At 61.8% G+C, this 115,343-nt stretch carries 97 protein-coding genes and 4 pseudogenes; 50 read left to right on the top strand and 51 right to left on the bottom strand.

Annotation, left to right across the window (positions count from 1 at the left end):
* The first annotated feature begins 31 nt into the window (after positions 1 to 31).
* Both FY112_RS17990 and FY112_RS17985 read left to right on the top strand, forming a co-directional pair.
* Positions 32 to 700 (top strand): DUF1345 domain-containing protein, encoded by a 669-nt coding sequence (locus tag FY112_RS17990; protein WP_026158893.1) that lies wholly within the window; start codon positions 32 to 34, stop codon positions 698 to 700.
* 49 nt (positions 701 to 749) lie between these two features.
* Positions 750 to 1,196, top strand: coding sequence for a DoxX family protein (locus tag FY112_RS17985; protein ID WP_017962181.1), 447 nt, complete (start codon positions 750 to 752; stop codon positions 1,194 to 1,196).
* A gap of 303 nt (positions 1,197 to 1,499) precedes the next feature.
* Here FY112_RS17985 and FY112_RS17980 read toward each other — a convergent pair whose 3' ends face one another.
* The 7 genes from FY112_RS17980 to FY112_RS17950 form a co-directional block, all read right to left on the bottom strand.
* Positions 1,500 to 1,673: a DUF1328 domain-containing protein gene (locus FY112_RS17980; RefSeq protein ID WP_003552965.1), complete on the bottom strand. Its 174-nt coding sequence runs from the start codon at positions 1,671 to 1,673 to the stop codon at positions 1,500 to 1,502.
* A 150-nt stretch (positions 1,674 to 1,823) separates the two neighbouring features.
* Positions 1,824 to 3,251 (bottom strand): gamma-aminobutyraldehyde dehydrogenase, encoded by a 1,428-nt coding sequence (locus FY112_RS17975; RefSeq protein ID WP_131718800.1) that lies wholly within the window; start codon positions 3,249 to 3,251, stop codon positions 1,824 to 1,826.
* A gap of 12 nt (positions 3,252 to 3,263) precedes the next feature.
* The gene (locus FY112_RS17970; RefSeq protein WP_131710254.1) at positions 3,264 to 4,076 is read right to left on the bottom strand and encodes an ABC transporter permease; all 813 of its coding nucleotides are present in this window, start codon (positions 4,074 to 4,076) and stop codon (positions 3,264 to 3,266) included.
* Positions 4,066 to 5,028: an ABC transporter permease gene (locus FY112_RS17965; RefSeq protein WP_131629338.1), complete on the bottom strand. Its 963-nt coding sequence runs from the start codon at positions 5,026 to 5,028 to the stop codon at positions 4,066 to 4,068. The genes FY112_RS17970 and FY112_RS17965 overlap by 11 nt, the downstream gene beginning before the upstream one ends.
* Positions 5,025 to 6,011, bottom strand: coding sequence for an ABC transporter ATP-binding protein (locus FY112_RS17960; protein WP_017962177.1), 987 nt, complete (start codon positions 6,009 to 6,011; stop codon positions 5,025 to 5,027). The genes FY112_RS17965 and FY112_RS17960 overlap by 4 nt, the downstream gene beginning before the upstream one ends.
* A gap of 200 nt (positions 6,012 to 6,211) precedes the next feature.
* Positions 6,212 to 7,372, bottom strand: a complete 1,161-nt coding sequence (locus tag FY112_RS17955) for an ABC transporter substrate-binding protein (RefSeq protein WP_131718801.1) — start codon at positions 7,370 to 7,372, stop codon at positions 6,212 to 6,214.
* 116 nt (positions 7,373 to 7,488) lie between these two features.
* Complete coding sequence (locus FY112_RS17950; RefSeq protein WP_017962175.1) at positions 7,489 to 8,397, bottom strand: LysR family transcriptional regulator; 909 nt, start codon at positions 8,395 to 8,397, stop codon at positions 7,489 to 7,491.
* 178 nt (positions 8,398 to 8,575) lie between these two features.
* On the opposite strand from FY112_RS17950, the gene FY112_RS17945 reads away from it, so the two are divergent.
* Positions 8,576 to 9,304: a hypothetical protein gene (locus tag FY112_RS17945; protein WP_151518996.1), complete on the top strand. Its 729-nt coding sequence runs from the start codon at positions 8,576 to 8,578 to the stop codon at positions 9,302 to 9,304.
* Positions 9,305 to 9,370: 66 nt separating this feature from the next.
* Here the strand turns inward: FY112_RS17945 and lysS are convergent, their stop codons facing one another.
* The 5 genes from lysS to FY112_RS17920 all read right to left on the bottom strand — a co-directional run bounded on the left by lysS (position 9,371) and on the right by FY112_RS17920 (position 15,186).
* Entirely contained in the window at positions 9,371 to 10,867 is a 1,497-nt protein-coding gene (gene lysS / locus FY112_RS17940; RefSeq protein ID WP_151518995.1) for a lysine--tRNA ligase, read from the bottom strand.
* A gap of 22 nt (positions 10,868 to 10,889) precedes the next feature.
* Complete coding sequence (gltX, locus tag FY112_RS17935; protein WP_017962172.1) at positions 10,890 to 12,356, bottom strand: glutamate--tRNA ligase; 1,467 nt, start codon at positions 12,354 to 12,356, stop codon at positions 10,890 to 10,892.
* Positions 12,357 to 12,601: 245 nt separating this feature from the next.
* A complete protein-coding gene (locus FY112_RS17930) occupies positions 12,602 to 13,351 on the bottom strand; it encodes a TerC family protein (RefSeq protein ID WP_026158892.1) in 750 nt (249 codons plus the stop codon).
* 218 nt (positions 13,352 to 13,569) lie between these two features.
* The gene (locus FY112_RS17925; RefSeq protein WP_017962169.1) at positions 13,570 to 14,409 is read right to left on the bottom strand and encodes an AraC family transcriptional regulator; all 840 of its coding nucleotides are present in this window, start codon (positions 14,407 to 14,409) and stop codon (positions 13,570 to 13,572) included.
* A 93-nt stretch (positions 14,410 to 14,502) separates the two neighbouring features.
* On the bottom strand, positions 14,503 to 15,186 hold the full coding sequence (locus tag FY112_RS17920) for a TetR/AcrR family transcriptional regulator (protein WP_151518994.1): 684 nt from the start codon (positions 15,184 to 15,186) through the stop codon (positions 14,503 to 14,505).
* 150 nt (positions 15,187 to 15,336) lie between these two features.
* Here FY112_RS17920 and FY112_RS17915 point away from each other — a divergent pair, with 150 nt between their 5' ends.
* The 5 genes from FY112_RS17915 to xylA all read left to right on the top strand — a co-directional run bounded on the left by FY112_RS17915 (position 15,337) and on the right by xylA (position 22,357).
* A complete protein-coding gene (locus FY112_RS17915) occupies positions 15,337 to 16,548 on the top strand; it encodes an HlyD family secretion protein (RefSeq protein ID WP_151518993.1) in 1,212 nt (403 codons plus the stop codon).
* 27 nt (positions 16,549 to 16,575) lie between these two features.
* Positions 16,576 to 18,174: a DHA2 family efflux MFS transporter permease subunit gene (locus tag FY112_RS17910; protein ID WP_151518992.1), complete on the top strand. Its 1,599-nt coding sequence runs from the start codon at positions 16,576 to 16,578 to the stop codon at positions 18,172 to 18,174.
* A gap of 182 nt (positions 18,175 to 18,356) precedes the next feature.
* Entirely contained in the window at positions 18,357 to 19,382 is a 1,026-nt protein-coding gene (locus tag FY112_RS17905; RefSeq protein ID WP_151519009.1) for a LacI family DNA-binding transcriptional regulator, read from the top strand.
* A gap of 21 nt (positions 19,383 to 19,403) precedes the next feature.
* Positions 19,404 to 20,858, top strand: coding sequence for a xylulokinase (gene xylB / locus FY112_RS17900; protein ID WP_151518991.1), 1,455 nt, complete (start codon positions 19,404 to 19,406; stop codon positions 20,856 to 20,858).
* Between the two features lie 188 nt (positions 20,859 to 21,046).
* Positions 21,047 to 22,357 (top strand): xylose isomerase, encoded by a 1,311-nt coding sequence (gene xylA, locus FY112_RS17895; RefSeq protein WP_077979444.1) that lies wholly within the window; start codon positions 21,047 to 21,049, stop codon positions 22,355 to 22,357.
* A gap of 77 nt (positions 22,358 to 22,434) precedes the next feature.
* On the opposite strand, the gene FY112_RS17890 is transcribed toward xylA, so the two are convergent.
* Positions 22,435 to 23,466 (bottom strand): LacI family DNA-binding transcriptional regulator, encoded by a 1,032-nt coding sequence (locus FY112_RS17890; protein ID WP_151518990.1) that lies wholly within the window; start codon positions 23,464 to 23,466, stop codon positions 22,435 to 22,437.
* A gap of 169 nt (positions 23,467 to 23,635) precedes the next feature.
* Here FY112_RS17890 and FY112_RS17885 point away from each other — a divergent pair, with 169 nt between their 5' ends.
* From FY112_RS17885 to FY112_RS17865, 5 genes are all read left to right on the top strand, one after another.
* On the top strand, positions 23,636 to 25,162 hold the full coding sequence (locus FY112_RS17885) for a sugar ABC transporter ATP-binding protein (protein ID WP_027667826.1): 1,527 nt from the start codon (positions 23,636 to 23,638) through the stop codon (positions 25,160 to 25,162).
* A 79-nt stretch (positions 25,163 to 25,241) separates the two neighbouring features.
* Positions 25,242 to 26,246 (top strand): ABC transporter permease, encoded by a 1,005-nt coding sequence (locus FY112_RS17880; RefSeq protein WP_151518989.1) that lies wholly within the window; start codon positions 25,242 to 25,244, stop codon positions 26,244 to 26,246.
* Between the two features lie 83 nt (positions 26,247 to 26,329).
* The gene (locus FY112_RS17875) at positions 26,330 to 27,277 is read left to right on the top strand and encodes a substrate-binding domain-containing protein (protein WP_065281309.1); all 948 of its coding nucleotides are present in this window, start codon (positions 26,330 to 26,332) and stop codon (positions 27,275 to 27,277) included.
* 251 nt (positions 27,278 to 27,528) lie between these two features.
* Positions 27,529 to 28,581 (top strand): sugar phosphate isomerase/epimerase, encoded by a 1,053-nt coding sequence (locus FY112_RS17870; RefSeq protein WP_020051689.1) that lies wholly within the window; start codon positions 27,529 to 27,531, stop codon positions 28,579 to 28,581.
* 224 nt (positions 28,582 to 28,805) lie between these two features.
* A complete protein-coding gene (locus FY112_RS17865) occupies positions 28,806 to 29,993 on the top strand; it encodes a Gfo/Idh/MocA family oxidoreductase (protein ID WP_151518988.1) in 1,188 nt (395 codons plus the stop codon).
* A gap of 90 nt (positions 29,994 to 30,083) precedes the next feature.
* Here FY112_RS17865 and FY112_RS17860 read toward each other — a convergent pair whose 3' ends face one another.
* Positions 30,084 to 30,488 (bottom strand): DoxX family protein, encoded by a 405-nt coding sequence (locus FY112_RS17860; protein ID WP_017962155.1) that lies wholly within the window; start codon positions 30,486 to 30,488, stop codon positions 30,084 to 30,086.
* 237 nt (positions 30,489 to 30,725) lie between these two features.
* Between FY112_RS17860 and FY112_RS17855 the strand changes: the two genes are divergently transcribed.
* Positions 30,726 to 32,099, top strand: a complete 1,374-nt coding sequence (locus FY112_RS17855) for a GH1 family beta-glucosidase (protein ID WP_017962154.1) — start codon at positions 30,726 to 30,728, stop codon at positions 32,097 to 32,099.
* 201 nt (positions 32,100 to 32,300) lie between these two features.
* Positions 32,301 to 34,514, top strand: coding sequence for an EAL domain-containing protein (locus tag FY112_RS17850; protein ID WP_151518987.1), 2,214 nt, complete (start codon positions 32,301 to 32,303; stop codon positions 34,512 to 34,514).
* Between the two features lie 18 nt (positions 34,515 to 34,532).
* Here the strand turns inward: FY112_RS17850 and FY112_RS17845 are convergent, their stop codons facing one another.
* From FY112_RS17845 to FY112_RS17835, 3 genes are all read right to left on the bottom strand, one after another.
* Positions 34,533 to 35,462: a rhodanese-related sulfurtransferase gene (locus tag FY112_RS17845; RefSeq protein WP_151518986.1), complete on the bottom strand. Its 930-nt coding sequence runs from the start codon at positions 35,460 to 35,462 to the stop codon at positions 34,533 to 34,535.
* Between the two features lie 61 nt (positions 35,463 to 35,523).
* Complete coding sequence (locus tag FY112_RS17840) at positions 35,524 to 36,432, bottom strand: CHAD domain-containing protein (RefSeq protein ID WP_151518985.1); 909 nt, start codon at positions 36,430 to 36,432, stop codon at positions 35,524 to 35,526.
* Complete coding sequence (locus FY112_RS17835; protein ID WP_017962151.1) at positions 36,410 to 36,898, bottom strand: CYTH domain-containing protein; 489 nt, start codon at positions 36,896 to 36,898, stop codon at positions 36,410 to 36,412. Before FY112_RS17835 ends, FY112_RS17840 begins: the two co-directional genes overlap by 23 nt.
* 154 nt (positions 36,899 to 37,052) lie before the next feature.
* Between FY112_RS17835 and FY112_RS17830 the strand changes: the two genes are divergently transcribed.
* The 4 genes from FY112_RS17830 to FY112_RS17815 all read left to right on the top strand — a co-directional run bounded on the left by FY112_RS17830 (position 37,053) and on the right by FY112_RS17815 (position 39,484).
* Complete coding sequence (locus tag FY112_RS17830; protein WP_151518984.1) at positions 37,053 to 37,691, top strand: 2-dehydro-3-deoxy-phosphogluconate aldolase; 639 nt, start codon at positions 37,053 to 37,055, stop codon at positions 37,689 to 37,691.
* A gap of 110 nt (positions 37,692 to 37,801) precedes the next feature.
* Complete coding sequence (locus FY112_RS17825; RefSeq protein WP_020051681.1) at positions 37,802 to 38,521, top strand: tellurite resistance TerB family protein; 720 nt, start codon at positions 37,802 to 37,804, stop codon at positions 38,519 to 38,521.
* Positions 38,522 to 38,585: 64 nt separating this feature from the next.
* Positions 38,586 to 39,281 (top strand): GNAT family protein, encoded by a 696-nt coding sequence (locus tag FY112_RS17820; RefSeq protein WP_151518983.1) that lies wholly within the window; start codon positions 38,586 to 38,588, stop codon positions 39,279 to 39,281.
* A complete protein-coding gene (locus FY112_RS17815) occupies positions 39,278 to 39,484 on the top strand; it encodes a hypothetical protein (RefSeq protein ID WP_017962148.1) in 207 nt (68 codons plus the stop codon). Before FY112_RS17820 ends, FY112_RS17815 begins: the two co-directional genes overlap by 4 nt.
* Before the next feature lie 2 nt (positions 39,485 to 39,486).
* Here the strand turns inward: FY112_RS17815 and FY112_RS17810 are convergent, their stop codons facing one another.
* The 3 genes from FY112_RS17810 to FY112_RS17800 all read right to left on the bottom strand — a co-directional run bounded on the left by FY112_RS17810 (position 39,487) and on the right by FY112_RS17800 (position 42,232).
* Positions 39,487 to 40,563 (bottom strand): nickel/cobalt transporter, encoded by a 1,077-nt coding sequence (locus FY112_RS17810; protein WP_151518982.1) that lies wholly within the window; start codon positions 40,561 to 40,563, stop codon positions 39,487 to 39,489.
* On the bottom strand, positions 40,557 to 41,198 hold the full coding sequence (locus FY112_RS17805) for a DUF1007 family protein (protein WP_065281302.1): 642 nt from the start codon (positions 41,196 to 41,198) through the stop codon (positions 40,557 to 40,559). The genes FY112_RS17810 and FY112_RS17805 overlap by 7 nt, the downstream gene beginning before the upstream one ends.
* Positions 41,199 to 41,338: 140 nt before the next feature.
* Positions 41,339 to 42,232, bottom strand: a complete 894-nt coding sequence (locus FY112_RS17800; RefSeq protein WP_020051677.1) for a LysR family transcriptional regulator — start codon at positions 42,230 to 42,232, stop codon at positions 41,339 to 41,341.
* A 528-nt stretch (positions 42,233 to 42,760) separates the two neighbouring features.
* On the opposite strand from FY112_RS17800, the gene odc2 reads away from it, so the two are divergent.
* From odc2 to FY112_RS17780, 4 genes are all read left to right on the top strand, one after another.
* Entirely contained in the window at positions 42,761 to 43,894 is a 1,134-nt protein-coding gene (gene odc2, locus FY112_RS17795; protein ID WP_025396064.1) for an ornithine/lysine decarboxylase, read from the top strand.
* 94 nt (positions 43,895 to 43,988) lie between these two features.
* Positions 43,989 to 44,579, top strand: a complete 591-nt coding sequence (locus tag FY112_RS17790; protein ID WP_151518981.1) for an N-acetyltransferase — start codon at positions 43,989 to 43,991, stop codon at positions 44,577 to 44,579.
* Positions 44,580 to 44,844: 265 nt separating this feature from the next.
* Positions 44,845 to 45,873, top strand: coding sequence for a serine hydrolase (locus FY112_RS17785; RefSeq protein ID WP_025396063.1), 1,029 nt, complete (start codon positions 44,845 to 44,847; stop codon positions 45,871 to 45,873).
* Positions 45,874 to 46,019: 146 nt separating this feature from the next.
* The gene (locus FY112_RS17780) at positions 46,020 to 47,177 is read left to right on the top strand and encodes a GGDEF domain-containing protein (RefSeq protein WP_151518980.1); all 1,158 of its coding nucleotides are present in this window, start codon (positions 46,020 to 46,022) and stop codon (positions 47,175 to 47,177) included.
* A gap of 96 nt (positions 47,178 to 47,273) precedes the next feature.
* Here the strand turns inward: FY112_RS17780 and cysE are convergent, their stop codons facing one another.
* From cysE to FY112_RS17755, 5 genes are all read right to left on the bottom strand, one after another.
* Entirely contained in the window at positions 47,274 to 48,092 is an 819-nt protein-coding gene (gene cysE, locus FY112_RS17775; RefSeq protein ID WP_131641706.1) for a serine O-acetyltransferase, read from the bottom strand.
* Positions 48,093 to 48,212: 120 nt separating this feature from the next.
* Positions 48,213 to 48,707, bottom strand: coding sequence for a GNAT family N-acetyltransferase (locus FY112_RS17770; RefSeq protein ID WP_131641726.1), 495 nt, complete (start codon positions 48,705 to 48,707; stop codon positions 48,213 to 48,215).
* A 13-nt stretch (positions 48,708 to 48,720) separates the two neighbouring features.
* Positions 48,721 to 49,710, bottom strand: coding sequence for a WD40 repeat domain-containing protein (locus tag FY112_RS17765; RefSeq protein ID WP_151518979.1), 990 nt, complete (start codon positions 49,708 to 49,710; stop codon positions 48,721 to 48,723).
* On the bottom strand, positions 49,710 to 50,807 hold the full coding sequence (locus tag FY112_RS17760; protein ID WP_094087405.1) for a GTP-binding protein: 1,098 nt from the start codon (positions 50,805 to 50,807) through the stop codon (positions 49,710 to 49,712). Before FY112_RS17760 ends, FY112_RS17765 begins: the two co-directional genes overlap by 1 nt.
* A gap of 148 nt (positions 50,808 to 50,955) precedes the next feature.
* Complete coding sequence (locus FY112_RS17755) at positions 50,956 to 51,744, bottom strand: creatininase family protein (RefSeq protein ID WP_151518978.1); 789 nt, start codon at positions 51,742 to 51,744, stop codon at positions 50,956 to 50,958.
* Positions 51,745 to 51,829: 85 nt separating this feature from the next.
* Here FY112_RS17755 and FY112_RS17750 point away from each other — a divergent pair, with 85 nt between their 5' ends.
* The 3 genes from FY112_RS17750 (at position 51,830) to FY112_RS17740 (ending at position 54,468) form a co-directional block, all read left to right on the top strand.
* Positions 51,830 to 52,342, top strand: coding sequence for a MarR family transcriptional regulator (locus FY112_RS17750; protein WP_025396056.1), 513 nt, complete (start codon positions 51,830 to 51,832; stop codon positions 52,340 to 52,342).
* Between the two features lie 117 nt (positions 52,343 to 52,459).
* Positions 52,460 to 53,482: a LacI family DNA-binding transcriptional regulator gene (locus FY112_RS17745; protein ID WP_003542973.1), complete on the top strand. Its 1,023-nt coding sequence runs from the start codon at positions 52,460 to 52,462 to the stop codon at positions 53,480 to 53,482.
* A gap of 29 nt (positions 53,483 to 53,511) precedes the next feature.
* Positions 53,512 to 54,468, top strand: a complete 957-nt coding sequence (locus FY112_RS17740) for a 2-hydroxyacid dehydrogenase (protein WP_151518977.1) — start codon at positions 53,512 to 53,514, stop codon at positions 54,466 to 54,468.
* 66 nt (positions 54,469 to 54,534) lie between these two features.
* Here FY112_RS17740 and FY112_RS17735 read toward each other — a convergent pair whose 3' ends face one another.
* Entirely contained in the window at positions 54,535 to 55,314 is a 780-nt protein-coding gene (locus tag FY112_RS17735) for a gamma-glutamyl-gamma-aminobutyrate hydrolase family protein (RefSeq protein ID WP_151518976.1), read from the bottom strand.
* 291 nt (positions 55,315 to 55,605) lie between these two features.
* On the opposite strand from FY112_RS17735, the gene FY112_RS17730 reads away from it, so the two are divergent.
* Entirely contained in the window at positions 55,606 to 56,712 is a 1,107-nt protein-coding gene (locus tag FY112_RS17730; RefSeq protein WP_151518975.1) for a TRAP transporter substrate-binding protein, read from the top strand.
* 85 nt (positions 56,713 to 56,797) lie between these two features.
* Here the strand turns inward: FY112_RS17730 and FY112_RS17725 are convergent, their stop codons facing one another.
* A complete protein-coding gene (locus FY112_RS17725) occupies positions 56,798 to 58,291 on the bottom strand; it encodes a TRAP transporter large permease subunit (protein WP_151518974.1) in 1,494 nt (497 codons plus the stop codon).
* Between the two features lie 21 nt (positions 58,292 to 58,312).
* The gene (locus FY112_RS17720) at positions 58,313 to 58,852 is read right to left on the bottom strand and encodes a TRAP transporter small permease subunit (protein WP_026158887.1); all 540 of its coding nucleotides are present in this window, start codon (positions 58,850 to 58,852) and stop codon (positions 58,313 to 58,315) included.
* Between the two features lie 329 nt (positions 58,853 to 59,181).
* On the opposite strand from FY112_RS17720, the gene FY112_RS17715 reads away from it, so the two are divergent.
* From FY112_RS17715 to FY112_RS17690, 6 genes and pseudogenes are all read left to right on the top strand, one after another.
* The gene (locus tag FY112_RS17715) at positions 59,182 to 61,485 is read left to right on the top strand and encodes an EAL domain-containing protein (protein WP_017962131.1); all 2,304 of its coding nucleotides are present in this window, start codon (positions 59,182 to 59,184) and stop codon (positions 61,483 to 61,485) included.
* 146 nt (positions 61,486 to 61,631) lie between these two features.
* Positions 61,632 to 62,384: a hypothetical protein gene (locus FY112_RS17710; RefSeq protein WP_017962130.1), complete on the top strand. Its 753-nt coding sequence runs from the start codon at positions 61,632 to 61,634 to the stop codon at positions 62,382 to 62,384.
* A gap of 265 nt (positions 62,385 to 62,649) precedes the next feature.
* Positions 62,650 to 62,874, top strand: a complete 225-nt coding sequence (locus FY112_RS17705) for an aa3-type cytochrome c oxidase subunit IV (RefSeq protein ID WP_017962129.1) — start codon at positions 62,650 to 62,652, stop codon at positions 62,872 to 62,874.
* Between the two features lie 156 nt (positions 62,875 to 63,030).
* A pseudogene (locus FY112_RS17700) lies at positions 63,031 to 64,144 on the top strand (NAD(P) transhydrogenase subunit alpha).
* A complete protein-coding gene (locus FY112_RS17695; protein ID WP_003542949.1) occupies positions 64,144 to 64,542 on the top strand; it encodes a proton-translocating transhydrogenase family protein in 399 nt (132 codons plus the stop codon). The pseudogene FY112_RS17700 and the gene FY112_RS17695 overlap by 1 nt, the downstream one beginning before the upstream one ends.
* A gap of 7 nt (positions 64,543 to 64,549) precedes the next feature.
* A complete protein-coding gene (locus FY112_RS17690; RefSeq protein WP_017962127.1) occupies positions 64,550 to 65,944 on the top strand; it encodes an NAD(P)(+) transhydrogenase (Re/Si-specific) subunit beta in 1,395 nt (464 codons plus the stop codon).
* An 81-nt stretch (positions 65,945 to 66,025) separates the two neighbouring features.
* Here the strand turns inward: FY112_RS17690 and FY112_RS17685 are convergent, their stop codons facing one another.
* The 5 genes from FY112_RS17685 to FY112_RS17665 all read right to left on the bottom strand — a co-directional run bounded on the left by FY112_RS17685 (position 66,026) and on the right by FY112_RS17665 (position 71,461).
* Positions 66,026 to 66,508 carry a DUF992 domain-containing protein gene (locus FY112_RS17685; RefSeq protein ID WP_151518973.1) on the bottom strand — a complete coding sequence of 161 codons (483 nt, stop codon included), beginning with the start codon at positions 66,506 to 66,508 and terminating at the stop codon, positions 66,026 to 66,028.
* Between the two features lie 62 nt (positions 66,509 to 66,570).
* Positions 66,571 to 68,223 carry a sensor histidine kinase gene (locus FY112_RS17680; RefSeq protein WP_151518972.1) on the bottom strand — a complete coding sequence of 551 codons (1,653 nt, stop codon included), beginning with the start codon at positions 68,221 to 68,223 and terminating at the stop codon, positions 66,571 to 66,573.
* A gap of 311 nt (positions 68,224 to 68,534) precedes the next feature.
* Positions 68,535 to 69,404: a tetratricopeptide repeat protein gene (locus FY112_RS17675; protein WP_003542941.1), complete on the bottom strand. Its 870-nt coding sequence runs from the start codon at positions 69,402 to 69,404 to the stop codon at positions 68,535 to 68,537.
* 135 nt (positions 69,405 to 69,539) lie between these two features.
* Positions 69,540 to 69,755 carry a 30S ribosomal protein S21 gene (gene rpsU, locus FY112_RS17670; RefSeq protein WP_003542939.1) on the bottom strand — a complete coding sequence of 72 codons (216 nt, stop codon included), beginning with the start codon at positions 69,753 to 69,755 and terminating at the stop codon, positions 69,540 to 69,542.
* 176 nt (positions 69,756 to 69,931) lie between these two features.
* Entirely contained in the window at positions 69,932 to 71,461 is a 1,530-nt protein-coding gene (locus FY112_RS17665) for an adenylate/guanylate cyclase domain-containing protein (protein WP_246700708.1), read from the bottom strand.
* Positions 71,462 to 71,608: 147 nt separating this feature from the next.
* Here FY112_RS17665 and FY112_RS36810 point away from each other — a divergent pair, with 147 nt between their 5' ends.
* The gene (locus tag FY112_RS36810; RefSeq protein ID WP_165504146.1) at positions 71,609 to 71,758 is read left to right on the top strand and encodes a hypothetical protein; all 150 of its coding nucleotides are present in this window, start codon (positions 71,609 to 71,611) and stop codon (positions 71,756 to 71,758) included.
* 60 nt (positions 71,759 to 71,818) lie between these two features.
* The gene (locus FY112_RS17660) at positions 71,819 to 73,990 is read left to right on the top strand and encodes an adenylate/guanylate cyclase domain-containing protein (protein ID WP_151518970.1); all 2,172 of its coding nucleotides are present in this window, start codon (positions 71,819 to 71,821) and stop codon (positions 73,988 to 73,990) included.
* A gap of 6 nt (positions 73,991 to 73,996) precedes the next feature.
* Here FY112_RS17660 and FY112_RS17655 read toward each other — a convergent pair whose 3' ends face one another.
* Positions 73,997 to 75,004 carry a FecR domain-containing protein gene (locus FY112_RS17655; protein ID WP_151518969.1) on the bottom strand — a complete coding sequence of 336 codons (1,008 nt, stop codon included), beginning with the start codon at positions 75,002 to 75,004 and terminating at the stop codon, positions 73,997 to 73,999.
* A 253-nt stretch (positions 75,005 to 75,257) separates the two neighbouring features.
* On the opposite strand from FY112_RS17655, the gene FY112_RS17650 reads away from it, so the two are divergent.
* From FY112_RS17650 to FY112_RS17625, 6 genes and pseudogenes are all read left to right on the top strand, one after another.
* A complete protein-coding gene (locus FY112_RS17650; RefSeq protein ID WP_017962119.1) occupies positions 75,258 to 76,511 on the top strand; it encodes a sarcosine oxidase subunit beta family protein in 1,254 nt (417 codons plus the stop codon).
* Positions 76,511 to 76,912, top strand: coding sequence for a hypothetical protein (locus FY112_RS17645; RefSeq protein ID WP_017962118.1), 402 nt, complete (start codon positions 76,511 to 76,513; stop codon positions 76,910 to 76,912). The genes FY112_RS17650 and FY112_RS17645 overlap by 1 nt, the downstream gene beginning before the upstream one ends.
* Before the next feature lie 12 nt (positions 76,913 to 76,924).
* Entirely contained in the window at positions 76,925 to 77,266 is a 342-nt protein-coding gene (locus tag FY112_RS17640) for a sarcosine oxidase subunit delta (RefSeq protein WP_017962117.1), read from the top strand.
* Positions 77,263 to 80,256: a sarcosine oxidase subunit alpha gene (locus FY112_RS17635; protein ID WP_131641695.1), complete on the top strand. Its 2,994-nt coding sequence runs from the start codon at positions 77,263 to 77,265 to the stop codon at positions 80,254 to 80,256. The genes FY112_RS17640 and FY112_RS17635 overlap by 4 nt, the downstream gene beginning before the upstream one ends.
* Positions 80,249 to 80,797 (top strand): sarcosine oxidase subunit gamma, encoded by a 549-nt coding sequence (locus FY112_RS17630; protein ID WP_151518968.1) that lies wholly within the window; start codon positions 80,249 to 80,251, stop codon positions 80,795 to 80,797. The genes FY112_RS17635 and FY112_RS17630 overlap by 8 nt, the downstream gene beginning before the upstream one ends.
* 43 nt (positions 80,798 to 80,840) lie before the next feature.
* Positions 80,841 to 81,240, top strand: a pseudogene (locus FY112_RS17625) (VOC family protein).
* Positions 81,241 to 81,255: 15 nt separating this feature from the next.
* On the opposite strand, the gene FY112_RS17620 reads toward FY112_RS17625, so the two are convergent.
* From FY112_RS17620 to FY112_RS17555, 14 genes are all read right to left on the bottom strand, one after another.
* Positions 81,256 to 81,744, bottom strand: a complete 489-nt coding sequence (locus tag FY112_RS17620; RefSeq protein ID WP_027667785.1) for a MaoC family dehydratase — start codon at positions 81,742 to 81,744, stop codon at positions 81,256 to 81,258.
* Positions 81,745 to 81,834: 90 nt separating this feature from the next.
* A complete protein-coding gene (gene glgX, locus FY112_RS17615) occupies positions 81,835 to 83,811 on the bottom strand; it encodes a glycogen debranching protein GlgX (protein ID WP_151518967.1) in 1,977 nt (658 codons plus the stop codon).
* A 13-nt stretch (positions 83,812 to 83,824) separates the two neighbouring features.
* Positions 83,825 to 85,456: an alpha-D-glucose phosphate-specific phosphoglucomutase gene (locus tag FY112_RS17610; protein ID WP_072640559.1), complete on the bottom strand. Its 1,632-nt coding sequence runs from the start codon at positions 85,454 to 85,456 to the stop codon at positions 83,825 to 83,827.
* A 6-nt stretch (positions 85,457 to 85,462) separates the two neighbouring features.
* Positions 85,463 to 86,905 carry a glycogen synthase GlgA gene (gene glgA / locus FY112_RS17605; RefSeq protein ID WP_151518966.1) on the bottom strand — a complete coding sequence of 481 codons (1,443 nt, stop codon included), beginning with the start codon at positions 86,903 to 86,905 and terminating at the stop codon, positions 85,463 to 85,465.
* A gap of 3 nt (positions 86,906 to 86,908) precedes the next feature.
* Positions 86,909 to 88,171: a glucose-1-phosphate adenylyltransferase gene (glgC, locus tag FY112_RS17600; RefSeq protein WP_027667781.1), complete on the bottom strand. Its 1,263-nt coding sequence runs from the start codon at positions 88,169 to 88,171 to the stop codon at positions 86,909 to 86,911.
* A gap of 19 nt (positions 88,172 to 88,190) precedes the next feature.
* Positions 88,191 to 90,398: a 1,4-alpha-glucan branching protein GlgB gene (gene glgB / locus FY112_RS17595; RefSeq protein ID WP_151518965.1), complete on the bottom strand. Its 2,208-nt coding sequence runs from the start codon at positions 90,396 to 90,398 to the stop codon at positions 88,191 to 88,193.
* A complete protein-coding gene (locus FY112_RS17590; protein ID WP_072640561.1) occupies positions 90,395 to 92,857 on the bottom strand; it encodes a glycogen/starch/alpha-glucan phosphorylase in 2,463 nt (820 codons plus the stop codon). The genes glgB and FY112_RS17590 overlap by 4 nt, the downstream gene beginning before the upstream one ends.
* 276 nt (positions 92,858 to 93,133) lie before the next feature.
* The gene (locus FY112_RS17585) at positions 93,134 to 94,354 is read right to left on the bottom strand and encodes a TadE/TadG family type IV pilus assembly protein (protein WP_151519008.1); all 1,221 of its coding nucleotides are present in this window, start codon (positions 94,352 to 94,354) and stop codon (positions 93,134 to 93,136) included.
* Positions 94,355 to 94,468: 114 nt separating this feature from the next.
* The gene (locus FY112_RS17580; RefSeq protein ID WP_077979655.1) at positions 94,469 to 95,347 is read right to left on the bottom strand and encodes a transglutaminase family protein; all 879 of its coding nucleotides are present in this window, start codon (positions 95,345 to 95,347) and stop codon (positions 94,469 to 94,471) included.
* 5 nt (positions 95,348 to 95,352) lie between these two features.
* Positions 95,353 to 97,770, bottom strand: a complete 2,418-nt coding sequence (locus tag FY112_RS17575; RefSeq protein WP_017962104.1) for a circularly permuted type 2 ATP-grasp protein — start codon at positions 97,768 to 97,770, stop codon at positions 95,353 to 95,355.
* A gap of 27 nt (positions 97,771 to 97,797) precedes the next feature.
* The gene (locus FY112_RS17570; protein ID WP_151518964.1) at positions 97,798 to 101,121 is read right to left on the bottom strand and encodes a transglutaminase family protein; all 3,324 of its coding nucleotides are present in this window, start codon (positions 101,119 to 101,121) and stop codon (positions 97,798 to 97,800) included.
* A 102-nt stretch (positions 101,122 to 101,223) separates the two neighbouring features.
* Entirely contained in the window at positions 101,224 to 102,606 is a 1,383-nt protein-coding gene (locus FY112_RS17565; RefSeq protein WP_151518963.1) for a sensor histidine kinase, read from the bottom strand.
* Positions 102,603 to 103,280 carry a response regulator transcription factor gene (locus tag FY112_RS17560; RefSeq protein WP_027667773.1) on the bottom strand — a complete coding sequence of 226 codons (678 nt, stop codon included), beginning with the start codon at positions 103,278 to 103,280 and terminating at the stop codon, positions 102,603 to 102,605. Before FY112_RS17560 ends, FY112_RS17565 begins: the two co-directional genes overlap by 4 nt.
* A 198-nt stretch (positions 103,281 to 103,478) precedes the next feature.
* Entirely contained in the window at positions 103,479 to 105,347 is a 1,869-nt protein-coding gene (locus FY112_RS17555; protein ID WP_017962101.1) for an adenylate/guanylate cyclase domain-containing protein, read from the bottom strand.
* A 435-nt stretch (positions 105,348 to 105,782) separates the two neighbouring features.
* Here FY112_RS17555 and FY112_RS37890 point away from each other — a divergent pair.
* From FY112_RS37890 to FY112_RS36805, 6 genes and pseudogenes are all read left to right on the top strand, one after another.
* Positions 105,783 to 106,649 (top strand): annotated as a pseudogene (locus FY112_RS37890) (ornithine carbamoyltransferase); the annotation flags it as partial.
* 66 nt (positions 106,650 to 106,715) lie between these two features.
* Positions 106,716 to 107,762: an ABC transporter substrate-binding protein gene (locus FY112_RS37885; protein WP_131629300.1), complete on the top strand. Its 1,047-nt coding sequence runs from the start codon at positions 106,716 to 106,718 to the stop codon at positions 107,760 to 107,762.
* Positions 107,763 to 108,141: 379 nt separating this feature from the next.
* Positions 108,142 to 109,086, top strand: coding sequence for a tripartite tricarboxylate transporter substrate binding protein (locus FY112_RS17545; protein ID WP_026158883.1), 945 nt, complete (start codon positions 108,142 to 108,144; stop codon positions 109,084 to 109,086).
* The gene (locus tag FY112_RS17540) at positions 109,083 to 109,574 is read left to right on the top strand and encodes a tripartite tricarboxylate transporter TctB family protein (protein WP_151518961.1); all 492 of its coding nucleotides are present in this window, start codon (positions 109,083 to 109,085) and stop codon (positions 109,572 to 109,574) included. Before FY112_RS17545 ends, FY112_RS17540 begins: the two co-directional genes overlap by 4 nt.
* An 88-nt stretch (positions 109,575 to 109,662) precedes the next feature.
* Complete coding sequence (locus FY112_RS17535) at positions 109,663 to 111,180, top strand: tripartite tricarboxylate transporter permease (RefSeq protein ID WP_151518960.1); 1,518 nt, start codon at positions 109,663 to 109,665, stop codon at positions 111,178 to 111,180.
* A gap of 156 nt (positions 111,181 to 111,336) precedes the next feature.
* The gene (locus FY112_RS36805) at positions 111,337 to 111,507 is read left to right on the top strand and encodes a hypothetical protein (protein ID WP_003542890.1); all 171 of its coding nucleotides are present in this window, start codon (positions 111,337 to 111,339) and stop codon (positions 111,505 to 111,507) included.
* Positions 111,508 to 111,606: 99 nt separating this feature from the next.
* Here the strand turns inward: FY112_RS36805 and FY112_RS17530 are convergent, their stop codons facing one another.
* Positions 111,607 to 112,698, bottom strand: a complete 1,092-nt coding sequence (locus FY112_RS17530; protein WP_151518959.1) for a DUF475 domain-containing protein — start codon at positions 112,696 to 112,698, stop codon at positions 111,607 to 111,609.
* Positions 112,699 to 113,051: 353 nt separating this feature from the next.
* Here FY112_RS17530 and FY112_RS17525 point away from each other — a divergent pair, with 353 nt between their 5' ends.
* The gene (locus tag FY112_RS17525; protein ID WP_151518958.1) at positions 113,052 to 113,282 is read left to right on the top strand and encodes a hypothetical protein; all 231 of its coding nucleotides are present in this window, start codon (positions 113,052 to 113,054) and stop codon (positions 113,280 to 113,282) included.
* A gap of 57 nt (positions 113,283 to 113,339) precedes the next feature.
* Complete coding sequence (locus tag FY112_RS17520) at positions 113,340 to 113,528, top strand: hypothetical protein (protein ID WP_027667764.1); 189 nt, start codon at positions 113,340 to 113,342, stop codon at positions 113,526 to 113,528.
* 56 nt (positions 113,529 to 113,584) lie between these two features.
* Here the strand turns inward: FY112_RS17520 and FY112_RS17515 are convergent, their stop codons facing one another.
* Positions 113,585 to 114,097, bottom strand: a complete 513-nt coding sequence (locus FY112_RS17515) for an MgtC/SapB family protein (RefSeq protein ID WP_017962091.1) — start codon at positions 114,095 to 114,097, stop codon at positions 113,585 to 113,587.
* 220 nt (positions 114,098 to 114,317) lie between these two features.
* On the opposite strand from FY112_RS17515, the gene FY112_RS17510 reads away from it, so the two are divergent.
* Positions 114,318 to 115,055, top strand: a complete 738-nt coding sequence (locus FY112_RS17510; RefSeq protein WP_026158881.1) for a hypothetical protein — start codon at positions 114,318 to 114,320, stop codon at positions 115,053 to 115,055.
* A gap of 6 nt (positions 115,056 to 115,061) precedes the next feature.
* Here FY112_RS17510 and FY112_RS37880 read toward each other — a convergent pair.
* Positions 115,062 to 115,343 (bottom strand): annotated as a pseudogene (locus FY112_RS37880) (hypothetical protein); the annotation flags it as partial.

Genomic DNA, 115,343 nt, shown 5'->3' with positions numbered 1-115,343 from the left:
TTATCAAGGGCATATGTTGCCGGGGACCGATATGGCCGATGAGGAACGGGCAAATTCGCTTGCGGCATTTGCCTACAAGCATGCGAGCTTCATCATCGCCGTTGTTGCCGGACTGGTGGTCTTCCTGGCGCTCACCTCTCGCGAAGTCAGCGCCGGCAATATCCTGTTCGGCTGGAATGTCAGCGCCGGCGTTTTTGTTACGCTCAGTTGGCGCAAGATGCTGCGGGCGACGGTTGAAAGCATCCGGAAACGCTCGGCGGATCTCGATTTCTCCGACACCGTGCTGCTGGCTCTTTCGATCGGTGCCGCACTTGCCAGCATTGCCGGGATCGGCCTCGAGCTTCATTCGATCAAGGAGGCGGCACCAGACGTCGCGCTGGCGCGGGCGGGTGTTGCGGTTCTGACGATCCTGATCTCCTGGATCTTCCTGCATACGCTCTTCACGATCCACTATGCCCATTATTTCTACGGCGGGGCGGACGAGGAGGGCGGTCTCAAGTTTCCCGACGGGATCGAAGAGCCCGGCTACTGGGATTTCCTCTATTTCTCCTTCACCATCGGCGTTGCTGCCCAGACGGCGGATGTCGCGGTCAGTTCGACCAGCATGCGCAAGCTGACGCTGCTGCACGCCGTGCTGTCGTTCCTGTTCAACACGACAATCCTGGCGCTTGCGATCAATGTCGGGGCGAGCCTGTTATAATGCGCCTTGCCATGAGCGGGCTAACCACCTGCTCTTCAAACCGGAGGATATGATGGAAAGCGCCTCAAGCCGGCCCCGACTGGCCGATCTCATTCTTCTCCTCGGCAGGCTTCTGCTGTCGCTGATCTTCCTGCACGAAGGTTGGTCGCTCGCGGCAGATATCACGGCGACCATCGACATTTTCGCAAAACTGGGGTTATCGGCGCCGGTCGCGCTTGCCACCATTGCCCTTCAGATCGGCGCCGGCCTTTCTATCGCGACAGGCTTCTTCTGCCGACTTGGCGCACTGGCACTGGCACTCTTCTGCCTGGCGACCGCCTTGCTCTTCCACACGAATTTTGCGAGCCAGAACGAGTTGCTGCATTTCGAGAAGGACCTGGCGATTGCCGGCGGCATGTTCGTGCTCTCGGCTTCGGGTGCGGGATCGATATCGATCGACAAGCTGCTGAGAACGCGGGCCGGGATGCATCCCTGGCTCAGGGCGGTGTTGTCTTGAAGATGCACCGAGGTCAGGTTTAACTTGGCAAGAGAACGAATGACGATGGCATAGGGAATATGCGGCGGGATCCAAGGGATCGCCGCCCGTTACCGGAACGCCGAGCAGAGGGGCGAGAGGCCGCGCCGCCCCTCCATGTCAACCTCTCTTCCGAATCGTGTGTCGGAAAGAATGTAAAACGCGTCGCGATCATTCAGATCGCTTGCGACGTTCAGGTCTTCACTTTCCACATGTCGTGTTCGCAAAACCGCTCCACAGTTTTGCGCGACACGCTTCAGGCTGCGCGCCGCGGTTCGCGACGGCTCACAAAATCGCTTGGCCGGCCATCAGCGCAAGCACAAGGAAGATCAGGAAGATTACCAGCGCGATGCCGAAGAGAACGCGTGCGATCGTCGCAGTCGCTGCGGAGACGCCTGAGAAACCGAAGAACCCGGCGATGATTGAAATCACGAAAAATATCAGAGCCCATTTCAGCATGACATCATCCTTTGCGTTTGCTTGGGAAAGACGCGGCAACCGGGAAAATGTTCCAGATCGCTTGAATGGAATGGCGATCTCTAGGGAGCACCCTCCCGGTGCTACCGATGGGCATTGCGTCGAAGTTCGTACCCTTGCCTTTCCCGCCGGTCAGCCGTGATTGATCATCACGTGGCGGACGGCGGTATAATCCTCCAGCGCGTAGACAGACATGTCCTTGCCGTAGCCCGACTGTTTGAGGCCGCCATGCGGCATCTCGTTGGTGAGCATGAAATGCGTGTTGATCCAGGTGCAGCCATATTGCAGGCGGGCGGCGGTCTTCATGCCGCGGCCGATATCCTTGGTCCAGACGGAGGAGGCCAGGCCGTAATCGCTGTCGTTTGCCCAGGCGACGGCATCGTCGGCATCGGAAAATCGAGTGACTGATACAACCGGGCCGAAAACCTCGCGGCGGACGATCTCGTCGTCCTGGAGGGCGCCCGCAATGACAGTTGGCGTGAAGAAGAAGCCCTTGTCGCCGGAAACCTTGCCGCCGGCGGTGATCTCCATGTGTTTGTGTTCGGAAGCGCGGGTGACGAAGCTTTCGACGCGGTCGCGCTGGCGCTTGGAGATCAGCGGGCCGATCTCGTTTTCGGTGTCGTCGGCCTGGTTGAAGCGAATGCTCGAGACGGCCGAGGAGAGATCGGCGACGAAATTGTCGTAGACCCTGGCATCGGCATAGATGCGGCAGGCAGCGGTGCAGTCCTGGCCGGCATTGTAATAGCCGAAGGTGCGGATGCCTGCGACGACCGCATCAATATCGGCATCATCGAAGACAATGACCGGCGCCTTGCCGCCGAGTTCCAGGTGGGTGCGCTTGACCGTCTTGGCCGCGGCCTGCAGCACCTTCTTACCGGTCGCAACATCGCCGGTGATCGAGACCATACCGATCTTGGCGTGATTGATCAGGGCGTTACCGACACTTTCACCGCGGCCGAGGATGACGTTGACGACGCCTTCGGGAAGAAGTTCAGAGAGCAGCTTCGCCATCTTCAACGCGGTCAGCGGCGTCTGCTCCGAAGGCTTGAAGACGACGGTATTGCCGCCGGCAATGGCCGGCGCCAGCTTCCAGGCCATCATCATCAGCGGATAGTTCCACGGCGCGATCGAGCCGACGATGCCGATCGGATCGCGGCGGATCATCGAGGTGTGGCCGGGCAGATATTCGCCGGCCGCCGGTGCGTGCAGGTTGCGCACGGCGCCGGCAAAGAAGCGGTAACAATCGACGATCGCCGGGATTTCGTCGTTCAGCACCGCATTGATCGGCTTGCCGCAGTTCAGCGCCTCCAGTGTGGCGAAGCCGACGGCATCCTTCTCGATCGCGTCGGCGATCTTCAATAGGTAGCCGGAGCGCTCGCCCGGCGTCGTCTGCGACCAGCTTGTGAAGGCTTTTTCGGCGGCATCGACGGCGGCGTCGATCTGGGAGAGCGAGGCTTCCGCAAGGTCGATCACCGTCTCGCCCGTCTTCGGGTTCAGAATGTGCTCTTCCGTCTCGGTGCCTTTTTCGAAGCGGGAACCGATCAGCATTTGGATGTCCATGATGTTCTCCCTTTATTTGCCGGCGCCGGCGATCTGGTCGCCATCGCGGGTGAGGTAATAGGCTGCCAGGATCGGCAGGAACGTAACGAGCACCACGACCATGGCGACCACATTGGTGATAGGGCGCTGGCGCGGGCGGATGAGTTCTTCGAGCATCCAGATCGGCAAGGTCGATTGCTGGCCGCCGGTGAAGGTGGTGACGATGACCTCGTCGAAGGACAGGGCGAAGGCAAGCATGCCGCCGGCCAGAAGGGCGGTGCCGATATTCGGCAGGATGACATGACGGAAGGTCTGGAAGCCGTCAGCGCCGAGATCCATCGAGGCCTCGATCAGCGAGCCGGAGGTGCGGCGGAAGCGGGCAACCGCATTGTTGTAGACGACGACCACGCAGAAAGTGGCGTGGCCGAGCACGATGGTCCAGACCGAAAACGGGATGTCGAACAGGCTGAAGGCGGAGCGCAGCGCAATGCCGGTGATGATGCCGGGAAGGGCGATCGGCAGGATGACCAGCAGCGAGATCGCCTCGCGGCCGAAGAATTTCGTCTGGCTGACGGCCGCCGCACAGAGCGTGCCGAGGACCAGCGCGATCGCCGTGGCGATGACGGCGACCTGCACGGAAAGGCTGAGCGCCGACCAGACGTCCGGCCGGTTCCAGGCAACAGTGAACCACTGCAGGGTCAGCCCGGGCGGCGGCCATTGATAGCTCTTTTCCTCCGTCGTAAAGGCGTAGACGAAGATCAGCAGGATCGGCAGGTGCAGGAAGAGCAGCCCGGCGGCAGCGGCGATCTTCAGGGGCAGTGGCGATCTCTTGAGGTCAGAGCGCATCGAAAGCCCCCAATTTTCTGGCGAGCGACAGATAAAGCGCCATGATGACGATCGGCACGACGGAGAAGGCGGCGGCGAGCGGCACATTGCCGGCCGTTCCCTGCTGGGCATAGACGGCCTGGCCGATGAAGAGCCTGGACGAGCCGATGATCTGCGGGATGATGTAATCACCCAATGTCAGCGAGAAGGTGAAGATCGAACCAGCGACGATGCCGGGGAGCGCTAAGGGCAGGAGCACGGTGCGGAAGGTCTGGCGCGGCGTGGCACCGAGGTCCGCCGAGGCCTCGATCAGGTTGCCGGGCACACGCTCGAGGGCCGCCTGCGTCGGCAGGATCATGTAGGGAAGCCAGATATAGACGAAGACGATGAAGGTGCCGAGGTAGCTCACCGAAAGCGAATTGCCGCCGATGACGGGCAGGTTCAGGGTCGCGTCAAGCAGCCAGGAGAGATGGAGCTTCTCGAAGATCCAGGTGAGGATACCTTCCTTGGCGAGGATCAGCTTCCAGGCGTAGATCTTGACGAGATAGCTCGACCAGAGCGGCAGCATGACGCCGAGATAGAAGAGCGCCTTCCATTTGCCTTGCGCATAGCGCGCCGCATAGTAGGCGATCGGGAAGCCGATCAGGGCGGCAGCGAGGGTGACCAGCGCCGACATCACCAGGGTACGGATGATGATATCGAAATTCGCAGGATTCAGCAGCTGGGCATAGGTCGAGAGGGTGAATTCGGTATTCACCAGCCCGGAGAAATCGTCGATCGAGAAGAAGCTCTGCAGAAGCAGGGCGATCAATGAGCCGATATAGATGATGCCGAGCCAGAGCAGCGGCGGCGTCAGCATCAGGAAGAGCAGCAGCTTCGGGTGCCGCCAGAAGGCATCCGACAGCTGGCCGAAGAACCCGCCTCGGCCGGCAAGGATCGACGTCTTGTCGCTTGTGATGGTGAGCGCCGTCATGCCGCATCATCCATGTAGTGGATATCGGCCGGCTGCCAGGCGAGGCGGATACCGGCGCCGAGATCCGGCACCGGCGCGCCGGCCGGCAGCATGACATGCAGCCGGCTGCCCTTGAGATCGACGCTGAGGCGGGTGGCCGCGCCGAGGAAACTTGCATTTTCGACTTTCGCCTCGACGCCGTCGCTTGCCAGTCGGATCGCCTCGGGGCGGAGGCTCGCCCAGCGTTTCTCGCCGCCGAGCAAGGCCATCAGCTCTGGCGCGATGACGTTCGACGAGCCGACGAAATCGGCGACGAAGCGGGTCTTCGGGCAGCGGTAGATGTCCTGCGGCGTGCCTTGCTGGACGATATTGCCATCGTTGAAGACGGCGACGCGGTCGGCCATGGACAGCGCCTCGCCCTGATCGTGGGTAACGAAGACGAAGGTGATGCCGAGCGCGCGCTGCAGGCTCTTCAATTCTTCCTGCATCTGCTCGCGCAGCTTCAGGTCGAGCGCGCCGAGCGGCTCGTCGAGCAGCAGCACCTTCGGCTTGTTGACCAGTGCGCGGGCGAGCGCCACACGCTGGCGCTGGCCACCGGACAGCTGGCCGGGGCGGCGGGCGCCGTAGCCCGGCAGCTTGACGAGCTCGAGGGCATCGCCTGCCGCTTTCATCCGCTCCGCCTTGCCGACGCCCTTGACCATCAGCCCATAGGCAACATTGTCGAGGATATTGAGATGCGGAAAGAGCGCGTAGTCCTGGAACACGGTGTTGACGTTGCGGCGATAGGGCGGAACGCCGTCAGCCGTCTCGCCGAAGATCTGGATATGGCCCGCGGTCGGCTGTTCGAAGCCGGCGATCAATCGCAGGCACGTCGTCTTGCCGGAGCCGGATGGCCCGAGCATGGCAAAGAATTCGCCGGGCGCGATCTCGAGATCGACGCCGTCGACGGCGCGAACCTGGCCGAAATGGCGCGATACCTGCTGGAAACGGACGGCTGACGTCATTGGGGGCTCCGGGTCGTGTGTGTTCAGAGAGGCTCGGTCTTGGCCAACAAAAGACCCCGCCCCAATCCCCTCCCCACAAGGGGGAGGGGCTTAACCTGCCGTACCCCTTCGCAAATACCTTGGTGTTTCAGCAGGATTCGGCGGTGCCACTCAGCGCCCCCTTGTGGGGAGGGGACTTTACCCCAGCGGACCGGCCAGTTTCATCGCCCGCCGATCACGCCGATATAATCCGATACCCAGCGATGATAGGGCACGCATTCGCTCTGCGTCGTGCATTTGGCGACCGGGGTCTTCCAGAACTTGATCTTGTCGAAGTGATCGAAGCCGTTGGTGGCGCAGCCGCTATCGCCCATCAGTTCGTTGCCCTTGCAGGCGGCGGGAACCGAGGGCACGGCGCCGAACCAGGCGGCGGCGTCGCCCTGGACCTTCGCCTTCAGCGAATGCTCCATCCACATATAGGCGCAGTTCGGATGTTCGCTGTCGGCGTGCAGCATGGTGGTGTCGGCCCAGCCGGTGACGCCTTCCTCCGGGAAAGTGGAGGCGATCTTCTGCTTGTCGGCCTGCAGCAAATTCACCTGGAAAGGCCAGGAGCCGGAGGCGACGACGCCTTCGTTCTTGAAGTCGTCGATCTGGATCATCGCATCGTGCCAGTAGCGGGAGACGAGCTTGCGCTGGCCGCGCAACAGGTCGAGGGCAGCCTTGTATTGGTCCTCGGTCAGTTCGTAGGGATCCTTGATGCCGAGATCCGGCTTGTGGGCCATCAGATACATGGCGGCATCGGCGATGTAGATCGCGCCGTCATAGGCCTGGACGCGGCCCTTGTTCGACTTGCCGTCGGGCAGCGTCTGCTCCTCGAAGACGACGTTCCAGCTGGTCGGCGCCTTGTCCTTGAAGGCATCGGTATTGTACATCAGCACGTTCGGCCCCCAGAGATAGGGCACGCCGTAATGCACGTCGCCGACCGTATACCACGGGCCGTTCTGCAGGCGCTCGTCGACGGTCTTGAAGCTCGGGATCAGATCGGTGTTGATCGGCTGGACACGCTTGCCGGCGATGAGACGGAGCGAGGCGTCGCCCGATGCCGTGACAAGATCGAAGCCGCCTTCGTTCATCAGCGACACCATTTCATCCGAGGTGGCGGCGGTCTTGACGGAAACCTTGCAGCCGGTCTCCTTTTCGAAGTCGGTGACCCAATCGTAGTTCTTGTCGGTTTCGCCGCGTTCGATATAGCCGGCCCAGGCGACAATGCTGACCGCACCTTCGCCCTTGCCGAGCGCCTTCAGCGGTTCGGCGGCGATCACCTGCGTCGCGAAGCTCAGGCAGGCGAGCGCTGCCGTGCTGGTTTTCAACAGATTCGTCATCATCCGTCTCCCGGTTTGCCACTTCTGTGGCGGTTTGTTCCCGGATGAAAAGGTGACGCGAAAAAGCCGCTTTCGCAAATTCATTTATCAGAAAGACGGTATCGGAAATTCCGATATCAGCGGATGCGACCGGAGCGCAGGCTTTCGGCAATGCCGACAAAATCGCGCGCCGCCTGCGGCAGGCTGGAGCCCTTGCGCCAGACCATGCCGACCTGGACGACCGGCAGCGAACCGGAGACGTCGCGGCTCTCGATGCGGTCGCCTTCCAACGACCATGGGCGGTAGACAAGATCGGGAAGCAGGGCCACGCCGGCGCCTGTTGCAACCAGGCTGCGCACCGCCTCTACCGAACGGGTGCGGAAGGCGACATGCGGGCGGGCGCCGAGTGCCGAGAGCAGCTTGCCGGTATTCTCCTCGATTTCGTCGACCGTCAGCATGATCAGCGGTTCGCGGGCGATGTCGGCGATCGAGATGATGTCGGCCGACACCAGCGGATGGCCCATCGGCAGCCATAGTCGATAGGGCGAGGTTTCCAAGATCTCCGCCTGCAGCGCCATGCGGTCGCGCAGGTTGGATATCACCATGACGGCGACATCCAATTCGCCGCCGACCAGGAGATGTTCGAGGTAACCACCATTGTCCTCGATGGCGCTGACCTCGATACCCGGACAGGCGCGCCGGTATCGCGCCAGCAGGTCGGAGAGGACGTAGCCGGCGACAAGCGAGGTGACGCCGATGTTCAGCGTGCCGGAGAGGGCGCTTTGCTGGCCGGAGAAACTGGTCCGTGCGTCGGAGACGGAGGCCAGGATCTTCGTCGCGTGACGCAGGAACTGGTGGCCATTATGAGTGATCGTCAGGCCGCGCGGATGGCGCTCGAAGAGCTCGACTCCGAGGTCGGTTTCGAGCTCCTTCAGTGCTTCCGTCACCGAGGATTGCGAGATCGAAAGGTTCTGCGCGGCTCGCGTCACCGAACCCTGTTCGGCGACGGCGACAAAATATTGAACCTGGCGAAGCGTGAAGGCCATGGGCGTTTAGAGCATGGCGGAACAGGCCGTGGCAAGCGGTCGGGAATGCGGACCTTTTTTGGTGTTTTCTCAAAATGGCGCAGGCTTCACACGCCCACTTAAACTTTCGGAAACGTCATTTCTTTAGCATTCTCAGCACTTGTCCTGCGTTGGAGTTTCAGATGGCGGAGCAGTTGGCGTGAAGGCCTTACTGCGCATATTCCGGCCTTCCCGGAAATTGGCAATCATCATTGGCGGAGTCGCTCTTCTCGTGGGCGTTTCTGGCGGTGCGGCGGTCTATGTCGGCAAGGACAGGCTGATCGATGCAACTAGTGGCGGCTACGGGCTCGAATGCAGCGACGTCAACCTGGTGACGATCAGGAAGCAGGATCACGTCTGGGTGCGCAAATACATCAAGACCGAACCGACTGACGGGATGACGCGGGTCAAGACCGCGCTTCGTGTTGCCCAGGCCGTTTATGCCGCGCAGAAGCCGGATCTGGTCCAGGTGGTGGTGCTCGACGAAAACGGCCCGACGTTACGCGCCGACATTCGCGGCCGGGCGATCGGCGCCGACGTCGTCTATATCCCGCATCCCGACAAGACCGTTCCCGGTCTTGATGACAAGCCCTATACAGCGCGCTACTACGACGGAAAGGCCAGCGAAAACGGGCTGTTCTTCGGCGAGCGGATTGAGATGCCGTCCGACGAAATCGCCATGATCAGCGACGCTTTCAAGGACCCCGAGGATTGCGTCGACCCGGTCGCCGTTGCCTCGACCAAAAGCGAGGAAAAGGGCAAGAGGGCCGCAGGCGGCGGGCATGGCGCAGCGACGGCAGCCGAAAGCGAAGCCGCGCCGGCTGCAGGCGGCCACGGCGCAGATGCGCCGGCCGAAGAGCCGCCGGCTGAAGCCGCCAAAACCCACTGAACAGCGGGCATGAAAAAAGCGGAGTGCCCGCCGGCCCCCCGCTTTGTTTTTGTGCGCTTCTTTCTGTCAGTCGGCTTTGCTGCGGCGGGCCGGGAAGAGGATGACGTCGCGGATCGACGGCGCATTGGTCAGAAGCATGATGAGACGGTCGACGCCGATGCCGAGGCCACCTGCCGGCGGCATGCCCTGGTCGATGGCGTCGAGGAATTCCTCGTCCAGCTGCTTTTCCTTTTCGCCGCGGGCATGCGCCTGTTCGAGCTGCTCGACCATGCGGCGGCGCTGCTCCTCGGGATCGTTGAGTTCCGAGAAGGCATTGCCGAGCTCCCAGGCATTGCAATAGGTCTCGAACCGCTCGACGAGGCGCGGCTCGCCCGGCACCTCCTTGGCGAAGGGCGAGATATCCTTCGGAAAATGCGTGACATGGGCAGGCTGGATCAGCGTGGATTCAACCTTCTCCTCGAAGATGAAGGCGAGACATTCGCCCCAGGTCCAATCCTTCTCGACCGCGAAACCGGCAGCCTTGGCGGCGGCGCGCGCTTCTTCATCTGTCTTGATCGCCAGGAAATCGATGCCGGTCGCTTCCTTGACGGCGTCGGGCATCGGCACGCGCCTGAACGGTCCTTTGAAGGAGATGCGCTTGTCGACGAAGTCGAATTCCGTCGTGCCGTGAATGGAAAGCGCCAAGCCCTCGAACAGCCGCTCGACGAGATCCATCATGTCCTCGTAGTCGGCATAGGCCCAGTAGCACTCCATCATGGTGAATTCGGGATTGTGCCGGGTGGAAACGCCTTCGTTGCGGAAGTTGCGGTTGATTTCGAAGACCTTGTCCGTCAGCCCCGAGACCAGCGTGCGCTTGAGGAACAATTCCGGCGCGATGCGCAGGTACATGTCGAGCTTCAGCGTGTTGTGATGCGTCTTGAACGGCTCGGCGGTGGCGCCGCCATAGACCGAATGCAGCATCGGCGTCTCGACTTCCATGAAGCCGTCATCTTCCATGAAACGGCGGATGCCGGAGACGATCTTCGAGCGCTGCTGGAAGCGCAGCTTCGAATCCTCGTTGGTCATGATGTCGAGGTGACGCTTGCGGTAGCGCAGCTCGATGTCGGAGAGACCGTGCCATTTCTCCGGCATCGGCAGCAGCGACTTCGTCAGCACGGTGATCGTCTGCGCGTTGACCGTCAGCTCGCCGCGCTTGGTGCGGCGCACGATGCCGGTGACACCGATGATATCGCCGATGTCGATCATCGGCAGAAGCGCGCGGGCTTCTTCCGGGGTCGTGTCCTTGTGACTGAAAATCTGGATCTTGCAGCCGGCATCGTGGATGTCCATGAACATGCCGGAGTTGCGCGACGAGTAGACGCGGCCGGCGACGGTGACGACATCCTGCGTCTCGACGTCAGGTTCCAGGTTCTCATATTTCGCGATGAGGTCGGCATTGGTCATCGTGCGGTGGAAATGCGCCGGATAGACCTCGCCGATCTGCTCGCGCAGCAGCTTCAGCTTCTGGGCGCGCACTTCCGTCGCGTCGGAGGAAAGGGTGTTTTCGGTCTTGTTGTCAGCCACTGTCGAAATCCTCTGACTGTTCTTACTTCGAGCCGACGAGGGCGGCGACCGCCTGCGAGGCGAGCTTCAGGCGCTGACGCACAACGGACCGGCCGAGGATCGCCATGGAATCGAAGAGCGGCAGCGAGCGCGACGAGCCGGACACGGCGACGAAGAGCGGCGAGACCACGACCTTCAGCTTCTTGCCCATGCGATCGGCGATCGCGCGCAGCTCCGCCTCGATCGTCTCGACATTCCATTCCAGGATCTTTTCGAGATCCGGCTGAACGGTGTTGAGGATCTCCAGGATCTCTTCCGGCGGCGACTTGATCTTGGCGAAGTCGGAAGGCTGCAGGCCGAGATCGGATTTCAGCAGGAAGCCCGCAAGGTCGGGCAGTTCGCCGAGCTTGGAAATGCGTGTCTGCGACAGGCGCAGGCCTTCCTTCAAGCGGTCGTTTTCCATCGCCCAGGTCAGCACGCGCGCCTGGAATTCCTCTTGCGACAGTTTCTCGCGAATCCAGCGGCCGTTCAGCCAGTCGAGCTTCTGAATGTCGAAGATCGCGCCGGCCTTGGAGAGGTTCTCCGGATCGAACTTCTCGGAGAGAGCGTCCATATCAAGCAGCTCTTCGCCTTCGGCGATCTGCATGAAGAACAGGCCGAGGAAGTTCATCAGTGCTTCCGGGATATAGCCGAGCGCGGAGTAATAGGAGATCGAGGTCGGGTTCTTGCGCTTCGACAGCTTCGACTTGTCGGCATTGCGCATCAGCGACAGATGCATGAAGACCGGCTGCTCCCAGCCGAAATAGCGATAGAGCAGGATGTGCTTCGGCACCGAAGCCAACCATTCCTCGCCGCGCGCCACATGAGTGATCTTCATCAGATGGTCGTCGATGACGTTAGCCATATGATAGGTCGGCATGCCGTCGGCCTTGACGAGGACCTGCATGTCGACGGAATCCCACGGGATGGAAACATCGCCATAGACGCCGTCGGTGAAGTCGCAGGAGCCTTCGGCCGGGATCTTCATGCGGATGACGGTGGTCTCGCCGGCGGCCATGCGCGAGGTGACTTCCTCGGCCGCAAGATTCAGGCAGAGGCCGTCATATTTCGGTGGCTTGCCGGCGGCACGCTGGGTTTCGCGCATTTGTTCGAGGCGCGCGGGCGTGCAGAAACAGCGGAAGGCATGGCCCTTGTCCAGCAGCTCCTGTGCATAGGGCTGGTACATCGGCTTGCGATCGGACTGGCGATAGGGGCCGTAGGGGCCGCCGATATCAGGGCCTTCCTTCCATTCCAGCCCGCACCATTTTAGTGCGTCCAACACCTTCGTTTCGAATTCAGGAGTCGAGCGCGTCGCATCGGTATCCTCGATGCGCAGAATGAACTCGCCGCCGTGCTTCTTGGCGAAAAGGTAGTTGAAGAGAGCGATGTAAGCGGTGCCGACATGCGGCTCGCCGGTCGGCGAGGGAGCGATGCGGACGCGGACGCCGGTGGCTGTCCCGGAAACTGTCATTGTGTGTGCCCGTCAATGAATGCCGGACGGCTTTCATAGGAAAGCGACGTTCGGCCGGAAGGATGCAGATAGCTTCATCGGCAAACCGGCCGGAAAAGAGCATGCGCCCGCACTATCCGCCGATCGTCCGTTCGGCTGGCCTTAGGCCATATTCAACCGGGCGCGTCAAGAAAAACCACGCCCGCAAAGGCCTGATAGCGGTGCTTGAGGGCGCGCCGGTTCCGCCGCGCCCTCCTGTCCAAGCCTCAATGCGCGGCGTCGCGTTTGCGTTTGCGGGCGTTGCGCGCGAACATGTTCAGCACCTCGACCAGCGCCGAGAAGGCCATGGCGGCGTAGACGTAGCCCTTCGGCACGTGGAAGCCCATGCCATCGGCGATCAGTGTCGTACCGATCATCAGCAGGAAGGCGAGCGCCAGCATGACGATCGTCGGATTCCGCTCGATGAAGTTGGCAAGCGGCGTCGCGGCGACCAGCATGACGGTGACGGCAGCGACGACGGCGACTACCATGATCGGCAGATGCGGCGTCATGCCGACGGCGGTGATGATGCTGTCGACGGAGAAGACGAGATCGAGCAGCAGGATCTGGCCGATGGCCGATGCAAAGCCTGTCGTGGCCGAACTTGCGATGAAGTCCTCGCCGTGATCTTCCGGATCGACGCTGTGGTGGATTTCTTTGGTGGCCTTCCAGACGAGGAACAGACCGCCGGCAATCAGGATCAGATCCTTCCAGGAGAAGCCGTGGCCGAAGGCTTCAAACAGCGGTTCGGTCAGTTGCACGATCCAGGCGATGGTGCCGAGCAGGACGAGACGCATGACGAGCGCAAGACCGATACCGATCTTGCGGGCCTTCTCGCGGTGCTCGGGCGGCAGTTTGTTGGTGAGAATGGAAATGAAGATCAGGTTGTCGATCCCGAGAACGATTTCCATCACCACCAGCGTGATGAGCGCCACCCAGGCGGCCGGATCCTGAATGAGCGTCATGATTTCCTGCATCAGCATATATCCCTTTTGCGTCAGGTGAGTATTGACGCTCGCAATGTAATGTTGCCGGCCTCTCAGGCAAGCGCCGCAAGGGGGTATACGAAACCGATGTGACTTTTATTCCCTAGATAAGGATGATTTAAGGTCGGGTCGGCCTTAAATTTGAATCCTGTTCTAAATTAAAGAGTTAGAGCATGATGTCGTCCGAAAACCGTTGACGCTTTCCGGCATCATGCTCTGACCGGCAACCAGATTTCGGTGATGCCCATGCCGGTATAGGGGTCGAAGCGCTCGTCGTAGCGTTCGAACATGTCGGGTGTCTCGCCGTGCTCCAGGCCTGAGGTTGGCCACCATGCGCCAAATATCCGGTTCATGGTTGCTGGAATGCCGGAGACATGGCCGCGATGGGCAAAGACGACGTAACGCTGGCCCGGAAGCTTGAGCGTTGCAAAATCCGCCGGCAGATCGCCGGCATCGGAAATTTCGACCGCGGCCATATAGCGGAATTTCTCCGCTTCACCGTCGATATGCGTACAGATGCCGTAGGCGACATTGCCTTTCTGGCCGGAGATATGACCGAAATGGGCGTTGAATTTCTGCCAGAGAGAGGGAATGGCGGCATTGCCGCCATAGGGGTAGGTCTCCTGCAAGCCGGCAAACAGCATCGGTTGCAGGGTTTCGAAGCGGGGCGGTTCAAGGTCGTTGAGGTGGGCGGGGTCCATTCTGATCGGCTCCAGCAAGACAAGGTTACGGGCGTGCCCCTGTCTGCGCACCGCATCCGGCGTCATGCCGAACTGGTCGCGGAAGGCACGGGTGAAAGCCTCGTGCGAGCCGTAGCCCGCGCAAAGCGCAACCTCGAGAATGGTGGATGAACCGCCGACCAGTGCCGGCACGGCGCGGCTGAGGCGGCGCCCTCTTATATAGCAGCTGATCGAGTGACCGGTGACGAGTCCGAAGACGCGCGACAGATGGTAGCGCGACAATCCGGCTGCTTCCGATATCTCTTCCAGCGATATATCGCTTTCGAAATGGCTCTCAATGAACCAGATCGCCCGTCCGACGGCGCTCATCCTCATTCTCCTGGTTGCAGCTTCTTCCTTAGAGGAAGGCCGGCAGCCGGATTTGATCGCTATTGCGGGATTTTGGCCGATGGAGCGCGGAGGTCAAGGGTGTGTCTCGTGCCGGCGCGCGCCGTAGGCGGCCATGAAGACCCGGATCGCGCCGCGGATGACGCGCTCGATTTCGTCACGCGACGGCGGCTCTTCCATGCTTCCGAACAGGCGCAGCTTGAAGAAACTGCCACTGGCGAGATCGAGGAACTGGCCGGCGGCGAGATCGATGTCGTCGATCTCAAACCTGCCTTCGGCGATGTGGCGTTCCAGGAAGTCGCGCATGATGGTGCGCAGATTGACCGGCCCCTTGAAGAAGCGTTGACAGAGCACCGGCATGCGGTCTCGAACGCCGAGAACAGTGCGCATCGCGCTGATGACCTTTTCATCGGTCATATGGGTAACGAAGCTTATCCCGAATTCGTACAGGCCGGCTTCGGGATTGTCATGCTCGGCAAGCGCCGTGCGCACGGCCGCCACGAAGGCGGCGCGCTCGGTCTCGATCATCGCCGAAAACAGCTCTTCCTTGTTGGTGAAATAGACGTAGAGCGTTCCCTTGGAGACCCCGGCCTCGCGGGTCACGTCATTCATGCTGGCGGCGTCGAACCCCATCTTCATGAAGACGCGCTTGGCGCCCGCGAGGATCTGCTGGCGCTTGGCCGGATCTTCGCCTGCGGCAAATCGGCCTCCGGCAGCGGGAGGACTGAATACGGCGGCGTGGTCGGGTGTCAGCGTCATGTCCTCTTAACTGTGTTGACGGTTTCGGATGTTCTTTAAAAGAAATCGAACCGATTGGTTCTACGCTCTTGATATGACGATAAAACAGGTTTAAGTCAACTGAACCGAACCGTTCAGTTCGATTATTTACTCCAGATCGGTAAAGTGGCCATGTCGAGCAACCAGAAGAGCAACGTCGCGCGTATCGTCAGCGAAAACGCCGGAACCGAAGAGGTAAAGGCCGAGGTCGCGGCCGTAGAAGCTCCGACGGCGGAAGCCCGCGAAGTTCCCTCTGCTCCCGCGCAGTCGGCGCCGGCTTCGGTCGCCGCACCCGCGGCTGCGAAGAAGCGCCGCAGCCTGGTGCTGCCGATCGTCGTACTCGCCCTTCTCGCGGGTGGTGGCTGGTATGGTTACGAATGGTGGACGAACGGCCGCTTCATGGTGTCGACCGACGACGCCTATATCGAGGGCGATATCGCAACGATTTCGCCGAAGGTCACGGGCTACGTCGCGAAGGTGAACGTTGTCGCCAACCAGGAAGTCAAAGCGGGCGACGTGCTTGCCACGCTTGATAACGGCGACTATCAGAACGCCCTCGACTTGGCCCAGGCCCAGATCGTCACCGAACAGCTTTCGCTGCAGCGTATCGACGCGCAGATCGAAGGCGCGAATGCGAGCCTCGTGCAGGCGCAGGCGCAGAAGGTGTCACTCGAAGCGGCCGTTCGCGGTGCCGAGATCACCCAGAAGCGCCAGAGCGACCTTCAGGCGAAATCGGTCGGCACCGCCGCCGATCTCGACAACGCCAATATCGCCCTCGACCAGGCCAAGGCCAATCTTGCCGGCGGCGACGCCAACATCACCGCCGCACAGGCCAACATCACCATCCTACAGGCCCAGCGCAAGGAAGCCGAAGGCTCGGTCCGTGCGCTTGAGATCTCACGCGACAAGGCCGTCCGTGACCTTTCCTTCACCGTGCTCAAGGCGCCTTACGACGGCATTGTCGGCAACCGCTCCGTCCAGGAAGGCGACCTCGTCTCTCCCGGCCAGCGCCTGATGGCGCTCGTTCCGGTGCGACAACTCTATATCGACGCCAATTTCAAGGAAACGCAGATCCAGCATTTGGTCCCAGGCTCGAAGGTCAACGTCCATGTCGATGCCTATGACGACCATCCGATCGTCGGCACCGTCGAATCGATCTCGCCGGCTTCCGGCTCGGTCTTTTCGCTGCTGCCGCCGGAAAACGCCACCGGCAACTTCACCAAGGTGATCCAGCGCGTGCCGGTGCGCATCGCGCTGCCGCAGGATGCGCTCGACAGCGGCCGTCTGCGCGCGGGCCTGAGCGTCGTCGTCGATGTCGACACCCGTACGGCGCCGAGCAACTAAGCCTTCAGGAAAGGCAGAGGTGATCTGATGGCCGGCAGCGCGACAGCAACGGCGGGAACGATGCCGGCGGCATCCGCCCATGCCGACGAGCGCATGGATCCGAAGAAGCTCATCGCCTTCTTCGCGATGGTGCTCGGCATGTTCATGTCGATCCTCGACATCCAGATCGTCTCGGCCTCGCTTGCGGAGATCCAGGCCGGCCTTTCGGCCGGCAGCGACGAGATCGGCTGGGTGCAGACGTCCTATTTGATCGCCGAAGTGATCATGATCCCGCTTTCGGGCACGCTGGCGCGCATCATCTCGACGCGTTATCTTTTCGCGATCTCGGCTGTCGGCTTCACCATGGCGAGCGCGCTTGCCGCGACCGCGACGAATATCGACCAGATGATCGTCTACCGGGTTATCCAGGGCTTCATCGGCGGCGGTATGATCCCGTCGGTCTTCGCGGCCGCCTTCACCATCTTCCCGCCGTCGAAGCGCAGCATCGTGTCGCCGATCATCGGCTTGATCGCCACGCTGGCGCCGACCATCGGCCCGACCGTCGGCGGTTATCTCAGCCATGCCTTTTCCTGGCACTGGCTGTTCCTCGTCAATATCGTGCCCGGCATCATCGTCACGATCGTCACCTGGAACTTCATCGATTTCGACAAGCCGGAACTGTCGCTCTTCAAGAAGTTCGATTGGTGGGGGCTGATCTCGATGGGCGTCTTCCTCGGCGGGCTGGAATATGTGCTCGAAGAGGGCAATTCCAACGACTGGTTCAACGACAGCTACATCACCATCGCGGCCGTCGCTTCCGGCGCTGCAGCCATCGTCTTCTTCTATCGCGCCTTCACGGTGGATTTCCCCGTCGTCGACCTCAAGGCCTTTGCGAACCGGAATTTCTCCTTCGGCTCGGTGTTTTCCTTCGTCATGGGCATCGGCCTCTATGGCCTCACCTATATCTACCCGGTCTATCTCGGGCGCATCCGTGGCTATGACTCATTGATGATCGGCGAGACGATGTTCGTCTCCGGGCTTGCGATGTTCCTCACCGCGCCGATCGCCGGACAGTTGTCGACCAAGATGGACCTGCGCCTGATGATGGTGATCGGCTTCGTCAGCTTCGCCGCCGGCACCTTCATCATGATGCATCTGACGGCGGATTGGGATTTCTACGAACTCTTCATCCCGCAGATCCTGCGCGGCTTCGGGCTGATGATGTGCATGGTGCCGATCAACAACATCGCGCTCGGCACGATGCCGCCCTCGCGCATCCGCGGCGCGTCCGGCCTGTTCAACCTGACCAGAAACCTCGGCGGCGCCGTCGGCCTTGCCGTCATCAATACCGTGCTCACCAACCGGCAGGACGTGCACTACGAGCGGCTGCGGGAGAATATGGACTGGGGCAATCCGGCGGCGATCGACCAGATGAACAACATGGCCGCCAACTTCAACACCTATGGCATGGACGGCGCCTCGGTCGCGATCAAGCAGATGGTCGGCCTTGCCACCAAACAGGCGATCATTCTCTCCTTCAGCGACGTGTTCCTGATCCTGACCGCACTCTTCCTTGCCATGATCCTCGGTGTCGCCATGATCAAGAAACCCGCGCCGCAAGGCGGGGGAGGCGGTGGCGGCCACTGACCTCCGGCCTGCCGCCCCTTGAAAAGGCCCTCTTCGGAGGGCCTTTTTTGTTTGCTGTTTTCGCGCCGTGCCGTCCGCCCGATGATACCCACCAGTCCCAAAAAACGACGTGGAACCGGTCTGTTCGATTTTTTGATTTACGTACATCAAAATTGGCGCTAATGGTCTCGTCAGGAGGAATGATGAGGCCAACCGTTCACGATATCGCCGCCGCCGCCGGTGTCAGTCTGGCGACTGTCGACCGGGTTCTCAACCAGCGCCCCGGTGTGCGCCACGTCACGCGGGAAAAGGTCGAGACCGCGATCCGCGATCTCGGTTATGTCAGAGACGTCGCCGCCGCCAATCTTGCCAAGGGGCGCACCTATCCGCTGGTCTTCATCCTCCCGGCCAGCGACAATTCCTTCATGCACGGGCTGAATGCCGAGATCCGCCAGGCAGTCCTCCGATCGTCGGCCGAGCGCACCGATATCCGCACCATCGAGGTGCCGGCCTTCGATCCGGCCGCCCTCGTCTCCGTGCTCGAAGGGCTTTCCCGCGACAAGCCCCGCGGCATCGCACTGGTTGCGACCGATGCGCCTGACGTGCGCGCCGCCGTCGACAGGCTGGTGCGCGAGCGCTTTCCCATCGTCACCCTGGTTTCCGATCTCACGGGGTCGCTGCGCCATCACTATGCCGGCGTCGACAATATCGCCGCCGGCCGCACAGCCGCGCGTCTGCTCGGACGATTCCTCGGGCCGCGAAAGGGTGAAATCGCCGTGCTCGCCGGCTCCATGCTGGTGCGCGACCATCGCGAGCGGCTGGAGGGCTTCACCGCTGTCATGGCCGAGGAATTTCCCGATCTTGCGATCCTGCCGGTTCTCGAAGGCCGCGACGACCCGGAGGTCGCCCACAGGCTCGTTGCCGACGCGCTTTCGAGGAATGCCGGGATCATCGGCGTCTACAGCCTCGGCGCCGGCAACCGCGGCCTGATCCGGGCGTTGAAGGAGAAGGCCGTCGACCGCGTGCTGACCGTGATCGCCCACGAACTGACCGCTCATACGCGCGCAGCACTGATCGACAACACGATCGATGCGATCCTCAATCAGGATGCCGGCCATGAGGTGCGCAGCGCGATCCGCGTGCTGAAAGCCAAGGCGGACGGGCTTGCCGTCATCGAAGCGCAGGAGCGCATCCGCCTCGACATATTCCTGAAAGACAATCTGCCGTAACGGCAAAGGGAGAAATACCACATGTATCTGGGTCTCGATCTCGGAACCTCCGGCGTCAAGGCGATGCTGATCGACGGTGATCAGAAGATCGTCGGCTCGGCCAACGGTTCGCTCGACGTCTCGCGTCCGCATTCCGGCTGGTCGGAGCAGGAGCCGGCCCACTGGGTGCGCGCCACGGAGGAGGCTGTCGCCGGCCTCAAGGCAAAACATCTGAAGGAGTTGGCGGCGGTCAAGGGCATCGGCCTTTCCGGGCAGATGCATGGCGCAACGCTCATCGATGCCACCGACAAGGTCCTGCGCCCCTGCATCCTCTGGAACGATACGCGCAGCTACGTCGAGGCCGCGGCACTTGATGCCGATCCGCGCTTTCGCGCGCTCACCGGCAACATCGTCTTCCCCGGCTTTACGGCGCCGAAGCTCGCCTGGATCGAAAAGCATGAGCCCGATGTCTTCGCCAAGATCGCCAAGGTGCTCTTGCCGAAGGACTATCTGCGTCTCTGGCTGACCGGCGACTATATCTCGGAAATGTCGGATTCGGCCGGCACCTCCTGGCTCGACACCGGCAAGCGCGCCTGGTCGTCTGAACTGCTGGCCGCCACCAACCTTTCCGAGGCGCAGATGCCGACGCTCGTCGAAGGCACCGAGCAGGCCGGCAAGCTGCGGTCCGAACTGGCGGGGCAATGGGGTATATCAGGGGATGTCGTCGTTGCCGGCGGTGCCGGCGACAATGCGGCCTCGGCCTGCGGCATGGGTACGGTCAGAGATGGCGCCGCCTTCGTCTCGCTCGGCACATCAGGCGTGCTTTTTGCCGCCAACGGTTCCTATTTGCCGAAGCCGGAAAGCGCCGTGCATGCCTTTTGCCACGCGCTGCCGAACACCTGGCACCAGATGGGCGTCATCCTGTCGGCCACCGATGCGCTCAACTGGCATTCCGGAGTGACCGGCAAGTCGGCCGCCGATCTCACCGGCGAACTCGGCGAGACGCTGAAGGCGCCCACCGGCGTCACCTTCCTGCCCTATCTCTCCGGCGAGCGCACGCCGCACAATGATGCCGTCATCCGCGGCGCCTTCATCGGCCTTGAACATGAAAGCAGCCGTGTCGTTCTGACCCAGGCGGTGCTCGAAGGCGTCGCCTTCGCCATCCGCGACAATCTCGAAGCGCTGCGTTCGGCCGGCACCGGCATATCCCGCGTCACGGCAATCGGTGGCGGTTCGCGCTCGCGTTACTGGCTGGCGTCGATCGCGACCGCGCTTGGCGTTCCGGTCGATCTGCCGGCCGACGGCGATTTCGGCGCGGCCTTCGGCGCTGCCCGCCTCGGCCTGATCGCGGCAACGGGCGCAGATCCGATCACGGTCTGCACGCCGCCGGTGACGGCGGGCACGATCGAGCCGGTGGCGTCGCTGAGCGGCGCGTATGAGGATGCTTACAAGCGCTATCGTGCGCTGTACCCGGCGATCAAGTCGCTGGCGCACTGAGAACTGAGACGGCGGCCCCCTCATCCGACCCTTCGGGCCACCTTCTCCCCCAGGGGAGAAGGGAAAAGAAGCGCCGCAGCGAGTCTCTTCTCCCCATCGGGGAGAAGGTGCCGGCAGGCGGATGAGGGGGCCCTGGCGTAGACAAGAATTCGGAACTGCCAACAGATACGAACCCAAGGAGAACCAAAATGAGCACCGGATTTTTCGGCGATATTCAGAAAGTAAAATACGAAGGCCCGGACAGCACCAATCCGCTGGCCTTCCGCTATTACCAGCCGGACGAGATCGTCATGGGCAAGCGCATGGAAGACCATCTGCGCTTTGCGGTGGCCTACTGGCACACCTTCACCTGGCCGGGCGGCGATCCCTTCGGCGGGCAGACCTTCCTGCGTCCCTGGTTCGAGGACACGATGAAGGCCGCCAAGCTCAAGGCCGACGTCGCCTTCGAATTTTTCTCGCTGCTCGGCTCGCCCTATTACTGCTTCCATGACGCCGACGTGCGCCCGGAAGGCAAGACTTTTGCCGAGAACACTAAAAACCTCAACGAGATCGTCGATTATTTCGCCGAGAAGCAGGCCGCAACCGGCACCAAGCTGCTCTGGGGCACGGCGAACCTCTTCTCCCACCGCCGCTATATGTCGGGCGCTGCGACCAATCCGGATCCTGACGTCTTCGCTTTCGCAGCCGCGACGGTAAAGACCTGCATCGACGCCACGCAGAAGCTCGGCGGCGAAAACTACGTGCTCTGGGGCGGCCGTGAAGGCTACGAGACGCTGCTCAACACCGATATCGGCCGCGAGCTCGATCAGCTCGGCCGCTTCCTCAACCTTGTCGTCGAATACAAGCACAAGATCGGCTACAAGGGCACGATCCTGATCGAGCCGAAGCCGCAGGAGCCGACCAAGCACCAGTATGACTACGACGTCGCGACTGTCTACGGCTTCCTCAAGAAGCACGGCCTTGAAAATGAGGTGAAGCTCAATATCGAGCAGGGCCACGCGATCCTTGCCGGCCACTCCTTCGAGCACGAGCTGGCGCTTGCCAATGCTCTCGGCATCTTCGGCTCGATCGACATGAACCGCAATGACTACCAGTCCGGCTGGGATACCGACCAGTTCCCGAACAATGTTCCCGAAATGGCACTCGCCTATTACCATGTTCTGGCTGGCGGCGGCTTCAAGACCGGCGGCACCAACTTCGACTCGAAACTTCGCCGCCAGTCTCTCGACCCGGCGGATCTGCTGATCGGCCATATCGGCGGCATGGATTGCTGCGCCCGCGGCCTGAAGGCCGCCGCCAAGATGATCGAGGACAAGGCTCTGTCGCAGCCGCTCGCCGATCGTTATGCCGGCTGGGAATCTGCCGAGGCGCAGAAGCTCTTCCGCGGCGAGTATTCGCTGGATGAGATCACCCACTATGTCGAGAGCCACGACGTCAACCCGCAGCCAAGGTCGGGCAAGCAGGAATTGCTTGAGAACATCGTCAACCGTTACGTTTGACAAAGTGCGTCGGCGGCCATTGGTCGCCGGCGCAATTTTGCCGGCTAAATGCGCCTTAAGCGCTCAGCGATATGGGTTCAACGCTTCGACAAGTTGCGCGACGGCGCCGAGACTGAGTTCCGAACCACCAGATCCGGCCTCAGCAGGATTTCCGTTTCGGCCGGCCGGCCATCGGACAGAAGTTCCAGCAGCAGCGCCATTGCCTGCTTGCCGATTGCCGTTCTCGGCTGGCGGACCGTGGTCAGCGGTGGGGATATGAAGACGGCCTGCGGCACGTCGTCGAAACCGGTCACCGAGAAATCCCGCGGAATGTCGTAGCCTCGCGCGCCGAGACCAATCATGACGCCGATCGCCGTCTGGTCGTTCACGCACATGAAGGCGGTTGGAAGCGTGTCGCGCATGAAAAGCTGTTCGACCGCATGCCGCCCGCTTTCGATCGTGCCGTCGCCTTCGAGCACGATCCTGGTGTCGGGCGGGATGCCTGCTGCGTCGAGACCGGCATCGTAACCCATGCGGCGTCTGGTATAGGCAAGCCGGGTGCGCGAATCGCCGATGAAGGCGATCTTGCGATGCCCTTCGGCCAGCAGCAGATCCACCGCTTTGCGAGCGCCCTCGGTGTCGTCGACGCCGACATAGGGAATGCCGCCGTTGAAGACGGGCTCGAAAACGCCGACGCTCGGCGGCAGCCGCGCGGTCATGGTCTGATGCCCGAAGGGCAGGATGCCGGTGAACAGGATCAATCCGGCCGCCTGGTTGGAATTGAAGAATTTCAGATATTCCAGACCGCGCTGCGCATCGTTCTGCGTGTGGCCGATCAGGATGCCGTAGCCGTGAGCTCGCGCTTCGTTTTCCAGCCCGACGAGAATGTTGGAGAAATTGGGATCGCCGATATCGGGCGCCACGACGAGGATCATGTTGGAGCGGCCAAGCCTCAGGCTGCGCGCCATGGCGTTGGTCGTATAGCCGGTGATGGCGATCGCCTGGTTGACCTTGAGGCGGGTGGAGTTGGCGACCTTCTCCGGCATGTGGATTGCCCGGGAAACCGTCGCGATGGAGACCTCGGCGATCCGGGCGACGTCTTCGATGGTTGCGGGCGTGGAATTCGACACTTGGCTCTGCCTTGGGGCTGTCTTCGCCGCGACACTACACAGACTTGTCGAGAGGTCAAAGGCATGCTTCAACTGATCTGTGTAAATCAACGATGTAAACCTTTACATGACGTATGTAAAGGTTTACATAAGCCCCAGAGCGGGTGGGATGCCGCTTTAGGAGGACCGGATGACTGTGGAAGCTGCCGACACCGCACCCGTGGTGCTGTCCGCCAGGCGCATATGCAAATCCTTCAGTGGAGTGCAGGTTCTCTTCAGCGTGAACTTCGATCTCCGCGCCGGCGAAATCCATGCGCTCATGGGTGAAAATGGCGCCGGCAAATCCACGCTTGTCAAAGTTTTGTCCGGGTTCGAACAGCCGAGCTCCGGCGAGATCCTGCTCGACGGCAAGCCGGTCGTGCTGCCGCCCAATGGCGCCGCCGAGGCGCTCGGCATCGTCATCATTCACCAGGAATTCAACCTCGCCGAACATTTGACCGTGACGGAGAGCCTCTTTCTTGGGCGCGAAGTCACGCGTTTCGGCGTGCTCGACCGCAAATATATGCGGTCGGAGACACGCAAGGTTCTCGATGTGCTCGGTTCGCATGTCGATGAGAATGCGCTGATCAGCACGCTTTCCATCGCCGACAAGCAGATGGTCGAAATCGCCAAGGCAATCAGCCGCGATGCGCGAGTGGTGTTCATGGACGAACCGACCGCAGTGCTGTCGAGTGAAGAGACCAACATGCTGTTCAAGCAGGTCCGCAAGCTCCGCGACCAGGGTACCAGCTTCGTCTTCGTGTCCCACAAGCTCGACGAAGTGATGGAGTTGACCGACCGGGTCACCGTCCTTCGCGATGGCCAATGGATCAAGACTTCGCCGACATCCGTTCTGGACGGGGAATCGATCGCGCAGCTGATGGTCGGCCGCGAACTCTCCAGCCTCTATCCCGCCAAGGTCGAGCCTGATGTCGACGAGGAGATTGTCCTCAGGGTCGCATCGTTGTCCACGGGCTATGTGAAGGATGCAAGCTTTGAGGTGCGCAAGGGCGAGATCATCGGTTTTTCAGGCATGATCGGCTCCGGCCGCACCGAGCTGATGGAAGCGATCGCCGGGTTGCGGACCCGTCTCGAGGGCGAGGTGGTCATCAAGGGTGAAACGGTTCCCTCCGGCGATGTCCATGCCGCCAACCGCTGCGGGCTCGCCTATATGACCAAGGACCGCAAGTCGAAAGGCCTCTTGCTGCGCTCCGGCATGGTGACTAATCTGACACTGCAATCGCTCGGAAGGCACGCTCGCCACGGTTATCTCAGCCCGGGCAGCGAGGCGGCCGCGATGGCAAAGGCCAAACGCCGCTTCGATATCAGGGTTCGCGACAGCAATATCGTCGCCGGCCGGATGTCGGGGGGGAACCAGCAGAAGCTGCTGCTCGCCAAGGTCATGGAGACCGAACCTCAGATCATCATCATCGACGAGCCGACGCGCGGCATCGACGTGGGCACCAAGCAGCAGATCTATCATTTCATCTCGGCACTCGCCCGGGACGGCCGGTCGATCATCGTCGTGTCGTCGGAGATGCCGGAGGTCATCGGCCTCTGCACGAGAGTGGCGGTGATGCGCGAAGGGCGTATCGTCGGCGTGCTCGAGGGCGAGGAGATTTCCGAGCAGGAGATCATGCGTTACGCCGCCGGGCTCAAGAAGAAGGCGGCTGCCTGAAGGCTGAAGCAGGGCTTTGCCGATCAGGACGACACATTAAGATTCCCAGAAAATATGGGACGGGAGGTTGGTTTTGGAAATGAGTGTCAACGAGGAGACCAGGGAAATCCGGCGCCGGTCCTGGCGGGATGTCGACCTGCGTGCGGTCGCGCCCTTCGTCGCCCTGGCGCTGCTGCTGATCGTCGGAGCCCTGGTCAACCCTAATTTCATTGGCATCACCAACCTTGCCAATGTCGCGACGCGCAGCGCATTCATCGCCATCATCGCGGTCGGTGCGACCTTCGTGATATCGGCGGGAGATCTCGACCTATCGGTGGGCTCGATGGTGGCCTTCGTCGCCAGCCTGATGATCCTGCTGATGAATTCGGGCACCATCGAAAATCCGGCGTTGATGCTGGTTGTCGCGGTCGTCTTCACCATGGTCGCCGGCGCACTCTGCGGCCTGGCGAACGGCCTGATCACGACGGTGGGCAGGATCGAGCCGTTCATCGCGACGCTCGGCACGATGGGCATCTATCGCGGCCTGACGACATGGCTGTCGCAGGGTGGCGCGATCACGCTTCGCTCCGCCGATATCCAGACGCTCTATCGCCCTGCTTATTTCGGCAATATCGCCGGCATACCGGTGCCGATCGTGGTGATCCTGGCGGTGACTGCGGTTGCGGCCTTCATCCTCTATCGCACCCGCTACGGGCGCCACGTCGTCGCTGTGGGATCAAACAGCGATGTCGCCCGCTATTCGGGTATCGCGGTCAACCGTGTGCGGACGATCGCTTTCGTCATCCAGGGACTGTGCGTCGCCATTGCCGTGCTGCTCTACGTTCCCCGTCTCGGCTCGACGTCGGCGACGACCGGTATCCTGTGGGAACTGCAGGCGATCACGGCCGTCGTCGTAGGCGGCACGGCGCTGAAGGGTGGCGCGGGCAGGGTCTGGGGCACGATCTGCGGCGCCTTCATTCTCGAATTGGTCGGCAACATCATGCTGCTTTCGAATTTCATCAGCGAGTATCTGATCGGCGCCATCCAGGGTGCAATCATCATCATCGCCATGTTCGTCCAGCGCTCGCTGGTGCGCAAAGCTTGAATTGCCAAATCATGAATTGACCGGACTTACAGGGCGTCCGGTCCCGTATGGAAAAGTCCCTGACCTTATTGGGAGGAAATAGCATGCGTAAATTGATGTTGGGCCTGGCGGTTGCGGCGGTGACGTTCGCCGGCGCCGCTCACGCCCAGGACAAGAAATTCACGATCGGCGTGTCCATTCCGGCCGCCGACCACGGTTGGACGTCCGGCGTCGTGTTCCATGCCGAACGAGTCGCCAAGCTGCTGATGGCCGAACATCCCGGTCTCAACGTCATCGTCAAGACCTCGCCGGACGCCGCCAGCCAGGCCAACGCCGTGCAGGATCTCGATACGCAAGGCATCGACGCCCTCGTCATCCTGCCATCGGACCCGGATCCGCTCGTCAACGCCATCAAGGAAGTCAAGGCTAAGGGCAAGTTCGTCGCCCTCGTCGACCGCGCGCCGAGCAACAACGACAATTCCGTGCGCGACCTCTATGTCGCCGGCAACAACCCGGCTCTCGGCGAAGTCGCCGGCAAGTACATCAAGGACACGACGCCGGACGCCGAAGTCGTCATCATCCGCGGTCTGCCGATCCCGATCGATCAGCAGCGCCAGGATGGCTTCGACAAGGGCATTGCCGGCTCGAACGTCAAGGTTCTCGACCGCCAGTACGGCAACTGGAACCGCGACGATGCCTTCAAGGTCATGCAGGACTACCTGACCAAATACCAGAAGATCGATGTCGTATGGTGCCAGGACGACGACATGGCCGTCGGCGTTCTGCAGGCGATCGAGCAGGCCAAGCGCACCGACATCAAGTATGTCGTCGCCGGCGCCGGCTCCAAGGACATGGTCAAGAAGGTCATGGACGGCGACAAGCTGATCCCGGTCGACGTTCTCTATCCGCCGGCAATGGTCGGCACGGCAATGGAGCTGACGGCGGCGGCACTCTACGATCAGGTTCCGGTTCATGGCAGCTACATTCTCGATGCGACGCTCATCACCAAGGAGAATGCCAAGGACTTCTACTTCCCGGATTCTCCGTTCTGATCCATCGATCGGAGACATGCGCCCATTCGAAAGGATGGGCGCATTTTTTATGCTTCTTATACAGGGGCTGACCGAAAATGCTGCACGTACCTCTTGCCCGCTAAAGCCCATCATGATTAGCTCTCAGCGATATCGCATCTGGCCTTGCGCCAAATCACGAGCCAAGGGCGAGGAGGCGCCTTGCTCCCGCCAAATAGCGTGCTACAACACTTCAGAAACGTTTACGGTCGATATTCAGGGAGGAATCTGACATGAAGACGATCAAGGGCCCCGGCCTTTTCCTTGGCCAGTTCGCGGGCGATACTGCTCCTTTCAATTCGTGGGACGCCATCACCAAATGGGCGGCCGACATTGGTTACAAGGGCGTCCAGGTACCGACCTGGGCCAGCCAGCTGATTGATCTCAAAAAGGCTGCCACATCCAAGGCCTATTGCGACGAATTCGCCGGCAAGGCGCGCGAAAACGGCATCGAGATCACCGAACTCTCCACTCACCTGCAGGGCCAGCTCGTCGCCGTTCATCCGGCCTATGACGAAGCCTTCGACGGGTTCGCGGCACCGGAGGTACGCGGTAATCCGAAGGCGCGTCAGGAGTGGGCGGTCGAGCAGGTCAAGATGGCGCTGACGGCATCCAAAAACCTCGGGCTTACGGCGCATGCGACCTTCTCCGGCGCGCTTGCCTGGCCCTTCATCTATCCCTGGCCGCAGCGTCCTGCCGGTCTGGTCGAGACTGCCTTTGACGAGCTCGCCCGTCGCTGGACGCCGATCCTCAACCACGCGGACGAGAACGGCATCGACGTCTGCTACGAAATCCATCCGGGTGAGGATCTGCATGACGGCATCACCTTCGAGATGTTCCTCGAGCGCGTGAAGAACCATCCGCGCGCCAACATGCTCTACGATCCCTCGCACTATGTACTGCAGTGCCTCGATTATCTCGACAACATCGACATCTACAAGGACCGCATCAAGATGTTCCACGTCAAGGATGCGGAGTTCAATCCGACCGGGCGCCAGGGCGTCTACGGCGGCTATCAGGGCTGGGTCGAACGCGCCGGCCGGTTCCGTTCTCTCGGCGACGGCCAGGTCGATTTCGGTGCGGTGTTTTCGAAGATGACGGCGAATAATTTCGACGGCTGGGCCGTGGTCGAATGGGAATGCGCGCTGAAGCATCCGGAAGACGGCGCCCGCGAAGGCGCCGAATTCGTCGCCGCGCATATCATCCGCGTTACCGAGAAAGCCTTCGACGATTTCGCCGGCAGCGGTACGGACCAGGCGGCGAACCGGCGGATGCTGGGGCTTTAGGCTTTCATTTCCCTTCTCCCCAGCGGGGAGAAGATGCCCGTCAGGGCAGATGAGGGGGATGAGGAGCGATAGCGACGAATGCCTTGAGCGACAAGCGAAAGGCAATATCTGTCGCGAGGCCCCCTCATCCGGCCCTCCGGGCCACCGACCAGGGTCGAGCCACAGGTCTCGACCCGTCCTTCGAACCCCCGAGGGGAGAAGGGAAGAAAAATCAGGAGGACAGAATGGCAATCGAAGCATCAACCGAACAGACACGCGAGCCGCGCATCCGGCTCGGCATGGTGGGCGGCGGCGCGGGCGCGTTTATCGGCGCGGTGCACCGTATCGCGGCACGCATCGACGATCAGTACGATCTCATCGCCGGCGCGCTGTCGGCTTCGCCCGAAAAGGCGATCGCATCCGGCCGCGACCTCGGCCTCGATCCGTCGCGGACCTATTCCAGCTATCGCGAGATGGCAATCCGCGAGGCGAAGCTGAAAAACGGCATCGAGGCGGTGGCGATCGTCACGCCGAACCATGTGCATTACGATGCGGCCAAAGAATTCCTCAAGCGCGGCATCCACGTCATCTGCGACAAGCCGCTGACGTCCAACCTTGCCGATGCGAAGAAGCTGAAGAAGATCGCCGACGAGAGCGGCGCGCTGTTCGTGCTGACGCATAATTACACCGGCTATCCGATGGTCCGCCAGGCGCGCGAGATGATCGCGAACGGCGAACTCGGCGACATCCGCGTCGTCCAGGCCGAATATCCGCAGGACTGGCTCACGGAAGCGGTCGAGCAAACCGGCCAGAAGCAGGCCGCCTGGCGCACCGATCCGGCGCAGTCCGGCGTCGGCGGCTCGACCGGCGATATCGGCACGCATGCCTATAATCTCGCCGCCTTCATCACCGGTCTCGAGCTTGACAGCCTCGCCGCCGATCTCGACAGTTTCGTTCCGGGCCGCCGGCTGGACGACAACGCCCATGTCATGCTGCGCTTCAAGGCGAAGGGCTCGGAGAAGCCGGCCAAGGGCCTGCTCTGGTGCAGCCAGGTGGCGCCGGGCCACGAGAACGGCCTGATGGTCCGCGTCTACGGCACCAAGGGCGGGCTCGAATGGACCCAGAAAGACCCGAACTACTTGTGGTATACGCCTTTCGGCGAGCCGAAGCGGCTGATCACCCGGGGCGGCGCCGGTTCAGGCGCGGCTGCCGGCCGTGTCACGCGCGTGCCATCCGGGCATCCGGAAGGTTATCTTGAGGCCTTTGCGACGATCTATACGGAAGCCGCGCATGCGATCAACGCCCGCAAGAAGGGCAAGGCCGCCGACAAGGCGGTGGTCTACCCCACCGTCGATGACGGCGTGAAGGGTGTGGCTTTCGTCGAAGCCTGCGTCGCGTCTTCGAAGAAGAATGGCGCCTGGGTCAAGCTCTGAATCTAATGATCCGCGTCATTGGCGTCGCCCAATGAAAAACGCCGAGGTGGTCTCGCCTGAAGTCGCCTCGGCTTTTTGTTTTATTTCTGATCAAGCCGCAGCAGTGCGGCCGCGCTTCAGAAGGTTATCGACGCTCAACGGTCCGGCACCTGCCGCCACCAGATAAAGAAACACGAAGCAGAACAGGATCGCCGCGACGCCGCCGTTCTGGGCGGGATAGATGCCCTTCGACGCATGGCCGATGAAATAGGCGAAGGCCATCAGGCCCGAGAGCACGAAGGCTGCGATACGGGTCTGGAATCCCACCAGGACCAGGAAGCCGAAGGTGAGTTCGAGCAGCCCGGCAATCCAGGAGAGCGAGCCCGCGGGCGGCACGCTTGCCGCGGCCGGAAAATGCAGGATCTTCTGTGTTCCGTAGCTGAAAAGTACGAGTGACGAGACGATGCGCAACAAGCTCAGCAGATGAGGCTGCAGCGAATGGACCGAAGAGAGCATAGGATTCCTTTCACATTTGTGATTGCATTTCCCGTGTAAGGATCTCCGTCTCAACGGCCAAGTCACGACTGCTGACAATGCCGTTATGAGGGTGGTTGCCGGATAGAGAGCGGCGTTGCAGCTGCTCTGTTTTTCCTACTGCAACGTTGCAGTTTTTCTCGCCGCCAGCCTGTACTTTGCCCGCAGGCTTGGCTAAATCCGGCGCAAACGGCTGAACCTGAGAGATAGGATTTACAGATGATCGATCCGAAGAAACTCGCAGAGCGCTTTCCCGGCGACTTCACCTTCGGCGTTGCCACCGCCGCCTTCCAGATCGAAGGCGCCAGCAAGGCCGATGGCCGCAAGCCATCCATCTGGGATGCTTTCTGCAATATGCCCGGCCGCGTCCATAATCGCGATAACGGCGACGTTGCCTGCGACCACTACAATCGCCTGGAGCAGGACCTCGATCTCATCAAGAAGATGGGTGTCGAAGCCTACCGGTTCTCGATCGCCTGGCCGCGCATTATCCCCGACGGTACGGGTCCGGTGAACGAGGCCGGCCTCGATTTCTACGACCGGCTGGTCGACGGCTGCAAGGCGCGGGGCATCAAGACCTTCGCGACGCTCTACCATTGGGATCTGCCTCTGTTGCTCGCCGGCGAGGGCGGCTGGACTGCGCGCTCGACCGCCTACGCCTATCAGCGCTACGCCAAGACGGTGATGAACCGCCTGGGGGATCGCCTTGACAGTGTCGCCACCTTCAACGAGCCCTGGTGCATCGTCTGGCTCAGCCACCTCTACGGCATTCATGCTCCTGGCGAGCGCAACATGCAGGCCGCCCTTCACGCCATGCATTACATGAACTTGGCACACGGCCTCGGCGTCGAGGCGATCCGCTCGGAAGCCCCCAATGTGCCGGTCGGCCTCGTGCTCAATGCCGCCTCGATCATTCCCGGCTCCGACAGCCCGGCCGATCGCGCCGCCGCCGAGCGTGCACATCAGTTCCACAACGGCGCCTTCTTCGACCCCGTCTTCAAGGGCGAGTATCCCAAGGAATTCGTCGAAGCGCTCGGCGATCGCATGCCCGTCATCGGGGATGGCGACATGAAGCTCATCAGCCAGAAACTCGACTGGTGGGGTCTGAACTACTACAAGCCCGAGCGCGTCACCGACGATGCCGAACGCAAGGGCGATTTCCCCTGGACGGTGGAAGCGCCGCCGGCAAGCGACGTCAAGACCGATATCGGCTGGGAAATCTATGCGCCGGGCCTGAAGCTCTCGGTCGAGGACCTTTACCGCCGCTATGACCTGCCGGAATGCTACATCACCGAGAACGGCGCCTGCGACAATACCGATGTCGTCGACCGCGAGGTCGACGATGTGATGCGTCTCGACTATCTCGGCGATCACCTCGACGTCGTTGCCGGCCTCATAAAGGACGGCTATCCCCTGCGCGGCTATTTCGCCTGGAGCCTGATGGACAATTTCGAATGGGCGGAAGGCTACCGCATGCGCTTCGGCCTCGTGCATGTCGATTATCAGACCCAGTTGCGCACGATAAAGATGAGCGGCAAATGGTATCGCCAACTTGCGGCTCAATTCCCGAAGGGCAATTACAAAGCGAGTTAGCGCGATTACTCCGGCGGGCACCTGATCCAGGGGGCCTTTGAACTTGACCTTGCGGCGGCACGGCAAGCTGACGCTGCTTGCCGTCAATTTTGCGACAGCCGTCGGCACGGACAAAAATCGATCGTCAGACACGTGCGGCAGGCGGTTGTTTAAACGTTTTTGAACTCTTGGCTGGCAAAGTCCACCGGTCAGGGAGCCGTTATGCAGGCAGTCGGGAAGTCGCAGAGCAAGGGATTGGGAATAGGCCGTCACATTACCGTCACCGGCGTACTTTTCTCCTTCGCGATCATCGTCGCCGTCGTCACCATCATGGTGCTGACGGCACTCGAACGCGTGACCGAAAATGCTAATCTCCTCGATGACGAGCGCTCGCGCGAAACAACGATCGGCGCGGTGAAGACTTTCGAGGATCAGCTCGGCGCGACGCTCGACGATTATGCCGCCTGGGACGATGCCGCCGCCAACGTCTACGCGCCGGACGGTATGGCCTGGACGGTGAGCAATTACGGCGAGATGTCGGTCAACAGCTCGCTGTTCGACATGGCGATCGTCATCGATGACGAGAAGAAGGCGATCATGGCTTATCGCGACGGCAAACCGATGGAGGAGTCGCTCGCGGATTTCTTTGCGCCGTCGCTCTGGATCCTGCTCGACAGGGTGAAGGCGGGCGCCCCGGCCGATCGTCCTCAGGCGGTCGGTTTCGTCACCACCAAGCGCGGCATTGCCGCTGTCGGCGTGGCATTGGTGCGGGAAAAGTCCGGTGCGCTGGATGCGCCCGCCGGCCAGCGCCGCTATCTTGTTTTCGCCCGCCATCTCGATGACGACAGGGTGACCGCGCTCGGCGAGACCTATGTCATCGGCGGGCTGAGGCTGGCGCCGCCGAGTTTTGCTGCCGACTATCGCGTACCCATCGTCGATCCGACGGGGGCAACGCTCGGCAAGCTCGTCTGGACCTCGCGTTCACCGGGCGATATCGCCTATGCGCAGGTGCGGCCGATGGTCATCCAGGCGCTCGGCCTCGTCGGATTGTTCTTCGTGGTGCTGCTGGTCATCGGCTGGCTTGCCGGCCGCCGCCTGAGGGCAGAGGAGGGCAGCGCCCGCGAGGAGGCGTTGCGCGACAGGCTGAGCGGCCTTTCCAATCGCGACGGTCTCGGGCTCGCCGTCGATCGTTTTGTCGTCGAGGCATGCCAGGCCAAGCGCAACGTGCTGCTCCTCTATCTCGATCTTGATGGCTTCAAGGAAGTCAATGACAGCTATGGCCACGGCACCGGCGACCAGTTGATCCGTGCGGTCGCGGCCGGGCTCGATGTGCTCATTCCGCAGGGTGCGGTTCTCGCCCGTATCGGCGGCGATGAATTTGCGATCGCCTTTCTCTCCGACAGCGAGAATGCCGCCGCCCTGCAGCTGGCCGAGCAGATCCTCGATTTTCTGGTCGAGCCGCTGGAGATCGGCCGCCGCGTGGTCGTCGTCGGAGCCAGTATCGGCATCGCCATGTCGCCTTTGGGTGCGGTTGGGCGTGAAGAGCTGGTGCGCCGCTCCGACCTTGCCATGTACAAGGCGAAGGAGGCCGGACGCGCGCGGATGATGCTCTATGATCCGTCGATGGATGCGGATCGGGAGCAGCGTAATGCGTTGGAGCTCGATCTTCGGATGGCGATCGAAAGCGGCGACCTGACGCTCGCCTACCAGCCGCTGATTGATGCGGCGACGCATGCGATGACCGGCGTCGAGGCACTGGTGCGCTGGAACCGCCCGGGCCATGGCCCTGTTTCGCCCGAGCTGTTCATCCCGATCGCCGAGACCAGCGGCCTCATCGAATCGCTCGGCCTGTTCGTGCTGCGCAAGGCCTGTGAGACGGCGAAGCAATGGCCGGAACTCAACGTTTCGGTCAACGTCTCGCCCGGCCAGTTCCGCAATCCCGCCTTCACTGACTATGTGCGCTACGTGCTGAAGCAGACGGAGATCGAGGCCGGCCGGATAACGCTGGAGATCACCGAAGGTTACATGATCCAGAATCCGCAGCGCACCCGCCAGTCGATCGAACGGCTGAAGGGGCTGGGGGTCAAGGTGGCACTCGATGACTTCGGCTCCGGCTTCTCCTCGATCGGCTATCTCAGGCAGTTCGGCTTCGACCGCATCAAGATCGACCGCTCGCTGGTCATGGGTGTCAACGACAAACGCCAGCGCGAGATGCTGCAGGCGACGGTGGCGCTCGCCCGCTCGCTCGACATTCCGGTGACGGCCGAAGGCATCGAGACCGAGGAGCAGGCGATCGCCATGCGCCTTTTCGGCTGCGACTGCCTGCAGGGCTATTTGTTCGGAAAGCCTGTGACATCAGACCTTATCACCGAGATGCTGAACGAGCGACGTGAAGCGGAGCCGGAAGCTCGGCGCCGCATCCAGGCGGCAGGCTGATCCAATCAGAATCCTGGCTCAGCTGCCGATATGTCGCTGGCCGCGCTTCTTCGCCAGGGCGATCTGGTGCTGACGCTGACGGTAACGCAGCCGGTCTTCCTCCGTGCGCGTGTGGTAGCAATGGCTGCAGGAAACGCCTTCCTCGTAAAGCGGCGAGGTGATCTCCTCGGCGGTGATCGGGTTGCGGCAGGCGTGGCAGAGCCGGTGTTCGCCTTCCTTCAAACCGTGCTCGACGGACACGCGCTCGTCGAAGACGAAGCAGGCGCCATCCCAGAGGCTTTCCTCCTGCGGCACTTCCTCCAGATATTTCAGGATGCCGCCCTTCAGATGATAGACCTCGTCGAAGCCCTCAGCCTTCATGAAGGCGGTGGCCTTCTCGCAGCGTATGCCGCCGGTGCAGTACATGGCGACCTTCTGTTTGTTGTGCAGACCGGGATTCTGGCGCACCCATTCCGGAAACTCACGGAAGCTCTTGGTCTTCGGGTCGAGCGCGCCGCGGAAGGTTCCGATCGCTGTCTCGTAGTCGTTGCGGGTGTCGATGACGATGGTGTCGGGATCGGAAATCAGCGTGTTCCAGTCCTTGGCAGCCACATAGGTGCCGACCACCTTGTTGGGGTCGATATCTTCGAAACCCATGGTGACGATTTCCTTCTTCAGCTTCACCTTCATGCGCAGGAAGGGCATTTTCGAGGCGCGGCTTTCCTTGTGCTCCAGGCCCGAAAATTCCGGCTGGGCGCGCAGGAAAGCGAGCACGGCGTGAATGCCGGCATCCGGGCCAGCGATCGTGCCGTTGATGCCTTCATGCGCCAGAAGCAGCGTTCCCTTGACGCCCTTCTGCTCGCAAAGCGTCTGCAGCGGTGCCTGCAGGCCGGCAAAGCGCGGCACGGAAACGAAATGGTAGAGTGCGGCCACGAGGAACGGGCTGGTGTGTGTCAGGCTGTCGGTCATAGGCCGGAAATACAGAAAATCAGCGGGCCGCGCAATTGCCTTTGCCAGCGGCGACCTTCTCTCAGTTTCCAGCCATCAACCAGAGAAGCTCGATGCGCTCCGCTTCCTCGTCGGCATCATCGGCGAAGACGGCTTCGGCCTTGACCAGCGCTTGCCGCCGGTCTTCCTGCTGGCGGAAGATCATGATGTCGAGCAGATGCGCAAGATCGTCATTGCGGGTGAAGAGCTGCGGTTCGGCCTCGACCAGTTCGGAGAGCACGGTGAGATCGTGGATGTGGCCGAGATCCTCGACAAGTTCCTTGGCGGCATCGCGCTTGACCTTCATCGCGCCCGGCCAGACGTCACGCAAAAGGGCATGGTAGAGCCGATAGTCATAGGTGCGTTTGCGCAGATCGTGGAAATCGTCGGCCGATGCCTCGCCATGGCAAGCCGCAAGCGCGGTCTTGGCCTTCCGCGCCGTGCGGCGCCAGCTCTTTGCCAGCATGCGGGCATTCTTGCGGTGGCCGCCATCAAAGGAGATGGCATCCAGGGCGGAGATCGCTTCCTTCAGAACGTCGGAGGTTTCCGCGAGCCGCTGTTCCAGGCCGCTTTCGGCCTGCGCCATCCAGTCACGGCGCCCTTCAAGAATGGTGACGATGCGGCCGAGCGCCTCGCTCTCCTCGTTCCCGCGGGCTGCGTGCTGCAGATATTTCGCGGTGCCGATGAGGGCGGCAGCGTCGCGGATCGCCGAAAGCGAGCGTGCGGTATCGCGCAGCCTCGCATTTTCCTGGGCCTGAAAATCCGGCACCTCGCGGGCCACGAGGCGGTAGAGTGAGCGCAACCGCTTCAGGTTCTTGCGGAAAGAATGGATCGCCTCATGCGCGCCGTCCGGGCGTTCCTCAAGGAAAGTGACGGCGCGTTCCAGCTGCTCTGTCGCGACGCTGCGGAACGCCTTGGTGAAATCGGCGTCAGGCCGAATGCGATAGGCCATGCCTGTCGTGCCCGTATTCTGTGGCAAGGGCCTGATTGGAATAGCGGAAATCGCCGGTCACTTCGCGGCCGAGCCAGGTGGGCAGGGGCGGATCATCGGTCTCCGCCGTCATTTCCACCTCGGCGATCACCAGTCCGCGGTGCTCGCCGGTGAAGACGTCGACTTCCCAGACGAAATCCTCATGCGGAACGCGATGGCGCGTCTTCTCGATGACGACGCCGATCGCGTTCTGCAACAGCTCTTCGGCATCGGCGATGGGGATGTCATATTCGAATTCGTCACGAGTGATGGCGCTGCGGCCGATCTTGATCGTCAGTTTCGCCTTCCTGCCGTCGAGGATGCGCACCCGGACGGAGCGGTCGTCCATCGAGGCAATATAACCCTGCCTGAGGACAGACTTCGTCTCGACGGCGGAACGCCATCCATCGCTGCGCACAAGAAACTTCCGCTCGATCTCTTTCGCCATACTGGTGAACCTTTTGTGACGATTGCGGCACGGTAGCCCAATTTCCACGCATTTCATACCCTTCTCGGCATGCGGCCCGGTTTTAGCTCGACAAGGTTCCGCGGGGGCGTTATTCGGGGTCCGAATTCAATCGTTTCAAGGAGGTCGCGCGACCATGGGCGAGAAAACAGAGAAGCTCCTTTCCATCCTGAAACTCCAGCCTGTCGTTCCGGTCTTGATCGTCGACGATGCGAAGACGGCGGTGCCGCTGGCCCGTGCGCTCGTCGCGGGCGGCCTGAAGGCGATCGAGATCACCATGCGCACGCCGGCGGCGCTCGAGGCCGTGCGCGCTGTCGCCGCAGAGGTCGAGGGGGCCGAAGTCGGCGCCGGCACGATCCTCAATGTCGCCCATTGGGAAGCCGCCGTCGAGGCCGGTTCGAAGTTCATCGTCAGCCCGGGCACGACGCAGGAACTGCTCGATGCCGCCGCCGATTCCGACGTGCCGCTGCTTCCGGGCGCTGCGACCGCCAGCGAAGTCATGGCGCTGCGCGAAGAAGGTTACCAGGTGCTGAAATTCTTCCCGGCCGAGCAGGCTGGCGGCGCCGCCTATCTCAAGGCGCTGTCCTCGCCGCTTGCCGGCACGCTGTTTTGCCCGACCGGCGGTATTTCGCTGAAGAATGCCAATGATTATCTCTCGCTGCCGAACGTCATTTGCGTCGGCGGCTCGTGGGTGGCGCCAAAGGAACTGGTCGCGGCCGGCGCCTGGGCCGGCATTACCAAGCTCGCGGCAGAGGCGGCGGCGCTGAAGGCCTGAGTTTCGGCAAGGGCGGGCGAGCCTCATGGCTCAATCCCGCTCCCCAAGTTTGTATTTCAGCCGTCGCAAACCTATGTACTCCTCCAGTTTCAACAGGGAGATGACGAGGAATGTTCGACGCAAAAAAGCTTCTCGACCAGTTCTTGGGTTCGCAGGTGCCGGGTCTCGGCGGCTCGGTCCGCGACAGGGCGGGTGATGCCGTTCAGACGGCCAGGAACAATCCGATGAAGACCGGTGCCATTGCTGCCGCGCTCCTCGGCACCAAGACCGGCCGCAGTATTGCCGGCAATGCACTGGCGATCGGCGGTCTTGCCGCGATTGCCGGCCTCGGTTACCAAGCCTACAAGAATTACCAGGCCGGGCAGGCCCCCGCTGCCCCTTCCGATGCACCGTCGGCCAATAATCCGGTGCTTCTGCCGCCGCCTGCCGAATCCGGTTTCGGGCCGACGTCGCCTGCCGGCAGCAATGAATTCGCCCTGGTGCTGATCCGCGCGATGATTGCCGCCGCCAAGGCCGACGGCCATATCGACGATGCCGAACGCGCCCTCATCATGGAGAAGGTCAAGGCCGCCGATGTCAGCGGCGAGGCTGCGGCCTTCATCGAGCATGAACTCGCCTCGCCGACGGATATTGATGCGCTCGTGGCCGCCGCGGTGACGGAAGAACAGCGCGTCGAGCTCTACACCGCCTCGCGGCTCACCATCGAGCCGGATTCACGCGCCGAGCGCGGTTATCTCGATCTGCTTGCCGGCCGCCTCGGCCTTGCCGACCAACTGGTCGACCATATCGAGGCGACGGTATCCTCCGCCAAGGTGACCTTGTCACAGTGACATCTAGGCCGGTTGCCTTTGTCGGGCGGCTGGCCTATCCACTCTTCCGAAAAGGGGAGTGAACATGCGCGATCTTGCAAATTTCAAGGGCTGCCCGGCGCCGAAGCCGGTGACGCTGAAGGGCCGTTTCGTCACGGTTGAACCCTATCGGCGCGCGGAACATCTCGAGGCGCTGTGGGACGGGCTCGGCGGCATGGGCATCAACCCGCTGCTTCTCTATTTCGCGCAGGACGATTTCTCCGGTATCGACGATTTCGCCAGCTGGCTGGAAACCGTCAATACCAAGTCCGGCTGGCTCACCCATATCTTCCGCGACAACGCCACCGGCAAGATTGTCGGCATGGCGAACTACATGCGCGCCGACCCGGCAAACGGCGTCGTCGAGATCGGCGGAGTGGCGCACGGGGCCGAGATGAAGCGGTCGCCGCTTTCGACCGAGGCGCATTACCTGATGGCCAAGCACGTCTTCGAGGATCTCGGCTACCGCCGCTACGAATGGAAATGCGACAATAAGAACGAGGCGAGCAAGACGACGGCCGCGCGTTACGGCTTCAGCTTCGAAGGGGTCTTCCGCCAGCACATGATCTCCAAGCATCGCAACCGCGACACCGCCTGGTTCTCGATGATCGATGCCGAATGGCCGGTGATCAACGATGCCTTCGAAGCATGGCTTTCCCCCGCGAATTTCGACGCCCAGGGCAATCAGATCCGCCGCCTGCAGGATATCCGCGCCGATCTCGAAAAGGAAAGGCTCGTATGAGCCCGGAAAGCCGCTCGCAGGCGACCGCCGCCGGCATCATCCTGCTTAGCGCTGCGCTGGTCATCTATTTTCTGCCGACCATCGTTCTGTGGATCGGCAACTTCTCGCCGACGTTGGCGATCGTCGTCGGCGTCTGCCTGATCATGGCGTTTTTCGCTGTCTTCTGGTTGCGGGCGCGTTACCAGCGCAGCCGGGGGAAATAGGTTTAACCCTGCAGCGAGGCCCCAAGCAGCAGGGCGCCCATCAGCATGACGAGCACGGCGCCGAGGATTTCGATGGCATTGCCGACCCAGATCGAGGCGGTCGAGCCGCGTCCGGAGAGGCGGACGGCCGCGCTCTTGGCAGTGACGGCAAGTGTGGCAAGTAGGGAAACGGTAATCGCCGTGCCGAGCGACATGGCGACGATCGACAGCACGCCGCCGAGATAGAGCCCGTTCAGCAGTGAGAAGGTCATGACCAGCAAGGCGCCGGAACAGGGGCGCAGACCGACGGCAACGATTGCCGACCAGGCCTCGCGGACGCTGAACTTATCGCCGCCGAGCAGGGCCGGGTCGGGCACGTGGGCATTGCCGCAGGTCTCGCAGACCATGCCGGGAACAAAGGTGTGGCCGGCTTCGACAGCCTGCGCCTTGCCGTTGAAGGCATAGGCCTGGCGTTCGGCTGCATTATCCTTCCAGTCGAGCATCATGCTGACCGGGCCGGCAGGCGTCGCCATCAGCCGGCGCCGTGGCATATTGCCGGCTATCGAGCGCAGTTTGCGAAACAGCAGCCAGCCGCCGAACAGGATGACCATGATGAAGCTGGCGATCTCCATCGCGTGGGTCGCTGCCGTCAGCGTGATGCCGGTGCCGCGCAACACCAACCAGGCGCCGCCGACCAGCGCTACCGCCACCACGCCCTGGATGAAGGCCGAAATGAAGGAAATCATCACGCCGCGCTTCAGCTCGATCTCGTTGGCAATCATATAGGAGGAGATGACCGCCTTGCCGTGGCCCGGGCCGGCTGCATGGAAGACGCCGTAGGCGAAGGACAGGCCGATCAGCGATGCCAGTTGCCATGGGTCTTGACGCATCGCCTTTAAGGCGCCGGTCAGCGCCCGGTAGAAGGCCTGCTGTTCATAATTCACATAGAGCAAAAGCGGTGCGAGCGGACCGCCGGTCGGCTGGAAGCTCGGCTCCGCCGTGCCGATGCCAAGCGGAGATTGCGCATGGGCGAGACTTGCCGCCGCTAGGAGCGCGAGGACGACTGCAGAAAAAATGAGGGGCAGGCGTTTTGTCAGCATGTGACCTCCAGCCGGGTGGCGAAGAGTTTGGACATGTTGGTGCCGGTGGGATCGTTGAAGAAAGCGTCCGTCAGCGACTGTTTGTTTTCCGATATCACCTGGTCGGCATCGGGCCGCACTACCTGATGTTTGCAGGCCTTGAAGCCGTCTCCGACGATCGCGAGCTCACCGTCCGTGGGAAAGTCGATCGAGGTATAGAGCGTCGGGTCATAGACGCCGAAGCTGAGCCTGCCCTTGAGTGGCATCTTCTCCACCGGCTTCACCGCAAAGAACATCAGCAGTTGACCTTCCTTGTAGTCGACATGGATGATGTCAGGCTTCTGGACGGTGATGTTCTTCCCGTTGATCGTCAGGTTCATGTAGTAATCGTAGTCGGCAAGCGACTGCTTCACCGTCTTTCCGACCTCCGCGAGCTCGTTCGGCTCCAGCTTCAGGTCGGTGTTCTTGTCGAAATCCATGACGACGGAGGACGAAAAGACCTCGTCGAAGCGCCAGACATTGCGCAGCTCCTCGACACTGCCGTCCTTGCCGGCCACGACTTCGAGGCGCGCTTCCACGAAGATGTGCGGATGGGCAAAGGCGGCGGCCGGCGCCAGCGAAAGAAGCGCCGCCATCAGTATCGTTGAATGTTTCATCTATTCCGCTGCTCTGTTCGGTGACCCTGACTTCTTGCCAGAAATTGGGACGGAATTGGGACGGGCTTCACTGGCGGTTCCCCGATCGTCGCCGTCCGATCGTCTCAGCCATGTGGATCAACATGGAACCTGTTGTCGCATCATGGGTGCTTCTTGAACCAGTTGTGCAGGTAATCGACGAAAATCCTCACCTTGGCCGGCAGGTAGCGCCGGTGTGGGTAAACGGCATAGATGCCGCGGTCGGTGGGGATGTAATCGTTGAACAGGGTCACCAGTTCGCCGCTCTCGATTGGCTTGCGGGCGATGAAATCCGGGATGAAGGCTACGCCGATGCCGGCCAGTGCTGCGCGTAATGTCGCATGCGGGCTGTTCACCTCTATCGGTCCGGAAACGGCAACTGCGAACGAGGTGTTGTCGGGATTGTGGAAGCGGATGCTCGCCTGGGTGCGCGCATTGGTATCGACGATGAAGGGGACGCTGGAAAGGGCCGTCGGGTGATCGAGATCGGGATAGCGCTCGAGAAATTCAGGGGTGGCGCAGATATGGATGCGGAAATCCGAGATCTTGCGGGCGATCATGCCGGAATCTTCGAGCTTGGTGATGCGGATCGCCACGTCGAAACCTTCCTCGATCAGATCGACGAACCGGTCGTCGGCGGCGATCTCCAGCGAAAGGTCCGGGTTCTCCTTGGCGAAGTCGATCAGCGACTGGCCGACATCGGCATCGACGAAGGTGCGCGGCACCGAGATGCGCAGCCGTCCCTTGAGCTGCGCATTGTTTTCACGCACGAGATCGGCGAGGTTGTCGATCTCCTTCAGGATATCGGAGGCGGTGCGGTAATAGGTATGGCCGGCCTCGGTCATCGAGAACTGACGGGTGGTGCGGTTGAGCAGCAGCGCACCGAGCTCGTCCTCCAACTCGCGCACATATTTGGAGAGCAGCGCCTTGGAGCGACCGGTGCGCCGTGCCGCGGCGGAGAAGCCTTCGGCCTCGACGACATCGATGAAGGCGCGTATGCGGGTCAAGGTATCCATGGCACCCCTCAGGCTGTTTCGGAATGTTGAACAAATTGGCTCGTCTTGTTCAATAATTTTTTTAGCCCCAAGATCAAAAAATCGCTTGATTATGAAGGCGAATATTCCTATTTCCCACTCAGCCCAAAGTCGCACGTGCCCATGGGTGTCCGCCGAACCCTCGAATTGGTGAGGAAATCGGTAAGGTACCTGGAATTAACCCCTCCAGTCGCTATTCCGGCCAACCGGAAAATGCGAGGACGCCTGAAGCAACGACGGTGCGGGCCTTTTTGTTCTCTCCCTGCTTTCCATCAGCGGGGGTTACTGAAGAGGCACACCATCATTGCCGGAAGTGCGGTTGGGATTCTCCCTCCAATCCATGGCAGACAAAGCCGAACTTACACCGCATCGCGGCGTTGGTTCACTATCTGCGCATCGAGCGCTTGCTATGGTTCCGGGGTCTCCACCGGCTGGTTCCAATGCGAGCTATCGTATGCCCTTTGTCCTCCGGTTCATGCCGGAGCTCTGGAATTGGAAGAGGGAATCGATATGACCACTCAGCGCATCCGCGACTTTCTCGCAACCCGACGTCCCGATGGTCCCTGCCTCGTGGTTGACCTCGACGTCGTTCGCGACAATTTCCACGCCTTCCGTCACGCCATGCCGGACAGCGCCATCTATTATGCCGTCAAGGCCAACCCGGCTCCCGAAGTGCTGAAGCTGCTTGCAGGCCTCGGCTCCAATTTCGATTGTGCATCCGTTGCCGAAATCGAAATGGCGCTCGAAGCCGGTGCGACCGCCGCCCGCATCTCCTATGGCAACACGATCAAGAAGGAACGTGACGTTGCCCGCGCGCATGCGCTCGGCGTCAGCCTCTTTGCCGTCGACAGCCACGAGGAAGTCGAGAAGATTTCGCGCGCCGCTCCCGGCGCCCGTGTCTTCTGCCGCGTGCTCACGGATGGCGAAGGCGCCGAATGGCCGCTGTCGCGCAAGTTCGGCTGCGTTCCGCAGATGGCTGTCGACGTTCTCGTCTACGCCCATCAGCTTGGCCTGCAGTCCTATGGCGTCTCGTTCCATGTCGGTTCGCAGATGACCAAGGTCGATGCCTGGGATTCGGCGCTCGCCGATGCCAAGCGCGTCTTCGTATCGCTTGCCAAGCAGGGCATCCACCTGCAGATGGTCAACATGGGCGGCGGCTTCCCGACCAAGTACCTGCGTGACGTCCCGTCCGCAGAAGCTTACGGCAAGTCGATCTACCAGGCGCTGCGCACGCATTTCGGCAACCAGATCCCGCAGACGATCATCGAGCCGGGCCGCGGCATGGTCGGCAATGCCGGTGTCATCAAGGCGGAAGTCGTTCTGATTTCGAAGAAGTCGGACAATGACGATGCCCGCTGGGTCTTCCTCGACATCGGCAAGTTCGGCGGTCTCGCCGAGACGATGGACGAAGCCATCCGCTATCCGATCCGCACGGAACACGACGGCGACGAGATGGAGCCCTGCGTCATTGCCGGTCCGACCTGCGATTCGGCCGACGTGCTCTACGAGAAGAACCTCTATCCGCTGCCGATCTCCCTTTCGATCGGCGACGAGGTCCTGATCGAAGGCACCGGCGCCTATACGACGACCTATTCGGCGGTCGCTTTCAACGGTTTCGACCCATTGAAGTCCTACGTCATCTAAGGTCGTTTCCGCCGGCCCCGTAACCAGCCGGGGCGGCAATTTCACAATTTTCCTTCATCGCCGCTGATAACGGTATTGGGTACGGGAGGCCAAGATGGCCGCTGTTCTTGATTCTGTCCGCGCATTCTTTGCGCCTACCACTTTCGCCATCGACGCCGAAAATCCCTCGGATGTCGTTGCGCGTGAAAACCTGCTCGACCGCGTCATGGGCCCGGATCGCCGCAAGAAATCGTCGGAGAAGATCCGCCGCAACCGCGTCCCGGCCGAGGGCCTTGCGCTCGTCGCGCGCGATCGCGACGGCCATGTCATCGGCTCGGTGCGGCTCTGGAACATCGAGGCCGGTGTCAATGACGAAGGCACGCCGATCAATGCGCTGCTGCTTGGACCGCTCGCCGTTGCGCCGCATCAGGGCGGCAAGGGCATCGGCTCGGCGCTGATGCGCGCGGCGATTCTCGAAGCGAAGAAGCGCGGGCACGGCGCCGTCCTGCTCGTCGGCGATGCTGCCTATTACGAGCGCTTCGGCTTCTTTGCCGAAAAGGCTCGCCATCTCGTCATGCCGGGTCCGTTCGAACGCTCGCGCTTTCTGGCGCTCGAGCTCACGGAAGGCTGGCTTGACGGCGCGGCCGGCATGATCGTCCCCTCGGGACGCATGCTGACCGGTGCCCCGGCTCGCCGCGCAGCCTAGAACGGGATTGGGCCGGATCGGCCTGAAACGTCACGCGGAGCCGTAAGGCTGCGCCGACCGGCCGGCCAGGTTGGGAATTTTTCCCCCGGCTGGTAATATCCGCGCCGTTTGACCACGCAGGCAGGCGGGCCTGGTGTGGTTGCGGCGCGGATTGTCTTTCTGGCATCAAGTTTCGAAAAGGCGCCGGCAGCACGCGGAAACACAATCGCGTGAAAAAGGGCGCCGGCAGGCGAACATATCGCGGCGATATCCTATCTTGCGTCGCATGATCCGCCTTCTTTCCCTTCTGCTTTTCTTCTGCCTGCCACTTGCTGCAACGGGGCCGGCGGCTGCCCAGAGCACGGCTTCCGGCGTCGGCGGGCTTGGCCCGCGTCTCGATCGCGCGGCGAGCGACCCCGCGATGAGGCCTCTCAAGACGGTGATTGTCGCTCGCGACGGACGCGTGCTCAGCGAACGTGGGTTCCACGGTCATTCGCCCTCGGAATCGACCAATATCAAATCCGCTTCGAAGTCGATCATTTCGGCGCTGGTCGGTATCGCCATCGACAAAGGCCTGTTGACGGGGCCGGACCAGAAGATCGCGCCGATCCTGAAGGCCGATCTTCCGGCAGCACCAGACCCGCGCATCAACGACATCACCATCGGCAATCTTCTCTCCATGCAGGCGGGGCTCGATCGCATGTCGGGGGCGAACTACGGCCGCTGGGTCTCCTCGCGCAACTGGGTGCGCTTTGCGCTGTCGCAGCCTTTCGTCGATCAGCCCGGTGGCGAGATGCTCTATTCCACCGCATCCACGCATCTGCTTTCGGCCATTCTCACCAAGGTCGGCCGGCGGCCGACGCTGGTGTTGGCGCGCGAATGGCTGGGTCCCGTCGAAGGTTTCCGCATTGGCGCATGGGAGCGCGATCCGCAGGGCATCTATCTGGGCGGCAATCAGATGGCGATGAGCGCCCGGTCCCTGCTTGCCTTCGGTGAACTCTACCGCAACGGCGGCAAGACCGCCAACGGCCGCCAGATCGTCCCTGCCGACTGGATTGCCCAGTCGTGGCAGCAGCGCACCAACTCGCGCTTCTCGGGCGACGAATATGGCTATGGCTGGTTCACGCGGCAGATCGGCGGCGAGCAGGTGCATTTCGCCTGGGGATATGGCGGGCAGATGCTCTACATCGTGCCGTCGCTCGATCTCACCGTCGTCATGACCTCGGAAGAGAGCGGTCCGTCTGCCCGAAGCGGCTACAGGGATTTGCTGCACGGTCTGTTGGCGGACATCATCGGCTCGGTGCGTGCCGCCTGACGACAGGGCCGCGCGTCTTTCAGACGCGCTGTAGGACTTTGAATTATGCAGCGGCGAAAAACCCCGATCGTTAAATTTTTAGCGAAGGCTCCAATCAAACCGCAAAACGCTTCCTGTAAGTTCCGCGAGAATTTCGGGAAAGCGCCATGCTACTGGATCTCAGGACAATCTATTTCATTGTTGCCGTGAGCTGTTTCGTGCTGGGCGTTCTCCAGCTTGCAGCCTATGCGACGGGTCGCTTCGAGAGGTGGCCGCTCTGGTGGGGCTTGAGCAACCTTCTTGTCGGTGTCGGCTCGTTTCTCGTCGCGCTGCGCAATCTCGTTCCCACCTCCGTCTCGATCGACGGCGGCAATATCGTCACCATCGCCGGCTATATGCTGATGTTCTTTGCCGTGCGCGTCTTTTCGGGACGAGCGCTCGACCAGCGCACTTTCTGGCTTGCGATCATGCTCGTCAGCGTTCCTGTCGTCCTCATCGTCAGCGATCCATCGGCAGTCTCGGCGAGGCTCCTCTACGTCTCCGTCATCTGCTGCCTCTGCGATCTTGCCGTTGCAAGGGAGGCGATCGGCATTGTCCGGCGCGAGAGGCTTTATTCGGCAGCCTTGCTTGTCGGCCTCTACACCTGCACTGCCGCGATCTTTGCGGTTCGCAGCATTCTCGCGGCGACCGGTGAGATCGGCGGGCCGGATCCCTTCGGCGGCAGTGCAATTCACAGCTGGATGGCGGTATCGGCGGTCGCCTTCATCATGCTGCGCAGCATGGCCATGGTGCTGATGGCCGCCGAGCGCAGCCGAAATCAGCTGACGGAACTCGCTCACCACGATCCGCTGACCAGCGCGCTCAATCGCGGCGGCCTTGCCCAGCATCTGCCGGCTCTCGGTTCCCAGCCGGTATCGCTGCTGATCATCGATATCGACCATTTCAAGCAACTGAACGACAGGCATGGCCATGCTGCCGGTGACGACATCCTGCGGCTTTTCGCCAGTGTTTCGAGAGGCATCATGCGCTCCGGCGACCTGCTCGCCCGTCAAGGCGGGGATGAATTCCTGGCGGTGCTGAAAAACGTTTCCCTGGAGGAGGCGATGGCGATTGCCGAGCGCATCCGTCTCGCTTTCGCCGCTGCCGTCATGCAGCGGCCGGATCTGGCCGTCTTTCCGACGCTGAGCATCGGCGTTGCCGCGCGTGCGGAAAGCGGTGGAGATTTTGAGCGGTTGACGCAGAAGGCGGACGAGGCGCTCTACCGTTCCAAGCGCGAAGGCCGCAACCGGGTCGAAGCCTTCGGGGAGAATCAGCAGGCCGCGTAGGAACGGGGCGAATGTTCCTATGTCGAAGCGGCTCTATCTTTTTGCCTTTGCGCAATTCCGAACGCAAAACCGCTACGCACTTTTGCTGGAATTGCTCTAGATATTCTGGTCCATCGTCTCGGCCGGGATTTCGTCGGCGCGGTGGATGCGCACGACCGTTGCCGGCACGCCGGCAACCGTGCAATGCGTGGGAACCGGTTTGAGCACGACGCTGCCGGCGGCGACCTTGCTGAAGGCGCCGATTTCGATATTGCCGAGGATCTTGGCGCCCGCGCCGATCATCACGCCGTGGCGGATCTTCGGGTGGCGGTCGCCGGTCTCCTTGCCGGTGCCGCCGAGCGTGACGTTCTGCAGGATAGACACTTCATCCTCGATGACAGCCGTTTCGCCGATGACGATGCCCGAACCGTGGTCGAGCATGATGGATGCGCCGATCCGTGCCGCCGGATGGATATCCGGGCCGAAGACCAGCGAAACGAGATTGGCGAGCCAACTGGCGATCTCCGGACGGCCGGCGATCCAGAGCGCATGGGCGATGCGATGCGTCTCAAGCGCATGAAAGCCCTTCAGGTTGAGAAGCGCGTGCAGAAATGTCGTGCAGGCCGGATCGCGCTCGCGCACGGCGATGAGATCGGCCTCGACCTTCCGCATGATATCGTCATCAAGTGTGGACAGGATGAGATCGAACAAATCACCCGTTTCCACCTGCGCTACGGAGAGCCGCGCGGCCAGCACGCGGGCGATGATCTCATCGTTGTTGGCAGTGTCCGTTACCTGAGCGGCAAGCAGCTGCCGCAATATCGGCTCGCGCGCGGCGAACTCGGCCGCCTCGGCGCGGATCACGGTCCAGACGGATGCGTCGGCCAAAGGCTGCGGCTGTTGCCCGGCTAAACCGAGGCGGGTGGATTTCGACATTTCCGTTTCCTCTGTCAGTCACGGCAGCGGAAAGCGCTTCCTGCTCGTGGTTCATGTTTCGCCCGGGCACGGCGTTTGGCAAGCCCCGATATCCTACGGCCTTGAGTCCGATAGCGTATTCTAACCGGATGGCTGCGGGCGAGGAGTCAGCTCCGGAAGCCGGCGCCAATGATAGAGCACATCAGGCTCCCGCTCTTCGTTGTCGGCGCCATCGGTCTCCTTTTCAGCGGTAAAACCATGCCGTTCGTAGAAAGCACGAGCGCCTGCATTACGCTTAAACGTCCAGAGCCTGATCTCGTTCATCTCCTCCTTGGCGCGGCCGAGGAGTGAAGAGCCGATGCCCATGCCCTGGAAACCGGGGAGAACGTAAAGCTGCTCTATCCAGTTGTCGCCATAGGCGATGACACCGACGAGCCGGTTGCCCATGGCAGCGCCGAGGATGGAGCAATTCAGCAGCAGATGCATGCGCCAATACTGCTCTTCCTCCTCGGGCGTATGCACATCCGGCAGCCAGGGCAGCCGCTGCCACAGGGAAGCACGTCTGATTGCGGCCGCGGCTTGCATGTGATCGGCGGTGAGCGCCATGATTTCGGGTTCCATCAGGGCGTCGTCCATGCCGGCAACGGCCTCAAGCCGAAATATCGATGACACCACAATCGCCGGCTTCCGAGCCGAAGGCGAGCAACTTGCCGTTTTTGCTCCAGCTCATCGCTGTGATCGCACCCTTGCCGGGCCGGCGCAGCAGCGCTTCCTTGCTGTCGGCGATGCGCACGGCCAGAATCATGCCGTCGATGAAGCCGATGGCGAGGATGTCCTCGAGCGGATGGAATTTCACCGCGGTCGCCATGATATTGGCGCGGGTGCCGAGCTCCAGCGGCGCCTTGCCCATCGGCCCGTCCTTGCCCTGGAAGGGCCAGACGATTGCCGCGGGCGCGCCTGAAGACGCGAGCCACTTGCCCTTGACCGACCAGGAGAGCGATTTCACCTTGGAGGGATAGCCGGTCATGCGCATGTGGCGGGCTTCGGTGCCGTGCTTGATGTCGAGCTTCCAGCCGTGCAATGCGTTTTCCTGCATCGAGGTGACGAGGAAATTACCATCAGGCGAGAAGGTGACGCCGGTATGCGCACCCTTCCATTCCAGATCGATCGGCTTGGCATTCATGCCGATCCAGTGCAACGACACACCGTTGTAGCGCGCGGCCGCGATGCGCAGGCCCTTCGGCGCAAAGGCAAGACCTTCGACGGTGCGCTCTTCGGGGAATTCCTTGGTCGTGCCATCGGCAAGACGCACGAGCGAACTCTTGCCGTAGGAATAGGCAACGGCGCCCTGCGGGCCGGCTGCCACCTGCGAAATCCACTTGCGCGGCGCGGTCGCGATTTCGCTGACGCTGCCGTCGGCGGCAATGCGCAGCACCTTGCCGTCCTCGCCGCCCGAGATCAGGCTCTCGTTGTAGGGATCACGAATGGCGGTGAGCATGCCCTGATGGGCTTCAGAAACCCTGTCGCCGCCGTCCAGCCGGTGGAATGTACCGTTTGCGCTTGCGAAGAAGGGAACATCACCTAAAAATTCGACGGCCAGAACGTGGCCGTCGAGATCAAGCGGTGCAACTGTCGGCATCAGGCGGCTGCCTCGCAGGCCTTGAAGGAGGCTTCGAGCTTCTCGCGGTCGAGTTCGCGGCCGATGAAGACGAGACGGCTCTCGTGCTTTTCGCCTTCCTTCCACGGCCGCTGGTGATCACCCTCGATGATCATGTGCACACCCTGAACGACGTAACGCTCGGGATCGTCCTTGAAGGCGATGATGCCCTTGAGACGCAGAATATTCGGCCCCTGCGTCTGGGTGATCTTCTGGATCCAGGGGAAGAAGCGCTCCGGGTTCATCTCGCCGCCGCGCAGCGACACCGACTGCACCGTCACATCGTGGATCGCCGACATCGCGCCATGGTTATGGGCGCCATGGTGATGATGGTCGTGGCCGTGATGATCGTGATCATGGTTATGATGGTGATGGTCGTGATCGCAATCCGGGCCGCAGACATGGTCGTCATGGCCCTGCTCCAGGAAATGCGGATCGTTCTCAAGCGCGCGTTCCAGGTTGAAGGCGCCCTGATCGAGCACGCGGGCGAGGTCGACGCCGGAGCGGCTGGTCTTGTAAACACGGGCAGCCGGGTTGATGGCGCGGACGATATCTTCGATCACATCAAGTTCTTCCGGGGTCACCAGGTCGCTCTTGTTGATGATGACGACGTCGGCGAAGGCGATCTGGTCTTCTGCCTCGCGGCTGTCTTTCAGGCGCAGCGGCAGGTGCTTGGCATCGACGAGGGCGACGACGGCGTCGAGCTCAGTCTTGGCGCGCACATCGTCATCCATGAAGAAGGTCTGGGCCACCGGCACCGGATCGGCAAGGCCGGTCGTTTCGACGATGATGCCGTCGAAGCGGCCGGGGCGGCGCATCAGGCCTTCGACGACGCGGATCAGGTCGCCGCGCACCGTGCAGCAGACGCAGCCATTGTTCATCTCGTAGATTTCCTCGTCCGACTCGACGATCAGGTCGTTGTCGATGCCGATTTCGCCGAATTCATTGACGATGACCGCATATTTCTTGCCGTGATTTTCGGAGAGGATGCGGTTGAGCAGCGTCGTCTTGCCGGCACCGAGATAACCGGTGAGCACGGTAACGGGAATAGGCTTCTGGGTGGAGATCGCGTCGGTCATGAGAACCTCTAGGATTAGGCGTGCGGCCGAGCGGCTTGGGATCGGCTGCTTGAACGGTTGGTCTCATATAATGGCTTGAGCGTGGCAGTTCAAAGGGTTTTATAATGTTATAAGATCACATCGTCTGGCCGGTCCAGATGGCCCATATTCACCTGAGTTGCGCGACATCGAATGCATCGACATCACCAAGCAATTCGACCAGTCCTTTTACCGCATGGGCAATCAGCGCCTCGCCTTTCTCTGCCGTCGCAGCTGCGGCATTGCCCGCCACGCCTTCGACATTGAGGTCCGACATCTTCCAGCCGAAGGCGTGCGGCCCGTAGGCGCGCAGATGTTTGAAGCGCTCGGCGAATTCCGTCTGTCGCGAGGGGAAGTCCGCCGCCTTCGCCATATCAACCTTGTCGGGATGAAGGGCCAGCATCACCGAGGTCTCGATATCGCCGCCATGGATACCGATCGCCTTTTCCTCCGGCGTGACCAGGCCATCCGGCACGCCGAAACGGGTCCAGCTCGTTGCCGCCGCCAGCATGGCAAAGCGGACCCGCGCCTCGGTGGCGACGATTGATATGACGGGCGAATTGCCGCCATGGGCGTTCAGCATCACGAATTTGCGGATGCCCTGCTTTGCCAGGCCTTCGGCGATGCCGAGCCAGCGGTATACCGCTTCGTCGAAGGCAAGCGTCTTCGTTCCTTCAACATCCATATGCTCTATGGAATAGCCGATGGATTCGGCGGGCAGGAAGGTGACCGGCAGGCCAGCGGGCAGGGCCATCTTCAATCGCCCGGCGATGCCTTCGGCAACCAGTGTGTCGGTTTCGAAGGGCAGGTGAGGGCCGTGCTGTTCATGGGCGCCGAGCGGCAACACGGCAATCAGACGGCGCCCGTCAGGTGCAAAGGCCGGGTTGCTGTCCTCGAAGCGCGGCGAAGGTGTCATCATCCGGTCGTTGCCTCTTGTTTATGACGAGATCCTGAGCAATGTCATATCGCAGCGGCGTCGGGGCTTAAAGATCAAAGGGATGGCTATGGGAAAGAAGCACAAGGACGGCAAAAAGAACAAGTCTAAGAAGAAGGACCAGACCGAGTATACGCTCGTCGATCTCTCCCCGGCCCTGACCCAGGCAGCGCGTTCCATGCGGACGGTGCTTTCGCGCAACCTGCTTGAAAGCGGGCTCTATGCCGGCCAGGACGGCGTCATTCTCTCGCTTGCCGAGAGCGACGGCATGACGGCAGGCGGTCTTGCCCAGAAGCTCGGGGTCAAGGCGCCGACGATGACGCGCACGATCGGCCGCATGGAGGCGCAGGGATTTCTCGAGCGCAAGCCCGATGCGGAAGATGCGCGCCTGACCAAAGTCTATCTCACCGAACTCGGCCGCGGCAGCGTTCAGGGGATCGAGATGGCGGCCTCGGCCTGCGACAGGCTGGCGACGCAGGAGTTCTCCGAGAAGGAAATTCGCAATCTCGTCCGACTGCTGAAGGCGATCGATGCCAATCTGCAGGCCGAAGCCATTCATATCGAAGAACCGGACGAAGACTGAAATTTCCCCGAAAGACGAATTGCTTCCATCGATTAAATCTTTTAATTAAACATTTTAAGGGCCGCGCCGGTTTGACGGCGGGGTCTTGCTGCTTGCGTGCTGCCTGGAGGAGGACACGTGGTCCAGAAGATCAAGCTTTCGACAATCGCCGAAACGCTCGGCATTTCAACGGCGACCGTATCGCTTGCCTTACGCGACAGTCCGCTCGTCGCCGGCAATACGCGGGAGAAGATCAAGGAACAGGCGCGCGCGCTCGGCTATATCTACAACCGCCGTGCCGCCAGCCTTCGGACCTCCCGCTCCGGCATCATCGGCGTCGTCGTGCACGACATCATGAACCCGTTCTATGGCGAGATCCTCAAGGCGATCGAAAGCGAGCTCGATCGTAGCCGCCACACCTTCATCCTTTCCAATCATTACGACAATGTCGAAAAGCAGCGCACCTTCATCGAGACGCTGCTGCAGCTCGGCGGCGACGGCGTCATCATGTCGCCGGCGATCGGTACGCCGCCGGAGGACGTGCAACTGGCGGAAGACAACGGCATGCCGGCGATCCTGGTCGCCCGCTCGATGGAAGGGCAGGACCTACCGACCTATCGCGGCGACGACAGCTACGGTATCTCGCTTGCCACCAACCACCTGATCGGCCTCGGTCATCGGTCGATTGCCATGATCGGCGGCACTGACCAGACATCCACCGGCCGCGACCGCTACCAGGGCTATGTCAATTCGCTCCGCAAGGCCGGCATCGAGGTCGATCCGAACCTGCGCATTCCCGGTCCACGCTCGAAACAGGGCGGTTTCGAGGCTGCAGTGCATTTCCTGTCGCTGCCGCAGAAGCCGACCGCAGCCGTCTGCTGGAACGATCTCGTGGCGATCGGCCTGATGAACGGCATTGCGCGCGCCGGCCTGGTGCCGGGACGCGATATTTCCGTCACCGGCTACGACGATCTCGAGGAGGCCTCGATCGCTACGCCTGCGCTAACGACCGTCTGGAACGGTCAGGCCGAGGTCGGGCGCCTGGCCGCCCGGGCGCTGCTCGATCGCCTTGCCGGCAGCCATGAGCCTGACGGCATGCATCTGATCAAGCCGGAAATGCGCATTCGCCAGTCCACCAGTCCCCATCGGCCGCGCGCCTGAACCAAGACCACCATCCAAGAGGAAAAGCCATGTCCCGCATCGCCATTCTCGTTCCTGGGAAGATACACGAGCGTGTTCTCGGCAGGTTGAAGGATCGTTTTGAGATTATCGCCGTCCCGCGCGAGGAGACGCTTGCGCTTGACGGCGAGATTGCCGGCCGCATCCGCGGCGTCGCCGTATCCGGTTCCTTCCCGGGCGCCTGGATGGACCAGCTGCCGCACGCCGAAGTGATCGCCAATTTCGGTGTCGGTTATGATGGCGTCGATGTGAAACATGCCGCCGAAAAAGGCATTGTCGTCACCAATACGCCTGATGTGCTGAACGATGAGGTCGCCGATACGGCGATCGGCTTGCTGCTGAACACGGTCCGCGAATTGCCGCGGGCCGAAGCCTGGCTGCGCGCCGGCAACTGGAAGCCGGGCAACGCCTATCCGCTGTCGCGTTTCTCGCTGAAGGGCCGGCATGTCGGGCTTTACGGCCTTGGCCGCATTGGGCTCGAAATTGCCAAGCGGCTGGAGCCGTTCAAGGTGAAGATCAGTTACCACACACGTTCGCGCCATGCCGATGTGCCCTACGATTATCACCCGACGCTGAAGGGGCTGGCGAATGCTGTGGATACGCTGATCGCCATCGTTCCGAAGACGCCGCAGACGCACAAGACGATCGATGCCGATATTCTGGCAGCACTCGGCCCTGACGGCATTCTCGTCAATGTCGGCCGCGGCTGGACGGTGGACGAGGAGGCGCTGAGTGCGGCGCTTGTTTCCGGCGCGCTCGGTGCTGCCGGTCTCGACGTCTTCTATGAAGAGCCGACCGTGCCGGCCGACCTGCTGGAACCGACCAATGCCGTGCTGCTACCGCACGTCGCCTCCGCGTCCGTGCCGACACGCAATGCAATGGCCGATCTCGTCGCCGACAACCTCATTGCCTGGTTCGAGAAGGGTGCGGCGCTGACGCCGGTGCCGGAGACGCCGCAGAAGGCTTAGGCGCGGGTTGGCTCCGCGGACGATGCTTGCCGAGTAACAGACATAGCGCCTCGCGGGCGCCTGGAGTCAGGCGATCGCCTGCGCGGGGATCATCCGCAGCTTGGCCGCGGCATAGCTGCGGACGGCGTCGCCGAAAGCGGCGAACAGCTGGTTCGAAGACTTGTCGGTTTCAGCCCAATATTCCGGATGCCATTGCACGCCGACGGCAAAGGCCTTGGCGTCGATGACGGAAACTGCCTCCACCGTGCCGTCCTCGGCGATGGCTTCTACCTGCAGGCGCGGAGCGGTCCTGGCAATCGCCTGGCGATGCAGGGAATTCACGCGGATCTCGCCCGGACCAAGAATGCCGGCGATGCAGGAGCCTTCCTTGACATGCACGGTCTGGCGAATGGCGTACATGCCGTCCCGATCGACGCCTTCCGGCCGGCGGTGGTCCCAGATGCCGGGCTGCTCCTGGATCTCGCTTGCCAGCGAGCCGCCGAGGGCGACGTTTAGTTCCTGGATGCCGCGGCAGATGGCCAGCAGCGGGACGGCGCGGTCGATGGCGCGGCGGATGAGCGGCAGGCTGGTGGCGTCGCGGGCGGGGTCGAACGGGCCGTGCTTGTCATTCACCTCGGCACCGTAGAGCGAGGGATGAACATTGCTGGCCGAGCCGGACACCAGCAGACCGTCGACGCGGTCGAGGATCGCATCGGTATCGTAGCCTTCCTCGAAGGCCGGGATCATAAAGGCCATGACGCCGGCGGCATTCAACGCGGCACGCAGATATTGATGCTGCACGGCATGCCAGGTTGCGCCGTCGAAGCTGCGGATATCGGCAGGAATGGCAACGATCGGTTTCGTCATATCAGCCCCGGTGAAATCTTTGTGCTTGCCGTTTCTGCCGCCAGAACGGCAGTAAAGTCAACGCTTGGCTGCGTGAGGTGGCAGAATTCCTGCGAAAGCGGTGCCGAATCTCCCCGATTGCCGCTAAGCTGCTGATTTTGATAGGCGCCTACGGGCGACCTTATTGCTGTCCTGATGCCAAAGGCTAATAGACTAAAGCTTGAATCGCGGCCCTCGCCATGCTTAGGTTTGCCCTTGATGCGGGTAAGGGTGAAGGCCGCCGCGCAATACCATCTATACGGGAGGTTTTTGATGGATCGTCGTTCGTTTTTCAAGAAGGCGGGAACCGCCGGCGCCGGTGTGGTTGCCGCAACGACATTGGCAGCGCCTGCGATCGCGCAGGAGAATCCGAAGATCGCGTGGCGCATGACGTCGTCGTTTCCGAAGAGCTTGGATACGATCTATGGCGGAGCCGAGGATATCGCCAAGCATGTTGCCGCCGCGACGGACGGCAATTTCACGATCCAGCCCTTTGCGGCCGGTGAAATCGTGCCCGGCCTGCAGGCTGTCGATGCGGTTGCCGCCGGTACGGTCGAGGCAGCCCACACCACCTCCTATTATTTCGTCGGCAAGGACCCGACTTATGCCATCGGAACGGCCATTCCGTTCGGATTGAACAGCCGCCTGACCAATGCCTGGTACTACGAAGGCAACGGCAACAAGCTAATGAATGAATTTTATGCCACGCAGGGCATGTATGCGCTGCCGGCCGGCAATACCGGTGCGCAGATGGGCGGCTGGTTCCGCAAGGAAATCAATACGCTCGATGACCTCAAGGGCGTCAAGATGCGCATTGCCGGCCTTGCCGGCCGCGTCATGGAGAAGGTCGGCGTCATCCCGCAGCAGATCGCCGGCGGCGACATCTATCCGGCGTTGGAAAAAGGCACGATCGATGCGGCGGAATTCGTCGGCCCCTATGACGACCTGAAGCTCGGCTTCCACAAGGTGGCGAAGTACTACTATTATCCGGGCTGGTGGGAAGGTGGCCCGACGGTGCATGGGTTCTTCAATCTCGAAAAATGGAGCAGCCTGCCCAAGCACTATCAGGCAGCGCTGACCGACGCCTGCGCCTTTGCCAACACCAACATGCTGGCGAAGTACGACACGAAGAACCCAACCGCGCTGAAGCAGCTCGTCGCGGAGGGCGCGACGCTGCGCCCGTTCAGCCAGGAGATCATGGAAGCCTGCTTCCAGGCAGCCACGGGCATCTACAGCGAAATCTCGGGCACGAACCAATATTTCAAGAAGATCTACGACGACCAGACCGCCTTCAAGCGGGACGCCTATCTGTGGATGCAGCTGTCAGAATACACCTTCGATACGTTCATGATGATCCAGCAGCGGGCCGGAAAGCTTTAAGCTTTCCGCCGTCGACACTTCAGACGAGCGCAATACAAAACCCCGGATCTCCATCCGGGGTTTTGCTTTTTGCTGGACTAAACATCTATTTGGCCGGTGGCGGCGGTGCTCCCGGCAGGCCGTTCAGCGGCGGCAGGGTCAGGCCTGGGATCTGCGGCGAGCCATTACCGCCGCCGCCCAGCGGCGGCAGGCCGAGCTGCCCGCCGAAGCCCGGGACTTCGATCTTGATCGAGTTCGGGTCGACCTTCGGGCCGTGATCCAGCCAATAAGTGACCGATTGCGGCCAGAAGATCACGATCGCCACCAGGATCAGCTGCATGCCGACCCAGGGGAGAGCGCCCATGTAAATATCCGAAGTCTTGACGTCCTTGCCGGCAATCGAGCGCAGGTAGAAGAGCGCGAAGCCGAAGGGCGGATGCATGAAGCTCGTCTGCATGTTGACGCAGATCAGCACGCCGAACCAGATCAGGTCGATGCCGAGACTGGAGGCGACGGGAGCGAGCATCGGGATGACGATGAAGGCGATCTCGAAGAAATCGAGGAAGAAGGCGAGCACGAAGATGAAGATGTTGACGAAGATCAGGAAACCGACCGGCCCGCCGGGAATGCCCGACAGCATGTGCTCGATCCAGCGCGAGCCGTCCATGCCCTGGAAGACCAGGCTGAAACAGGTGGAGCCGATCAGGATCATCACCACCATGGATGTGATGTGCGTGGTCGATGCCATGGCTTCGCGGATCAGCGGCCAGGTGAGGCGGCGATTCATGGCGGCAAGCACAATGGCGCCGACGACGCCGAGCGCGCCTGCTTCCGTCGGTGTTGCAAGGCCCATGAAGATCGTGCCGAGCACGAGGAAGATCAGCACGATCGAGGGGACCATGCCCATCAGCACCTTCACGAGCAGAGCCCAGTTGAAATCGCCGCGCACCTCTTTCGGCAGCGGCGGCATCGATTTCGGCCGGATAATCGACATCACCAGGATGAAGAGCACGAAGATCGTCACCTGCAGGATCGAGGGGCCGATCGCGCCGAGATACATGTCACCGACCGACCTGCCGAGCTGATCGGCAAGAACGACGAGCACGAGCGAGGGCGGGATAACCTGGGTGATCGTGCCCGAGGCGGCGATGACGCCGGTGGCAAGGCGCGGATTGTAGCCGTAGCGCAGCATGATCGGCAGCGAGATCACCCCCATGGTGATGACGGAGGCGGCCACCGTGCCGGTGATAGCGCCGAGCACGGCGCCGACGAGGATGACGGCATAGGCGAGGCCCCCGGGTATGCCACCGAAGAGCTTGCCGGTGCCCTCGAGCAGGTCCTCGGCCAGCCCGCAGCGCTCCAGTACCGCGCCCATGAAGGTGAAGAAGGGAATGGCGAGCAGGAGGTCGTTGGAAAGGATGCCGAAGAAGCGTAGCGGCAGAGCCTGCAGGAAGACCTCGCCGAAATGGCCGGTGACGATGCCGATGATGGCGAAAAACAAGCCGACGGCGGCGAGCGAAAAGGCGACCGGAAAGCCGTAGAGCATGAAGATGACCATGCCCAGGAACATGGCCGGCGGGATGATGCCGAAATCAAACAAGTCAGTGTCTCCCAGCCCGCATTACTGCAGCGGCTTTTCGTATTTCGTATCGATGCTGATATGGCCGGTGAGGGCTGCGATCCGCTTGACCAGTTCCGAGAGGCCCTGAAGGGAGAGCAACGCGAAGCCGGCGACGAGGATCAGCTTGACGGGCCAGCGGATCAGCCCGCCGGCATTGCCCGATATTTCCCCCTGATGGTAGGAGAGCGCGAAGAAGGGCCAGCACAGCCAGGTGAGATAGACGCATGCGGGAAGGAGGAGGACGATGAGGCCGACGATGTCGATCCAGATCTTCGCCCTGTCGGAAACCGAACCATAGATCAGATCGACGCGGACATGCTCATTGTTGCGCAGCGCATGCGAAGCGCCGAGCATGACGACGAAGGCGAAGAGATACCACTGGATCTCCAGCCAGCCGTTCGAACTGTAGTTGAAGGCATAGCGGACGATGGCGTTACCGGCGCTGATCAGGCAGCAGAACAGCACCATATATTCGGAAAGTTTGCCCATGAACTGACTGATCGAATCGATCAGCCGGCTTGCGGCCAGAAGTACCGACATTCGCCTCCCCTTGTTCTTGTCCCGCCGGTTTTCCGGCAGCTTTTCCCTCGTGCAATCGATGTAGACCACGGCCTTTGAAATTGGAAGGATAAATGCCTCGCGTTGGAGTATAGTCTTAGACGCATCGGCCCCGCCGTAGGGTCGTCAAATATTTCAACAACCCAGGCGTGGATAAATTATTTCAGTAATCTCGCCGGTAGGCTGCATTAACTCGCGTAGGCTGTGCGGTTCACCCTGTGGTTTTAGAAAATTTGACCAAATGTTTGATTCCATTGAAATCAATTTTTAAAGGGTTGGGCTTAGAATTCCCGCGCACAGGGAAAGTGTGGATGAAGCCAGATAACCCGAACAGGGTCCCAATAGATGTGTATCTGTCGTTTGTGAGTTCCCTCTCGGGGAATCGCATGACGCTTCTTGTTGGCGTGATTGTACATGTTGCGACGTGCCTTGCCGTGGCTGCCAAGACACAATACTCCATCTACATCCTGCTGTCGGTCGCCTTCCTTCTGGTCTTCGGCGCTCGCATGGCCATCTTCCGGCAGTTCGATCGTGTCGACAAGCAGAGCCTGTCGCACGCCGGAATCGAACGGTGGGAGCGGATTCTCGTTGCCAGTGGAGCCTGCACCACGGCGCTCCTCGGCATCGCCAGCGGCTACGCCATCTTTGTCGTGCGCGATTCCTTTGCGGAGCTTGCCTGCATTTCCGTCACCATGGCAACCATGGTTTCCGTCGTCGGCCGCAACTATGGCTCGCGCTTCGCAGTCGACCTCCAGACGTTCTTCTGCTGCCTGCCGATGATCGTCTGCAGCCTGCTGGTGCTAGATTTCTATCGCGGCGTGCTGTCGATCCTGCTCATTCCTTTCTGGCTGACGACGCGGGCCATGGCAAACGGCGTGCGCGAGTTTCTCTATGAGAACGTCATTGCGCGCCGGGAAATCACCATCATTGCCGACCGTTTCGATACGGCGCTCAACAACATGCCGCACGGCCTCGTCATGGTCGATGCCGAAAACCGCATCCAGGTGGTCAATCGCAAGGCCTGCGAGCTTCTGAAGATCGGTGCGCCGGAGCGGCTGAAGGACCGCGACCTCGGCGCCGTGCTGCGCTACGGCGCGCGCTACAGCTTCATGGATGCCTCGCAGCCGGAGCTCATCCTGCGCCAGCTCACCCAGGTCGCCGAGGGCAGCCTGTCGCGCACGCTCATTCATTTTCCCGAGAGCCTGTCGCTCGAATTCTCCGCCAGCCGCAGGGCCGACGGCGGCGCCGTGCTGATCTTCGAGGACGTGTCAAGCCGGGTGAAGGCGGAGCAGAAGATCCTGCACATGGTGCGCTTCGACGCGCTGACCGGCCTGCCCAACCGGCAATATTTTGGCCAGTTGGTGCAGGAGTATTTTGCCAAGTCTCCGAAGAAGAACGGGCCGCTCGGCTTCATGGTGCTCGATATCGACGAGTTCAAACATGTCAACGACATGCGCGGCCATGTGACCGGCGACCATCTGCTCTGCGCTATCGCCGCCCGCATCAAGCAGGCTTCCGGTAATGCCATCCTCGGCCGGCTGATGGGCGATCAGTTCATTCTGTTCTTCCCGCGTGCGAAGGAGCAGGTCTCGCTCGACCGCGAAATCCGCCGCGTTCATGCCGCGATCCAGGGTAACTACGAGGTCGACGAAGTGACTTTTCTCGTTTCGCTCAGCGCCGGCTACGCGATTCTCGAAAGCGACGCGTTCGCGATGGACGAATGGAGCGTCAAGGCGGATCTTGCCCTGTTCGAAAGCAAGTCGCGCTTCAAGGGCGGCATCTCAGGATTCGAGCGGGAGATGGACGGCCGCTATATCGAGCAACAGAAGCTGAAGGCGGATCTGCGCGACGCGGTCTCGGCGCAGGCGCTGCATCTCGTCTTCCAGCCGATGTTCCGGGCCGACGGCTCGCGGATCGAATGTGCCGAGGCCTTGGCGCGCTGGGTGCATCCGGAGAGGGGCTCGATCCCCCCCGATGTCTTCATCCGGCTCGCCGAAGATATGGGCATCATCTCCGACATCACCCGCTTCGTGCTGTTCAAGGCGTGCAGCGAATGCATGAACTGGCCGGAACATATCGCCGTTTCGGTCAACCTTTCGGCGCGGGATCTGCGCGATGCCGACATCCTTTCGGTGGTTGCCGAGGCGCTTGCCCATTCCGGCCTCGCCGCGGCACGACTGCATCTCGAAGTCACCGAGAGCTGCCTGATCGACGAGCCGGCGGCGGTGCGCGCCATCCTGGCGGAGCTCAGGTCCCGCGGCATCACCATTGCCATCGACGATTTCGGCACCGGTTTCTCCAGCCTCAGCTATCTCGACACGCTGCCGCTTGATATCGTCAAGATCGACCGGTCCTTCGTGCGCAACATCGTCGAGGATGCGCGCCGCCTCAAGCTCTTGCGCGGCACAGTCAATCTCGCCCGCGAACTGGGCCTGAAGATTGTCATCGAGGGCGTCGAGACCGAGGAGCAGCTGGCGCTGCTCAACAAGCACCGCAGCGCCGATCTCGTGCAGGGTTACGTTTTCTCGCGGCCGGTGCCTTCCCAGAACATCACGCTGCTACAAGAGGGCATCGGCCGCCGCACCGTCCAGCGCCGTCGCAACAAGGTCGCCTGAGCCGTCTGCAAATGACTGGTTATCCCAGCCGAAAATCTTGTGCGCCGTTAACCTTAATAGTTTAAATTCAACCCAAATTTTCAGATTTTCTTGCCTATATATCGGCGGCGTATGATTAATGATCCGTTAACGAGCGGATCGAGAGAATGTCAGACACACTTTTTACGCGTAGCGATTTCAGCAGGAAAATCCTTGAAATTCTAGATCACGTCGAATATCGCCGGGTCGAAAGCAGTGAAGACATGGAGGACGTGGAGCGACTGCGCTACAAGGCCTACAAAGCCCACGACGCGCTGTCGCTTGCCCCGGAAGGTTTATTGGATGATGTCGATTTCGACAGCCATGCCTATATCTTCGGTCTGTATTATTATGGTGAACTGGTCAGTACGATCCGAATTCACTATGTGACGCCGGAGCATCGTATCAGCCGGTCCGGAGAGGCCTTTCCCGAGGCGATGGATGAGCTTTTGGACGCCGGGCTGACCTTGATCGATCCGGCGCGTTTCGCGGCCGATCCGGAGCTCACCGCCGATCTGCCGTGGGTTCCCTATCTGACGCTGAGACCCGCCATCGTTGCGGCAGCGTATTTCCGGGCCGACCGCGTTATTCAGTCCGTCCGGCCCCCGCATGCCGCCTTCTACAAGCGGGTCTTCTATGCCGATACCATCGTGCCCGGCCGACTGGCGGAGAGTTACGGGGTTGACGTGACGCTGATGGCGACGAATGTGATCGAGGTCGGACGCAAGCTGCTGACGCGCTATCCCTTCTTCATCTCCAGCGCCAGCGAGCAGCGTATGATGTTTTCGCGCACTCCGAACGACACGCTACCGCCGCTCACCATCATTCCGACGGCGCGTTTCGTGCCGCCAGGCGAACTTGGCACCGATCTGCCGCTGTGATTTCCCTTTCTCCGCGATAGAGAGGCGATGCCGTCAGGGCAGATGAGGCGTGGACGACAGGCGAAAACCGCATCTGTCGCCGGACCTCTTTCATCCGACCGTTGAGGTCGTCTTCTCGTCCGGATGAGGTCGCTGCGAGGCGCGCTTGCGGCATTCTCATGCATTGCGCTTTCGCCTGTCATTGTGTAATTCCTGCAGGAAGGGATTTCCCTCGCTCAAGCTAGGGAATCAAGCAGCGCAGAGGCATTTCAGGGAGACGATATTTATGGCCGAACATCATACCGGACCGGTCGAGACCGGCGCGCCGATGGACTACAAGGAACATGAAAAGACCTACGACATGTTCGTCGCCAGCGCGAAATACGGCTCGATGCTTCTCATCGTCCTCCTGCTTGCAATGACCGCCGGTTTCTTCGGCGGCGCCGGCCTTCTCGGCGGTCTCTTCGTCTTCATCATTCTACTCGCTGCCGGCATCTTCCTGCTCCGCTGATCGCGTAGATTCAGAGGGTCAGAGCGCCCTTTGTGCGTCCGAAAGGACGCACGGCGCTCTGAGGGGAGGAGAGCTTCTCCGAAGCTTTTTGAATGAGGTGCTTGGCCCGCGCAGGGAAAGCCTGCGGCGGTCTGGCTGACCCGGAGGAGGGGGCAGTTGGGCAATATCGTTTTCGTTGCAAGGGAAAACACGGGTGAGGAGACGCGCGTCGCGGCCTCCGCCGAGACCGTGAAGAAGATGAAAAGTTTCGGCTTCGAGCATTCCGGACGGGGAGTTCGAGGCCGCCGGTGCCAGGATCGGCAGTTTTGCGGATGCAGCCTCCGCCGACGTGGTGCTGAAGGTGCGCCGTCCCAGCGGATCGGAAATCTCAGGCTATAAAAGCGGCGCCGTGGTCATCGCCATCATGGACCCCTACGGCAATGACGAAGCGATCGCGGCTCTGGCAAGTGCCGGGCTTTCGGCTTTCGCGATGGAACTGATGCCGCGCATTACCCGCGCCCAGTCCATGGACGTGCTGTCGTCCCAGGCCAATCTCGCCGGTTACCAAGCCGTCATCGAGGCGGCGGCGGTCTATGACCGGGCCATGCCGATGATGATGACGGCGGCCGGCACCGTGCCGGCCGCCAAGATCTTCGTCATGGGCGCCGGCGTCGCCGGTCTTCAGGCGATTGCGACTGCGCGTCGCCTGGGTGCTGCGGTCTCGGCCACCGACGTTCGCCCTGCCGCCAAGGAGCAGGTCGCCTCACTCGGTGCCAAGTTCATCGCCGTCGAGGACGAGGAATTCAAGGCGGCGGAAACGGCCGGCGGCTATGCCAAGGAAATGTCCGCCGACTATCAGGCAAAACAAGCTGCTCTGGTTGCCGAACACATCGCCAAGCAGGATATCGTCATCACCACTGCGCTGATCCCCGGCCGTGCGGCGCCGCGGCTCGTTTCGCGCGCCATGCTCGCCTCGATGAAATCAGGAGCTGTCGCCGTCGACCTTGCGGTCGAGCGCGGCGGCAATATCGACGGCGTTGTCCCCGGCGAGATCGCCGATGTCGAAGGCGTCAGGGTGATCGGTTTCGCCAACATGCCGGGCCGGGTAGCGGCCAGTGCCTCGGCGCTCTACGCCAAGAACCTCGTCACCTTCCTCGAGACCATGGTTAACAAGGAAAGCCGGAGCGTCGTCGTCAATCTCGACGACGAGCTCGTCAAGGCGACGATGCTAACCTATGCCGGCGACGTCGTTCATCCCGCCTTCGGCGGCGCGAAGAAGGGAGACATCTGATGGCCAGTGAAGCAATGGACAGAGCGCTGGAGCAGCTCGACCAGGCGGTGACCGCCGTCATCACGGCGGCGGCCCAGGCACCGGAAGCGGCAAGTGCTGCGACCGGCGGGGCGATCGATCCTTTCGTCTTCCAGCTCGCCATCTTCGTATTGTCGATCTTCGTCGGCTATTACGTCGTGTGGTCGGTGACGCCGGCACTGCATACGCCGCTGATGGCCGTCACCAATGCGATCTCCTCCGTCATCGTCGTCGGCGCGCTTCTGGCGGTCGGCATCTCGACCAGCGGGCTTGCGACCGGCTTCGGCTTCGTCGCCCTCGTGCTCGTCTCGGTCAACATCTTCGGCGGTTTCCTCGTCACGCAGCGGATGCTTTCGATGTACCGCAAGAAGGACCGGTGAGGGACCGATGACCAATATCGCAGCCTTCCTCTACCTCGTCTCCGGCGTGCTCTTCATCCTGGCGCTGCGCGGCCTGTCGCATCCGGCCACCAGCCGCAAGGGCAATCTCTACGGCATGATCGGCATGGGGATCGCGATCCTGACGACGCTGGTGCTGGCGACGCCTGACTTCGGCGGCTTCGTGCTGATCGTCCTTGGTCTTGCCATCGGCGGCAGCGTCGGCGCCTATGTCGCCCGCACCATCCCCATGACCTCGATGCCGCAGCTCGTTGCCGGTTTCCACTCGCTGGTCGGCCTTGCCGCCGTGCTGGTCGCGGCCTCTGCGCTCTACACGCCTGCTTCCTTCGGCATCGGCGAGATCGGTCACATCCACACCGAGGCGCGCGTCGAGATGGCGCTCGGCGTTGCGATCGGGGCGCTGACCTTCACCGGCTCGATCATCGCCTTTCTGAAGCTCGACGGACGCATGTCCGGCAAGCCGATCCTGCTGCCCTACCGGCATGTGATCAATGCGAGCCTGCTGGTGCTGATCGTGCTCTTCATTATCGGGCTTGCCGCCACCGAGAGTCATTTCGACTTCTGGGCCGTCGTCGCGCTGTCGCTGGCGCTCGGCGTTCTGCTGATCGTGCCGATTGGTGGGGCCGATATGCCGGTCGTCGTCTCGATGCTGAACTCCTATTCGGGCTGGGCCGCGGCCGGCATCGGCTTCACGCTCGGCAATCTGGCGCTGATCATCACGGGCGCGCTCGTCGGTTCCTCCGGCGCGATCCTCTCCTACATCATGTGCAAGGGCATGAACCGCTCCTTCGTTTCCGTCATCCTCGGAGGTTTCGGCGGTGAGACGGCGTCCGGCGGACCCGACACATCAGACAGGACGGTCAAGCTCGGCTCGGCCGAGGATGCGGCTTATCTGATGGCCAACGCATCGAAGGTCATTATCGTGCCGGGATACGGCATGGCGGTCGCCCAGGCCCAGCATGCGTTGCGCGAACTCGCCGATAATCTCAAGAAGAACGGCGTCGAGGTGAAATATGCAATCCATCCGGTCGCAGGCCGTATGCCCGGCCACATGAACGTGTTGCTCGCCGAAGCGAATGTTTCCTATGACGAGGTTTTCGAGCTCGAGGACATCAACTCGGAATTCGCCCAGGCCGACGTCGCCTATGTCATCGGCGCCAATGACGTCACCAATCCGGCGGCGCGCGACGACAAGACCTCGCCGATCTACGGCATGCCGATCCTCGACGTCGACCGGGCGAAAACCTGCCTCTTCGTCAAGCGGTCGCTCGGTTCGGGTTATGCCGGTATCGACAATACGCTGTTCTATAAGGATGGTACGATGATGCTGCTCGGCGACGCGAAAAAGATGACCGAGGATATCAACAAGGCGCTCGCACATTGATCGATGCAGCCGCCCTTCGGCGGCTGTTTGATTATGCAAGCAGGCAACTGCTGTCTGACTTGGCCGACATAGCTGCTTTCGTCAGGTCTCGCCCGGCACGAGCGTCATCTTTTCGACGCCGATTGCCAGGTTCAGGCCTTCCTGAGCCTGGACGTTCAGTGGCTGCAGCATGAATGCCTTATCGGTGCCGCCGGCGATGACCTTGGCGCCGGCGCCTGCACCGATGCTCGCGTCGGCGCCGATCCCGTAATATTCGCCCGCAAGGGCGAACTGCGGGATATCCGTGCCGGTCTTCGCCAGCACCTGCCAGATCATGACGCTCTTGCCGGTCTGGCCGATATCGAGGCCGAATTTCTCAATTCTGCCGGCATAGACCGCCTTGGCACCGCCGGCCGTCGGTGTATAGGTGCAGATAAGGTTCTTCTGCGAGGTGACGATCAGACCTTGGCCGCCATCCGATCCGCAGACCAGACGGCCAAGCGTGATATAATTTTCCGCGCCCGCCGGGCTCGCCCAGGCAACGGCTGTCAACGCCGCGGCTGCGATCATCGTTTGCTTGAACATGGTCTTTCTCCTTTGGAACGACCTGTCCGAAACGGGTGGAGGTAGCGATTGTTCCGGGACTTTTACTCCCGCTCCAGCGTGGCGCGCTGCGCCGTCAGCACCCATAACAGGCCTTCGGGCCGGAAATCGATCTCAACCGTGCCGCGAAAGGCGGAGGCGGCATGAGCCTTGATAACGGTCGTGCCAAAGCCCGAGCGCGATGGCTCGGTGACCGGCGGGCCGCCGCGCTCTTCCCAGGTGAAGCGGAGCAGTGCATCCGGCTTGTCCTCCTCGCTGACGTCGCGCCATTCGAAGCGGACACGGCCTTGCGGTACGGAGAGCGCACCGTATTTCACCGAATTGGTGGCGAGTTCATGCAAGGCGAGGCCGAGATTCTGCACGGCATCCGGTTTCAGCACGAAGTCTTCGCCGCTGATGTCGATCTGCTCGCGCGATTGCGGGAAGGCGTGCAAATGAATGTCGACGACCCGCCGCAGCGATACCCCTCCCCATTGTTCGCTGGTCAGGAGCTCGATCGAACGCACCAATCCCTCGAGGCGGTCGGCGACGGCGGCGCGGAAGGTCTCGACGCTGTCTGACTGCTTGGCGAGTTGGCGCATCATTGCCTGGGCAAGTGTCAGAAGATTCCTGGTGCGGTGGACGAGTTCATGCATGACGAAACGCAGCCGGTCCTCGGTCTGGCTGCGATCGAAAGACGCATTGGAAAGAGCAATTGCCACCTGGTTCGCCTCGATGACGCTGGTCTCGACCGGCGAGACGATATGGCCTTCGCCCATTCGGTTTGCCATGTCGGCGATATCGCGAATGGTGGTGCGCACCTGTCTTGCGACGGCATAGGCACCCAGCACGGCAACGAGCACCAGCGCCACGCCACCAATGATAAGGAAACGCCAGGTGCTGAGGATCGAAGCCTGGGCGATCGGTCCCCATATCACCGTCTTCCACGACCAGCCGGGAATCTGAGCATAGCCGAGGAGCATGTGCGGGAGGATCGCCTCGTCCTCGAAGACGCCGCGGGACACGCTGAGCGCCGGCAGAATGCGCGGATCGAAGGGTGTGCCGGGTTCGAGATTGGCGGGGCCAGTGGCCGCGACGACGTGGCCGCTCTCATCGATAACGGCGGCCGACCAGCCGGGGGCAAGGCCCTCGGTGGTCACGAGCTTGCGCAGATCCTGGGCGTTCTGCGTGATGATAAGGGCTGCGACCGGCTCATTCTTCCGCGGCAGGGTGACGTTATAGACCCATTCGCCGCTGGTCCGGCCACGAAAGACGTCGGAAGCCTCGATGCGACCGGACGCCATGGCCGCCTCGAGAGCTGGCATGTTCGCCGTCTGGCCGAGCGGCGTGCCGAACGCCCGACGGGTGTTGAGCAGCTGCTGGCCGGTGTGGTCGACGGCGATGACGAAAAGCGTGTTGTCTCTGAGGGCCGTTTCCGTGCGCTCATGGAAGGAGGCGAAATTACCGTTTTCAAGCTCCGGCGAACTCGAAAGCAGCCGCAGGGTCGTCGCCATGTCCTGAAGCTGGCGGTCAATGATGCGTGAAAGGGCAAGCGCATCCTGGGCGGTCTCGCGCTTCAGCGCCGAACGCTGGTTGTCCTCCAGCTGCAGCAGAAGCAGCGCTACGAAAGCGAAGATCGGCAGTGCGATTGCCACGGCCATGGCGACGAGGTAGGTGCCGATCGAAGCCTTGGGAAAGAACAGGGTGACGATCTTCATCTGTTGCGCCAGATGGCATGCGCCTGAAAAGACGCGCGGCGCTGTAATGCGCATGGCCCGCAACGGTTTTCGCTTGCGGCCAGGAAAGCAAAGATCCGCATCTCTCGCAAACCGCCCTCAACCCGTGTTCGAACGCCCGATAGCAGGCTATCGAAGCAGGTCCATGTTAGGGGGAGCAAGAGCAGGTTGCAACATACTATGACACGCCGCCGACGATGACAGGCGCTTTTCCGCTTTCTCTTTTCAATGCGGTGCGACCGGCGAAAGTCCGTTGCGGCTGCCCGCTGTTCCGGGCCGCCCAACTCAAGTCCTTAGCCGGCTGGGGCAACGCCGACGCGGGCAAGGCCATCGCGGGCCGGCTGGTATTTGGGGTCGAGTCCGATTGCGTGGCGATAGGAGCGGGCGGCCTTCGCCTTGTCGCCGCGGCGTTCATAGACGAGCGCTTGGTTAGCCCAGGATTCGGCGATGTTGCCGTTAAGCTCGATCGCATGGTTGAAATCGGCAAAGGCGTTGTCGTCGTCGTTCAGCGCGATATAGGAAATGCCGCGGCCATTATAGGGCTCGGCCGAATTCGGCGCGAGCGAGATCGCTTTCGAGAAATCGTCGATCGCCTTATCCTGCTGGTTGCGCTTCTGATAGATCAGGCCACGATTGTGATAGGCGCGGCCATCGGTGGTGCCGAGCTGGATCGCCTTGTCGAAATCGTTGAAAGCCTGGTCGTCCTGGCCAGCCATGCGATAGACATTGCCGCGGCCGATATAGGCGACGTCGTAGCTCGGATTGATCTGCAGGGCGGCATTGTAATCGGCAATCGCCTGGGCCTGCTGGCCCATATTGCGATAGACGAGAGCGCGGTTGGCGTAAGCCTGGAAAAACCGCGGATTGATCTGCAATGCCGTGTTGAAATCGTTCAGCGCCGGACGGAACTGGCCGGCGCGGCCATAGGCGGAACCACGGACGTTGTAACCTTCGGGATCCCTCGGATTGGCGTTGATGACCGCCGTCAGCGAGGCGATATTCTCTTCCGAACCCTGCGCCTTGTCGATGCGGATCACGGCATCGGTGGTATTGGTCGTCTCGCAGCCGGCGAGGCCGAACATTGCCGCCAGCGCCAAAGCGGGCAGGAATGCCGTTTTCTGCAAGCGCAAAGCGCGGGACGGATTAAAGGTGTTGACAGCCATTCGGGCTCGCTTTCCCCATGCGGCATATCCGGTGCGCGGATATGCGATCTTCAGCGGCAAACTAAAAAAGGCGGCGGCGAACCCATCGCCCCCGCCACAATGCATCTGAAAACGTCGAAAAAACGACGGCAACGCTCAGCGTGCTGCGACCAGACCTTCACGCTGGGCGCGCTTACGGGCCAGCTTGCGAACACGACGAACAGCCTCGGCCTTTTCGCGAGCACGCTTCTGCGACGGCTTCTCGTAATAGTCGCGCATCTTCATTTCGCGGAAAATGCCTTCGCGCTGCATCTTCTTCTTGAGAGCGCGGAGAGCCTGATCAACATTGTTATCGCGGACAAGTACCTGCACGAGAATCACGTTCCTTTGGTTGGTTGATGCCGGAGGCGGCGCAGCGGCCAGAGGCAAAACAATAACGTTCGCGCGGCCGCAGCCTTGCGATTGGTGATGCGGGATAGCAGATTGGGTACGGGAAGTCCAGATGGATATGGAAGGCGGGCGGAAAAATCACGCTTCGCCTGGTCCGGTCATGATCCGGCCGGTTCGGGCGCGGCTTCATCCAGCGCGGCGATTGCCTCCTTGAGAGCTGTCCTGACCCTCAGGCGATCGGCTGGCTCCAGCCGGCTTATGTCCAGATGCAGGTCGAGGCCGGAGAGGTGCTCGCTTAGAACGCGGCTCTTGTGGTCCGCACCGAGTGTCAGCCCATCCACCCCATAGGGCACGATCTCGCGCTGTATGCCCTTCATCGTGATCGGCGGCAAGGGATGAGCGTCGACGATTTCGTTCACCAGCGCATAGGTTTCGTAGCTGATGACGATCTCTCCTCCCTCAGCGATCGATTGCAGCCGGGCTGCCAGATTGGCCTCGGCCCCGATGATCGTATAGTCCATGCGGTCGCTGCTGCCGAAATTGCCGACGTTACAATAACCGCTGTTAATTCCCATGCGGACGACGAAAGGCTCTTCGGTGCCGTTTCTGCGCCATCTGTCCTTGAGTTCGCCGAGACGGCGCTGCATGTCGACGGCCATGCGCAGACATGCTTTTGCGTCCTCCTCCGGCCCCTTGGTGTCGGGGTCGCCGAAGAAGACCAGCATCGCGTCGCCGATGAACTTGTCGACCGTGCCGCCGTGCTCCAGGGCGATGTTCGACATCTCGGTCAAGTATTCGTTGAGCATCTCCGTCAGGGCTTCCGGCTGCAGGCGCTCGGTGGTCGCGGTGAAGTCCTTGATGTCGGAGAAGAAGATCGTCAGGCGCTTGCGCTCGGTGTGGACCACGACGTCTTTCTGTCCGCTGAAGATGCTCTTGTAGATCTGCGGCGAGAGATAGCGCGAAATCTTCAGGGAAACGCTCGCCAGGAATTCGTTCGCGGCTTCAAGATCCCGGTTGGCGCTATGGATCGCGCGCGCCTGCTGCCGCTGCAGCAGAATGAAGCTGAGGCCGATGATGGCGACAAAAAGAAAATAGCAGAGCAGATATTTGAACGCGAAGACGTTGCTTACATAGGGTTGCTTGATGACCACTTCCTGAATGCCGCGTACATCGCCGACCTTCCAGTCGGTCTTCGGGCTTTCCGGATGGCTGTTATGGCATGCAACACAGGCTTGCCCCATGAGCACGGGCGTAATGAACCGCACGGTATCAGTCAGTCCGACGCGGGTGAGGTCGTTCAGCGTCTGCTGCGGATTGGCGCGCAGCTCGGCCAACGCTCGTCTCTCGAAATCGTCGAGCTCGTGGGATGCGCGGCTCTTGAACGGCAGGTCGGAGACGAAACGGTAGGTGATATTGGCCTGCTGCTCCTTGATGACGTCGCCGAGCTCCAGGGAAAGCGTGGCCGGCAGCGGAATGGCGCCTGATATATTGGCGTAATTGTGGGAGACGACCGTGCCTGCAGTTGCGCCGCTGGCGTGCGCGGCCAGGACGCGCCCCACGACATTGGCGGAATAATAGGAGCGGATGCTTGATATCAGCGAGCTCATGTCGCGCGCCTGGCGCCTGAGCGTGTTTCCGGAGAGATCGCTGATGTCGAGCCAGACGGCAAGCGGCAGCCCGGCGAGCATTGCCAGCACGACGACAATCAGCCAATAGCCGCTGCGGCGCGCGGCAGTTTCCGAAATCACGGGAGCCTCTCATTATCTCATCTAAAACGCATTCGCCCTTCGATCGTTACAAGAACATTTCGTTCCTCACCCGGCAAGATCGGGCCCTTGTCGTCCAAGCAAAAACGTAGCCGAACTGGCGGCGTCGCCGAATTTGAAGATGCTGTTGCGCCGGTGGACGGAAAGAAAAAGGCGGGAAACCAAAAAGAAACGCCTGGAGCGCAGGTGCGAATGGCGTTCGGGCTGAAAGCGGCGTAGCCTGTCAGCCGGCAGTGCGGGGCCGCTCGAGCGGCCGTGGGAGGGACAGCCGGTGAGATCATGACGCGCGAGCAGCAAATCGGTGTCGTTATCGGTCTGATTATCGTGACTCTGCTGACCATGCTGCGCGCCGGCGATCCCGGGATTTTCAAGCTGATCCGCGGCGTGACGTTCGATGAGTATCAGCGGCTCGTTCCCAGGATCTTCGAGCCGATGCCGGTTCGTGTCATCGACATCGACGAGACTTCGCTCAGCGAATTCGGCCAATGGCCGTGGCCGCGGGATCGGCTGGCCCTGTTGGTGGACCGGCTCTCGGAAATGGGTGCCGCGGCCATCGCCTTCGATGTTCTCTTCTCCGAGCCGGACCGGTTGTCGCCGCGCAATGTCGTCCGTGAGGTGGTCGGGGTCGATCCCTCGCTTGCCGAAAAGCTACCTGATAATGACGAAATATTCGCCCGTTCGATTGCCGACAAGCCCGTCGTGCTGGGCTTCGGCCTCTCCAACGCAGGCAATTACCGGCCGCCCGTAAAAGCGGGCTTCGCATTCACGGGCGAAAGCCCCATTTCGGCCCCGCCCCGTCTCGGCGCTTCGACGCCGCTCAGACCGCAACTGGAGGCCAACGCGGCGGGCCTCGGCCACATCAGCCTCAACCCGGGAAACCCTTCGCCGGTGGTGCGAGCGGTCCCGCTGTTCCTGACCGATGGGGAACAGCTCTATCCGAATCTCGCGGTCGAGGCGCTGCGCGTCGCGCAGGAAGCATCGACCTACGTGGTATCGGGCGCGCCCGACCACGCGGGTATCATGACATCGGCTAAGATCGGCGATTTCGTCGTGCCGCTGACGGCGGCGGGCGAGCTCTGGCTCTATGTCACTCCTGACCGGGCCGAGCGGTATATCTCCGTCCGTCAGGTGCTTTCGTCAGGTGGCGCCTCCGCAGAAGTCGAAGCCGCCATCGCCGGAAGCATCGTCTTCGTCGGCACATCGGCGGCCGGCTTGCAGGACATCCGCGTTACCGCACTGGGCGAGAACGTTCCGGGTGTCTCGCTGCATGCGCAAGCGGTGGAGCAGATCCTCTCCGGCCAATTCCTATCTCGGCCCGACTGGGCGGATGGCCTTGAAATCCTCGTCATCGCAGTGCTTGGATGCCTGCTCGTTGTGGTGACGACTTTCGTCAGCCCCGCCGTCGCGCTCGTCTGCGGTTTGCTGATTACCGCTATGGCGCTTGTCGCGTCGTGGCTCGCCTTTCTTTATGCAGGACTTCTCTTCGATCCGCTGGCGCCGATCATCAGCGGATCGATCACCCATTTTGCCGCGACCTCGTTCAAGATCCTGGTGATCGATCGAGAGCGACGCGAGGTGCGGCGCGCCTTCGGACATTATCTTTCCCCGTCGCTGCTCCACCGTATCGAGCATAATCGCGATGCATTGCGTCTCGGCGGAGACGATCGCGAGTTGACGATGATGTTCGTCGACGTCAGGAATTTCACCGAAATGAGCGAGCGGCTGGCGCCGACGGATGTCGTCGCTTTCCTCAACACGCTGCTCGATGCGTTGAGCCGCCATGTCGTGGCGAATGAGGGCACGCTCGACAAGTTCATCGGCGACTCGATCATGGCATTCTGGAATGCGCCCGTCGATGTGGCGGACCACGAAGCCAAGGCTGTTCGCGCAGCGCTTGCCATGCGCGAGACACTCGCTGAATTGAACGCCGGCGACGCCTTTGGCTTCGGGCCTGATCAGGAGGTCAGCATCGGTATCGGCATACATACTGGCCTTGCCTGCGTTGGCAATATGGGCGCCAAGACCCGCTTCAACTATTCGGCTGTCGGAGATGCCGTCAACGTTGCGGCTCGGATCGAGTCCTCCTGCAAGGAGGTCGGCTTCGATATCCTCATCTCCGACAGCACGGCACGGTCAGTGCCGGAAATGGCGCTGATCGAGGCCGGCGCGCTCCCGCTAAAGGGGAAGAGCAACCGCACACAGATCCTCGCCGTTGTCGGCGATGAGCGGGTCGCGGCATCTCAGGAATTTGCCTCGCTCAAGGTCGTCCATAACCAGTTGATGCAGGCCCTGCAATCACACTCAAGGAATAGCCGGAAGCTTATCGGTACGGCAAAGCTCAGGGCTGTGCAGGTGATCGGCGGTCTGGCTGAATTCTACGAGCGCGTATACCGCAGGGCCGATCATTTCCGCGAGGTGCCGGAGGAGGTCGAAAAAAGCGCCGCAGACTGACAGGCCTCAGCGACCGCGATTGAAATTATGACCCCTGTCGTGGTTCCGATCGTTGTCGTGATCGCGATCTCTATCATGGTGGCGCTCGTGCCCCCGATGATCCAAACCGTGATTTCCGGGCTTGCCGTCATCGTCATGCCGGCCATGGCCATCATGCTTGTCGGGCCTGTCCGGTTTGTCATGATGGGGCTTATCGTGGTGCGGCCTGTCATGATGAGGCTTGTCGGGCTTGTTCGGTCGCTCCTTTTGCGGCTCGGCCTGTCTCTGTGGCGGATCCTGCCTTTGCGGAGCAGGCGCAACTGCCGGTGGAGGCCGCGTTCTGTCTTTTCTTTCCGGCGCAACGGAGGCCATATTGCAGCCGCCGAGCATGCCGATGCCGCCCGCAAGTCGCTGATTGCCGGAGAGGAAGGGTAGGGCGCGCTGATTTCCGAGCGTCGCGAGGATGCTGGGGTCGACCCGGCGTGCCGCGGACATATCGCCATTCGGCTTGGCCACCACGCAATCGCAGCGTTGCTGCAACTGCCGGCAGCCGCCGGGGCCGCAGAAACGGGCAGCACCATTCAGCAACACGATGGCGGTCGTGCCATCCGGGCCGACGTAGAAATCGAAAGCGGTGCCACGTACGCCGATCGTGCCGGCGGGAGTCAGGATCTGGTAGGCCGAGGAGTTGGAATTGCCGCTGACCCAGCGGAATGTGCCCTTTGCCGCCCTAATCGTCAGTTTCTTGACCGATTGGGAATCATCGAAGACATATTTGTCGATCACGACCGACGAACCCCAGCCGACCGCGAGCTTCGTGCCGTCACGAAACACGAATTGGCCAAGCCCCGATTGCGACGTCTTGATGCGTTCGTTGCGATGAACGCGGGTGTCGACCTCGATCGGCCCACTCTGTCCCGTCACCTGCGTCTTGACGACGACGGCCTGGCCGACCGGCTCGGCGGCGAGCGCCGGCCATGCGCCGTTTAACGCGATGCAAAGCGTCGCGACTGATACTGAGCGCCAACCCCACATGATACACATACCCCACAACATGTGATTGTTAACATTTTAGTAATTGCTTGTCTTCTAACCCTCTTGGGTTAGGCGGCCGGTCGACGGACAAGCAGAAACGCTGCCGCTTGCCTCATTCGCCTGAAGCGGCATTCTCTTCAGCGTGTCGAAACCAAAGCTCTCGCGCGTCGCAAAAGAACCGTTGTGCCGCATTTGGATTTGCGATTTGTATGAGCGCGGAGAACAAGCCCTTTCCCGAAGGAGAAGAAGGCGGATGCGGAAATATTCGGTTTTTGCCGTGGCACGGGAGGCCCTTCGCGGCCACAGGGGCTGGGAGAAGCAATGGAATTCGCCTGAGCCGCGCGCCGAATACGACGTCGTCATCATCGGCGGCGGCGGCCACGGGCTGGGTGCTGCCTACTATCTCGCCAAGGAGCATGGCATTACCAATGTGGCGGTGATCGAGAAGGGCTGGCTCGGTGGCGGCAATACCGGGCGCAACACCACCATCATCCGCTCGAACTATCTCTACGAAGAGAGCATGCACATCTACGAGCATTCGATGAAGCTCTGGGAGGGGCTTTCCCAGGAGCTCAACTACAATGTGATGTATTCGCCGCGCGGCGTGATGATGCTCTCGCACAATATTCACGACCAGCAGTCCTTCAAACGGCATATCCATGCCAACCGGCTCTACGGCATCGATAATGAATGGCTGACGCCGGAGCAGGCGAAGGCCTATTGTCCGCCGCTCGATATCTCGGCCAGCGCGCGCTACCCGATCAACGGGGCGGCACTGCAGCGGCGCGGCGGCACGGCCAGGCACGACGCGGTTGCCTGGGGTTATGCGCGGGCGGCCTCAGACCGCGGGGTTCACATCATCCAGAATTGTGAAGTGACCGGCATCCGGCGCGGTCCGGACGGACGGGTAACCGGGGTCGAGACCTCGCGCGGCTTCATCGGCGCCAAAAAGATCGCCGTCTCGGCGGCCGGCCATACGACAACCATCATGCAGATGGCTGGTGTGCGCGTGCCGCTGCAATCGAGCCCTCTACAGGCGCTGGTCTCCGAGCCGCTGAAGCCGATCTTTCCCTGTGTCGTCATGTCGAACACGGTGCATGCCTATATCTCCCAGTCCGACAAGGGAGAGCTCGTCATCGGCGCCGGCACCGACCAGTATAATTCCTATTCCCAGACCGGCGGGCTGCAGATCATCACGCACACGCTCGACGCCATCTGCGAGCTCTTCCCGATGTTCCGGCGCGTCAAGATGATGCGGCAATGGGGCGGCATCGTCGACAATACGCCGGATCGTTCGGCGATCCAGTCGAAGACGCCGGTTCCCGGGCTTTACGTCAATTGTGGCTGGGGTACCGGCGGCTTCAAGGCGACGCCGGGCTCGGCCAATCTCTTCGCGCATCTGATTGCTCGCGACGAGCCGCACAAATTCAACGCCGGGCTGACGTTGGAGCGCTTCCGCAGCGGCCGGCTCATCGACGAAGCGGCGGCGGCGGCGGTGGCGCACTGATGTGGACGGCGGCTTTCCTGACGATCGGGATCAGCGGCGCGGCAATGCCGGCCGGTGACGTCTTTCCCGGCGTCGGGGATTTCCGCCTGCAGGAGATCCACAGGGCTGCCGGCGAAAGCGAATGGCCCTTCGTTGCCGAGAGCGGCACGCTGCTTTGCGCGATGGTCCTGCGCCAGCCAGCCGTCTATTTCGTGCCTGATGTCGGCGAAACGCCGGGACGTGCCTTCGTGATCGACAACGATATCGCCAAGATGGCCTTTGCGAACATCGGCATGACCGGTGTGCTGGAGCCCTATGACAATTTCGAACAGCTTCTCAAGCGCCTCATCCCCTATGTGACGATGGGAAAGCGTCTCTGCAATCAACCTCCTGGAACCAATGTTTCCGGATCGGAACTCTAAGACGGGTAACACATGCTGCTGATCTATTGCCCCTACTGTCAGGAAGAGCGCTCCGAGCTCGAATTCCGTGGCGCGGGTGACGCGCATATCGCGCGGCCCGCCGACATCGCCTCGATCTCGGACGAGGAATTCGAGGCCTATTTCTTTCTGCGCGACAATCCGAAGGGGCTGATCTTCGAACGCTGGCGGCACATCCACGGCTGCGGGCGCTTCTTCAATGCGGCGCGCGATACGGTGACCGACAAGTTCATCGTGACCTACAAGGCGGGTGAGCCGAAGCCTGAGATCGGCACGGCGGCCCAGCAGCATGGGCCTGTCGAAACATATGAAGCCGTGGAAGGAGAGGCGCAATGAGCGGCGTGAACCGTATCGCCGGCAAGGGGCGCCTGACACCGGCCAGAACCGCGCGCTTCAGCTTCGACGGCAAGAGCTATACAGCGCTCGAAGGCGATACCGTCGCCTCGGCGCTGATCGCCAATGGCGTGCATCTTGTCGGTCGTTCGTTCAAATATCACCGGGCCCGGGGCATTCTGTCGGCAGGCGCCGAGGAGCCGAATGCGCTTATCGACGTTTCCCGCGATACGGCGCGCAAACAGCCGAACGTGCGCGCCACCGTGCAGGAAGTCTTCGACGGCATGATCGTCAGCTCGCAGAACCGCTGGCCCTCGCTTGCCTTCGACATCGGCGCGGTCAACAACCTGATGTCGCCGTTCTTCGCGGCCGGTTTCTACTACAAGACCTTCATGTGGCCGCGCGCCGCCTGGAAACACGTCTATGAACCATTCATCCGCCGCGCCGCCGGCCTCGGCGTCGCGCCGACGGAGGAGGATCCGGACCACTATGCCAGCCGCTATGCGCATTGCGACGTGCTGGTGGTCGGCGCCGGCGTGGCCGGGCTTTCGGCGGCGCTGGCTGCGGCCGAGACCGGTGCCCGGGTGATCCTTTGCGACGAGCAGGCGGAAGCGGGCGGCGCATTGCGTTACGGCGCCAGCATCAGGATTGACGGCGAGGACGGCAATAGCTGGGCGCAGAAGACCGTGGCGCGGCTGAAGGCGATGGACAATGTCGAGGTGCTGGTCCGCACGACAGCTTTCGGCTACTACAACCACAATTTCGTCGGTCTTGCCGAGCGCGTCACCGATCATATCGCCAAACCTACCCGCGATCTGCCGCGCGAGCGGCTTTGGCAGGTCCGGGCGAAGCGCGTGATCCTTGCCACCGGTGCGATCGAGCGGCACATGGTATTTCCGAACAACGACCGGCCGGGCATCATGCTCGCCTCGGCGGGGCGGATGTATCTCAATCATTACGGCGTCGCCGTCGGGACCAAGGTCGGCATCTACACGGCGCATGATTCGGCCTACGAGGCGGCCTTCGATCTGAAACGATCGGGTGTTTCGATTGCCGCCATCGTCGATAGCAGGCAGGCGCCGGGAGCGGCAGTGCTGGCGGAGGCGCGTGCGCTCGGCATCGATGTTCTGGCCGGCCAATCGGTCGTCAACACGTCGGGGCGGCTGCGCATCTCGTCGATGACGGTGGCTCGCAACGGCGGCAGTTCGCCGCGCAAGATCGCGGTCGATGCGCTGCTGGTTTCGGCCGGCTGGACGCCGTCCGTCCATCTGTTCTCGCAGTCGCGCGGCAAAGTGGCCTTCGATGCAGAAAGCCAGCGTTTCCTGCCCGGCTCCTATGCGCAGGACTGCCTCTCGGTCGGCGCCTGCAACGGCACCGACGATCTGCAGCGGACGATCGAGGAATCGCTTGCCGCCGGCGAGCTGATGGCGCAGGCCACCGGCAGAAGCAGCGGCGAGAAGATCGCAATTTCGGCCGAGCAGGCTTATGACTGGACGGGCGGCATGATCGGCGCTGCCGAAGGCGCCGGGCCGAAGACCAATGCCAAGGCCTTCATCGACTTCCAGCACGACGTCTGCGCCAAGGATATCCGCCTTGCCGTGCGCGAGGGCATGCATTCGATCGAGCATATCAAGCGCTTCACGACCAACGGTATGGCCTCGGACCAAGGCAAGCTCTCCAACATGCATGGCCTGGCGATCGCCGCCGAAATGCTCGGCAAGGAAATCCCGCAGGTCGGGCTCACCACTTTCCGTGCGCCCTATACGCCGGTCACCTATGGTACGCTGGTCGGCCATTCGCGCGGAGAGCTGTTCGATCCGACACGCAAGACGCCGCTGCACGCCTGGGAAGAAGCTCATGGCGCGGTCTTCGAGGATGTCGGCAACTGGAAGCGCGCCTGGTTCTATCCACAGGCCGGCGAGAGCATGCACCAGGCGGTCGCTCGCGAATGCCGGACGGCACGCGAGGCGGCCGGTATCTTCGACGCCTCGACGCTCGGCAAGATCGAGGTGGTGGGACCGGATGCGGCGGAATTCCTAAACCTCATCTACACCAATGCCTGGGATACGCTGAAGCCCGGCAAGGCCCGCTACGGTATCATGACCCGCGAGGACGGCTTCGTTTATGACGACGGCGTTGTCGGACGCCTGGCGGACGACCGTTTTCATGTGACGACGACGACCGGCGGCGCGCCGCGTGTTCTCCATCACATGGAAGATTACCTGCAGACGGAATTCCCGCATCTGAAGGTTTGGCTGACCTCGGTAACCGAACAATGGGCTGTTATCGCCGTGCAGGGACCGAAGGCGCGCGAGATCGTCGCGCCGCTGGTCGAAGGACTCGATCTTTCGAACGAAGCCTTCCCGCATATGAGCGTTGCCGAGTGCACGGTCTGCGGGGTGCCGGCACGGCTCTTCCGCGTCTCCTTCACCGGCGAAACCGGCTTCGAAATCAATGTGCCGGCCGATTACGGACAGTCGGTGCTCGAAGCGGTCTGGGCCAATGCCGAACCGCTCGGTGCCTGCGTCTACGGTACGGAGACGATGCACGTTCTTCGCGCCGAGAAAGGTTACATCATCGTCGGGCAGGATACGGATGGGACCGTGACCCCCGATGACGCCGGACTTTCCTGGGCGGTTTCGAAGAAAAAGACGGATTTCGTCGGCATTCGCGGGCTGAAGCGGCCGGACCTCGTCAGGGACGGACGCAAGCAGCTCGTCGGCCTCGTCACCAAAGATCCGAAGCTGGTGCTCGAAGAAGGCGCGCAGATCGTCGCGAGCCCGAACGAGCCGAAGCCGATGACCATGCTCGGCCACGTCACATCGGCCTATTGGTCGGAAAATTGCGGCCGGTCGATCGCCTTTGCGCTGGTCGCCGGCGGCCGGGCGCGGATGGGCGAGACGCTCTATGTGCCGATGCCGGACCGGACGATCGCCGTCGAAGTGACGGATCTGGTATTCTTTGACAAGGAAGGGGGCCGCATCCATGGCTGATGTCGCAATTCGCAAACCGGCGCTTGCCGGACGTCTCGGCGGCTCCGCAGCGGTGCGGCTGACGACGGCTCCCACTGCCAGCCGGGTGGCGCTGCGCGCGCCGGCGGAATCGCTTGCAGCACTTTCCTCTGCTCTCGGCCTGGCGCTGCCGGATGCCCCGAAGACATCCGGCCGGGCCGGCGCCCGATCGGCGCTCTGGATTGGGCCGGACGAGTGGTTGGTGATCGACGAGGCCGGCGCCGATCTGATGGCAACACTTTCCGGTGCCGGCACGCTGCATTCGGCGACCGACGTTTCCCACCGCAATGTCGCGATCATCGTCTCGGGACCGGGTTCGGAGGCGACGCTTTCGGCCGGTTGCCCGCAGGATCTGTCGCTTTCTTCCCTTCCGGTAGGGGCTGCATCGCGCACGGTGTTCGGCAAAGCGGAAATCGTTCTTTTCCGTACGGAAGAAGACACGTTCCGAGTGGAGTGCTGGCGGTCGTTTTCGGATTATGTCTTCGGGCTGCTGAACGAGGCGGCTGAAGACGCGGGGCACTGAGTCTCAGCCATCGCGGGCGTGTGCTCATTCAAGGAGTAAGCGAATGCTGCACCATGCCTCCCTCGGCGTTTCCGACATCGAGTGGTCTGCGGCATTTTACGATGCCGCCCTCGCCGCGCTCGGTTATGTCAGGGGTCTGGGACGATATCAGGCCGGGACAAACGGGGCAGGCCGTCGGCTACGGCCTTCCCGGCGGCGGAGATAAACTGGCGATCAAGCATCGCCCGGATGGCCAGCGTGCGCCCGGTCCCGGCTTTCATCTCGCATTTGCTGCTCCGAATCGGCAGGCGGTCGATCGGTTTCATGCGGCGGCAATCGCGCATGGCGGCAGTGACAATGGCCGCCCCGGCCTGCGGCCCCATTACGGTGAACACTATTATGCTGCGTTCGTCATGGATCTCGACGGACACGCTCTCGAAGCCGTGTTCAATTCAGCCGAGTAACAAAAGCAGTCTTGTTCAAACGTCCTCGGGACGGTCCTTCGGGTCGAATTGGATGATGGTGATCCATTTTGCCGTCAGCGCCGGCTTCTTCTCGTTTTCGATCTCGATCGTGACGTCATAGGTGGTCATCAGCATGCCGGCGCCGCGGAAGCGGGCTTCGGAAAGCAGGAACCGGCCGCGGACACGGGCGCCGCTTTTCACCGGCGTCATGAAGCGGACGCGATCGAAGCCGTAATTGATGCCGAGGGTCTGTTCGCGCACTTTCGGCAGGCAGTTGTAGTTCATCGTCGACAGCAGAGACAGGGTCAGGAAGCCGTGGGCGATGGTACCGCCGAACGGGCTCTCGGCCGCCGCGCGCTCAGGATCGACGTGGATGAACTGATGGTCGTCGGTCGCCGACGCGAAGGCGTCGATCATCGTCTGGTCGACGGTGACCCAATCCGAAAGGCCCGTCTCCATGCCGATCAATCCCCGCACGTCGGAGAGAGAAATTTCCGTGACCATGAATTCCTCGTGAAATAAGCCGCCGCGGCAAAGCCTTATCGTGCATTTGTGACGATTGCGACAAGGATTTGCGCAAGCGAGGGGAGGCGATCAATTTTCTACGAAAAAGGCAATCGAGCGCGGCCCAACGGTTGCGCGGCCACGGGGTTTCTTCGCTCCATCCGGGGTCAACTGGCGCCAGCCCGGTTCGCCCTGAGAAGGGAGCGTGAAAAATTGGCGGCTTCCCGAGCGGTTGAAAAGCACGCCAAGCCGGGTTTGCCTGCCGCGAGCGGAACGGTCACCGGTCGATAGCAGCATGCCGAGGGTGGAGAGCGACGGCGTCTCCCATTCGGCAACGGTCATCGGCTCGCCGGAGAGCGAAATCCATTCGACATCGCCGTTTCCTGACAGGAAGTCCCTTTCGGAGAAGACGGTGAAGCGGCGCCGCAGCCCCGAAACGAAGGCGGTGTGGGCGATGAGATCCCCGTCCAACGCTTTCCAGTCCAGCCAGGTGATCTCGTTATCCTGGCAATAGGCGTTGTTGTTGCCGTGCTGGCTGCGGCCGCCCTCGTCGCCCGCCGTCAGCATGATGCTGCCGCGGGTGGCAAAAAGCGTTGAGATCAGCGCCATCACATCGTCCCGGCGGCGCTTGCGGATCGTCGGGTAGACGGTTTCGCCTTCGACACCATTGTTCCAGGAATGGTTCTCGTTATGGCCGTCGCGATTGTGTTCGCCGTTGGCGTCGTTGTGCTTTCCGGTATAGGAGACGAGATCGATCAGCGTGAAGCCGTCATGGGCGGCGAGGAAATTGACGCTGCGCGTTTCCCGGCCGTCGTTGCGCGAGAAGATGTCGGAGGAGCCGGCGAGTGCGGTTGCCAGCGCGCCGGTCTTCCAATCGTCGCCGCGCCAGTAGCAGCGCAGGTCGTCGCGAACCCGGTCGTTCCATTCAAGGAAGGGCGGCGGGAAATTGCCGAGCTGGTAACCGCCGGGGCCAATATCCCAGGGTTCGGCGATCATGATCCGGTCGGCAAGCACATCGTCGGAGAGGATCGCGGCCAGTGTTCCGTCGCGTTCAAAACCCGTCGCGGTGCGGCCGAGCACCGGGGCGAGATCGAAGCGAAAACCGTCGACGCCGGCGTTGAGCACGAAATGGCGCAGGCTGTCGATGACGAGGCGGCGGACTTCAGAATGATCGCAGGCGAGCGTGTTGCCGGTGCCTGTGTCGTTGACGAGTTCGCCCGGGCAATTCTGAGCGTGGCGATAATAATGCAGGTTGTCGAGGCCGCGCAGCGACAGCGTCGCGCCGTAACGGTCGCTCTCGCCGGTATGATTGAAGACGAGGTCGAGGATGACGGCGATACCTTCGGCATGGAGGGCCGCGACCGTCTCGCGCAGCTCCGTCATGCCGCCGGGGACGAGCCGCGGATCGAGCGCCATGAAGGCGACGGGATTGTAGCCCCAGCCGTTGGTGAGGCCGAGCGGCGGCAGATGGCGTTCGTCGATCCAGGCGGTGATCGGCATCAGTTCGACGGCGTCGACACCGATCCGCTTCAGATGCGCGACGACGGAGGGATGGGCAAGCGCTGCGACCGTGCCGCGTTGAGCCTCCGGTACGTCGGGATGAAGAATGGTGAAGGGCCGCACCGCCACCTCATAGATAAAGCCGCCCGGCTTGAACAGCGGCTTGCCGATCGCGGCTCGGGTATCCGTGGTGACAATCGCCTTCGGCATCAGATCCTGGCTGTCCTCGCCATAGATGCCGAGGCGGGGATCGTAGCGGAACGGCCTGTCGATCTCCTTGGCGTAGGGATCGATCAGCAGTTTGGAAGGATCGTACCAGAGGCCGTTATCGGGCGCATAGATACCGTCGGCGCGATAGCCGTAGCGCGCGCCCTCCTTCAGTCCGTCGACAAAGAGATGATGGAAGTAGTTGCTGTCGCGCGCCATCGGCAGGCGCGCGAATTCCCTGTGGCCGTCATCCTCGAAGAGGCAGAGTTCGATTTGTGCGGCATGATGCGACCACACGGCAAATTCGACGCCGGTCTCGAAGACGATCGCGCCGGCCTGCGCCGAACTGCTTCCCCGCATGTTTCCCCCCGGATCAGGTGATCACGGTTGGCGCATCGCGTCCCGTGCGTTCACGAATGCTGGCTATGCTTTCGGCGGCGGCGATCAGATCGGCGAGCGCTTCCTGCGTTTCGATGTTGTGGCGAGTCGAATCCGGCTCGTAGCGCTCGATATAGACACGCAAGGTTGCGCCAGACGTGCCGGTGCCGGACAGGCGAAAGACGACGCGCGAACCGCCCTCGAAGAGCACACGGACACCTTGGTGGTCACTCACCGATTTGTCGATCGGATCGTGGTAGGCGAAGTCGTCCGCCTTCTCCACCTTCAGGCTGCCGAAGCTCTTGCCGGGCAGGGTGGGAAGCTGGCTGCGGAGATTATCCACCAGGCCGTTCGCCGCATCGGTGTCGAGGCCTTCGTAATCATGGCGCGAATAATAATTGCGGCCGTAGGTCTGCCAGTGCTGGGTGACGATATCGGCGACGCTCTCGCCGCGCACGGCAAGAATGTTCAGCCATAGCAGCACGGCCCAGAGGCCATCCTTTTCGCGGACGTGACTGGAGCCGGTGCCGGAGCTTTCCTCACCGCAGATCGTCGCCATGCCGGCGTCGAGCAGGTTGCCGAAGAACTTCCAGCCGGTCGGCGTCTCGTACATGCCGATGCCGCGCTTTTCGGCGACGCGGTCGGCAGCACCCGATGTCGGCATCGAACGGGCGATGCCGGCAAGGCCGCCGGAATAGCCGGGAGCGAGATTGGCATTGGCGGCGAGGATCGCCAGGCTGTCGGAAGGCGTGACGAAGATGCCACGACCGATAATGAGATTGCGGTCGCCGTCGCCGTCGGAAGCGGCGCCGAAATCGGGCGCGTCATCGCCCATCATCTCATCGAAGAGCTCCTTGCAGTGCACCGGGTTCGGGTCCGGGTGATGGCCGCCGAAATCCGGCAGCGGCATGAAATTGCGCACCGAACCCGAGGGAGCGCCGAGACGATTTTCGAAGATTTCCTTGGCATAGGGGCCGGTGACGGCGCTCATCCCATCGAAGGCAATGCGGAAGCCGAGGCTGATCAGATTGCGGATGGCGCCGAAATCGAACAGCTCTTCCATCAGCGCGGCATAGTCCTCGACCGGGTCGATGACCGAGAGAATCGTGCCGCCGGGAAGCTCGTCCTTGCCGATGCGGTCGAGATTGACGTCGGCGAAATCGGCGATCTTGTAGCTGTCGATCGTCTTGGAGCGCGCATAGATCGCGTCGGTGATCTTTTCCGGCGCCGGGCCGCCATTGTTGATGTTGTATTTGATGCCGAAATCTTCGGTCGGGCCGCCGGGATTGTGGCTGGCGGAGAGGATGATGCCGCCGAAAGCCTTGTATTTGCGGATGATGTGAGAGGCGGCCGGCGTCGACAGAATACCGCCCTTGCCGACCATGACCTTGCCGAAGCCATTGGCCGCGGCCATCTTGACCGCCTTCTGGATGACTTCGCGATTATAGTAGCGTCCGTCGCCGCCGATGACGAGGCACTTGCCCTGGTAGCCTTCCAGCGAATCGAAGATCGACTGGATGAAGTTCTCCGCATAGTTCGGTTGCTGGAAGACCGGAACCTTCTTGCGCAGGCCCGACGTGCCGGGTTTCTGGTCCAGATAGGGGGTGGTGGAGACGGACTTGATCATTTTAGGTCACATGCCTTTCGAGACGAGGCTTGAATAGAGGGCAGCGTAGCGTTCGGCGCTCTTCTCCCAGGAGACATCCGATTTCATGCCCTGCTTTTGCAATTGGGTCCAGAGTTTTCGGTCCTGGTAAAAATGCATCGCACGGCGGATTGCCTGTAGCATGCCCGTTTCCGTCACGGGGGCAAATTGTATGCCGGTTGCGACTTTCGCTGCAAGTGCGGCGTGATTGGCGTCGATCACGGTATCATTCAACCCGCCGGTGCGGGCGACGATCGGCACGCAGCCGTAACGCAGGCCGTAAAGCTGGGTGAGGCCGCAGGGCTCAAAACGCGAGGGGATGATGATCGCGTCGCAGCCGGCCTGCATCAGGTGCGACATCGGCTCGTTATAGCCGATCGAGACGCCGATGCGGCCGGGATGGCGGCTGGCGGAGGCGAGCAGCGCGCCTTCAAGCGCGGCTTCGCCGGAGCCGAGCACGACGAGCTTGCCGCCCATGGCGACGATCTCATCGGCGACGTTGGCGACGATATCCATGCCCTTCTGCCAGGTAAGACGGCTGATGACGCAGAAGATTGGGGCGTCGTCATTGTCGAGATGGAAGAATTCGGCGATCGAGCGCCGGTTCTCCTCGCGGTTCTTCAGCGTCGTCGGGCCGTAATGGGTGTGGACGACAGGATCGGTCGCCGGGTTCCAGATATCGGTGTCGATGCCGTTGACGATGCCGTGCAGATCGTCGATGCGGCTGGCGATGACGCCCTCCAGCCCCATGCCGAATTCCGACGTCAGGATCTCATCGGCATAGGTCGGGCTGACCGTGGTGATCGCATGGGCAGTCTTCAGACCGCCCTTGAGGAAGCCGACAGTGCCGTAATATTCGATGCTTTCGGTGGCGAAGGCATGGGCAGGCAGGCGCAGGCCGGGAAAGATCTCTGAACCGAATTGGCCCTGGAAGGCAATGTTGTGGATGGTCAGCACGCTCGGCAGTTCCGGCGTCGGGTAATAACGCATATAGACCGAGGTCAGCGCCGCCTGCCAGTCGTGGGTGTGGACGAGATCCGGCCGCCAGCCGGGCAGCGGGCCGGCGGCGATCTCGGAGGCGGCAAGCGACAGAGCGGCGAAACGGCGCCAGTTGTCCGGATAGTCCTTGCCGAGCGGATCGAGATAGGGCCCGCCCGGCCTGTCGTAATAGGCCGGCGCATCGAGGATGAGCAGATCGAGCCCCTCGTGCTCAACCTCGAGCACGGTCGCCCGCTCACCGAGCAGGTCGGGGAATTCGAGCCTGACGACTGGGTCGCGAATGATCTTCATGACGGCGGGATAGCCGGGTAGCAGGGTCTTGGTCTCGACCCCGAAGGCTTTCAGAGTAATCGGCAGGGCGCCGGACACATCGGCCAGACCCCCTGTCTTGATCAAAGGGAAGACTTCGGACGAAACCGAAAGAACTTTCATACGTCAGATATCCAGCTTGTCGATCATCGGTTGCGTGATCAGGCAGATGCCGCTTTCCGTCCGCCGGAAGCGCTTGGCATCGAGCTCGGGATCCTCGCCGACGACCAGGCCTTCCGGAATGACGACACCATGGTCGATCACCACATTCTTGAGCTGCGCGCGCCGTCCGATCTTCACGTTCGGCAAAATGACCGCACCTTCCATCTTGGAGAAGGAATTGGCCCTGACACCGGTGAAGAGCAGGCTGTTGTTGAGCATGGCGCCAGAGATGATGCAGTCACCTGACACAACGGAGGAGGTGGCCGAGCCGCGGCGATCCTCGTCGTCATGGACGAATTTTGCCGGCGGGGTGATCTCTGCATAGGTCCAGATCGGCCAGGACTTGTCGTAGATGTCGAGTTCGGGAACGATCGCCGTCAGGTCGATATTGGCCTGCCAATAGGCGTCGATCGTGCCGACGTCGCGCCAGTAGGGCTCGTGCTCGAAATCGGAACGGACGCAGGACTTGGCGAAGCGGTGGGCGACCGCCTTACCGTTCTTAACGATATAGGGGATGATGTCCTTGCCGAAGTCGCGGCTCGAGGCCGGGTCGGCGGCGTCGCGGCGCAGCGCGTCGAGCAGGAACTTGGTGTGGAAGACGTAGATGCCCATCGAGGCGAGGGCGAAATCCGGCTTGTCGGGAATGGGCGGCGGATCGGCCGGTTTCTCGACGAAGGCGATAATCTCGTCCTTCTCGTTGACATGCATGACGCCGAAGCCGACCGCTTCCATGCGCGGCACTTCCAAGCAGCCGATGGTGACGTCGGCGCCGGAATCGACGTGCTGCTGCAGCATCCATTCATAGTCCATCTTATAGACGTGGTCGCCCGCAAGAATGACCATGTATTCGACGCCGTAATCCTGGATGATGTCGATGTTCTGATAGACGGCGTCGGCCGTGCCTTCGTACCATTGCGTCTCGGAGACGCGCTGGCTGGCCGGCAGAATATCGAAGCTCTCGTTGCGCTCGGGGCGGAAGAAGTTCCAGCCGCGCTGCATGTGACGGATCAGCGAATGCGCCTTGTATTGCGTCGCGACACCAATGCGGCGGATGCCGGAATTCAAGGCGTTCGACAGGGCGAAATCGATGATGCGGGCTTTGCCGCCGAAATAGACGGCCGGCTTGGCACGCCGGTCGGTGAGTTCCTTGAGACGGCTCCCCCTACCGCCCGCCAGAACATAAGCCATTGCATCGCGGGCAAGTGGCTGAACGCGCTTTTCTACCATTTTCTCCTCCCACCAGTCACTAATTTTCAGGTTCAAGCATGATTGTCGCCAAGGGCGGCAAGGTGATCGAGCAGGTGATGTTGCCGCCGGCATCGACGGCCTGCACGCGCCCGCCATTGCCCTTGCCGCTGCCGCCGTAGATGTCGGCATCGGTGTTCAGGATTTCCCGCCAGCGGCCTGCGGACGGCAGGCGGATCGAGTAATTCTCGCGATAGACAGGGGTGAAATTGGTGATGACGGCGACCGGCTTCTGGCCCGGCGCCTTGCGCAGCCAGGCAAAGACGGAATTCTGGTGGTCGTCGGCGACCAGCCATTCGAAACCTTCGCCCTCGCAGTCACGCTCATGCAGTGCCGGCTTGCTGCGATAGGTGAAATTGAGGTCGCGCACCAGGCGCCGCATGCCCTCGTGCATACGATATTGAAGCAGGTTCCAGTCGAGTGCCTTCTCTTCGCTCCACTCGCTCCACTGGGCGAATTCCTGGCCCATGAACAGCAGCTTCTTGCCGGGATAGCCCCACATATAGGCGTAGTAGGCGCGCAGATTGGCGAACTTCTGCCAGTCGTCGCCCGGCATCTTGGCGATCAGCGAGCCTTTTCCGTGCACAACCTCGTCATGCGAGAGCGGCAGGACGAAATTTTCCGAATAGGCGTAGAGCAGGCCGAAGGTGAGTTCGTTGTGATGGTGCCCGCGATAGATGGGATCGCGGCTCATGTAGCTCAGCGTGTCGTGCATGAAGCCCATATTCCACTTGAAGCCGAAGCCGAGGCCGCCTTCATGGACGGGTTGCGAGACCTTCGGCCAGGAGGTCGATTCCTCGGCGATGGTCATGACGTTGGAATTTTTGCCGTAGATGCGGATGTTGAGATCCTGCAGAAAACGGACCGCTTCGAGGTTCTCGTTGCCGCCATATTCGTTCGGGATCCATTCGCCGTGCTTGCGCGAATAATCGAGGTAGAGCATCGAGGCGACGGCATCGACACGCAGGCCGTCGAGGTGGAACTTTTCGGCCCAGTAGAGCGCGTTGTTGACGAGATAGGAAACGACCTCGGTGCGGCCGAAATTGTAGATCGCCGTGCTCCAGTCCGGATGGAAGCCCTTGCGCGGGTCTTCGTGCTCATAGAGTGCCGTCCCGTCGAACCAGCCGAGGCCGTGTTCGTCGGTCGGAAAATGCGCCGGCACCCAGTCGAGGATGACGCCGATTCCGACCTTGTGGCAGCCGTTGACGAAACGGGCAAAACCCTCCGGCTCGCCGAAACGGGCGGTCGGCGCGTAGAGGCCGGTCGTCTGGTAACCCCAGGAGGGATCGTAGGGGTACTCGGTGATCGGCAGGAATTCGATATGGGTGAAGCCCATGTCGGCGCAATAGGGGATAAGGCTGGAGGCCAGCTCGTCCCAGGACAGCATCGTGCCGTCCTGCCGGCGCTGCCAAGAGGCGGCATGCACCTCGTAGATCGAGATTGGCTGGCGGCGCTTGTCGGTCTCGCGCCAGTGCTTCAGATGGGCCTCGTCTTCCCACTCCTGCTCCAGCTCGGCGGCGGTGATCGAGGCGGTCTTCGGTCGCAGCTCGCTGCGCCGTGCAAAGGGATCGGCCTTCAGCGGCAGCAATACGCCGTCCTGGCCGCGGATCTCGAACTTGTAGGCAACGCCGATCGGTACATCAGGGGCAAAGATTTCCCAGATGCCGCTGTCGGCACGGAAGCGCATCACGTGGCGGCGGCCGTCCCAATTGTTGAAATCACCGACGACCGAGACGCGCTGTGCGTTCGGCGCCCAGACGGCGAAATGGATGCCCTGGGCGCCGTCATGCTTGATGAGGTGAGCGCCCATCTTGTCGAATAGTCGCAGGTGCGAGCCCTCGCGGGCGAAATAATCGTCCATCGGTCCGAGCACCGGACCGAAGCTGTAGGGATCGGTGACAGCCCATTCGGCATCACCGCGCCGGGCGCGGTAACGCACCGGCTGGACCTTTGCGAGGGAAACTGGGCCGGCGAAGAAGCCGTCGACGTGAAGCTGCTTCAGTTCGCCGATGACGCCACCGTCGAGCGTCATGGTGGTCACTTCCTCCGCGCCCGGGATGAAGCACCGGGCGACGAAGGCGTCGCCGGCCTGGTGCACACCTAGGACGGCAAAGGGATTGGAATGCGAGCCGGCAAGGATTGCCGTGATTTCATCTGCCGAAATTTCCCAGGAAAGCTTTACTTCAGGGACGGTTTTCGGCGTTTTCATCCGGCTCTCCAGATTTCGTCTGCATATTGCCTGATCGTCCGGTCGGAAGAGAACCAGCCCATCCGTGCCGTATTGTTGATCGTCTTGGTGTACCAGGCGGACTGGTTGGTCCAGATCTGGTCGACCTCGCGCTGGGCCTGGGCATAGGCGTCGAAATCGGCCGCGACCATGAACCAGTCGTGCGAATAAATGCCGTCGATCAACGATGTATAGCGGTTGCGGTCATCGGGCGAGAAGACGCCGGAGCCGATGGCGGCAAGCGCCTGAGCGAGTTCGCGCGATCCCTCGATGATGGCGCGGGGATTGTGGCCATCGCTGCGGACTTTCGACACCTCGTCGGCCTTGAGGCCGAAGATGACGATGTTGTCCTCGCCGACATTGTCGCGCATCTCGACATTGGCGCCATCGAGCGTACCGATCGTCAGCGCGCCATTGAGGCCGAACTTCATGTTGCCGGTGCCGGATGCTTCCATGCCGGCGGTCGAGATCTGCTCAGAGAGGTCGGCGGCCGGAACCATGACTTCGGCGAGCGAGACATTGTAATTCGGGACGAAGACGATCTTCAGCAGACCGCGTACCGACGGGTCGTTGTTAATCGTGCGGGAGACGTCGTTGATCAGCTTGATGATGAGCTTGGCGTTGTAGTAACTCGGCGCCGCCTTGCCGGCGAAGAGTTTCACGCGCGGCACCCAGTCGAGCTCCGGATGCGAGCGGATCTGGTCATAGAGCGCGACGGCCTCGATGATATTCAGCAGCTGGCGCTTGTATTCGTGGATGCGCTTGATCTGGATGTCGAACATCGCCGACGGATCGAGCTTCACGCCCATGCGGCTGGCGACGAGGTTGGAGAGTGCCACCTTGTTGGCGCGTTTTATCGCTGCGAATTTCTGCTGGAAAGCCGGATCGGAGGAATGCACGTCGAGCGCACGCAGCTTCTCGGCATCATCGAGGAATTCGTCGCCGATCGCCTCGCGGATCAGGCCGGTGAGGCCGGGATTGCACTGCTGCAGCCAGCGGCGCGGTGTGATGCCGTTGGTCTTGTTGTTGATGCGGTCGGGATAGAGCTTGTGCAGATCGGCGAAGACCGTGACCTTCATCAGGTCGGTGTGCAGGGCCGAGACGCCGTTGATCGAATGCGAGCCGACGAAAGCGAGGTTGCCCATGCGCACACGGCGGTCGCCGCTTTCATCGATCAGCGAGATCGAGCGGATTTCCCCATCGGAGAAATTCTTGCCCTTACGGGCGTCGATCAGGATCTTGGCATTGATCGCATAGATGATCTGCATGTGGCGCGGCAGCAGACGCTCGAACAGCGGCACCGCCCAGCTTTCCAGCGCTTCGGGCAGAAGCGTGTGGTTAGTATAGGAGAAGGTGCGGCGGGTGATGTCCCAGGCCTGGTCGAAATCCATCCCGTGTACGTCACAGAGCAGACGTACGAGTTCGGCGACCGAGACGGCGGGGTGAGTGTCGTTCAGCTGGATCGCCACCTTGTCCGGCAGCGAAGTGAAATCGTCATATTGCTGCAGATGGCGGCGCAGGATGTCCTGCAGCGAGGCCGACGAGAAGAAAAATTCCTGGCGCAGGCGCAGTTCTTGGCCGGCCGGGGTGGCGTCGGCAGGATAGAGAACCCGGGTCAGGCTTTCGGCCTTGTTGCTTTCGCGCAGCGCCCCGATGTGGTCGCCGGCGTTGAAGGCATCGAGCAGGATCGGATCGATCGGCTGCGCCGACCAGAGGCGCAGCGTGTTGACGCGCTTGCCGCGCCAGCCGACGGCCGGCGTGTCGAAGGCGGCGGCGATGACGCGCTCGGCCGGTTTCCAGACGTAGCGCGGCTGGTCGTCATGGGTGGTAATGAATTCGACGGCGCCGCCGAAGCCGATTTCATAGGAGCTTTCGCGGCGCTCGAATTCCCAGGGATTGCCGTGGGCGAGCCAGTTTTCCGGCAGTTCCACCTGCCAGCCGTCTGCCAGCTGCTGGCGGAAGAGGCCGTGGACATAGCGGATGCCGTAGCCATAGGCCGGAACCTCGACCGTCGCCATGCTCTCCATGAAACAGGCAGCCAGGCGGCCGAGGCCGCCGTTGCCGAGTGCGGCGTCCGGTTCCAGGCCGGCAATGACGTTGACGTCGACGCCGAGCGAGGCGAGCGCATCACGCACCTCCTCCATCAGGCCGAGGTTCGAGATGGCGTCGCGCATCAGGCGGCCAATCAGGAATTCGAGAGAAAGATAATAGACGCGCTTGGCACCTGTCGCATAAACCTCGCGGGTGGAAGCCATCCACTTGTCGATGATGCGGTCGCGCACCACCAGGATCGTCGCCGTCAGCCAGTCATGGGGCTTTGCCACCTTGGCATCCTTGCCGATGCGGTAGGTCAGACGCTCGATAATTTCTTCAGCGAGAATTTCCGGCCTTGAACTGCGAGGGGCGGGGGAGGGGATGATCGGCTTGGAAACAGTGTTCATCGTCAGGTCTCGCCAATTTTAATTTGGTTTCAGGATGTTATGCCTGATTCAATCAATTTGTCGCTTGCACCAGTGACAGTTTATGCATCGTTACTAGGCACTTGCAACAAAGGATTTGGACAAACGAAAAATTTGCGAAACCTTCATATTCACGCGGGTCGAGAGGGTTGATTTCAATCGTTTTTCCCGATCTGATGCGCCGAACGAGCACAACGAAAAGCCGCTCCGGTTTGTTCCGGTGCGGCTTTTTCGTTAGGCTTTTGCCGGGACATATCGTCAGTTGGTCAGGCGCGTCACCTGCGCGGAGGCCTTCGCTCCGATTGCCTTGAAGGCGGCAAGAAGGTCTTCCATTTTTTCCGGCTGGAAATAATGGGAGTCATCGGAGGCGCAATAATGCAGCAGTGCCTGTCCCCCCTCGGGCGCCATGAAGGCAATCGTATAGATTTCGATGCCTTTCAATTTCGCGTCGTCGCATGTCTTCTTCGTCGCGGTGTCGTAGGAACGGCCGCCGCTGCTATCATTATTATTGTCGCCGTCCGTCATGAAGACGATGTACTTCCTGGGTACCTGCCCGGTTTTCTGCTGGTGGGCGGCGTCTTCGGCGTCATTCCCCGCAGCGTTGTTAGCGGTCAGGGCCGAATAGGCCGTGTTCATTGCGCCACTGGAGTTCGTGCCGCCATCAGCTTGAAGCGCGCTGACATAGCTTGAGACAGCGGCGGTTCCCCAAGCGAGACTGCTGGCTGGGTATTCAACGATATCGTATGATACCGCGCCTGTGCGTACATATTCGGCATTGGGATCCGCGCTATTGAGCTGATCAAAAAGATTGCCGGCGGCGAGCTTTAGTGCTTCTATTTTTGTGTAATAACGCGTACGCGTGCCGGTGCAGGTGTCGTAGACTGTCTTACCGTTTTTGTTGAGGTGGGGGTTGCATTTATAGGTGTATGATTCCGTCGTGACCGTCGTGGTAGGATATCCCATCGACCCCGATTTATCGAGTGCGAGGAACATAGAGATCGAGCCTTGGGTCTGCGAATGCCCGCCGACCGTCGTTCCAGAGGTCGAGAGATGCTGTGTCTTGAAGCCGACCGCCTGCATCAGCGGATTGACCGTGAGGTCGTAACTCGGCGAAACCGTTACCTGGTAGGATGTTGACTTGCCCGATGTCGTTGCCTGGACATTAACGGCCGTCCTGCTCTTGATATCGGTACCGCTCTGCAGATAATTCGCCATCTGCCCAGCGACGAAATTCCGGGCAAAGGCTTCAGCCTCAGAGGTTTGGATCGTGCCATTCGCCAGTGCGGTGGCGGTCGCAAGCGCTGCCGAGTCGGCTGCTTCCTGCAGTTGCTGCTTCGACAGCAGCATATCACCGACTTGGATCGCCATGCCGGCAGCGCCGAAAAGAACGGGGATCATGATTGCCGTCATGATACCGAAATTACCGCCTCGATCGCTGAACATGCGATGCAGGCAGGGACGCAAAAAGGAGGTGTTCATCATGTTCACCCAACTGGAAACCCTGTGAGGCGATTTAGGCATGCTGCTTCTTTACGCGGTCCTTACGGCGTCAATACAATTTTAACGAATCGTCGGATTTTTCCAGTTTTGGGATTATTTCAGCGGGATCACGTCGACCGCCTGGACGGCGCGGTGGCCGCCGTAGCTCTTCAAGACGCCGATGACGGGGACGACATCGGAATAGTCCCGGCCGTAGGCGACAACGATGTGGTCCATGCCGGCGGGAATGTTGTTGGTCGGATCCAGTTCAATCCAGCCGATCGTCTCGCCGCACCAGATGCGCACCCAGGCATGCATGGCGTCCGCCCCTTCCAGCCGTTCCTTGCCGGGTGGCGGGATGGTGCGCAGGAAGCCGGAGACGTAGCCGGCCGGAATGCCGAGGCTTCTGAGAGCCAGGATCATCACATGGGTGAAATCCTGGCAGACGCCGCGCTTCAGCTTGAACGCCTCGATCGGCGTGGTGTCCACCGTCGTTGCCTCCGGGTCGTAGGTGAAATCCTTGTTGATGCGGGCGCAGAGCGCATGAGCAATCTGCATGGCCGTCAGATCAGGCGTGGCGCAGCTTCGCGCATAGTCGGCGATCTCGCGCGCTTCGGTGAGGCGCGGACTGTCACCGAGGAAATGGTGCGGCGAATCCGGCGCCAGCGACCACATGCCTGATATCTCCTCCGGCAGGTCGGCAAGCAGCGGCGAGAAATCGGCGGCGATCGGCTGGCTTTCCACCTGCACGCGGGCCTGCATGCGAATGTCGAGCGTTTCGTGCGGCGCGCGCAGCAGGAAGGAGGTAGCGGGATGATGGAAGAAATCGACGAAATGCGACTGCTCGTCCGGCGAGGGCGAAATGGTAATCGAGCCGGCGATCAGCCGCTGCCGATTGGCCAGCGACAGCGGCATCAGGCGCATGATATGGCGGGCGCCGGAGGCCGGCGCGTCGTAGCTGTAACCCATGTGGAGGGAGAGATCGTAGAGCACGGCCATCACCCGAGATAGGTCTGGGCGAGCAGATCGGAGAGTTGCTCCAACTCGCGTTCCAGTCGCTGATAGACCTCGACGCCCATGCCCTCCGGCGTCATCACCGCCAGGCCGGAATGGAGCCGCATCGCCTCGCGGTAGAAGGGCGACATCTGGCCGTTGATCATGGCATTCGGCAGCTGCTCGACCTCGTGATGGATCTCGTTCACCTGGAAGAGGACCGAACGCGGGTTGAGCGGGTCGAGCGCCAAGAGGTCTGTGACAGTCAGCCGCGCGGTGTTGACGTTATAGCGGCGGCGATGAGTCATGACGCTGTCGCCGATCTCCAGCAGCATGTCGAGCGCGCCGTCAGGCGCTTCCGGGCCCGACATGTGGCCGAGCAGGCGCGTCATGTGCAGGCCGCGTTCGATATAACGGCCGAGCGAAAGGAACCGCCAGCCGGTGAAGCGGTACATGTTTTCATGCATGAGACCGGCAAAGCCTGCAAGCTTCCGCAAGAGGATCGTCATCGCGTGGCTGGCGTCGTCGCCGGCAGCGACGGTGACGTGGAAGCGGCGGGCGGTCTTGGCGAGATCGTTGAGCGCCAGCCAGCCGTCCGGCGAGAAACGGTCGCGGATGTTGCTGGCCGAATAAACGGCGCTGTCAATGTTGCGCAGCAGCGTTTCCGGCACGGCGTCGGCGGTATCGATATCGACGGCGGCCAGATAATCGGAGACGTCGGCGAGCAGTGGCTGGCTCGGATCGGCAGCTTCGGCGAAACGGGCATGCCAGGCGCGCAGGATGCGCAGCGCCCCTTCGGCGCGCTCGATGTAGCGGCCGAGCCAGAACAGGTTGTCGGCCGCCCGGCTCGGCAGGCTGCCCGGCATGTTGCGGGTGAAGCTGCCTTCAGCGGGCAGCAGCGTGTGGCGCTCGACCGGTTTGTCGCTGACGATCCAGACATCGGCGGCGGCACCACCGGACTGCATGGCGATCGCCGCGACATCGGCGCCGGAGCCGATGCGGGCAAAACCGCCGGGCATGATCTGCCAGCCGTTTGCGGTGCGGGCGGCGAAGACGCGCAGCGACATCGGCCGCGGCACGAGCTTGCCATCCACCCAGGCGGGTGTGGTCGACAGCGTGACAACTTCCTGGCCGACGAGCTTCGGGCCGTCGGAACTCAGCCAGTCGGTTATCGAATCCTTGGCAGCCGCACGCAGCGATGAGCCGAGCACGGATTCGCCGTTATCGTCGAAGAAGGGAGCGCGGGAATAGGCCGGGCCGATTACCATCTTTTCGATGTTTTTTGCCACGTGCTCGCGCTCTTCCTCCTGACCGCACCACCAGGTAGCGATCGAGGGCAATTGCAGATCCTCGCCAAGCAGATGGTGACAGATGGTCGGCATGAAGGCGAGAAGCGCCCGGGTTTCAAGAATGCCGGTGCCGAGCGCATTGACGATGGTGAGGCTTTCGGCGCGCAGCGCTTCCACGAGGCCGGGCGTGCCGATATGCGAATTCTGGTTCAACTCCAGCGGGTCGGCAAAAGCCGAATCGAGACGGCGCCAGAGCACGCCGATCGGCTTCAAGCCGGCGACAGTGCGCACCATGACACGGCCCTTGACGACGGTCAGATCCTCGCCCTCGAGCAGCATGAAGCCGAGATAGCGGGCGATATAGGCGTGTTCGTAGTAGGTCTCGTTGGCGGGGCCAGGTGTCAGCACCGCGATGCGGTCGTCGCCCGAATGTTTCATGCCCTGTAGCGCGTCGCGGAAGGCGCCGAAGAAGGAGGCGAGGCGATGGACCGGGGTTTCAGCATAGATATCCGAGAAGGCACGAGTCGTCGCGACGCGGCTTTCCAGCGCGAAACCAGCGCCTGAGGGAGCCTGCGTCCTGTCGGCGAGCACCCACCAGTTGCCGTCAGGCCCGCGGCCGATCTCGAAGGCGCAGAAATGCAGATAATGGCCGGATGCCGGCTTGACGCCGGCGAGCGGGCGCTGGAATTCGGGATTGGCGGCGATCAGTGCCGGCGGCAGGAAACCTTCCTCCACCAGCCGGTTTTCGCCGTAGATATCGGCGATGATTGCTTCCAGCAGGTCGGCGCGCTGAACGAGGCCCGCCGACAGCGTCTGCCATTCGCGCTCGTCGATCAGCACCGGGATATGCGAGATCGGCCAGGCTCGCTCGCCGGTGCCCTTGCTGCCATAGGCGCGATAGAAGACGCCGGCATCACGGAGATAGCGGTCGGCGCGGGCGAAGCGCTCGGCGAGATCCTTTTCCGGCATTGCGCTCAGATGCGAGAGGAAATTCTGCCAGACGGGGCGGACGGCGCCGTCGTTGTCGACCATCTCATCGGCGGTATCGGGAAGCGGCGCATAGTCGAAGGCCGCATTCTTGGCGATGCGGTCCTCTGCCTCTTCCCTGCGCTCCACTGCCGGCTTCTTGCCCATCAAAACTTAAGCCTCAAACCCTCGGCCTCAAACCCCGGCGGGCCGCCTGAGATCCAGCGTCAGCGGGAATTCCGGCGAACCCGTCTCGACGCGCGGAATGTATCCGCCCGCCGTATGCCCCCACGGCTCGAATCGGGTGAGCCGTCTTGCTTCCGCCTCGTTACCGTTGACCGGGAAGGTGTCATAGGTCCGGCCACCTGGATGAGCAACATGATAGATGCAGCCGCCGATCGAACGCTTCGACCATGTATCATAAATGTCAAAAGTCAAAGGGGTGTTGATCGGCAGGACGGGGTGCAGGCCCGAGGCCGGCTGCCACGCCTTGTAGCGGACGCCGGCGACCGACACGCCCGATGTACCGGTCGGCGTCAGCGGCAAGGTGCGGCCGTTGCAGGTGACGGTATAACGCGAGGCATTGTTGGTTTCGAGTCGCACCTGAAGGCGTTCGACGGAGCTGTCGACGTAGCGGGCGGTGCCGCCCGGCGCGCCTTCCTCGCCCATGACATGCCAGGGCTCCAGCGCCTGGCGCAGTTCCAGCTTCGAGCCCTCGTATTCGACTTCGCCGCAGAAGGGGAAGCGGAATTCGAGCTGGGCCTTGAACCATTCCGGGCTGACATCGAAGCCATTTTCGCGAAGGTCGGCAAGCACGTCGAGGAAGTCGGCCCAGACGAAATGCGGCAGCATGAAACGGTCATGCAGGGTCGTACCCCAGCGGACGAACTTGCCGTCGACTGGATTGACCCAGAAACGGGCGATCAGCGCGCGCACCAGCAATTGCTGGGCAAGCGACATGCGTGCGTTGGGCGGCATCTCGAAACCGCGGAACTCGATGAGGCCGAGCCGTCCTGTCGGGCCGTCGGGCGAGAATAGCTTGTCGATGCAGATCTCGGCACGGTGGGTGTTGCCGGTGACGTCGGTCAGAAGATTACGGAACAGGCGGTCGACGAGCCAGGGCAGCGGCTGCTGACCGCGGCTGGGGTCGATCTGCGCCATGGCGATCTCCAGCTCGTAGAGGCTGTCGTGACGAGCCTCGTCGATGCGCGGCGCCTGGCTGGTTGGGCCGATGAACATGCCGGAGAAGAGGTAGGAGAGCGAGGGGTGGCGCTGCCAGTGGAGGACCACGCTCTTCAGGAGGTCGGGACGGCGCAGGAAGGGGCTGTTGTTCGGATTGGCGCTGCCGACGACGACATGGTTGCCGCCGCCGGTGCCGGTATGGCGGCCGTCGATCATGAACTTGTCGGCGCCGAGCCGGGTGGCGCGTGCCTCCTCGTAGATCGCCGTGGTGATGTCGACGCAGTCCTTCCAGTTGGAGGCCGGATGGATGTTGACCTCGATGACACCGGGATCCGGGGCGACGCGGATGACGTTGATGCGCTCGTCCTGCGGCGGCGGGTAACCTTCGATATGGACGGGAAGCTTGAGCTCGGCAGCGGCGTTTTCGGCAGCGGCGATCAGCTCGAGATAATCCTCGATGCGCTCCACCGGCGGCATGAAGATGCAGAGCCTGCCGTCGCGCGGCTCGACCGACATGGCGGTGCGCACGGCGCCGCGGAGTTCGCCGAGCGTCTGTTCGATCCGGCCGCGATTGCTCTCGTCGGCATGGAAAGAGGCTTCCGGCATGGCCCGGCCGGCCGGTACGAAGACATCAGGCAGCGGTTCGCGCGGGATCGTCGGATCGGCGGGGTGGATATAGGGGTAACGCGCCGGGGGAACATAGGGCAGCGTGCCGAGCGGCAGGCGGTAACCGATCGGACTGTCGCCCGGGACGAGGAAGATCTTGCCGCGGCGGGTGCGCCATTTCTCACTGACCCAGACTCGGCTTTCCGCTGCCCTGGCATTCCATGCCTGGACCGGAAGGATGTAACCGGTCGGAGTCGTGAGGCCGCGGGCGAAGACGCGGGCGATGCGATTGCGCTCCTCGGGATCCTTCAGCTTCGAATTCGCCGGATCGACATTTTCGGGAAGGCTGCCTTCCTTGATGATCCAGTCAGCGGGATCCTCATAGGCCGGCTGCACCATATCGGGCTTGATCGCCAGCTCCTTTGCGATCGCCGTCAGGAGCTTTTCGGCATCCTCGGCTTTGACGCCGGTATCCTTGCCTTCGGCGGCGACCAGGTCGAGGTTCTGCCAGACCGGTTTGCCGTCGCGGCGCCAGTAGAGCGAGAAGGTCCAGCGCGGCAGGCTTTCGCCCGGATACCATTTGCCCTGGCCATAATGCAGGAAACCGCCGGGGGCGAAGCGTTCGTGCAGCTTGCGGATCAGGATGTCGGCCTTTTCGCGCTTGGTCGGGCCGACCGCGGCGGTGTTCCACTCCTCGGACTGAAAATCGTCGATCGAAACGAAGGTCGGTTCGCCGCCCATCGTCAGATGTACGTCCTCGGCTTCGAGGACACGGTCGACTTTTTCGCCGAGTTCGTTGAGCTCCTCCCAGCTTTCATCGGAGAAGGGCTTGGTGATGCGCGGGTGCTCGGCGACGCGCGAGACCTTCATGTCGAAGGCGAATTCGGTTTCGGCCTCGCCGAAATAACCGCCGGAAATCGGAGCGGCGTTGCGATAATGCGGCGTGGCGGCAAGCGGGATGTGGCTTTCGCCGGTCAGCAGGCCAGAAGTCGGATCGAGGCCGACCCAGCCGGCGCCAGGCAGATAGACCTCCGCCCAGGCATGCAGGTCGGTGAAATCGACTTCGGTGCCGGAAGGGCCGTCAAGCGCCTTCAGATCCGGCGTCAGCTGAATGAGGTAGCCGGAGACGAAGCGGGCGGCGAGGCCGAGATGGCGAAGGATCTGGACGAGCAGCCAGCTGGTGTCGCGGCAGGAGCCCTTGGCGCTTTCCAGCGTTTCCTCCGGCGTCTGCACGCCGGTTTCCATGCGGATGACATAGCCGATCTGTCTCTGCAGGCGGGCATTCAGGCCGACGATCATATCGACTGTCGGCTGGTCGGGCGACCAGTCGAGCGTCGGCAGCAGCGCCTTGAGGCGCGGACCGGCCGGCTCCGGCGTCATGTAGATCGACAGATCTTCCTGGATCGTTTCAGGGTATCCGAAGGGCCACTTGGTTGCCTCTTCCTCGACGAAGAAGTCGAAGGGATTGTAGACCGTCATGTCGGCGACGAGATCGACCTCGATCTTGAATTCGGTCACCGGGTCCGGAAAGACATAGCGGGCAAGGTAATTGCCATAAGGGTCTTGCTGCAGGTTGACGAAATGGTTGGAGGGCGTGACCTTCAGCGAGTGGCTGAGCACCCGAGTCTTCGAATGCGAGGCAGGTTTCAGCCGGATAATCTGTGGGCCGAGGCGGACCGGCTTGTCATAGGTGTAATGCGTCAGATGATAGATGCTGGCTTTGATCGACATATTTCTCTTTTTATCCGGCTCGCATCGTCGTGCGGCTTGCTGTTCCCAAAATCAGTGTGTGCAATGCAGCGAAAGAAAGCAAGGCGGAAAGGTCGACGGCTTTTACGCTGCCTTGGCAAAGGTGACGGCCGCCTTCAGGCCCTTGCCGTCCGAACCCGGCTCCAGCGTCAGTGCGGCATTGAAAAGATTGGCGATTTCTTCGACGATCGGCAGGCCGAGGCCGGCGCCTGGGGCACCGGAATCATTGCCTCGCGAAAAACGCCGGCGCACTGCCTCCAGCTTCTCGGGCGGGATGCCGGGACCGTTGTCCTCGATTTCGAGGCGGATCGTCTCTGACGCGGCAATGATACGGACGGTGACCTCCGCCCCCTTGCCGGCATAGGCGATGGCATTGCCGGCAAGGTTGCGTAGCATTTCGCCGATCAGCAGCGGCTCGGCGCGGACCATCGCCGGGCTCTCGCCCTCGAAGCCAAGATCGATGCCGGCGACGGCGGCCGTCGGGATCTGCTCGCCGGTGATCTCCTGGGCAATGGCGGCGAGATCGATGGCGGAGGCGGTCAACGCCTCCTTGGCGGTGGCGGCGTCGATCTTGGCCATCAGCAGAAGCTGGGCAAGGATACGCTCGGCATGCGCCACCGCCTGGTCGCCCTTCAGTGCTGCCGCCTGAGCCTCATCGAGCGAGCCGGCACGGGCGGAAAGGGCGAGCTGAGTGCGGATGATCGCCAGCGGGGTGCGCAACTGATGGCTGGCATTGCCGGTGAAATGGCGGAGCGCATCCAGCGCCGACTGTAGTCGAACCATGAAGGAATTTACCGTATCGACCAGCGGCTCGACCTCGCTCGGCACGGTCTGCCTAATCGGATGCAGGTCATCGGGGCTGCGTTCGCCGATGGCGTCGCCGAGCTTGTAGAGCGGGCGCAGAGCCACCGTGACCGAGATCCAGACGATGACCGCCGCGCCCGCGATCATGAAGGCGAGGCGGAGTGCGGAGCGGACGAGGATCGCCTGCGCCAACTGCCGGCGGGCGATGGTGGTTTCGGCGACCGTCACCACGAAGGGCACGGAGCGGATGCCTGTCGAGGCCGAGCGCTCGAGTGTGGCGACGCGGATCGGCTCGCCGCGGAAGGTGTCGTCGGCGAAGGCGGCGGCATCGCCCGGCGTCTTCTTGAGGACCGGCAGGGACTGGTAGCCGGTGATGAATTGGCCCGGCGGGCCGTCGACGCGGTAGAAGACGCGATCCTGCGCGGCCGAGGTCAGCATTTCAAGTGCGACATAGGGGATATCGACCTGCAGCGTGCCGTCCTCGGCGACGACGACGCGCTCGGCGATCGCCAGCGCGGAACCGGCGAGTACGCGATCGGAGACGATATTGGAGGTCTGGACCGCCTCGCGATAGGTATCGGCGAGTGCCAGCGTGCCGATGACGGCGGTGGAGACGAGCAACCAGAAGAGCAGCCGGCGCCTGAGGGAATAGGCGGCTTTCATGAGGCCTCGGGCAGTTTGTCGAGATAATAGCCGATGCCGCGGGCGGTCTTGACGGTCAGGCCGTGCGGCGACAGGCGCTTACGCAGACGGCTGACATATTGCTCGATGGCGTTTGCCGAAATGTCGTCGTCGAAGGCCGTCAGCGATTGAATGATCGCCTCCTTGGCGACGACCTTGCCGGCCCGCATGAAGAGGATTTCGAGCAGGCCGAGTTCCCGGGCGGGAATATCGAGTGGCGTTGCGCCTGATGAAAAGGTGCGGGAATTGAGATCGAAGGAGATGCCGCCGAAGCCGACGGTCGCCGAACGCAGCCCGGCCTGGCGGCGCAGCAGCACGCGCACGCGGGCCTCGAATTCGGCGATATCGAAGGGCTTGATCAGATAATCGTCAGCGCCGAGATCGAGCCCCTTCACTCGCTCTTCCGGCGTGCCGCGCGCGGTCAGGATGAGGACGGCCGCCTGGTTCTGTCGGGCGCGCATGGCGCGCAGCACGTCGAGCCCATCCATCTCGGGCAGGTTAAGGTCAAGGATCACCAGATCGAAATTTTCAGCGGCGATGACCGCATCGGCGGACGCTCCGTCATGGACGACATCGACGGCATGGCCCGTGCCGCGCAAGATCGCCGACAGGCCGTCGGCCAGCGCGATATTGTCTTCGGTGAGCAGGATGCGCACGGATGTTTCCCCTGTTTTTCAAGGGAGATTACAGAGATGAAGCAGGGATGTCACAGCGATTTTCAGGCTTACAGCGACGCGCGTCCTTCAGACGCGCAAAGGACGCTGTAACACTTTGAATCTACGGATCGTGCTTTCCGAAAATCGATTCCGATTTTCGGGACGATGCGCCAGTGAACGGCCGGGAAAAGCTCGACCTCAGCTCCCGGTCCTTTCGATACGCTCGCGCTGCGTCATCGCGGCGGCGAGGAGTTTCTGGAAGCGGGGATCGTCGCGGATGTTGTCGAGATCGGAATCATTATCGAACCATTTGATGTGGTAGACGGAGCTGTTCGGCAGCAGCTTCTCCAGCAGATCGATCGCCTGGTCGACGTCACCGAGGACGGAGTAGACGCAGGCGAGATTATACTGCGCGACGATGTCGTCGGGATCGATGGCGATCGCGCGGTCGGCCCAGTCGCGTGCCCTTGCCGCATCGCCGAGATGGGCAAGCGCCAGCGCGCCGCGATGGGCGGGGCCTGAATTTTCTGGATTGAGGTTGAGGGCGCGTTCGGCGCGCAACAGACCGAGGCGCGCCCAGTTTTCCGTATCCAGCACCCTTCCGAGCGAGCGATAGGCGGACATCAGATGGATCGGCGAGACGTAGTCATCAGAGCGGATTGCGGCGGCGCGGGTGAAATATTGCACGGATTCGGCGAAGTTGCCGTGCATGAAGAAGAACCGGGCATAGTGGAAGTTCGCCTCGAAGAGGTTCGGGTCGAGCGCCAGGGCACGTTCGAAGGCCGCCGCCGCCCTATCGTCATAGCCGCTCTGATGCAGGGCGAGACCATGGGAAGCGTGGGCTTCGGGAAGGTCAGGATCGAGCTCAAGAGCGCGGGCGCTCATCTCGAGGATGCGCCTCAGCGGCACGTCATCAGGCGCCCAATCGCGGATCGCCGCGTCGCAATCGGCGATGCCGGCATAGGCGCGGGCATAGTCCGGATCGAGCTCGACCGCCTTGCAGAACATGCGCCTTGCGAGCTCCAGATAGGATTTGGTCCAGGTGTGAGAGAGCTGGCGGCCTCTGAGATAATAGGTATAGGCCTCGACATTAGCGGTCGGCTCAGTCGCGATCGCCTTCTTCTCCTCCGGCAACAGACGCACCTTCAACTGGCCGACGATCGCATGGGTGATCTCGTCCTGGATGGCGAAGATGTCGGTCATGTCGCGGTCGTAACGCTCGGCCCAGAGATGGTCGCCATTGGCGGTGTCGATTAGCTGGCCGGAAATGCGCACGCGATTGCCGACGATGCGCACACTTCCCTCGAGCACGTAGCGCACGCCAAGCTCCTGGGCGAGGCGCTTCACCTTTACCGATATGCCCTTGTAGGTGAAGATCGTATTGCGCGGCACGACGTGCAGGCTGGAGATCTTGGAGAGATCGGTGATGATGTCTTCGGTGATACCGTCGGAGAAATAATCCTGGTCGGCATCGCCGCTCATATTGGTGAAGGGCAGCACCGCGATGAAGCAGGTGTTGCGGTTCTGCGCGACCAATCTGGCGGAGGAAGGCGGCGCTAAGCTGACGGTGTAGACCTGAACGGGCTGCCGGATGTTCTTCAGCATATGTTCGCCAATGAATTCGAAGCCGAGATTGAGGCGCGAGCCGACCTGCTCGCGCACCGAGGCCGACACGGCGATGCCGCCCGGCGCTGCGATGCGCTCGAGCCTGGCGGCGAGATTGACCCCATCTCCGAATATGTCGCCGTTCTCGACCACGACGTCGCCGAGATTGATGCCGATGCGAAATTCGACGCGCTCGTCCTTGGGCACGTTCTCGTTACGGGCTGCCATGCTGCGCTGGATTTCGGCGGCGCAGGCGACCGCATTCACCACGCTCTGGAATTCGGCAAGGATACCGTCGCCGGTGAGTTTGACGATCCGGCCCTTGTAATCCGAAATACGAATGTCGACCAGCTCGCAGCGATGGCGGTTCAGCGCCTGCAACGTGCCGGATTCATCGATGCCCATCAGTCGGCTGTAGCCGACGACGTCTGCAGCAAGAATAGCGCTCAGTCGTCGTTCCATGACCCCTCCCATGGATCTTTCCAGTTTAGTCTAGCTTTTCATAGAGTTTTTGTCGCGTAGAGTCGTCCCCCGAATAATAAATTCGGGCGGTCTCGACGTTTTTAACGCGGCAGCGCGACCGTATAGCGTCGTCGATCTTCATCAATACTCTAAACGGGTGAAGGACGGAGCCAATCGCTAATCCTTTGTGATGAAAAGACAATTCACATCGGAGAAAAATGGAATGTTCTGCTGTGACCGACACTTCCCGGGTCGGTATCATAAAACCGATCGCCGATCGATTTAAGGCTTGAGCCGGACCCAGGGGCATAGCTTGGAAGACGAATCGCGAGGGTATCCAACGCGGTATGCAATGTAATTCGCGGTTGCTTCGGCGATTGCGGTGAGCTCACCGAAGGGTATTGTGGCGACGTTTCATGCCTGATGGGGATTTGAATGACAGGTTCGGCCCGGAATTTTCTGGAGTTTCATGATGTTCCGGAGGCCGGGCTTCGGTCGGTCATCGGTCGCGCCAGTGAGCTTGCCAAAGCCTGGGATGAGCGCACGATGCCGCAGAGCCTTGCGGGCAAACGCGTCGCCCTGATTGTCGATGACGGCGGATGGCGCAATACCACCGCCTTTGATCTCGGCATCCAGGCGATGGGCGGCATCTGCGCGCATGTGCCGATCGGCTTCAATGCCAGCGAGGAAACCGGCGATCTCTCCGGGTATCTCGGCAACTGGTTCGACATGCTGGTGATCCGCACGAGGGAATTTGCGACGTTGAAGGCGGTGGCGGCAGCCTTGCCGGTGCCTGTCATCAATGCGCGCACACGCTCCAACCACCCTTGCGAGACGCTCGGCGACCTTGCCTATATCAACAGCCGGCGCGGCTCCATCGACGGGTTGAAGGTGGTTGGCGTGGCGGCGGACGCAAATATCCTTCGCTCCTGGGCCGAAGCGTCGATCGCGTTGCCGATCGAGGTGGTGCAGGTCTATCCTGAACGCTGGCACATCAGCGATCCCGCGCTGCTCAATGGACGCTTCCGTGTGAGCACCGATATGGGCGAACTATCGGATGCCGACGTCGTCATCACCGATTCATGGCCGGGTGACGCTGCCGAGGAGGCACTTGCCGGTTACCGGATCGGGACCGATGTGCTCGATCGTTTGCGGGAGGATGCGATCTTCCTGCCGTGCCCGCCGGTTACGCGCGGCCAGGAGGTGGCGGCCGAGGCGATGGAACATCCGCTCTGCCGGAGCCGCGCCGCCAAGGCTTTCCTGTTGCACGCGCAGAATGCCCTGATGGAGTGGGCCGGCGCCCAGTCCGGCGCCCTTGCTCCTCCTGGCGCGCTCAGGCATTGTTGCTGCATGAGGAGAGTTTTCATCTTGCTGCTGGCGTTCTGGCCGGGCTTTGCGCTCGCCGATCCGGTCTTCTATCCGGCGAAGTCGGGCAATGCCGATGCGCCGGTGCTGACGGTTTATTCTTCGCTCGACGAACCCCTGGCGCAGCCGATGATCCGGGGTTTCCAGGACGCCAATCCCGATGTCGCGGTCAAATATGAGGATATGCTGACCGGCGACATCTACGACCGGATCGTCAGGGAGACGGATGCCGGCAAGAAGACGGCGGATTTCGCCTTCTCCTCGGCAATGGACCTGCAGGTGAAGCTTTCCAACGACGGGTATGCACAGGTCAGCAACCTGCCGATGAGTGCAGCATGGCCAAAATGGGCAAACTGGCGCAATACCGCCTATGCGCTCACCTTCGAGCCGGCGGTGTTCGTCTATCACAAGCCGAGCTTTGCACACGAGCCGGTGCCGAGTTCGCGGGCTGAATTCGTCGACTATCTGAAGCGCAAGGGCAACGAGGTCTATGGGCGGATCGGCACCTACGATATCGAGCGTTCCGGCGTCGGTTTTCTCTTCATGGCCCGCGACCAGGAGCAGTTCGGCGACATCTGGTCGGTGATCGGGGCGATGGGGGCTGCCGGCGTCAAGCTTTATTCGACGAGTTCGGCGATCCTCGAACGCGTTGCCGATGGGCGCTTCGTGCTCGGCTACAATATTCTCGGCTCCTATGCGGCCGATTGGGCCTCGCGCTATCCCGATGTCGGCATCGTGCTGCCGAAGGATTATACGGTGGTGATGTCGCGGATCGGGCTGGTGCCGCAGGCCGCCGCCGAGCCGGAGCTCGGTCGGCGTTACCTTACCTTTTTCATGTCGAGGGAAGGGCAGACAATCATGGCGCGCGAGCTGCAGATCCCGGCCGTCAGCCCCGAGGTGGCAGGGGAAAATACCGCCAATACGCTGCAGGAACTGCTCGGCGCCCAACTGCGGCCGGTGCCGGTCAGCCCCGGGCTGATGGTCTATCTCGACCAGGTGAAGCGGGCGCGGCTGATCGCGCACTGGAACGAGGTTCTGCGGACGCAGTGAAGGCGTCAGCTTTCAGCCGGTTCGCCCTCTTTACAGAGCTTTGGGTCGCTCCGCCCGTAGCTCTCGTCGGATGAGGCTCGCAGCCGTACTTCGGCGGCGGGTAATGCATTCGCCATCGGCAGTGATGAACCAGGATTTAGATCGGCACCTACCAATTACGGCAAAAAAGTGTCATCTCCTCTGGATATCTCGCCGATGTCAGCTAAATGACAGGTTGTTGTGGTCGCTTTGGCTACTTCTTCTCCGTGGAGGCGGAGAGCTGAAGCCTTGGGAGGTATTCCGCTCGTCATTCAGGACGCTTGCGTCCGCTGGCCGGCCATTCCTCCCGATTCCCAGAGAACAACAGGCGGTCTGCTCAGCCGCCACGGAGGACATCATCGTGAAGCATACGTTCATCGCAACCCTTCTTGCCGCGACCATCGCGCTGCCGGCATATGCGGCCGATTACACCATCATCGCGCCCGCCGCTCCCGGCGGCGGCTGGGACCAGACTGCCCGCTCGCTGCAGACCGCGCTGCAGCAGGAGAAGATCTCCGGCAACGTGCAGGTCCAGAACGTCCCAGGCGCCGGAGGCACGATCGGGCTTGCGCAGTTCAGCAGCCAGGCTGCCGGCAACCCGAATTCTCTGATCGTCGGCGGCTATGTCATGGTCGGCGCGATTCTCACCAACAAGTCGCCGGTGACGCTCAAGGATGTCACGCCGATCGCCCGCCTGACCGGCGAATATGAGGCCGTCGTCGTTCCCGCTGCATCCGAGATCAAGACCATGGCCGATCTTGTTGCGGCGCTGAAGAAGGATCCGGGTTCGGTTTCCTGGGGTGGCGGTTCGGCCGGCGGCACCGACCATATCACCGTTGGCCTGATCGCCAAAGCCTCCGGTGTCGATCCGACCAAGATCAACTATGTCGCCTTCTCCGGCGGCGGTGAAGCGCTCGCCGCAATTCTCGGCGGCCAGGTCACGGCCGGCGTCTCGAGCTATAGCGAGTTCGAATCGCAGGTGAAATCCGGCACGCTCCGCCTTCTCGCCGTCTCCAGCGAAAAGCGTATCGACGGCGTCGATGCGCCGACGCTGAAGGAAGCCGGCACCGACGTCACCATCCAGAACTGGCGCATGGTCGCCGCTGCTCCCGGCCTGTCGGCAGAACAGGTGGCAAGCGTCACCGCCGATTTCGAGAAGCTGCACAGCTCCGCCACCTGGCAGGAAACGCTGAAGACCAAGGGCTGGGCCGACACCTATCTGTCCGGCGATGCCTTCAAGGCGCAGCTCGAAAAGGACATCTCGGCCACTGAGAGCATTCTCAAAGACATCGGACTTGTTCAATGAGCGAGGATAACACCTCCTCGGCAACCGAGCGCCGCCCTGATTGGGCGGCGTTCATCATTGCCGTTTTCCTCTTCGTCGTTGCCGGCGTGATGGCCTGGGATGCCTTGCATCTGAAAACGATCGCGCAATACGATCGCATCGGTCCGGCGACAGCGCCTCAAATGGTGGCATTTGGCCTCTTCTGTCTCGGGATCTGGACCGCCTTCGAAGCCTGGCGCGGCGATTTTCCGGAGCGTGACCGGCAGGAAGTCGCACCCGTCATCTGGATCGTCGCCGGTCTTGCCAGCCAGATGCTGCTCCTGCGCGTCGCCGGCTTCTCGATCGCAACCGGCATCCTCTTCGCGCTGACGGCACGCGGCTTCGGCAAACGCAAGCTCTGGATCTCGCTGCCGCTTGGTATCGTCTTCAGCTTCGTCGTCTGGGCGATCTTCTCGCAGCTGCTGCAGCTGACGCTGCCGGCCGGGCCGCTGGAACATCTGTTCTTCTGACCGCGCGGGACGCGCTGTCAGCTCTTTTGATTTTGCGCGGCGCCCGGTTGCGAAACGCACGGCCGGGAATGCCGCTTGGGACACCAAGATGAGCACATTCGAATTTCTATGGCAGGGTATCCTGGTTGCGATGCAGCCGATGAACCTGGTTTATGCGCTGGTCGGCGTGACGCTCGGCACCGCCGTCGGCGTGCTTCCCGGCATCGGCCCGGCACTCACCGTGGCGCTGCTGTTGCCCGTCACCTACAAGCTCGATCCCGGCGGCTCGCTGATCATGTTCGCCGGCATCTATTACGGCGGCATGTATGGCGGTTCGACGACCTCGATCCTGCTCAACACGCCGGGTGAAAGCGCTTCGATCGTCACCGCGCTCGAGGGCAACAAGATGGCGCGCGCCGGGCGCGGCGGACCGGCGCTGGCGACAGCAGCGATCGGCTCCTTCGTCGCCGGCCTGATCGCCACGCTCGGGCTCGCCTTCATCGCTCCCTATATCGTCAAGCTGGCGCTGGTCTTCGGGCCGCGCGAATATTTCGCGCTGATGGTGCTCGCCTTCGTCACCGTCTCCTCGGCCTTCGGCGATTCGGCATTGAGGGGCCTGACCTCGCTGTTCATCGGCTTTGCGCTCGCCATGGTCGGCATCGACCAGCAGACGGGGCAGGCCAGGCTTACCTTCGGCATTCCCGACCTGCTCGACGGCGTCGAGGTAACGACGCTTGCCGTGGCGATGTTTGCGATCGGCGAGACGCTTTATATAGCCGCGCAGGGCAACCGGATCGCGGAGAAGGTCGAGGCGGTCAAGGGTTCACTCTGGATGAATGCGGAGGACTGGTCACGTTCGTGGAAGCCGTGGCTGCGCGGCACGCTGATCGGTTTCCCGATCGGCGCAATGCCGGCGGGCGGCGCTGAAATCGGTACCTTCCTCTCCTATGCCACCGAAAAGCGGCTGGCGAAAAACCCGGAAGAGTTCGGCCATGGCGCGATCGAAGGCGTGGCCGGTCCCGAGGCTGCGAACAATGCATCGGCCGCCGGCACACTGGTGCCGCTTCTGACGCTCGGCCTGCCGACGACGGCGACGGCGGCGATCATGCTTGCCGGCTTCCAGCAATACGGGCTGCAGCCGGGGCCGCTGTTGTTTGCCACCAATCCGCAGCTCGTCTGGGGGCTGATCGCTAGCCTGCTCATCGCCAATGCGATGCTCTTGGTGCTGAACCTGCCGATGATCGGGCTCTGGGTGCGGCTGCTGACCGTTCCGAAGCCGTGGCTCTATGCCGGCATCCTGCTGTTTGCGACGCTCGGGACGATCGGCGCCAATCCGTCGGTGTTCGAGCTCGGCATGCTGCTCGCCTTCGGCCTGCTCGGCTATGTGATGCGGCTCTTCGGCTATCCGATCGCGCCTGCCGTCGTCGGCCTGATCCTCGGGCCGCTTGCCGAACAGCAGCTGCGCCGGGCGCTGGCAATCAGCCAGGGCGATGTGACGACGCTGGTGATGTCGCCGATCGCGGCAGGCCTGCTCATCGTTGCAGCGGCCGCCTTCCTCATCCCGCTGATCCTGCGGCTGCGCGGCAGGGGCCAGGTGCTCTCGCAACTGGCGGCAAACGAAGACTAAAAGAAAAAGACCACCCACCCCTCCCTCGAGGTCGGCCATGGAGACATGCGCCGGCCTCCTGTTTTTGCATGGCTGAGGTGATTTTCTGAGCATTGTGGAGGTCTGTGCGCGATGCCATCTATGAGTGGTCAATCATAGAGCAAGAGGAAAAGGACAATGTCCGCACTTCGCAATTCAGTCCGTACCGGCTTCTTTGGCCGCGCATTCGCCGTCCTTGGTGCCGCAAACGCCGTCAGCGCTGCTGTCGAAGCCGGTCGCCGCCCGCGCGCCAACGACCTCACCACACTCGGTATCGACCCGGCCTCCTTCGGTCAGGTCTCCCGCTGAGACCTTCAAGTCATGCATGAATGAATTAGCCCGCAACCGGATGGTCGCGGGCTTTATTTTTAGCTGCAAGGGTGGCGCGCACCGCGGCTTCTTGCATCGTCAGGCGTGAAGCTCCTCCTGCCGGGCGCCGTGATCCTCCACCTTTTCGCGCCTGTTGTGGCGGATGGACGACCAGAGGGACAGGCCGATCAAGGCCGCGCCGCCGAGGCCGGTGATAACCTCGGGGATATGGACCAGGGTCTGCGCATACATGATCACCGAGAGAATCAGGATGGCGTAGAAGGCGCCATGCTCGAGATAGCGGTATTCGGCAAGCGTTCCCTTCTCCACCAGCATGATCGTCATCGAGCGCACGTACATGGCGCCGATGCCAAGGCCGATCGCGATGACGAAGAGGTTCTGCGTCAGCGCGAAGGCGCCAATGACGCCGTCGAAGGAAAAGCTTGCATCCAGCACCTCCAGATAGATGAAGGCGCCAAGACCGCCCTTGGCGGCAGCACTCATCGTCTTTTGCGAGGCATCGAGCAGCCCGCCGACCACCTCGACCGCGAGGAAGGTGAGCAGGCCGTAGATGGCGCAATTGACGAAGACGGTGGCTTCCTCCCCGCCGATCAGCCAGGAGAAAACCAGCATCAGCGCGAGCACGACGGCGATTTCGATACCCTTGATGGCGGCCGAACGCGCCATTACCCTTTCCAGGCCGGGAAGCCAGTGGATTTCCTTCTTGTAGTCAAAGAAGTAGTTGAGGCCGACCATCATCAGGAAGGTGCCGCCGAAGGCTGCGATCGGCAGATGCGCGTCGTTCATGATGCGGGCATATTCGGCCGGCTCGCGTGCGGCAAGCACCAGAGCATCCCACGGGCCGATCTGTGCCGCGATCGCGACGATTGCCAGCGGGAAGACGATGCGCATGCCGAAGACGGCGATGATGATGCCCCAGGTGAGGAAGCGCTGCTGCCAGACCGGCGTCATCTCCTTCAGCTTGTTGGCGTTGACGATGGCATTATCGAAGGAGAGCGAGATCTCCAGCACCGCAAGCACCGTGCAGATGAAGAAGACGGTCGCCATGCCGCCGATCGTACCGGTCGTCTGCCAGCCGAGCACCGCGCCGAGAACGAGGCCGAGAGCAGTGACGATGAAAGCCCAGCGGAAATAGCTGAGCGAAGAGTTATGGGTCACGGGTTGATTCATGGCCGCACCTCGCGGCCGCAAATCGTGTTGAAGAGGGTCGATGTATGGGAAAAACGCGGCACGCCACAACGGGCACGCGGGTCAGGCATGGTGAGCTTGTTCATCGATGAAAAATCCGCCGGCTAAGCTGCAGGCGGTACCGACATCACGAGAGCGCCGTAAAAACTCTCGCCAGAGGGGCCCGGCACCAAAGTTCCCCGTCAGCCGATGTCTGGAAGGCTGCGGGATAGGCTCTAGGTAATGAACTTCGCGGGCCAGTCAAGGCCGGTCGTCACACCGGGATGGGGTGATTTTTTTTGGAACCATCCCGACGCCCGCCCGTTAGGCTCAGGTTGAGCTTAAAAAGGAGGCCGATGATGCACACTTCGACCCATCTTCCCGACAAACGCACAGAGGCGTCCGACCGCATGAAGCGGGCGAAGCCGAACCGCATGCAGAAGGCGCAGGTGCTGCCGCCGCATCATGTCGACCTGACACTGACGCCCGGCATCTACCACGACATTCACGTACCGGCCCATGTTAGCGGCGCCGATCTTTCCAAGGGCGGCCCCGACATCAAGGGCAATGTAGGGACCAAGAAATAACGGGTATTCCGGAAGCCTCCGGCGCGAACGGTAGATTTGAAACAGGGTGAGAAACATATGACGATCAACTTTGTGCCCCGCGAGATCTTCATCCGGCACGAAAATGAATGGCAGGCCGTACGTGAGGCGGCGGACGAACGCATCAATATTGGCAAACGCCAGAAGCCGCTCTCCGTCGGCGGCACGGCATTGGTTGGGAAAAGCGATCCTTCGGCTACACGCGCTGAACGACCAACAGCCGAATGACCAACTGAAGCGCACGTGACACGAGCGCCCGGCGTGATGCCGGGCGCTTTGTTTTTCTATTTGTGTTCATCGCGATCGACACGCTGTCCGGAATTATAGCCGAACCATTTTTCGAGCTTGCCGAAGGCGAAGAGCACGCAGATGGCAGCGAGCGTGGTGAAGAAGGCGATCGGCCAATAGCCGAAGCCCATGGCGAGGCCGATCGCGCCGGAGAGCCACATGCCGGCGCCCGTCGTCAGCCCGTGCACCCGACCTCTTGCAAAGACGATCATGCCGGCGGCGAGGAAGGCGACGCCGGCGGTGACGGCTTCTATGACGCGCAGCGGATCGATGCGCACCTGATCGTCATCGGTAAAACCCGGCATGTGCACTGCCTCGATCGAGATGATGGCAAAGAGGGCAGCGGCAAGACTGATCAGAATATGGGTGCGGAAGCCCGCCGGGCGGTCGCGGGCCTCACGTTCGAAACCGATCAGCCCGCCGAAGACGATGGCGCCGAAGAGGCGGGCGAAGATGACGGGATAGTGGATACGCGACGCCGGTATTATGTCGGCGATAATCAGATCCATGGATTTTTCCCCCAGAAAGATGGAATTTTTCGCTGGCTAACGTCTGGGCGCGGAATTTGTTCAGCTTTTCCCTGTTGCGTTTCGGCAGTGCCGTTGGCCTCTCCGGTGCGTTCAGGTCATTGGAAGGAAAGTTCGGCGAACCAGGCGTCATCCTGTCGCCGCGCCAACCTTTCGGAAAGGATTGAGCAGCGATAATCCCGGCATCACGGGAATCGGACAGATGGCCAAGACAGCGACACGAGGCCGCCGCAAAGCGCCGGCAAGAGGAAAGAGCAAAGCGCGCAGCAGCGGGGGCGGATTGCTGTCCTGGGCGGTGATCGGCATTGCCGCGATCGGCGGCATCGTCGCCCACGACCATTGGAAGAGCATTCAGCCGATGATTGCAAGGCAATCGACGCCGATCACACGGGACACGGCGGAGCCGAGGCCTGTCGTCAAGAAGGACGCGCCGCCGAAGCAGGTGGCGCTTGCCGCACCCACGCCGAAAGTCCCAGTACCGCAGTTGCTGCCGCAGCCGCAGCCGCAGCCGCTGCCGCCGGCCGCGATCCCGACGCCGATGATCCAGCCGATAAAGGCAGTGCCGTCGCCGGCCTCCGCTGCTGTTTCGGAAGCCAGGACAGTCGCCTTCGGCTATTGCGGGCAGGGCGCCCATATCAATTGCGTCGGCGACGGTGGCGTCTTCTGGTACAAAGGCGAGAAGATCGTGATTGCCGACATGGCAAGCCCGGCGGTCGACCGGGCGCGCTGTGACGGCGAGCGCCGGGTGGCCTTTGCCGCAAAGTCGCGGCTGCTGGCGCTTCTGAACGCCGGACCCTTCACCATGAATGCGGCGGGTAAGGCCGAGTCCTCCGGCGCGCCGCGCGTCGTCTCGCGCGACGGGCGCTCTTTCGGCGCGCAGCTGATCAATGAGGGCCTGGCACGCAAGCCAGGGGCCGCCGGCAGCGCCTGGTGCGCTTGAGGGCGGCTACTTACCCTTCTTCACCAGCTTGCCGCCGGTGCGGAAGCTGCCGGTGAAGGAGGAGTCCTTGCTTTCGGCGGTGCATTCGATCGCGATCGCCTTGCCGGCATAGGGGTTGCCGAAGGTGCAGAAGCCGGCGACCTTGACCTCTCCGGTCATCTTGTTGCCGACACCCGTGGTGACGAGGCTGAGCGGCAGGCGGGCATTGCCGTTGGAGGCAGGCTTGATGCCGCTGCCGTCGCCCTGGAAGCCCAGCGCCTTGCCATCCGAGGTGAAGATGAAGGTCAC

The sequence above is a fragment of the Rhizobium sp. PEPV16 genome, from assembly GCF_008919455.1.
GTDB classification, from domain to species: Bacteria; Pseudomonadota; Alphaproteobacteria; order Rhizobiales; family Rhizobiaceae; genus Rhizobium; species Rhizobium leguminosarum_Q.
Note: the sequence above shows the minus strand (reverse complement) of the source record. Positions and strands in the feature narration are given on the sequence as shown.

Bases quoted from the DNA above. Each gene is read 5' to 3' on its own strand.
- FY112_RS17515 (WP_017962091.1), bottom strand. From the start codon at position 114,097: ATGGATCTGATTATCGCCGACATAATACCGGCGTCGCGTATCCACTAT.
- FY112_RS17635 (WP_131641695.1), top strand. From the start codon at position 77,263: ATGAGCGGCGTGAACCGTATCGCCGGCAAGGGGCGCCTGACACCGGCC.
- cysE (WP_131641706.1), bottom strand. From the start codon at position 48,092: ATGTCGAAATCCACCCGCCTCGGTTTAGCCGGGCAACAGCCGCAGCCT.
- FY112_RS17860 (WP_017962155.1), bottom strand. From the start codon at position 30,488: ATGCTCTCTTCGGTCCATTCGCTGCAGCCTCATCTGCTGAGCTTGTTG.
- FY112_RS17575 (WP_017962104.1), bottom strand. From the start codon at position 97,770: ATGGGCAAGAAGCCGGCAGTGGAGCGCAGGGAAGAGGCAGAGGACCGC.
- FY112_RS17630 (WP_151518968.1), top strand. From the start codon at position 80,249: ATGGCTGATGTCGCAATTCGCAAACCGGCGCTTGCCGGACGTCTCGGC.
- FY112_RS17520 (WP_027667764.1), top strand. From the start codon at position 113,340: ATGACGATCAACTTTGTGCCCCGCGAGATCTTCATCCGGCACGAAAAT.
- FY112_RS17680 (WP_151518972.1), bottom strand. From the start codon at position 68,223: ATGAAGATCGTCACCCTGTTCTTTCCCAAGGCTTCGATCGGCACCTAC.
- FY112_RS17510 (WP_026158881.1), top strand. From the start codon at position 114,318: ATGGCCAAGACAGCGACACGAGGCCGCCGCAAAGCGCCGGCAAGAGGA.
- FY112_RS17720 (WP_026158887.1), bottom strand. From the start codon at position 58,852: ATGTCGGTACTTCTGGCCGCAAGCCGGCTGATCGATTCGATCAGTCAG.
- FY112_RS17925 (WP_017962169.1), bottom strand. From the start codon at position 14,409: ATGAGCGCCGTCGGACGGGCGATCTGGTTCATTGAGAGCCATTTCGAA.
- FY112_RS17845 (WP_151518986.1), bottom strand. From the start codon at position 35,462: ATGACCGACAGCCTGACACACACCAGCCCGTTCCTCGTGGCCGCACTC.
- FY112_RS17645 (WP_017962118.1), top strand. From the start codon at position 76,511: ATGTGGACGGCGGCTTTCCTGACGATCGGGATCAGCGGCGCGGCAATG.
- FY112_RS17840 (WP_151518985.1), bottom strand. From the start codon at position 36,432: ATGGCCTATCGCATTCGGCCTGACGCCGATTTCACCAAGGCGTTCCGC.
- gltX (WP_017962172.1), bottom strand. From the start codon at position 12,356: ATGACAGTTTCCGGGACAGCCACCGGCGTCCGCGTCCGCATCGCTCCC.
- FY112_RS17565 (WP_151518963.1), bottom strand. From the start codon at position 102,606: ATGAAAGCCGCCTATTCCCTCAGGCGCCGGCTGCTCTTCTGGTTGCTC.
- FY112_RS17690 (WP_017962127.1), top strand. From the start codon at position 64,550: ATGACCAATATCGCAGCCTTCCTCTACCTCGTCTCCGGCGTGCTCTTC.
- FY112_RS17610 (WP_072640559.1), bottom strand. From the start codon at position 85,456: ATGATCAAGTCCGTCTCCACCACCCCCTATCTGGACCAGAAACCCGGC.
- FY112_RS17985 (WP_017962181.1), top strand. From the start codon at position 750: ATGATGGAAAGCGCCTCAAGCCGGCCCCGACTGGCCGATCTCATTCTT.
- FY112_RS17650 (WP_017962119.1), top strand. From the start codon at position 75,258: ATGCGGAAATATTCGGTTTTTGCCGTGGCACGGGAGGCCCTTCGCGGC.
- FY112_RS17875 (WP_065281309.1), top strand. From the start codon at position 26,330: ATGCGTAAATTGATGTTGGGCCTGGCGGTTGCGGCGGTGACGTTCGCC.
- FY112_RS17640 (WP_017962117.1), top strand. From the start codon at position 76,925: ATGCTGCTGATCTATTGCCCCTACTGTCAGGAAGAGCGCTCCGAGCTC.
- FY112_RS17910 (WP_151518992.1), top strand. From the start codon at position 16,576: ATGGCCGGCAGCGCGACAGCAACGGCGGGAACGATGCCGGCGGCATCC.
- FY112_RS17570 (WP_151518964.1), bottom strand. From the start codon at position 101,121: ATGTCGATCAAAGCCAGCATCTATCATCTGACGCATTACACCTATGAC.
- xylA (WP_077979444.1), top strand. From the start codon at position 21,047: ATGAGCACCGGATTTTTCGGCGATATTCAGAAAGTAAAATACGAAGGC.
- FY112_RS17835 (WP_017962151.1), bottom strand. From the start codon at position 36,898: ATGGCGAAAGAGATCGAGCGGAAGTTTCTTGTGCGCAGCGATGGATGG.
- FY112_RS17750 (WP_025396056.1), top strand. From the start codon at position 51,830: ATGGGAAAGAAGCACAAGGACGGCAAAAAGAACAAGTCTAAGAAGAAG.
- FY112_RS17810 (WP_151518982.1), bottom strand. From the start codon at position 40,563: ATGCTGACAAAACGCCTGCCCCTCATTTTTTCTGCAGTCGTCCTCGCG.
- FY112_RS17905 (WP_151519009.1), top strand. From the start codon at position 18,357: ATGAGGCCAACCGTTCACGATATCGCCGCCGCCGCCGGTGTCAGTCTG.
- FY112_RS17535 (WP_151518960.1), top strand. From the start codon at position 109,663: ATGAGCACATTCGAATTTCTATGGCAGGGTATCCTGGTTGCGATGCAG.
- FY112_RS17830 (WP_151518984.1), top strand. From the start codon at position 37,053: ATGGGCGAGAAAACAGAGAAGCTCCTTTCCATCCTGAAACTCCAGCCT.
- FY112_RS17525 (WP_151518958.1), top strand. From the start codon at position 113,052: ATGATGCACACTTCGACCCATCTTCCCGACAAACGCACAGAGGCGTCC.
- FY112_RS17950 (WP_017962175.1), bottom strand. From the start codon at position 8,397: ATGGCCTTCACGCTTCGCCAGGTTCAATATTTTGTCGCCGTCGCCGAA.
- odc2 (WP_025396064.1), top strand. From the start codon at position 42,761: ATGACCACTCAGCGCATCCGCGACTTTCTCGCAACCCGACGTCCCGAT.
- FY112_RS17585 (WP_151519008.1), bottom strand. From the start codon at position 94,354: ATGAACACCTCCTTTTTGCGTCCCTGCCTGCATCGCATGTTCAGCGAT.
- FY112_RS17850 (WP_151518987.1), top strand. From the start codon at position 32,301: ATGCAGGCAGTCGGGAAGTCGCAGAGCAAGGGATTGGGAATAGGCCGT.
- FY112_RS17960 (WP_017962177.1), bottom strand. From the start codon at position 6,011: ATGACGTCAGCCGTCCGTTTCCAGCAGGTATCGCGCCATTTCGGCCAG.
- FY112_RS17915 (WP_151518993.1), top strand. From the start codon at position 15,337: ATGTCGAGCAACCAGAAGAGCAACGTCGCGCGTATCGTCAGCGAAAAC.
- FY112_RS17780 (WP_151518980.1), top strand. From the start codon at position 46,020: ATGCTACTGGATCTCAGGACAATCTATTTCATTGTTGCCGTGAGCTGT.
- FY112_RS17855 (WP_017962154.1), top strand. From the start codon at position 30,726: ATGATCGATCCGAAGAAACTCGCAGAGCGCTTTCCCGGCGACTTCACC.
- FY112_RS17715 (WP_017962131.1), top strand. From the start codon at position 59,182: ATGAAGCCAGATAACCCGAACAGGGTCCCAATAGATGTGTATCTGTCG.
- FY112_RS17920 (WP_151518994.1), bottom strand. From the start codon at position 15,186: ATGACGCTGACACCCGACCACGCCGCCGTATTCAGTCCTCCCGCTGCC.
- FY112_RS17695 (WP_003542949.1), top strand. From the start codon at position 64,144: ATGGCCAGTGAAGCAATGGACAGAGCGCTGGAGCAGCTCGACCAGGCG.
- FY112_RS17620 (WP_027667785.1), bottom strand. From the start codon at position 81,744: ATGGTCACGGAAATTTCTCTCTCCGACGTGCGGGGATTGATCGGCATG.
- FY112_RS17955 (WP_131718801.1), bottom strand. From the start codon at position 7,372: ATGACGAATCTGTTGAAAACCAGCACGGCAGCGCTCGCCTGCCTGAGC.
- FY112_RS17785 (WP_025396063.1), top strand. From the start codon at position 44,845: ATGATCCGCCTTCTTTCCCTTCTGCTTTTCTTCTGCCTGCCACTTGCT.
- FY112_RS17800 (WP_020051677.1), bottom strand. From the start codon at position 42,232: ATGGATACCTTGACCCGCATACGCGCCTTCATCGATGTCGTCGAGGCC.
- FY112_RS17770 (WP_131641726.1), bottom strand. From the start codon at position 48,707: ATGGACGACGCCCTGATGGAACCCGAAATCATGGCGCTCACCGCCGAT.
- FY112_RS17980 (WP_003552965.1), bottom strand. From the start codon at position 1,673: ATGCTGAAATGGGCTCTGATATTTTTCGTGATTTCAATCATCGCCGGG.
- glgB (WP_151518965.1), bottom strand. From the start codon at position 90,398: ATGAAAACGCCGAAAACCGTCCCTGAAGTAAAGCTTTCCTGGGAAATT.
- FY112_RS17730 (WP_151518975.1), top strand. From the start codon at position 55,606: ATGGATCGTCGTTCGTTTTTCAAGAAGGCGGGAACCGCCGGCGCCGGT.
- FY112_RS17790 (WP_151518981.1), top strand. From the start codon at position 43,989: ATGGCCGCTGTTCTTGATTCTGTCCGCGCATTCTTTGCGCCTACCACT.
- FY112_RS17930 (WP_026158892.1), bottom strand. From the start codon at position 13,351: ATGCAGGAAATCATGACGCTCATTCAGGATCCGGCCGCCTGGGTGGCG.
- FY112_RS17665 (WP_246700708.1), bottom strand. From the start codon at position 71,461: ATGCTCGCCGGGCTGCCGCTTGCCGTCTGGCTCGACATCAGCGATCTC.
- FY112_RS17760 (WP_094087405.1), bottom strand. From the start codon at position 50,807: ATGACCGACGCGATCTCCACCCAGAAGCCTATTCCCGTTACCGTGCTC.
- FY112_RS17975 (WP_131718800.1), bottom strand. From the start codon at position 3,251: ATGGACATCCAAATGCTGATCGGTTCCCGCTTCGAAAAAGGCACCGAG.
- glgA (WP_151518966.1), bottom strand. From the start codon at position 86,905: ATGAAAGTTCTTTCGGTTTCGTCCGAAGTCTTCCCTTTGATCAAGACA.
- FY112_RS17970 (WP_131710254.1), bottom strand. From the start codon at position 4,076: ATGCGCTCTGACCTCAAGAGATCGCCACTGCCCCTGAAGATCGCCGCT.
- FY112_RS17880 (WP_151518989.1), top strand. From the start codon at position 25,242: ATGAGTGTCAACGAGGAGACCAGGGAAATCCGGCGCCGGTCCTGGCGG.
- FY112_RS17765 (WP_151518979.1), bottom strand. From the start codon at position 49,710: ATGCCGACAGTTGCACCGCTTGATCTCGACGGCCACGTTCTGGCCGTC.
- FY112_RS17675 (WP_003542941.1), bottom strand. From the start codon at position 69,404: ATGGCTGTCAACACCTTTAATCCGTCCCGCGCTTTGCGCTTGCAGAAA.
- FY112_RS17555 (WP_017962101.1), bottom strand. From the start codon at position 105,347: ATGGAACGACGACTGAGCGCTATTCTTGCTGCAGACGTCGTCGGCTAC.
- FY112_RS17735 (WP_151518976.1), bottom strand. From the start codon at position 55,314: ATGACGAAACCGATCGTTGCCATTCCTGCCGATATCCGCAGCTTCGAC.
- FY112_RS17815 (WP_017962148.1), top strand. From the start codon at position 39,278: ATGAGCCCGGAAAGCCGCTCGCAGGCGACCGCCGCCGGCATCATCCTG.
- FY112_RS17870 (WP_020051689.1), top strand. From the start codon at position 27,529: ATGAAGACGATCAAGGGCCCCGGCCTTTTCCTTGGCCAGTTCGCGGGC.
- FY112_RS17740 (WP_151518977.1), top strand. From the start codon at position 53,512: ATGTCCCGCATCGCCATTCTCGTTCCTGGGAAGATACACGAGCGTGTT.
- xylB (WP_151518991.1), top strand. From the start codon at position 19,404: ATGTATCTGGGTCTCGATCTCGGAACCTCCGGCGTCAAGGCGATGCTG.
- FY112_RS17590 (WP_072640561.1), bottom strand. From the start codon at position 92,857: ATGAACACTGTTTCCAAGCCGATCATCCCCTCCCCCGCCCCTCGCAGT.
- FY112_RS17540 (WP_151518961.1), top strand. From the start codon at position 109,083: ATGAGCGAGGATAACACCTCCTCGGCAACCGAGCGCCGCCCTGATTGG.
- FY112_RS36805 (WP_003542890.1), top strand. From the start codon at position 111,337: ATGTCCGCACTTCGCAATTCAGTCCGTACCGGCTTCTTTGGCCGCGCA.
- FY112_RS17660 (WP_151518970.1), top strand. From the start codon at position 71,819: ATGACGCGCGAGCAGCAAATCGGTGTCGTTATCGGTCTGATTATCGTG.
- FY112_RS17655 (WP_151518969.1), bottom strand. From the start codon at position 75,004: ATGTGGGGTTGGCGCTCAGTATCAGTCGCGACGCTTTGCATCGCGTTA.
- FY112_RS17865 (WP_151518988.1), top strand. From the start codon at position 28,806: ATGGCAATCGAAGCATCAACCGAACAGACACGCGAGCCGCGCATCCGG.
- FY112_RS17710 (WP_017962130.1), top strand. From the start codon at position 61,632: ATGTCAGACACACTTTTTACGCGTAGCGATTTCAGCAGGAAAATCCTT.
- glgC (WP_027667781.1), bottom strand. From the start codon at position 88,171: ATGGTAGAAAAGCGCGTTCAGCCACTTGCCCGCGATGCAATGGCTTAT.
- FY112_RS17755 (WP_151518978.1), bottom strand. From the start codon at position 51,744: ATGATGACACCTTCGCCGCGCTTCGAGGACAGCAACCCGGCCTTTGCA.
- FY112_RS17530 (WP_151518959.1), bottom strand. From the start codon at position 112,698: ATGAATCAACCCGTGACCCATAACTCTTCGCTCAGCTATTTCCGCTGG.
- FY112_RS17685 (WP_151518973.1), bottom strand. From the start codon at position 66,508: ATGTTCAAGCAAACGATGATCGCAGCCGCGGCGTTGACAGCCGTTGCC.
- FY112_RS17990 (WP_026158893.1), top strand. From the start codon at position 32: ATGGCCGATGAGGAACGGGCAAATTCGCTTGCGGCATTTGCCTACAAG.
- FY112_RS17885 (WP_027667826.1), top strand. From the start codon at position 23,636: ATGACTGTGGAAGCTGCCGACACCGCACCCGTGGTGCTGTCCGCCAGG.
- FY112_RS17825 (WP_020051681.1), top strand. From the start codon at position 37,802: ATGTTCGACGCAAAAAAGCTTCTCGACCAGTTCTTGGGTTCGCAGGTG.
- glgX (WP_151518967.1), bottom strand. From the start codon at position 83,811: ATGCGGGGAAGCAGTTCGGCGCAGGCCGGCGCGATCGTCTTCGAGACC.
- FY112_RS17965 (WP_131629338.1), bottom strand. From the start codon at position 5,028: ATGACGGCGCTCACCATCACAAGCGACAAGACGTCGATCCTTGCCGGC.
- FY112_RS17805 (WP_065281302.1), bottom strand. From the start codon at position 41,198: ATGAAACATTCAACGATACTGATGGCGGCGCTTCTTTCGCTGGCGCCG.
- FY112_RS17820 (WP_151518983.1), top strand. From the start codon at position 38,586: ATGCGCGATCTTGCAAATTTCAAGGGCTGCCCGGCGCCGAAGCCGGTG.
- FY112_RS17705 (WP_017962129.1), top strand. From the start codon at position 62,650: ATGGCCGAACATCATACCGGACCGGTCGAGACCGGCGCGCCGATGGAC.